The 115,343-nt window shown below is 41.6% G+C and carries 117 protein-coding genes and 1 other annotated feature (1 of these 118 cut by a window edge); of the genes, 113 read left to right on the top strand and 4 right to left on the bottom strand.

The features are described 5' to 3' along the window. The first annotated feature begins 58 nt into the window (after positions 1–58). Positions 59–850 carry a patatin-like phospholipase family protein gene (locus ACZYRN_RS09715; RefSeq protein WP_488911354.1) on the top strand — a complete coding sequence of 264 codons (792 nt, stop codon included), beginning with the start codon at positions 59–61 and terminating at the stop codon, positions 848–850. Then, the gene (locus ACZYRN_RS09710) at positions 829–1,884 is read left to right on the top strand and encodes a SepM family pheromone-processing serine protease (RefSeq protein WP_488911353.1); all 1,056 of its coding nucleotides are present in this window, start codon (positions 829–831) and stop codon (positions 1,882–1,884) included. The genes ACZYRN_RS09715 and ACZYRN_RS09710 overlap by 22 nt, the downstream gene beginning before the upstream one ends. Here ACZYRN_RS09710 and ACZYRN_RS09705 read toward each other — a convergent pair. Then, positions 1,876–3,075, bottom strand: a complete 1,200-nt coding sequence (locus ACZYRN_RS09705; protein ID WP_488911351.1) for a nucleotidyltransferase — start codon at positions 3,073–3,075, stop codon at positions 1,876–1,878. The genes ACZYRN_RS09710 and ACZYRN_RS09705 overlap by 9 nt on opposite strands. A gap of 146 nt (positions 3,076–3,221) precedes the next feature. Here ACZYRN_RS09705 and ACZYRN_RS09700 point away from each other — a divergent pair, with 146 nt between their 5' ends. The 3 genes from ACZYRN_RS09700 to ACZYRN_RS09690 all read left to right on the top strand — a co-directional run bounded on the left by ACZYRN_RS09700 (position 3,222) and on the right by ACZYRN_RS09690 (position 4,863). After that, positions 3,222–3,752, top strand: coding sequence for a YceD family protein (locus tag ACZYRN_RS09700; protein ID WP_488911350.1), 531 nt, complete (start codon positions 3,222–3,224; stop codon positions 3,750–3,752). Positions 3,753–3,814: 62 nt separating this feature from the next. Next, positions 3,815–3,988: a 50S ribosomal protein L32 gene (gene rpmF / locus ACZYRN_RS09695; RefSeq protein ID WP_488911349.1), complete on the top strand. Its 174-nt coding sequence runs from the start codon at positions 3,815–3,817 to the stop codon at positions 3,986–3,988. A gap of 110 nt (positions 3,989–4,098) precedes the next feature. Beyond that, positions 4,099–4,863, top strand: coding sequence for an enoyl-CoA hydratase/isomerase family protein (locus ACZYRN_RS09690; protein ID WP_488911348.1), 765 nt, complete (start codon positions 4,099–4,101; stop codon positions 4,861–4,863). Positions 4,864–4,904: 41 nt separating this feature from the next. On the opposite strand, the gene ACZYRN_RS09685 is transcribed toward ACZYRN_RS09690, so the two are convergent. After that, a complete protein-coding gene (locus ACZYRN_RS09685; RefSeq protein WP_488911347.1) occupies positions 4,905–5,360 on the bottom strand; it encodes an N-acetyltransferase in 456 nt (151 codons plus the stop codon). 284 nt (positions 5,361–5,644) lie between these two features. Between ACZYRN_RS09685 and ACZYRN_RS09680 the strand changes: the two genes are divergently transcribed. From ACZYRN_RS09680 to pyrE, 37 genes are all read left to right on the top strand, one after another. After that, a complete protein-coding gene (locus ACZYRN_RS09680; protein WP_488911346.1) occupies positions 5,645–6,532 on the top strand; it encodes a 2-dehydropantoate 2-reductase in 888 nt (295 codons plus the stop codon). Between the two features lie 488 nt (positions 6,533–7,020). Next, on the top strand, positions 7,021–8,637 hold the full coding sequence (gene bshC / locus ACZYRN_RS09675) for a bacillithiol biosynthesis cysteine-adding enzyme BshC (RefSeq protein ID WP_488911345.1): 1,617 nt from the start codon (positions 7,021–7,023) through the stop codon (positions 8,635–8,637). A 146-nt stretch (positions 8,638–8,783) separates the two neighbouring features. After that, entirely contained in the window at positions 8,784–9,215 is a 432-nt protein-coding gene (gene mraZ / locus ACZYRN_RS09670) for a division/cell wall cluster transcriptional repressor MraZ (protein WP_488911748.1), read from the top strand. Positions 9,216–9,237: 22 nt separating this feature from the next. Further along, on the top strand, positions 9,238–10,185 hold the full coding sequence (gene rsmH / locus ACZYRN_RS09665) for a 16S rRNA (cytosine(1402)-N(4))-methyltransferase RsmH (protein WP_488911344.1): 948 nt from the start codon (positions 9,238–9,240) through the stop codon (positions 10,183–10,185). An 11-nt stretch (positions 10,186–10,196) separates the two neighbouring features. Continuing rightward, positions 10,197–10,550 carry a cell division protein FtsL gene (gene ftsL, locus ACZYRN_RS09660; protein WP_488911343.1) on the top strand — a complete coding sequence of 118 codons (354 nt, stop codon included), beginning with the start codon at positions 10,197–10,199 and terminating at the stop codon, positions 10,548–10,550. Then, positions 10,547–12,754 carry a penicillin-binding protein gene (locus tag ACZYRN_RS09655; RefSeq protein ID WP_488911341.1) on the top strand — a complete coding sequence of 736 codons (2,208 nt, stop codon included), beginning with the start codon at positions 10,547–10,549 and terminating at the stop codon, positions 12,752–12,754. The genes ftsL and ACZYRN_RS09655 overlap by 4 nt, the downstream gene beginning before the upstream one ends. A gap of 111 nt (positions 12,755–12,865) precedes the next feature. Beyond that, on the top strand, positions 12,866–14,746 hold the full coding sequence (locus ACZYRN_RS09650; RefSeq protein ID WP_488911747.1) for a stage V sporulation protein D: 1,881 nt from the start codon (positions 12,866–12,868) through the stop codon (positions 14,744–14,746). Between the two features lie 125 nt (positions 14,747–14,871). Continuing rightward, positions 14,872–16,347 (top strand): UDP-N-acetylmuramoyl-L-alanyl-D-glutamate--2,6-diaminopimelate ligase, encoded by a 1,476-nt coding sequence (locus ACZYRN_RS09645; RefSeq protein WP_488911340.1) that lies wholly within the window; start codon positions 14,872–14,874, stop codon positions 16,345–16,347. Then, positions 16,344–17,315, top strand: coding sequence for a phospho-N-acetylmuramoyl-pentapeptide-transferase (mraY, locus tag ACZYRN_RS09640; RefSeq protein WP_488911339.1), 972 nt, complete (start codon positions 16,344–16,346; stop codon positions 17,313–17,315). Before ACZYRN_RS09645 ends, mraY begins: the two co-directional genes overlap by 4 nt. Further along, positions 17,312–18,661: a UDP-N-acetylmuramoyl-L-alanine--D-glutamate ligase gene (gene murD / locus ACZYRN_RS09635; RefSeq protein WP_488911338.1), complete on the top strand. Its 1,350-nt coding sequence runs from the start codon at positions 17,312–17,314 to the stop codon at positions 18,659–18,661. The genes mraY and murD overlap by 4 nt, the downstream gene beginning before the upstream one ends. A gap of 63 nt (positions 18,662–18,724) precedes the next feature. Next, the gene (gene spoVE / locus ACZYRN_RS09630; RefSeq protein ID WP_488911746.1) at positions 18,725–19,819 is read left to right on the top strand and encodes a stage V sporulation protein E; all 1,095 of its coding nucleotides are present in this window, start codon (positions 18,725–18,727) and stop codon (positions 19,817–19,819) included. Between the two features lie 132 nt (positions 19,820–19,951). Then, positions 19,952–21,058 (top strand): undecaprenyldiphospho-muramoylpentapeptide beta-N-acetylglucosaminyltransferase, encoded by a 1,107-nt coding sequence (murG, locus tag ACZYRN_RS09625; RefSeq protein ID WP_488911337.1) that lies wholly within the window; start codon positions 19,952–19,954, stop codon positions 21,056–21,058. Between the two features lie 37 nt (positions 21,059–21,095). After that, positions 21,096–21,896 carry a cell division protein FtsQ/DivIB gene (locus tag ACZYRN_RS09620; protein ID WP_488911336.1) on the top strand — a complete coding sequence of 267 codons (801 nt, stop codon included), beginning with the start codon at positions 21,096–21,098 and terminating at the stop codon, positions 21,894–21,896. Positions 21,897–22,117: 221 nt separating this feature from the next. Next, positions 22,118–23,425: a cell division protein FtsA gene (gene ftsA / locus ACZYRN_RS09615; RefSeq protein ID WP_488911335.1), complete on the top strand. Its 1,308-nt coding sequence runs from the start codon at positions 22,118–22,120 to the stop codon at positions 23,423–23,425. Between the two features lie 39 nt (positions 23,426–23,464). Further along, positions 23,465–24,643 (top strand): cell division protein FtsZ, encoded by a 1,179-nt coding sequence (gene ftsZ, locus ACZYRN_RS09610; RefSeq protein WP_488911334.1) that lies wholly within the window; start codon positions 23,465–23,467, stop codon positions 24,641–24,643. A gap of 161 nt (positions 24,644–24,804) precedes the next feature. Then, complete coding sequence (locus ACZYRN_RS09605) at positions 24,805–25,653, top strand: sigma-E processing peptidase SpoIIGA (protein ID WP_488911333.1); 849 nt, start codon at positions 24,805–24,807, stop codon at positions 25,651–25,653. A gap of 22 nt (positions 25,654–25,675) precedes the next feature. Continuing rightward, positions 25,676–26,395, top strand: coding sequence for an RNA polymerase sporulation sigma factor SigE (sigE, locus tag ACZYRN_RS09600; protein WP_488911332.1), 720 nt, complete (start codon positions 25,676–25,678; stop codon positions 26,393–26,395). Positions 26,396–26,456: 61 nt separating this feature from the next. Continuing rightward, positions 26,457–27,236, top strand: coding sequence for an RNA polymerase sporulation sigma factor SigG (sigG, locus tag ACZYRN_RS09595; protein WP_488911331.1), 780 nt, complete (start codon positions 26,457–26,459; stop codon positions 27,234–27,236). A gap of 77 nt (positions 27,237–27,313) precedes the next feature. Beyond that, positions 27,314–27,571 carry a YlmC/YmxH family sporulation protein gene (locus ACZYRN_RS09590; RefSeq protein WP_488911330.1) on the top strand — a complete coding sequence of 86 codons (258 nt, stop codon included), beginning with the start codon at positions 27,314–27,316 and terminating at the stop codon, positions 27,569–27,571. Positions 27,572–27,622: 51 nt separating this feature from the next. Then, positions 27,623–28,438 (top strand): peptidoglycan editing factor PgeF, encoded by an 816-nt coding sequence (gene pgeF, locus ACZYRN_RS09585; protein WP_488911329.1) that lies wholly within the window; start codon positions 27,623–27,625, stop codon positions 28,436–28,438. Positions 28,439–28,442: 4 nt separating this feature from the next. Beyond that, complete coding sequence (locus tag ACZYRN_RS09580) at positions 28,443–29,117, top strand: YggS family pyridoxal phosphate-dependent enzyme (RefSeq protein ID WP_488911745.1); 675 nt, start codon at positions 28,443–28,445, stop codon at positions 29,115–29,117. A 16-nt stretch (positions 29,118–29,133) separates the two neighbouring features. Beyond that, positions 29,134–29,559, top strand: a complete 426-nt coding sequence (locus tag ACZYRN_RS09575; protein ID WP_488911328.1) for a cell division protein SepF — start codon at positions 29,134–29,136, stop codon at positions 29,557–29,559. Between the two features lie 5 nt (positions 29,560–29,564). Next, the gene (locus ACZYRN_RS09570) at positions 29,565–29,825 is read left to right on the top strand and encodes a YggT family protein (protein ID WP_488911327.1); all 261 of its coding nucleotides are present in this window, start codon (positions 29,565–29,567) and stop codon (positions 29,823–29,825) included. 12 nt (positions 29,826–29,837) lie between these two features. Next, entirely contained in the window at positions 29,838–30,614 is a 777-nt protein-coding gene (locus ACZYRN_RS09565) for a YlmH family RNA-binding protein (RefSeq protein WP_488911326.1), read from the top strand. 92 nt (positions 30,615–30,706) lie between these two features. Next, a complete protein-coding gene (locus tag ACZYRN_RS09560; protein WP_488911325.1) occupies positions 30,707–31,216 on the top strand; it encodes a DivIVA domain-containing protein in 510 nt (169 codons plus the stop codon). Between the two features lie 55 nt (positions 31,217–31,271). Then, positions 31,272–31,497: a binding site (T-box leader), on the top strand. 54 nt (positions 31,498–31,551) lie between these two features. Further along, entirely contained in the window at positions 31,552–34,323 is a 2,772-nt protein-coding gene (gene ileS / locus ACZYRN_RS09555) for an isoleucine--tRNA ligase (protein WP_488911324.1), read from the top strand. Between the two features lie 56 nt (positions 34,324–34,379). Beyond that, positions 34,380–34,853, top strand: a complete 474-nt coding sequence (lspA, locus tag ACZYRN_RS09550) for a signal peptidase II (protein WP_488911323.1) — start codon at positions 34,380–34,382, stop codon at positions 34,851–34,853. A gap of 1 nt (position 34,854) precedes the next feature. Beyond that, positions 34,855–35,766 (top strand): RluA family pseudouridine synthase, encoded by a 912-nt coding sequence (locus ACZYRN_RS09545; protein ID WP_488911322.1) that lies wholly within the window; start codon positions 34,855–34,857, stop codon positions 35,764–35,766. Positions 35,767–35,933: 167 nt separating this feature from the next. Then, complete coding sequence (pyrR, locus tag ACZYRN_RS09540; protein ID WP_488911321.1) at positions 35,934–36,470, top strand: bifunctional pyr operon transcriptional regulator/uracil phosphoribosyltransferase PyrR; 537 nt, start codon at positions 35,934–35,936, stop codon at positions 36,468–36,470. A 186-nt stretch (positions 36,471–36,656) separates the two neighbouring features. Then, positions 36,657–37,568, top strand: coding sequence for an aspartate carbamoyltransferase catalytic subunit (locus ACZYRN_RS09535; protein WP_488911320.1), 912 nt, complete (start codon positions 36,657–36,659; stop codon positions 37,566–37,568). Continuing rightward, complete coding sequence (pyrC, locus tag ACZYRN_RS09530) at positions 37,552–38,838, top strand: dihydroorotase (protein ID WP_488911319.1); 1,287 nt, start codon at positions 37,552–37,554, stop codon at positions 38,836–38,838. The genes ACZYRN_RS09535 and pyrC overlap by 17 nt, the downstream gene beginning before the upstream one ends. Next, complete coding sequence (locus ACZYRN_RS09525) at positions 38,835–39,926, top strand: carbamoyl phosphate synthase small subunit (RefSeq protein WP_488911744.1); 1,092 nt, start codon at positions 38,835–38,837, stop codon at positions 39,924–39,926. The genes pyrC and ACZYRN_RS09525 overlap by 4 nt, the downstream gene beginning before the upstream one ends. Next, positions 39,919–43,125 carry a carbamoyl-phosphate synthase large subunit gene (carB, locus tag ACZYRN_RS09520; protein WP_488911318.1) on the top strand — a complete coding sequence of 1,069 codons (3,207 nt, stop codon included), beginning with the start codon at positions 39,919–39,921 and terminating at the stop codon, positions 43,123–43,125. Before ACZYRN_RS09525 ends, carB begins: the two co-directional genes overlap by 8 nt. Continuing rightward, on the top strand, positions 43,122–43,901 hold the full coding sequence (locus ACZYRN_RS09515) for a dihydroorotate dehydrogenase electron transfer subunit (protein WP_488911317.1): 780 nt from the start codon (positions 43,122–43,124) through the stop codon (positions 43,899–43,901). The genes carB and ACZYRN_RS09515 overlap by 4 nt, the downstream gene beginning before the upstream one ends. Further along, positions 43,898–44,809 carry a dihydroorotate dehydrogenase gene (locus tag ACZYRN_RS09510; RefSeq protein ID WP_488911316.1) on the top strand — a complete coding sequence of 304 codons (912 nt, stop codon included), beginning with the start codon at positions 43,898–43,900 and terminating at the stop codon, positions 44,807–44,809. The genes ACZYRN_RS09515 and ACZYRN_RS09510 overlap by 4 nt, the downstream gene beginning before the upstream one ends. Continuing rightward, on the top strand, positions 44,809–45,519 hold the full coding sequence (pyrF, locus tag ACZYRN_RS09505; RefSeq protein WP_488911314.1) for an orotidine-5'-phosphate decarboxylase: 711 nt from the start codon (positions 44,809–44,811) through the stop codon (positions 45,517–45,519). Before ACZYRN_RS09510 ends, pyrF begins: the two co-directional genes overlap by 1 nt. 1 nt (position 45,520) lies before the next feature. Further along, positions 45,521–46,147, top strand: a complete 627-nt coding sequence (pyrE, locus tag ACZYRN_RS09500) for an orotate phosphoribosyltransferase (RefSeq protein WP_488911312.1) — start codon at positions 45,521–45,523, stop codon at positions 46,145–46,147. Positions 46,148–46,201: 54 nt separating this feature from the next. Here pyrE and ACZYRN_RS09495 read toward each other — a convergent pair whose 3' ends face one another. Continuing rightward, positions 46,202–47,905: an Rqc2 family fibronectin-binding protein gene (locus ACZYRN_RS09495; RefSeq protein ID WP_488911310.1), complete on the bottom strand. Its 1,704-nt coding sequence runs from the start codon at positions 47,903–47,905 to the stop codon at positions 46,202–46,204. Positions 47,906–48,062: 157 nt separating this feature from the next. On the opposite strand from ACZYRN_RS09495, the gene remA reads away from it, so the two are divergent. The 14 genes from remA to spoVM all read left to right on the top strand — a co-directional run bounded on the left by remA (position 48,063) and on the right by spoVM (position 61,309). Beyond that, positions 48,063–48,332, top strand: a complete 270-nt coding sequence (gene remA, locus ACZYRN_RS09490) for an extracellular matrix/biofilm regulator RemA (protein ID WP_488911309.1) — start codon at positions 48,063–48,065, stop codon at positions 48,330–48,332. A gap of 5 nt (positions 48,333–48,337) precedes the next feature. Next, on the top strand, positions 48,338–48,955 hold the full coding sequence (gene gmk, locus ACZYRN_RS09485) for a guanylate kinase (protein ID WP_488911743.1): 618 nt from the start codon (positions 48,338–48,340) through the stop codon (positions 48,953–48,955). After that, on the top strand, positions 48,955–49,182 hold the full coding sequence (gene rpoZ / locus ACZYRN_RS09480; RefSeq protein WP_488911308.1) for a DNA-directed RNA polymerase subunit omega: 228 nt from the start codon (positions 48,955–48,957) through the stop codon (positions 49,180–49,182). The genes gmk and rpoZ overlap by 1 nt, the downstream gene beginning before the upstream one ends. A 283-nt stretch (positions 49,183–49,465) precedes the next feature. Further along, positions 49,466–50,671, top strand: a complete 1,206-nt coding sequence (gene coaBC / locus ACZYRN_RS09475; RefSeq protein ID WP_488911307.1) for a bifunctional phosphopantothenoylcysteine decarboxylase/phosphopantothenate--cysteine ligase CoaBC — start codon at positions 49,466–49,468, stop codon at positions 50,669–50,671. Beyond that, a complete protein-coding gene (gene priA / locus ACZYRN_RS09470) occupies positions 50,668–53,064 on the top strand; it encodes a primosomal protein N' (RefSeq protein ID WP_488911306.1) in 2,397 nt (798 codons plus the stop codon). The genes coaBC and priA overlap by 4 nt, the downstream gene beginning before the upstream one ends. Positions 53,065–53,078: 14 nt before the next feature. Further along, on the top strand, positions 53,079–53,561 hold the full coding sequence (gene def, locus ACZYRN_RS09465; protein WP_488911305.1) for a peptide deformylase: 483 nt from the start codon (positions 53,079–53,081) through the stop codon (positions 53,559–53,561). After that, positions 53,561–54,499, top strand: a complete 939-nt coding sequence (fmt, locus tag ACZYRN_RS09460; protein ID WP_488911304.1) for a methionyl-tRNA formyltransferase — start codon at positions 53,561–53,563, stop codon at positions 54,497–54,499. Before def ends, fmt begins: the two co-directional genes overlap by 1 nt. Position 54,500: 1 nt before the next feature. Continuing rightward, positions 54,501–55,829, top strand: coding sequence for a 16S rRNA (cytosine(967)-C(5))-methyltransferase RsmB (gene rsmB, locus ACZYRN_RS09455; protein WP_488911303.1), 1,329 nt, complete (start codon positions 54,501–54,503; stop codon positions 55,827–55,829). Further along, positions 55,826–56,911 carry a dual-specificity RNA methyltransferase RlmN gene (gene rlmN / locus ACZYRN_RS09450; protein WP_488911302.1) on the top strand — a complete coding sequence of 362 codons (1,086 nt, stop codon included), beginning with the start codon at positions 55,826–55,828 and terminating at the stop codon, positions 56,909–56,911. The genes rsmB and rlmN overlap by 4 nt, the downstream gene beginning before the upstream one ends. A 5-nt stretch (positions 56,912–56,916) precedes the next feature. Continuing rightward, the gene (locus ACZYRN_RS09445) at positions 56,917–57,669 is read left to right on the top strand and encodes a Stp1/IreP family PP2C-type Ser/Thr phosphatase (RefSeq protein WP_488911301.1); all 753 of its coding nucleotides are present in this window, start codon (positions 56,917–56,919) and stop codon (positions 57,667–57,669) included. Between the two features lie 5 nt (positions 57,670–57,674). Beyond that, entirely contained in the window at positions 57,675–59,609 is a 1,935-nt protein-coding gene (gene pknB / locus ACZYRN_RS09440) for a Stk1 family PASTA domain-containing Ser/Thr kinase (RefSeq protein ID WP_488911742.1), read from the top strand. Positions 59,610–59,620: 11 nt separating this feature from the next. Further along, positions 59,621–60,496: a ribosome small subunit-dependent GTPase A gene (rsgA, locus tag ACZYRN_RS09435; protein WP_488911300.1), complete on the top strand. Its 876-nt coding sequence runs from the start codon at positions 59,621–59,623 to the stop codon at positions 60,494–60,496. Positions 60,497–60,548: 52 nt separating this feature from the next. Beyond that, the gene (locus ACZYRN_RS09430) at positions 60,549–61,229 is read left to right on the top strand and encodes a thiamine diphosphokinase (protein ID WP_488911299.1); all 681 of its coding nucleotides are present in this window, start codon (positions 60,549–60,551) and stop codon (positions 61,227–61,229) included. Then, positions 61,226–61,309 carry a stage V sporulation protein SpoVM gene (gene spoVM / locus ACZYRN_RS09425; protein WP_034285583.1) on the top strand — a complete coding sequence of 28 codons (84 nt, stop codon included), beginning with the start codon at positions 61,226–61,228 and terminating at the stop codon, positions 61,307–61,309. Before ACZYRN_RS09430 ends, spoVM begins: the two co-directional genes overlap by 4 nt. A gap of 55 nt (positions 61,310–61,364) precedes the next feature. On the opposite strand, the gene rpmB is transcribed toward spoVM, so the two are convergent. Then, complete coding sequence (rpmB, locus tag ACZYRN_RS09420; protein WP_488911298.1) at positions 61,365–61,553, bottom strand: 50S ribosomal protein L28; 189 nt, start codon at positions 61,551–61,553, stop codon at positions 61,365–61,367. Positions 61,554–61,777: 224 nt separating this feature from the next. On the opposite strand from rpmB, the gene ACZYRN_RS09415 reads away from it, so the two are divergent. The 57 genes from ACZYRN_RS09415 to flhF all read left to right on the top strand — a co-directional run. Then, positions 61,778–62,140, top strand: a complete 363-nt coding sequence (locus ACZYRN_RS09415) for an Asp23/Gls24 family envelope stress response protein (RefSeq protein ID WP_488911297.1) — start codon at positions 61,778–61,780, stop codon at positions 62,138–62,140. Positions 62,141–62,157: 17 nt separating this feature from the next. Continuing rightward, complete coding sequence (locus ACZYRN_RS09410; protein ID WP_488911296.1) at positions 62,158–63,825, top strand: DAK2 domain-containing protein; 1,668 nt, start codon at positions 62,158–62,160, stop codon at positions 63,823–63,825. Positions 63,826–63,882: 57 nt separating this feature from the next. Then, a complete protein-coding gene (gene recG, locus ACZYRN_RS09405) occupies positions 63,883–65,940 on the top strand; it encodes an ATP-dependent DNA helicase RecG (protein ID WP_488911295.1) in 2,058 nt (685 codons plus the stop codon). Positions 65,941–66,031: 91 nt separating this feature from the next. Beyond that, positions 66,032–66,622, top strand: coding sequence for a transcription factor FapR (fapR, locus tag ACZYRN_RS09400; protein WP_488911294.1), 591 nt, complete (start codon positions 66,032–66,034; stop codon positions 66,620–66,622). Continuing rightward, positions 66,606–67,589: a phosphate acyltransferase PlsX gene (plsX, locus tag ACZYRN_RS09395; protein WP_488911293.1), complete on the top strand. Its 984-nt coding sequence runs from the start codon at positions 66,606–66,608 to the stop codon at positions 67,587–67,589. The genes fapR and plsX overlap by 17 nt, the downstream gene beginning before the upstream one ends. Before the next feature lie 18 nt (positions 67,590–67,607). Further along, positions 67,608–68,555: an ACP S-malonyltransferase gene (gene fabD, locus ACZYRN_RS09390; RefSeq protein WP_488911291.1), complete on the top strand. Its 948-nt coding sequence runs from the start codon at positions 67,608–67,610 to the stop codon at positions 68,553–68,555. After that, positions 68,552–69,295 carry a 3-oxoacyl-[acyl-carrier-protein] reductase gene (gene fabG, locus ACZYRN_RS09385; protein ID WP_488911290.1) on the top strand — a complete coding sequence of 248 codons (744 nt, stop codon included), beginning with the start codon at positions 68,552–68,554 and terminating at the stop codon, positions 69,293–69,295. The genes fabD and fabG overlap by 4 nt, the downstream gene beginning before the upstream one ends. Before the next feature lie 60 nt (positions 69,296–69,355). Then, complete coding sequence (acpP, locus tag ACZYRN_RS09380) at positions 69,356–69,589, top strand: acyl carrier protein (protein WP_018392316.1); 234 nt, start codon at positions 69,356–69,358, stop codon at positions 69,587–69,589. A gap of 117 nt (positions 69,590–69,706) precedes the next feature. Further along, positions 69,707–70,444: a ribonuclease III gene (gene rnc, locus ACZYRN_RS09375; protein WP_488911289.1), complete on the top strand. Its 738-nt coding sequence runs from the start codon at positions 69,707–69,709 to the stop codon at positions 70,442–70,444. Between the two features lie 17 nt (positions 70,445–70,461). Next, positions 70,462–74,022 (top strand): chromosome segregation protein SMC, encoded by a 3,561-nt coding sequence (gene smc / locus ACZYRN_RS09370; protein WP_488911288.1) that lies wholly within the window; start codon positions 70,462–70,464, stop codon positions 74,020–74,022. A 19-nt stretch (positions 74,023–74,041) separates the two neighbouring features. Beyond that, a complete protein-coding gene (gene ftsY / locus ACZYRN_RS09365) occupies positions 74,042–75,064 on the top strand; it encodes a signal recognition particle-docking protein FtsY (protein ID WP_488911287.1) in 1,023 nt (340 codons plus the stop codon). A 102-nt stretch (positions 75,065–75,166) separates the two neighbouring features. Beyond that, positions 75,167–75,481 carry a putative DNA-binding protein gene (locus ACZYRN_RS09360; protein ID WP_018392320.1) on the top strand — a complete coding sequence of 105 codons (315 nt, stop codon included), beginning with the start codon at positions 75,167–75,169 and terminating at the stop codon, positions 75,479–75,481. 12 nt (positions 75,482–75,493) lie between these two features. Beyond that, complete coding sequence (gene ffh / locus ACZYRN_RS09355) at positions 75,494–76,843, top strand: signal recognition particle protein (protein WP_488911286.1); 1,350 nt, start codon at positions 75,494–75,496, stop codon at positions 76,841–76,843. A 294-nt stretch (positions 76,844–77,137) separates the two neighbouring features. Continuing rightward, complete coding sequence (gene rpsP, locus ACZYRN_RS09350) at positions 77,138–77,410, top strand: 30S ribosomal protein S16 (RefSeq protein ID WP_488911285.1); 273 nt, start codon at positions 77,138–77,140, stop codon at positions 77,408–77,410. Between the two features lie 82 nt (positions 77,411–77,492). Next, the gene (locus ACZYRN_RS09345) at positions 77,493–77,882 is read left to right on the top strand and encodes a YlqD family protein (RefSeq protein ID WP_488911284.1); all 390 of its coding nucleotides are present in this window, start codon (positions 77,493–77,495) and stop codon (positions 77,880–77,882) included. A 5-nt stretch (positions 77,883–77,887) separates the two neighbouring features. Beyond that, positions 77,888–78,406, top strand: a complete 519-nt coding sequence (gene rimM, locus ACZYRN_RS09340; protein ID WP_488911283.1) for a ribosome maturation factor RimM — start codon at positions 77,888–77,890, stop codon at positions 78,404–78,406. Next, a complete protein-coding gene (gene trmD, locus ACZYRN_RS09335) occupies positions 78,403–79,143 on the top strand; it encodes a tRNA (guanosine(37)-N1)-methyltransferase TrmD (protein ID WP_488911282.1) in 741 nt (246 codons plus the stop codon). Before rimM ends, trmD begins: the two co-directional genes overlap by 4 nt. A gap of 127 nt (positions 79,144–79,270) precedes the next feature. After that, the gene (gene rplS / locus ACZYRN_RS09330; protein WP_018392326.1) at positions 79,271–79,618 is read left to right on the top strand and encodes a 50S ribosomal protein L19; all 348 of its coding nucleotides are present in this window, start codon (positions 79,271–79,273) and stop codon (positions 79,616–79,618) included. Between the two features lie 98 nt (positions 79,619–79,716). Further along, on the top strand, positions 79,717–80,256 hold the full coding sequence (lepB, locus tag ACZYRN_RS09325; protein ID WP_488911281.1) for a signal peptidase I: 540 nt from the start codon (positions 79,717–79,719) through the stop codon (positions 80,254–80,256). 31 nt (positions 80,257–80,287) lie between these two features. Then, positions 80,288–81,142, top strand: coding sequence for a ribosome biogenesis GTPase YlqF (gene ylqF / locus ACZYRN_RS09320; RefSeq protein WP_488911280.1), 855 nt, complete (start codon positions 80,288–80,290; stop codon positions 81,140–81,142). Between the two features lie 69 nt (positions 81,143–81,211). Next, positions 81,212–81,979, top strand: a complete 768-nt coding sequence (rnhB, locus tag ACZYRN_RS09315; protein ID WP_488911278.1) for a ribonuclease HII — start codon at positions 81,212–81,214, stop codon at positions 81,977–81,979. Between the two features lie 23 nt (positions 81,980–82,002). Next, positions 82,003–83,883 carry a hypothetical protein gene (locus ACZYRN_RS09310; RefSeq protein ID WP_488911277.1) on the top strand — a complete coding sequence of 627 codons (1,881 nt, stop codon included), beginning with the start codon at positions 82,003–82,005 and terminating at the stop codon, positions 83,881–83,883. Beyond that, on the top strand, positions 83,883–84,155 hold the full coding sequence (locus ACZYRN_RS09305; protein WP_488911741.1) for an EscU/YscU/HrcU family type III secretion system export apparatus switch protein: 273 nt from the start codon (positions 83,883–83,885) through the stop codon (positions 84,153–84,155). Before ACZYRN_RS09310 ends, ACZYRN_RS09305 begins: the two co-directional genes overlap by 1 nt. Before the next feature lie 153 nt (positions 84,156–84,308). Beyond that, on the top strand, positions 84,309–85,469 hold the full coding sequence (sucC, locus tag ACZYRN_RS09300) for an ADP-forming succinate--CoA ligase subunit beta (RefSeq protein ID WP_488911276.1): 1,161 nt from the start codon (positions 84,309–84,311) through the stop codon (positions 85,467–85,469). Positions 85,470–85,503: 34 nt separating this feature from the next. After that, on the top strand, positions 85,504–86,406 hold the full coding sequence (sucD, locus tag ACZYRN_RS09295) for a succinate--CoA ligase subunit alpha (protein ID WP_488911275.1): 903 nt from the start codon (positions 85,504–85,506) through the stop codon (positions 86,404–86,406). 69 nt (positions 86,407–86,475) lie between these two features. After that, the gene (gene dprA, locus ACZYRN_RS09290) at positions 86,476–87,345 is read left to right on the top strand and encodes a DNA-processing protein DprA (RefSeq protein WP_488911274.1); all 870 of its coding nucleotides are present in this window, start codon (positions 86,476–86,478) and stop codon (positions 87,343–87,345) included. A gap of 221 nt (positions 87,346–87,566) precedes the next feature. After that, a complete protein-coding gene (gene topA, locus ACZYRN_RS09285; protein ID WP_488911273.1) occupies positions 87,567–89,645 on the top strand; it encodes a type I DNA topoisomerase in 2,079 nt (692 codons plus the stop codon). Between the two features lie 153 nt (positions 89,646–89,798). Further along, entirely contained in the window at positions 89,799–91,103 is a 1,305-nt protein-coding gene (gene trmFO, locus ACZYRN_RS09280) for an FADH(2)-oxidizing methylenetetrahydrofolate--tRNA-(uracil(54)-C(5))-methyltransferase TrmFO (RefSeq protein WP_488911272.1), read from the top strand. Between the two features lie 61 nt (positions 91,104–91,164). Further along, complete coding sequence (gene xerC / locus ACZYRN_RS09275; protein ID WP_488911271.1) at positions 91,165–92,064, top strand: tyrosine recombinase XerC; 900 nt, start codon at positions 91,165–91,167, stop codon at positions 92,062–92,064. Positions 92,065–92,077: 13 nt separating this feature from the next. After that, positions 92,078–92,620, top strand: coding sequence for an ATP-dependent protease subunit HslV (gene hslV / locus ACZYRN_RS09270; protein ID WP_488911270.1), 543 nt, complete (start codon positions 92,078–92,080; stop codon positions 92,618–92,620). An 11-nt stretch (positions 92,621–92,631) separates the two neighbouring features. Continuing rightward, positions 92,632–94,041, top strand: a complete 1,410-nt coding sequence (hslU, locus tag ACZYRN_RS09265) for an ATP-dependent protease ATPase subunit HslU (RefSeq protein ID WP_488911269.1) — start codon at positions 92,632–92,634, stop codon at positions 94,039–94,041. Positions 94,042–94,060: 19 nt separating this feature from the next. Further along, a complete protein-coding gene (codY, locus tag ACZYRN_RS09260) occupies positions 94,061–94,843 on the top strand; it encodes a GTP-sensing pleiotropic transcriptional regulator CodY (protein ID WP_488911268.1) in 783 nt (260 codons plus the stop codon). Positions 94,844–95,180: 337 nt separating this feature from the next. After that, on the top strand, positions 95,181–95,567 hold the full coding sequence (gene flgB, locus ACZYRN_RS09255; protein ID WP_488911267.1) for a flagellar basal body rod protein FlgB: 387 nt from the start codon (positions 95,181–95,183) through the stop codon (positions 95,565–95,567). Between the two features lie 5 nt (positions 95,568–95,572). Next, a complete protein-coding gene (gene flgC / locus ACZYRN_RS09250) occupies positions 95,573–96,019 on the top strand; it encodes a flagellar basal body rod protein FlgC (RefSeq protein ID WP_488911266.1) in 447 nt (148 codons plus the stop codon). A gap of 13 nt (positions 96,020–96,032) precedes the next feature. Beyond that, positions 96,033–96,338: a flagellar hook-basal body complex protein FliE gene (gene fliE / locus ACZYRN_RS09245; RefSeq protein WP_488911265.1), complete on the top strand. Its 306-nt coding sequence runs from the start codon at positions 96,033–96,035 to the stop codon at positions 96,336–96,338. Between the two features lie 37 nt (positions 96,339–96,375). Continuing rightward, a complete protein-coding gene (gene fliF, locus ACZYRN_RS09240; protein WP_488911264.1) occupies positions 96,376–97,950 on the top strand; it encodes a flagellar basal-body MS-ring/collar protein FliF in 1,575 nt (524 codons plus the stop codon). A gap of 11 nt (positions 97,951–97,961) precedes the next feature. Further along, complete coding sequence (fliG, locus tag ACZYRN_RS09235; RefSeq protein ID WP_488911263.1) at positions 97,962–98,975, top strand: flagellar motor switch protein FliG; 1,014 nt, start codon at positions 97,962–97,964, stop codon at positions 98,973–98,975. Then, entirely contained in the window at positions 98,968–99,726 is a 759-nt protein-coding gene (gene fliH, locus ACZYRN_RS09230; RefSeq protein ID WP_488911262.1) for a flagellar assembly protein FliH, read from the top strand. The genes fliG and fliH overlap by 8 nt, the downstream gene beginning before the upstream one ends. A gap of 3 nt (positions 99,727–99,729) precedes the next feature. Continuing rightward, entirely contained in the window at positions 99,730–101,043 is a 1,314-nt protein-coding gene (gene fliI, locus ACZYRN_RS09225) for a flagellar protein export ATPase FliI (protein WP_488911260.1), read from the top strand. A gap of 7 nt (positions 101,044–101,050) precedes the next feature. Further along, positions 101,051–101,497 (top strand): flagellar export protein FliJ, encoded by a 447-nt coding sequence (gene fliJ / locus ACZYRN_RS09220; protein ID WP_488911259.1) that lies wholly within the window; start codon positions 101,051–101,053, stop codon positions 101,495–101,497. A 5-nt stretch (positions 101,498–101,502) separates the two neighbouring features. Then, positions 101,503–102,129, top strand: a complete 627-nt coding sequence (locus tag ACZYRN_RS09215; protein WP_488911257.1) for a MotE family protein — start codon at positions 101,503–101,505, stop codon at positions 102,127–102,129. A gap of 53 nt (positions 102,130–102,182) precedes the next feature. Continuing rightward, complete coding sequence (locus tag ACZYRN_RS09210; protein WP_488911255.1) at positions 102,183–103,565, top strand: flagellar hook-length control protein FliK; 1,383 nt, start codon at positions 102,183–102,185, stop codon at positions 103,563–103,565. 4 nt (positions 103,566–103,569) lie between these two features. Beyond that, a complete protein-coding gene (gene flgD, locus ACZYRN_RS09205) occupies positions 103,570–104,226 on the top strand; it encodes a flagellar hook assembly protein FlgD (RefSeq protein ID WP_488911254.1) in 657 nt (218 codons plus the stop codon). A 15-nt stretch (positions 104,227–104,241) separates the two neighbouring features. Next, a complete protein-coding gene (locus tag ACZYRN_RS09200; protein ID WP_488911253.1) occupies positions 104,242–104,622 on the top strand; it encodes a TIGR02530 family flagellar biosynthesis protein in 381 nt (126 codons plus the stop codon). A 100-nt stretch (positions 104,623–104,722) separates the two neighbouring features. After that, positions 104,723–105,607 carry a flagellar basal body rod protein FlgG gene (flgG, locus tag ACZYRN_RS09195; RefSeq protein WP_488911252.1) on the top strand — a complete coding sequence of 295 codons (885 nt, stop codon included), beginning with the start codon at positions 104,723–104,725 and terminating at the stop codon, positions 105,605–105,607. A gap of 69 nt (positions 105,608–105,676) precedes the next feature. Continuing rightward, the gene (locus tag ACZYRN_RS09190; RefSeq protein ID WP_488911740.1) at positions 105,677–105,898 is read left to right on the top strand and encodes a flagellar FlbD family protein; all 222 of its coding nucleotides are present in this window, start codon (positions 105,677–105,679) and stop codon (positions 105,896–105,898) included. After that, positions 105,888–106,337, top strand: coding sequence for a flagellar basal body-associated protein FliL (gene fliL, locus ACZYRN_RS09185; RefSeq protein WP_488911251.1), 450 nt, complete (start codon positions 105,888–105,890; stop codon positions 106,335–106,337). The genes ACZYRN_RS09190 and fliL overlap by 11 nt, the downstream gene beginning before the upstream one ends. Before the next feature lie 130 nt (positions 106,338–106,467). Further along, positions 106,468–107,472 carry a flagellar motor switch protein FliM gene (fliM, locus tag ACZYRN_RS09180; protein ID WP_488911250.1) on the top strand — a complete coding sequence of 335 codons (1,005 nt, stop codon included), beginning with the start codon at positions 106,468–106,470 and terminating at the stop codon, positions 107,470–107,472. Further along, a complete protein-coding gene (gene fliY / locus ACZYRN_RS09175; protein ID WP_488911249.1) occupies positions 107,459–108,628 on the top strand; it encodes a flagellar motor switch phosphatase FliY in 1,170 nt (389 codons plus the stop codon). The genes fliM and fliY overlap by 14 nt, the downstream gene beginning before the upstream one ends. Before the next feature lie 23 nt (positions 108,629–108,651). After that, the gene (locus ACZYRN_RS09170) at positions 108,652–109,017 is read left to right on the top strand and encodes a response regulator (protein WP_018392359.1); all 366 of its coding nucleotides are present in this window, start codon (positions 108,652–108,654) and stop codon (positions 109,015–109,017) included. 12 nt (positions 109,018–109,029) lie between these two features. Next, on the top strand, positions 109,030–109,707 hold the full coding sequence (locus tag ACZYRN_RS09165) for a flagellar biosynthetic protein FliO (protein WP_488911248.1): 678 nt from the start codon (positions 109,030–109,032) through the stop codon (positions 109,705–109,707). Further along, positions 109,700–110,365 (top strand): flagellar type III secretion system pore protein FliP, encoded by a 666-nt coding sequence (gene fliP, locus ACZYRN_RS09160; protein WP_488911247.1) that lies wholly within the window; start codon positions 109,700–109,702, stop codon positions 110,363–110,365. The genes ACZYRN_RS09165 and fliP overlap by 8 nt, the downstream gene beginning before the upstream one ends. Before the next feature lie 12 nt (positions 110,366–110,377). Beyond that, positions 110,378–110,647, top strand: coding sequence for a flagellar biosynthesis protein FliQ (gene fliQ, locus ACZYRN_RS09155; protein ID WP_488911246.1), 270 nt, complete (start codon positions 110,378–110,380; stop codon positions 110,645–110,647). Between the two features lie 6 nt (positions 110,648–110,653). After that, the gene (gene fliR / locus ACZYRN_RS09150; protein WP_488911245.1) at positions 110,654–111,430 is read left to right on the top strand and encodes a flagellar biosynthetic protein FliR; all 777 of its coding nucleotides are present in this window, start codon (positions 110,654–110,656) and stop codon (positions 111,428–111,430) included. Between the two features lie 4 nt (positions 111,431–111,434). Beyond that, on the top strand, positions 111,435–112,514 hold the full coding sequence (flhB, locus tag ACZYRN_RS09145) for a flagellar biosynthesis protein FlhB (RefSeq protein ID WP_488911243.1): 1,080 nt from the start codon (positions 111,435–111,437) through the stop codon (positions 112,512–112,514). 21 nt (positions 112,515–112,535) lie between these two features. Further along, a complete protein-coding gene (flhA, locus tag ACZYRN_RS09140; RefSeq protein ID WP_488911242.1) occupies positions 112,536–114,575 on the top strand; it encodes a flagellar biosynthesis protein FlhA in 2,040 nt (679 codons plus the stop codon). Beyond that, on the top strand, positions 114,572–115,343 hold the 5' portion of the coding sequence (gene flhF / locus ACZYRN_RS09135; RefSeq protein ID WP_488911240.1) for a flagellar biosynthesis GTPase FlhF. It continues 347 nt past the right edge of the window; 772 of the gene's 1,119 nt are visible here — the first part of the coding sequence; the start codon lies at positions 114,572–114,574; the stop codon falls past the right edge of the window. The genes flhA and flhF overlap by 4 nt, the downstream gene beginning before the upstream one ends.

Raw genomic sequence — 115,343 nt, 5'->3', positions numbered from 1 at the left:
AAAGGATATGCCGCGTACAGAAGAATAGAATGGATGTAAGACGACAGGAGGTGTTTTCATGGTTGCTGAACCGAAAATTGGCCTTGCACTCGGATCGGGAGGAGCACGTGGATTTGCTCACGTTGGCGTCTTAAAAGTGTTTCAGGAAGAAAATATTCCCATTCATATCATTTCGGGAAGCAGTATGGGTGCTCTTGTTGGCGCATTATACGGAACCGGGCATAGTATGGATATGCTGTACAAATTATCATCTGCTTTTCAACGCAAATTCTTTCTTGACTGGACTGTGCCGAAAATGGGTTTTATTGCAGGACGCAAACTAAAAGACTTTATCCACCTCTTTACACATGGGAAACGAATCGAAGAGTTAAATGTGCAACTGGCGATTATTGCGACCGATATACAGGCGGCAGAAAAAGTCGTATTTACAGAAGGACCGATTGCGGAAGCGGTGCGGGCAAGTATTGCGATACCAGGCATTTTAGTTCCGGAGAAAGTGAATGGACGGCTGCTCGTGGATGGCGGTGTAATTGACCGCGTGCCAGTGTCAGTAGCGAAAGAAATGGGCGCAGATATTGTCATTGGGGTCGATGTTACATCTGTAAAGAAAAATGCTGAAATAACTACCATTTTTGATGTTATTATGCAAAGTATTGATATTTTACAGCTTGAAATTATTGAGAGCAGGAAGATGGCGTCGGATGTGATGATCCGGCCGGCTATCGATTCATACAATTCACGCGCGTTTACACACACTATAGATATTATTGCGGCAGGAGAACGGGCAGCACGTGAACAAATCGATCTGATTAAACAGCTGATTTCGGAATGGAAGGACGAACAAATGTGAAGAATAAACGAATAGCGATCATTTATATTTTATTACTTGCTATTATTGCAGCTGCCTTTATTCCGCTCCCTTTTTACGTAACAAGGCCGGGTGATGCGCATGAGCTTGATCCTATTGTTTACGTTGATGGCGGCGATCAAGGTGATACCGGTACGTTAATGTTGACGACAATTAGTATGGGGAGAGCGAATATTTACTCCTATATATGGACAAAATTTCGTGAATATGAAAAAATTTTATCAAAAGAAGAAGTACGTTATCCACATGAATCGGATGAGGAATACAATGTAAGACAATATTATTTAATGAATACGTCTCAACAAAATGCGATTACGGTAGCGTTTGACGAAGCTGAAAAAACGTATGATTGGACGTATAACGGCATTTTTGTACTCGGCGTATTTCCAGGCATGCCGGCAGAAAAAGTGCTTGAAGCAGGCGACCGAATTACAGCAATTGATGGGAAAAGATTGAAAGAATCAAAAGAAATGACTGATTATGTACAGTCAAAACAACCGGGTGAGAAAGTAATGTTGACGTATGAGCGGGATAAGGAAGAAAAGGAAATGGAAATTGAATTAAGGGCATTTCCAGAGTTGGATGGAAAATCAGGAATGGGCATTAGTTTGGCGGATGACCGGACATTGAAAAGTGATCCGAAAGTAACACTTAAAGCAGAAGAGATTGGCGGACCATCTGCGGGACTTATGTTCAGTTTGGAAATTTATGATCAGCTTGTTTCAGAAGATATTGCTGCAGGGCTTCGAGTGGCAGGCACGGGGACAATCGCAAAGGATGGAACAGTTGGGCGGATTGGGGGAATCGATCAAAAAGTCGTTGCAGCTGATCGGTCTGGTGCTGAAATCTTTTTTGCTCCGGATGATCCGTTGCCAGAACAAGCAGAGGATTTGCAGACGAATTACGAGCAGGCAAAAAAAACAGCTGAAGATATAAAGACCGATATGAAAATTATACCGGTCCAAACATTTTCAGACGCTGTTAACTATTTGGCTAATATTACTGCATCAAAGTAAAACAGGAGATAAAGAAAATTCATGATCTAAAAGCTGTTCTATGTAATGAGCAGGTGCAGTCGGAACGGCAGCGTAAACACGCGATGCTTTAATATCGAGTGAAAGCAAATCTACGTCGGCTGCTGTTCTCGACAGAAAGGGCACGGCTATCTCTTTTTTGATCGTATGAATGTAGCTGCGGCCTTTTTGTGTCATCCCTAGCAGGCGTATAAAGGAAATGTGTGCAGCCGCATCGTTCATTTCTTTTTTTGTCGTATTTGTTAATACGTGTGTTATCATGCGCTGAATTCTGGTCCATGTATACCGCTTCGTTTTTACCCGTTCCATAAACGAGAGGAATGTATCACTTTTTAAAGCGGCGTCAATGAGCCGTGGACCGATGCCCTCTTCAATTTCATAAATCGCATTTAGGTCATCTAAATGAATAGACAAAAAACGATAACGTAGAAGCGGCCAGTACATTTCCCATGAATGAATCAACCCATGTTGCCTATGATCTGTTAAAATAGATAGGACGGAATGAGGTAAAAAATGATCAACCTGTTTTTGGCTAAATAATAAATTTCGGATCGCGGTTGCGCTTGCAATATGTCCAGATGCCTGTTTATCATGATAATCGGAACCTTGCCGCAAAACAGTAAGTGGCTGCATAGGATGATTCAGTTCATTGTTCGCTGTTACATAATGAAAACCGAGAATATTGTTTGGTCTGGATAAATCCAGAGGCAAAGGCTGATTACGAAAAACCGCTTCTCTTGCCTTCGTTTGGGCCGCGGGATAACTGTTTCCTTCTTTTAAACTAGCTCGAATACAATCATTCAGTGCCTCTCTGTTCTCAGAGAGACGGGCTGCAGTTTGAAGGAATGGATCTATCTGGCCGTTCTCACTGCCAAAACAAAATGATCGGCATTTCATATGATCAAGGATCTGAATGGCACCGGCAGCAAATGTTTCCGCTTTTTGTGTAGAAAAAGCGTAGGGCAGCTCGACAACGATGTCGACACCGTTGGAAAGAGCCATCTTCGTTCTCGTCCATTTATCGACAAGTGCCGGTTCACCACGCTGTAAAAAAGATCCGCTCATTACTGCAATGATGACATCTGATTTTGCTTTTCGTTTCGTTTCGTTCACATGGTACAAATGTCCGTTATGAAATGGGTTATATTCAACAACAATACCAGCTGCGTTCATAGGAAAATTCCTTTCTTTATCAGAATGTATCTTCATTTTCAAAGATGATGAAAAAAAAGTCAAACGGGCATTTCACTGTAAAGAAAATATATTGACAAACTATCAGGAGAGGGCTATAATTACTTTTGTTGCCTTGAGGTGATTAAATGAAATGGTCAATAATACAACTGCAAAAATACCGCGAACGCGGTCTTGAAATCGATGAAATGGTCGATTTAACCGAATTAACAACGCTTGACAATGATATTCGTCGGATCTCACCTGTTCATGTAACAGGACGTATGGATATCAGGCATGACCAAGTTGTTTTCAATTTGAAAGCGACAGGGGAAATGATTGTCCCTTGTTCACGAACTCTTGTTGACGTACGATACCCATTGGACATTGCTCTTACTGAAAGGTTTCTATTAAAACCTGAAGAAGGCGAGTTCTATGAAACAGATGATGTCCATTTACCGGAAGGAAATGTCATTGACTTCCGTCCGATTTTAGAAGAAGCTGTCATTTTGGAAGTACCGTTGCAAATATTTAGTGAAGAAGCAGACAAGCATGTTATGCCATCAGGAAAAGATTGGAACTTTTATGAAAAAGAAGAAGAGCTTCCTGAAAAAGAGAAGCCGGCGGTTGATCCGCGTCTGGCGGGGCTTCAAAACTTCTTTACATCTGATGAAGAGTAATTGAGAAGTACAGCTATTCTGGCTTCATATAGTTTTTATTCCTTTAAGGAGGTGTATATCACATGGCAGTACCTTTTAGAAGAACATCCACTACACGCAAAAACAAACGCCGTACGCATTTTAAATTGCAAGTGCCCGGTATGGTTTCTTGCCCGAACTGTGGTGAAATGAAACTTGCGCACCGCGTATGCAAAGAGTGCGGAACATATAAAGGTAAAGAAGTTGTTAACAAATAAGACTTTTCTATTCTTTCAAAAAAGGCAGAGAGACCATGGCTCTCTGCCTTTTTTGTACTTGTTTCTTGAATTTTGAAAGCGCTGCAATGAATGAAAGGAGGCTTCTTTTGATGGATTATACAGTAGAACTGGATGAACAGAGCGGCATCTTATTATTTACGATTAAGCGGGAAGAAAAAAGAAATGCGATCAATTATGCAGTGATGGACGGTTTAAAAGCAGTAGTCGAGCGGGCAAAGAAAGAGGATGTACGAATACTTGCTGTTACTGGCGAAGGAGAACAAGCCTTTTGTTCTGGAGGAGACCTATCCATTTTTCATGCACTCCGTACAGAAAAAGAAGCCTATAATATGTTATCGAAAATGGGGGATGTTTTATATACACTGGCAACATTACCGAAGCCAACAGTTGCCCTATTAAATGGCTCAGCAGTAGGCGGTGGATGTGAAATCGCAGCAGCATGTGACTATCGTATTGCCCGTACAGGTGTAAAAATCGGGTTTATTCAAGGGAGTATGGCTATAACAACCGGCTGGGGAGGAGGATCACTTTTACTGGAACGGATCGAACCTCAATATGCATTTAAAATGCTTTCAGAATCGGCTGTTTTCCAAGCGGAGCAACTGAAGCAGCTTGGTTTTGTCGACCGGATAAGCGAGCAGGCTGGCCTGTCAGAAGCAAAAACTTTTTTCAAAAAGGAACAGAGGATAGCGGGCTCAGTTCTAACCGCGTATAAAAAAATGCTGATTGCCAAATGGGAAGCAAGTAATTTGCAGCATCGTATGAACATGGAAATAAAAGAATGTGCAATTTTATGGGAACAGCTTGCTCATCAAGAAGCGATGGCATCATTTCTTTCAAAAGAGAAGCGATAAAAAAGCAAGCTGTCTGAAATGAAGACAGCTTGCTTTTAAAATCAGCTAATTATTTTTTTATCAGCCACGTTCGGGTCCCAAATGAGGCGTGTGCTCGTTTCTGATACGGGAACAAAATTCATTTTTTTCCAAAAGGATTGTGATTTAACGCGCGGCTTCGTCATAATTGGCAATTGAAATGACTTGGCAAACTCTACAAGCATACGGCCAAATCCTTTATGCTGGAATGCAGGCAAAACTTCAAGCTTCCAGATTTCCAAATATTTTTCGCTCGTTGGAATTAAATTCAGGTTATCTTCCCGCACGTATAAGCACATACGTGCAGCGAGACGGTCACCATAATAAATTCCATAAAAAGGAGATGTTGTATTATCTTCTACCATTGAAATGTGTAATTCATCAAGCATTGATAGTTCTTCAAGTCCATACTCTTTAAACGATTTGAATTCATCAATCGTTTTGAAATTCATTTTTAAATTTTCAACACTTAGTCCCATACGCTTTTTCCCCCTTAGCCCTCAATCTTGACCTGTATGTTCACTTCTATTATATAATAAACATAATAAAAAATGTAGTGAATTAATGTTACCGCTTACATACGCCAGGAATCAAATATTAATTTAGTGCGTCACTTTTCATAAATGTTAAAAAAGTAGCGCTCATGACCGGATGGTTGCATTAGTCGCCTAGTGGTTATCTCCTAACCGACTATATCATGAAAAGGAGGAAGCGCAGGAGACATGTTGCTTAGTGAAAGTGTCATTTCTCTTGTGCGAAGATAATGAACATACAAATTATTGGTGGTGGTGCTGTTGGATTATTTTTTGCCACGCAGTGGAATGGTAATCATGTTGTGACACTGCGGACTAGGACAAGTCAGCAGGCAGAAAAGATACAGTCAGAAGGAATATGTGTAATCGAAAATGAAATGGAAACCGTTCATTATGTTCATTCAAAAAAGATAGGAACTATAAATGCGGATTTGCTTGTCGTTGCAGTTAAACAATATCATCTAAGAGAAATCATGAAGGTATTACAAAGCGCGGATGTGCATGCTATTCTATTTATTCAAAACGGAATGAGTCATCTGGACTTAATGAAGAAGCTGTCACAAAAGAACGTATATGTGGCCTCAATTGAACATGGTATTGTCAAAATAGATGAACGGACAATTCAAGTAAACGGGCGGAATAAAACGAATATCGGTACTTATCGAGGAGGAACTGAAACGATTATAGAAGACATTCAAACGAAGTCTTTTCCGTTTGAATGGAGAGAAGATATTCAACATATGCTTATTGAAAAAATGGCAGCGAACGCCGTGATTAATCCACTGACAGCTGTCCTTCAAGTGAAGAATGGAGAGATTGCTGGCAACGAGCAATACCGGTCGATCATGAAAGATCTTTGTCAGGAATTCGCAGCTGTTTATCCATATAAAACGGAAGAAGAGACTTTTCAATCTGTACTCTCTATCTGTAACAAAACAGCAAATAATGAATCATCGATGTTAAAAGATATGAAAGCAGGGAGACTTACTGAAATCGATGCAATTATTGGTATTCTGTTAAAAGAAGCGAAAAAACAAAAACGGCATGTGCCATCTTTTCATCTTCTATACAATATTGTAAAGGGGAAAGAAAAGACGGCTAAACGTATGTCAAAATAAGTTCAGGCGTGCCTGTTTTTATAATAAAACCCTTTTCGATAACGATGACAAGACCGGCAATCATTTTTGTGTCTTTTGGGTCATGTATAACAAAAATGCATGTAATGCCTGCTTTTTTAAAAAACATCACGCAGCTCATCGCGTATTTTAATTTGCAAGTCAGTGTCTAAATTACTGAACGGCTCATCAAATAAAAATAAGGGACGGATCTGGAGCCAGTGCACTTCATTGCTGTTGCCCGCCGCCTATTTAAGGATAGTGCTTTTCAAAACCTGTTAAACCGACCAGAGTCATAACGGCATACATTCGCTCATCTTGATCCTCATGAGTGTCGCTGCAGTAAAAGATAGGTATACAGAATTAAAAATAAGCTGTAAAAAAGGGTGCTTTCTGAAATAATATTCAGAAAATAGGCACATTGTTTTTCCTTTCGTTCCACCAGATGGTATACTCATACAAGAAATTGTGCGCAGAAAGGAAGTACATTTATGGAACAAGAATGCATTTCGGTTCCCGCTTTAAATCGTTTTGCAAAAGACTACATAAGCGGAGATGAACAGACCGCTCGTTATTTTGACTATCGTCCGTTCGAGCAGGAGGAGTTTGCAGCTAGAGCAGCGGATGTACAAAAGCGGCATTATGAGCGTCAAAAACTGGCAGACATTATTTACAATTATATGCAGCCATTTCAATTGACCGAGGAAACGGAACGATCGCTTGCAAAACTGCGTGATGAAAATTCACTTGTCATCATTGGCGGACAGCAAGCAGGATTATTAACCGGCCCGCTTTATTCTATACATAAAATCATATCCATTATTCAACTTGCATCCGACCAGGAAAAGAAACTGGGTCTTCCTATTGTACCTGTTTTTTGGATCGCCGGTGAAGATCATGATCTTTTAGAAATTAATCATGTCCACGTGGAAAAAGAAGGCAGAATGCATAAAATAGGCTATCCGGAACGATTTATAAAAAAACAAATGGCTTCGGAAACGATTTATGACAAGAACACAATGGAAAAGTGGATTACATCTGTTTTTTCCTGTATGAAAGAAACAAATCATACAAATCAGCTTCGGCAAGATGTTCTCGAAGCTGTTCATCAGCACGATACATTGACTGCTTTTTTTGCACAGCTAACGCAAACATTGTTTAGCAAGTACGGTCTTTTGCTTATGGATGCAGCGGATCCAGCATTAAGGCAACTAGAAGTTCCATTTTTCAAACGCTTAATTATAGAAAATAAACAACTGGCTGCATCCGTTGCCGAAGCACAAGAAGAAATAAAAAAAGCAGCATATACATTAGCAATTGAAACGGGGGAGCAGCCGGCCAACTTATTTCTAATTGAAGATGGTGAACGCCATTTACTTGAAAGAGACGGCGATCGATATCGAAGTAAAAGCGGGCGTTCTTATTCAGAAAATGAACTGCTTGAACTGCTTGAAATGTCTCCCCACAACTTTAGCAACAATGTCGTCACACGGCCATTAATGCAAGAATGGCTATTTCCAACGCTTGCATTTATTGCGGGTCCAGGCGAGATTGCTTACTGGGCAGAATTGAATCACGCATTCCATCATTTTGAGTTGAAAATGCCGTTGGTGGTACCGCGTGTTAATATTTCGATTGTTGAACGTCCTATCGCAGGAATCGCTGCTGAAATCGATTTGACGATAGAACAGATCATTCAGTCGGGCGTCAAAATAGAAAAAGAAGCGTATATTGAATCAGTCCGTGATCATCATTTACATGAACTGATAGCTGAAATGAAAGCGGATCTTTTTGCAAGTTATGAGAAAATTGAGCAGCGGGCAAGCAAGCTTCATAATGGGCTAATGCCGATTGTGAAAAAAAACAAAGCATATCATGAACGCCAAATTGAATTTTTAATTCAAAAGAGTGATGCCGTGCTTAAACAAACACATGAGGCAGCTTTGCTGCGTTATGATCGTCTTGAATCGGCGCTGCATCCAGGCGGGCCGCAAGAAAGAATATGGAATATTTATTCCTTTTTAAATACGTATGGACCATCATTTATCGAAAAGTTAATGGAACAGTCCTTTGACCATAAAGGGGATCATTATCTTATCTATATGTGAAGCAAAAGTCTGCCTTTTTGGCAGGCTTTTTTTAGGTTAAAAAAGAAAAAAGGCACGAAGAAAACAAAGGATGCAGGAAGAAATGAAAATGGTGGTGCAAAGTGGGGGGATGTGGTAAAGTTAGTTTAGAAAGTGGGGAAACAACAATGTTTATGGGCGAATACCGTCATACCATTGATGAAAAAGGAAGAGTCATTATTCCGGCGAAGTTTCGCGAGGGTTTTGACAAAACGATCATTGTGACGCGAGGCCTTGATAAATGCTTGTTTTTATACCCGCCGTGCGAATGGAAAGTACTTGAAGAGAAGCTGTTAACATTGCCGCTGACGAAAAAAGATGCGCGAGCATTTACCCGGTTCTTTTTTTCAGGAGCCAATGAATGTCCGCTCGATAAGCAGGGCCGCATTAATTTACCAGACCTGCTTATGAACTATGCGTTACTTGAAAAAGACTGCGTCATTATAGGTGTCTCGAACCGGATGGAGATATGGAATACTTCAAATTGGAACGACTACCTCGCCTCATCGGCACAGTTCTACTCGGATATCGCTGAAAATTTGACAGATTTTGATTTATAAATGTGATTGGACTGATATGAAAATGGAATTTAATCATACGACCGTGCTTTTGCGCGAAACGGTCGATGGGCTTAATATTCGCCCGGATGGAATTTATGTAGACTGTACACTGGGCGGAGCAGGTCACAGCGAATATTTATTATCTCAGCTTGGTCCACATGGAAAATTATATGCGTTTGATCAAGATGAAACAGCTATTGAACATGCGAAAAAACGTCTCGCTGCGTATGGTGATCGTGTCGTATTTATAAATAGCAATTTTGAACACATAAAGAGTGAACTTAAAAGCCATGGTGTAACGGGGGCTGATGGGATTTTATATGACCTGGGTGTTTCATCGCCTCAGTTGGACACGCCAGAACGAGGATTTAGCTATCATCACGATGCCCCGCTCGATATGCGTATGGATACAAAAGCTGCATTGTCTGCTTATAATGTCGTAAATGAATGGTCATTTGAACAACTTGTTCGTATTTTCTTTAAATACGGGGAAGAAAAATTTTCAAAGCAAATTGCCCGTAAAATTGAAGCAGCGCGTGAAAAAAAACCGGTAGAAACAACCGGTGAACTGACCGAATTAATTAAAGATGCTATTCCAGCACCAGCTAGACGAAAAGGCGGGCATCCCGCCAAACGCGTTTTCCAAGCGATCCGTATTGCGGTGAATGATGAACTTGGGGTGTTCGAGCGCTCGCTTGACGATGCGATAGCTCTTTTAAATATAAATGGGCGTATTAGCGTCATTACATTTCATTCGCTTGAAGACCGTATTTGCAAAACGGTATTTAAAGAAGCGTCAAAAGGACCGGAATTGCCGCCTGGATTGCCGATCATTCCAGAAGAGTTTGAGCCTGTTTTAAAACTTGTAACGAGAAAACCAATTGTGCCAGCGGAAGAAGAGTTAGAAGAAAACAATCGGGCGCGATCCGCAAAACTGCGCATTGCAGAAAAAAGAAAGGCAACCGTTTAGGGGGGATCAAGATGAATAATACAGCGGAACAACCAATCATTGAACAACCGAAAACGTCGTCGTCTGTCAAGCAGCGCAAAGTGAATAAGCATTTCTTTACCCCGGGTGAAAAAGTATTATTTTTTGTTTTTTTCCTGATGATTTGTTTTATGTGTGCTAAGCTCATTTCTACACAGGCTGCGATTTATGAAACGAATAAACAAATACAGGATATGAATGCAAAAATCCAAGAACAAGAAAAAGTAAACCGTGATCTTGATATGCAAATTAGTGAAGAAAGCACATATGAAAAGATATGGGAACGCACACAAGCCATGGGTCTTGATTTAAGTGATAAAAACATTAAGGTTGTTGAACCGAAATGATTGAAAATAGAAATAATCAAAAGATAGGAGCTGCGATCCTTTTTGTTGGATTCGCCCTCCTCTTTTTTATCTTATTTTCGCGGGTGCTGTTCATTCAAGCCACTGGCAAAGCAGACGGACATGAGCTCAAAAATGAAGCTCTTGAAAAATATAGACGCACAGATGTGTTAGAAGCTAAACGAGGCACAATATATGACGCCAATAATGAGGTCATTGCAGAGGATACATCATCGTTTACCATTGCAGCAATATTGGATGCGTCCGTAACAACGGATCCAAAAGAACCTAATCATGTGACCGATCCTGAGAAAACAGCGAAAGTCCTTGCAAAATATCTTAATATGGAAGAGGCGGAAATACTAAAACGATTAAAAAAAGAGGGAGACCCGTTTCAAGTAGAATTTGGCAGTGCAGGCCGTGGTTTGTCCAACAGCGTGAAAAGCAAAATTGAAAATGAAAATTTGCCGGGTATCACATTTATTCGCCAAGCAAAACGGTTTTATCCGAACGGTAAATTTGCCTCCCATCTAATTGGCTTTACGCAGCAAATAGAAGAAGAAGGGAAAGACGGCAAAATTACGTTTCACACAGAAGGACAAATGGGCATTGAGAAAGCTTACGAAAAGTATTTAAAAGGCAAGGACGGGAAAATTCGCTATACGAGTGATTTATGGGGCTATTTATTGCCAGATCGTCACGAAATGGTCGCTGAACCAGAAGACGGAAGTGATATTTACTTAACGATTGATTCTAAGATTCAAACGTTTCTTGAAGAGGCACTAAATGAAGTCGAGGCTCAATATGATCCATCAAAAGCATTTGCGGTAGTAGCGGAAGCGAAAACCGGAAAGATTTTAGCAATGAGTCAACGTCCTACATTTCATCCAGGGACACGTGAAGGGTTGGATGTCAATTGGATGAATGACCTTATTGAATATTCATATGAACCGGGCTCAACGACGAAAATATTTACCCTTGCAGCGGCCATTGAAGAAGGCGTATTTGATGCGGAAGAAACGTATGAATCAGGTACTTATCAAGTTGGACCAAACCGTATACGAGACCATAATGGCGGCGCTGGATGGGGGGAGATTACATATGAGGAAGGCATACAGCGGTCTTCTAATGTCGCAATGGCCAAACTTCTGGAGAAAATGACACCCGGTGTTTTCCGTCAATACTTGGAAGATTTCCATTTAGGGCAAAAAACAGGCATCGAACTGCCGAATGAAGCAACTGGAAGTATATTGTATAACGTTCCGATTGAGCAGGTCACTACATCGTTTGGCCAAGGTACAACAGTTACCGCGATGCAAATGATCCAAGGTGCAACGGCGATTGCGAATAATGGAAAAATGATGAAACCGTATGTTATCGATAAAATTGCCAATAAAGAGACGGGTGACACGATCTTGAACGTAGAACCAGAAGTTGTTGGTGAACCGATTTCTAAAGAGACAGCTGATGAAACACTGGATGTGCTGGAGACCGTTTTGACGGCTGAACATGGAACTGGGAAATCTTATCAAATTGAAGGTTATGAAGTAGCCGGGAAAACGGGGACGGCACAGCTTGTTGGAGATGATGGAAGATATTTAACTGGAGCAAACAACTATTTATTTTCATTCATTGGCATGGCACCAAAAGATGACCCTGAGCTGATTGTCTATGTAGCAGTCGCGCAGCCAAAGCTGGAAAATGAATCAGGGTCTGTCCCTGTGTCACGGATATTCAATCCTGTCATGCGGAGCAGCCTTCAATATTTGAATGTAAAACCAGCTGAAAACATCATCTCTAAAACAGTTAAATTAGAAGATTTTATAGAAGAAAAAACATTTAAAGCGCGTCAAGCATATGAAAAATATGGAGTAGATCCTGTCATTATTGGAACCGGAAATAAAATTGTCAAACAGGTGCCAGCAGCCGGAGAGAAGATGTTACAAGGTGAAAAAGCGGTGCTTCTTACATCGGATCACTGGACAATGCCTGATATGACGGGCTGGGCGATCCGTGATGTGATGAAAATAACCGAAATTGCCGGACTGAAATTAAGTTATTCCGGTACAGGGTATGTCACGTCACAAAATATTCAGAAGGATAGTGAATTGAAAGAAGGGCAAAAATTAATTGTGCAGCTAAAACAGCAAGGAAGCGTGGAAGAAGCGAATGAAAAGGCAAAAGAAGATTCTGACCAATCCCGCTAATTGATAAAAACCGTTATGGATGAAGGATTCCATAACGGTTTTTGTCAATTTTTCTTTTTCTATGCATATAGTCATGAAGGGAGAAAGGAGAGGGAATCATTGCGTAACAGAATGTTTTGGCTTCTTGCGGTTTCACTCATTGCATTCACAGCTCTTATTGTCCGCACGGCCTATATTCAGTTGTCAATTGGCGGCGAGTTAACCGAGAAAGCGGAAGAACTGTGGGGTAGAAGCATTCCTGCTCAGCCCGAGCGTGGTTTTATTAAAGATCGAAATGGAACCATTCTTGTTGGAAATAAACATGCATCATCTGTTTACGTGATTCCAGCACAAATTGAAGATCCTCAAACGACAGCACGTAAGCTAGCCACTGTTTTGAATGAGAAAGAATCCGTTTTATTGGAAAAAATAACGAAGCGTTCTTCGATTGAACGTCTCCAGTCAAAAGGTCGGAATATTTCAGCTGAAACAGCTAGGCAAATAACGAAATTACAGTTGAAAGGTGTATGGGTTGGGGAAGATTCAATCCGTGAATACGTATTGAATGAACGCCTTGCTCATATTATTGGTTTTACCGGTGTAGATAATCAGGGATTGGCGGGAATCGAAGCGTACTACGATAAAAAGTTGGCAGGAAAAGCTGGCTCTATTCAAATGTACACTGATGCGAAAGGAGAAAAAATGCCGGGAATGGCTGATAGCTATATACCGCCTGAAGACGGAATGGATTTGCAACTGACGATTGATGCAAAAATTCAAGCCGTTGTTGAACGAGAACTAGACAACGCAGAAAAAATGTACAAGCCAGACGGGGCAATGGCGATTGCGATGGATCCGAACAGCGGTAAAATACTAGCTATGTCATCCCGTCCATCATACAATCCAGCAACATTTGGCGATTATGACCCGGATGTGTATAATCGCAATTTGCCGGTGTGGAGTACATTTGAACCGGGTTCGACATTTAAAATTATTACACTAGCAGCAGCGCTAGAAGAAAAGAAAGTCGATCTTGATCAAGAGAATTTTCATGATCCGGGCTATGTAGTCGTAAATGGGTCGAGGCTGCGCTGCTGGAAACGAGAAGGGCATGGTCATCAGACCTTTCTTGAAGTTGTTGAAAATTCATGCAATCCGGGTTTCGTTGAAATGGGAGACCGTCTCGGTAAAAAAGCACTCTTCCAATATATTCGCAAATTTGGATTCGGACAAAAAACAGGTATTGATTTATATGGAGAAGGAACAGGTATTTTATTTACGGAGCAGTCAGCAGGTCCTGTTGAAGCGGCAACAACAGCCTTTGGACAGGGAGTGGCGGTCACGCCTATTCAGCAGGTTACGGCGGTTTCAGCAGCTGTCAACGGGGGGATTTTGTATCGTCCGTATGTAGCGATGAACTGGACAAATCCGAAAACAGGGAAAGTAATAATTGAAAACGAGCGAAAGAAAGTAAGGCGTGTCATTTCAGAGGAAACTTCTGGTGAAGTTCGTCGAGCACTTGAAAGTGTCGTTGCAAAAGGAACAGGTCGAAACGCATTTGTAGAAGGCTACAGAATTGGGGGGAAAACGGGAACAGCGCAAAAAGCGAAAGACGGGCGTTATTTAGAAAACAATCATATCGTTTCATTTATCGGTGTAGCCCCGTCTAATGATCCGAAAGTCGTCATATATACAGCGATCGATAATCCGAAAGGCACGGTACAATTTGGCGGAACGGTAGCCGCCCCGATTGTCGGAAAGATGATGGCTGATGTACTGCCGCTGCTTGGTGTTAAACCGCAAAAAAATCAGATTGAAAAAGAAAAAACGTGGAGTGACCCCGATATGATTGAAATGCCTAATCTTGTTGGACTGACGAAGCAAGAATTAAAAGAGCAATTAATTAATGTTAATATTGAAATTGAAGGCAGCGGTGAAACAGCAGCATCGCAGTCACCGTCAGCAGGTGTTAAAGTAGAAAGAGGCAGTAAAGTGCGTGTTTTATTGAAATAATTGAGCGAAGCCGCCGAAAATTATTGAAACAGGCTGAAAAGCATTCGCATCGGTGGCTTTTTTTCGTTACAATAGAAATCTCAGGAATTATACATATTGTTTTTTAATAGAAAGGATTGAAAAGCGTGGACTTATCAACTTTGCTCGAGGCCATTCCATTTTACAGCCAGGATAAAGCGGGGAATCCGACAGTTACATCGATTGAAAATGACCATCGTCTTGTTTCTAACGGGTCGATTTTTATATGTATAAAAGGTTATACATTTGATGGCCATAGTGCGGCAAAAGAAGCAGCAGCAAAAGGAGCGGTAGCCATTATTGCTGAGCAGCCGGTAGATGTGCCGGTACCTGTTATTTATGTGCGCAGCACGAAAAGAGTAATGGCACAGCTGGCTGCACATTTTTATGAACATCCAACTGAATCATTTCATCTCATTGCTATTACCGGCACTAATGGAAAAACGACGACGAGTCATCTAATCGAAGAAATTCTTCGGGCCAACGGTGAGACGACGGGTTTAATCGGGACCATGTATATGAAAATTGGCAATGAAATGATTGAAACGAAAAACACAACACCAGAAAGTTTAACATTACAAAAAACATTTGCGAAAATGAAGAAGGCAGGTGTCTCATCTGCTGTGATGGAGGTCTCATCTCATGCATTGCAGGAGGGACGTACAAATGGTACACAGTTTAATGTGGCTGTCTTTACAAATTTAACGCAGGATCATCTTGATTTTCACCGAACAATGGATGAATACAGAACAGCAAAAGGTCTTTTATTCGCGCGCCTCGGCAATTCGTTTCATGCAGGCAATCAAGCCTATGCCGTGCTGAATGTGGACGACGAGGCATCACGTGTATATGAAGCGATGACAGCTGCCACTGTCGTTACGTACGGTGTTGAACATCATGCGGATATTCAAGCGGTTAACATTCGTCTTACGTCAGACGGAACAGCCTTTACTATTTATTATCCAGGTGGAACGATTAATATTCAGTCCAAATTAGCGGGATTGTTCAATGTATATAATGTGCTTGCAGCGTTTGCAGCAGGATTCGTTTCAGATATTGCACCGGAAACAATGAAATTGGCCCTTGAACGAGTGAATGGTGTAGCCGGCCGCTTTGAAATGGTACCAAATGAAAGTGGTGTTTCCGTTATTGTCGATTATGCCCACACGCCGGACAGTCTCATTAATGTACTTCAAACCGTTCGTCCACTGACGGAGGGGCGGATTATCGTCATCGTCGGATGCGGCGGGGATCGAGATAAAATGAAGAGGCCATTAATGGCACAGGCAGCTTGTCAGTATGCAGACATAGCGATCTTTACATCGGACAACCCTCGCAGTGAAGATCCAGCGGCTATTTTAGCCGATATGGAAGCAGGCGTGAAAGGGCTGCAGTATACAGTCATGAGCGAAAGGAAAGAAGCGATTCGTGAGGCTATAACTTTAGCAAAACGAGGTGATGCTGTTGTGATTGCCGGCAAAGGACATGAAACATATCAAATTATTGGGCAGGATGTGATTCATTTTGATGACCGTGAAGTCGCAAAAGAAGCGCTTATTGACAAGAAAGGAGGATTTGCATGAATGAATGGCAGATTGGGTTAGTTATCGCTGTTTCTTTTTTTATAACCGTTCTTATTGCACCATTATTTATTCCATTTTTACGCAGGCTAAAATTTGGCCAGAGCATTCGAGAAGAAGGGCCAGAGTCTCATCAGCAAAAATCGGGGACACCGACGATGGGCGGCCTCGTTTTTTTACTGTCCATTGTAGTCACCACATTGTTTTTTGTACAGTTGTTTGGCTCAGTAGGTACAGAAACAATTTTGTTGTTACTCGTTACAATTGGTTTCGGCTTTCTTGGTTTCCTCGATGACTTTATTAAAGTTGTCATGAAGCGGAACCTTGGATTGACATCTTTGCAAAAATTAATTGGGCAAATTATCATCTCGATTATATTTTATGTTATTTATGCACAAAATGGATTATCAACAGAGCTGTCACTCGGGCTCTTTTCGATTGATGTGAGTATTCTATATGCCGTGTTCGTCTTATTTTGGCTTGTAGGCTTTTCAAATGCTGTCAATTTAACAGATGGGCTAGACGGTCTTGTATCTGGTACCGCATCCGTTGCATTTGGTGCTTACGCGGTTATTGCATGGAGTCAAGGACTTGAAGAAACAGCTATTTTTGCTTTTGCTGTTGTCGGTGCAGTCATCGGTTTTCTTGTATTCAACGCTTATCCAGCGCATGTTTTTATGGGTGACACGGGTTCACTGGCACTGGGCGGCGCGATTGCAGTATTGTCTATTTTAACGAAACTTGAATTTTTATTATTATTAATCGGTATCGTGTTCGTTGCGGAAACGCTGTCGGTTATTTTACAAGTATGGTCTTTTAAAACAAAAGGCAAACGAATTTTTAGAATGAGCCCGTTGCACCATCATTTTGAGCTTGGCGGCTGGTCAGAATGGCGTGTTGTTGTCACGTTCTGGTTCGTCGGAGTTGTGGCCGCAGCGATTGGCGTCTGGATTGGAGTATGGAATATATGAAGCAAATCAATCAGTATAATGGAAAGAAAGTACTCGTGCTCGGTCTTGCGAAAAGCGGACTTGCTGCAGCGAAGCTATTGAAAAAATTAGGGGCAGTCGTTACCGTCAACGACGGTAAACCACTTGAAGAAAATGAGGCGGCACGGACACTTCAGGCAGAAGGGGTCCGTGTCATTTGCGGCAGCCATCCGCTTGAACTTCTCGATGAAGGATTTGAAGTTATCGTTAAAAATCCAGGTATACCATATTCGAATCCTATTATTTCAGCAGCCGTGCTGACAGGTATTCCAGTTATCACAGAAGTGGAAATTGCAGGACTTATTTCAGAAGCGCCTTTTATTGGCATTACTGGAACGAATGGAAAGACGACAACAACGACATTAATTAATGAAATGATGAAAGAAGACGGCAAAGGAACCATACTGGCAGGGAATATCGGAGAAGTCGCATCGGAAGTTGTGCAAAAGGCTGAAACAGACGACTGTGTCGTGATTGAACTATCCTCGTTTCAGTTGATGGGCATTCAAACGTTTCGTCCGCATATCGCGATTATTATAAATATTTACGATGCTCACCTAGATTATCATGGTTCCAAAGAAGAATACGCCGGTGCGAAAATGAATATTACGAAAAATCAAACAGAAGAAGATTATTTGATTATTAATGCGGATCAGGAAGCTCTTCTCTCGATGGCAGGATCGAGTCAAGCGATGGTTATTCCATTTTCTGCGAGTCGAAAAGTAGAAAATGGAGCATATATTGAAGATGAAATGATTTTTTTTCAAGGGGAAGCTATCGTGCATATCACGAATATTGCATTGCCCGGTAATCATAACCTCGAAAATATTTTATCAGCGGTTGCGGCTGTAAAGTTATCGGGTGTTTCAACAGAAGCAATCAGCCGTGTCCTAAAAAGATTTACAGGTGTTCGTCACCGGACGCAGTTTGTCCGAGAATGGAATGGTCGAAAGTTTTATAATGATTCAAAAGCCACAAATACATTAGCGACCAAAAGTGCATTAACAGCTTTTAAGTCACCAATTGTTCTTCTTGCAGGAGGGCTTGACCGAGGCAACGGATTTGATGACTTACTTCCACATCTAACCTCAGTAAAGGCGATTATTGCATTTGGAGAGACGGCCGATAAATGGGAAAAAACAGCTATGAAAGCGGGAATTTCATTATTTGAAAAGGCCGACTATATGACGGATGCAGTGGAAAAAGCCGTTTCATTGTCAGAGGAAGGTGACATTGTTCTTTTGTCACCATCATGTGCAAGCTGGGATCAGTACAAAACATTTGAAGAGCGGGGCGACATATTTATTAAATGTGTGAATACACTATAAAGAAGAGCCGGAGCCGGATGAGGCTTCGGCTCTTATTTTTAGTATTTTGGAAAGGAGTGCAGAATCGTTTACAGACAAGCGCCAGACTATGTATTCTTGATGCTTGTATTGCTTTTGACCGGCTCGGGTTTATTTATGGTTGCAAGTGCAGGAGAAGTATGGGGGCAGTTTAACTATGAAAATCCTTTCTATTTTGTCCAAAGACAGGCATTCTTTGCTGCAATTGGCATAACCATCATGGCAGGTGTTTCAACTGTTGATTACCGAGTATGGAAAAAAATCGCACGTCCATTGCTATTACTCGCTTTCTTATTGTTAATAGCCGTACTTATTCCAGGGATTGGAATGGTAAGAAACGGATCACAAAGCTGGATTGGGGTCGGATCACTTTCATTTCAACCATCAGAATTAATGAAAATTGCGCTTATTTTTTACTTTTCCGTTTTGCTTTCTGAACGAAAAAACGTCATTCATTTATTTTGGAAAGGGCTATTCAAACCGCTTATCGTCCTTGGTGCAGCATTTGGACTTATTATGCTGCAGCCGGATCTTGGGACGGCTGCAGTCATGGGTGGTACTGCTTTTCTTCTATTGTTTATCGCGGGTGCCCGGATTCGTTTTTTTGTTATGACCGGTTTGTTTGCTTTAGGCGGACTTGCAGTTTTAATTGCATCAGCGCCTTATCGGATGAAACGGATAACAGCTTATCTTGATCCATGGTCCGATCCGCTCGGAAGCGGTTTTCAAATCATTCAGTCGCTTTATGCAGTGGGTCCGGGAGGATTATTTGGACATGGTTATGGCGAGAGCCGGCAAAAATACTACTATTTACCGGAGCCGCAGACTGACTTTATATTTGCCATTTGGTCGGAGGAGACAGGTCTTATCGGAGCTGCCTTCATCATAACTCTCTTTTTTCTGCTAATCTGGCGTGGCATTCATATTGGTATGCGTGCGCATGATTCATTCGGTGCTCTGCTTGTTTGCGGCATTACCGCGATGATCAGCCTGCAGTCATTTATTAATCTAGGTGTTGTAGTAGGTTTACTCCCAGTAACAGGTGTAACACTCCCTTTTCTAAGCTACGGCGGTTCTTCTTTGACCATGACACTGGCATCTGCAGGGATTGTGCTGGGCATTAGCCGCTTTAAGGGGTAAAAATGGAGGAAATTTTCTGCTTTTTCAAGATAATATTTGATTCTCGAGACACATTGATTTAAGATGAGAATGCATTAGACAGCCAATGTAAACAGCTTGACGGCTGCTAGATGAATAATGGGGTGAACGTAATTGAAAATTGTAGTCAGCGGTGGGGGAACAGGCGGGCATATTTATCCGGCACTCGCACTCATTCGAATGGTTAAAATGAAGCACCCGGAAACATCTTTTTTATATATCGGAACTGAAAAAGGGCTAGAGTCTAAGCTTGTTACAAGGGAAGGCATTCCTTTTCAGTCAATAGATATTACAGGGTTTCGCCGGGCAGTATCCTTTGAAAATGTGAAAACAATTATGCGGTTTTTAAAAGGTGTAAATGAATGTAAAAAAATGCTGCAAGAGTTTAAACCGGATGTTGTAATTGGAACAGGCGGGTATGTATGTGGACCGGTCGTCTATGCAGCGGCGAAAATGGGTATCCCGTCCATCATTCATGAACAAAATAGCGTACCGGGTTTAACGAACAAGTTTTTAAGTAAGCATGTTGAGAAAATTGCGGTCTGCTTTGAAGAAGCAAAAGAATTTTTTCCGGCAGACAAAACGATTTTAACGGGAAACCCACGTGCTTCTGAAGTGATAAAAGCAAGCAACATAGGTGTAATGGAAACATTTGATTTAAAAAGTGAACAAAAAACAGTACTGATTTTTGGCGGAAGCCGAGGTGCTAAACCGATTAATGATGCTGTTACAGGTGCCTTAACGGACTTGGCAAGCCGCGCTTATCAAGTGTTATATGTAACAGGTGATGTTCATTACGAAAAGGTCTCCTCGATGCTTAAGATAGCCGGAAAACCGGCCAATGTATCGATTGTGCCGTTTATTCATAATATGCCGGAAGTGCTTGCAGCATCTGATCTAGTTGTCTCGCGTGCAGGCGCAACAACGCTTGCTGAACTGACAGCACTTGGTATTCCATCTATTCTCGTACCGAGCCCCTATGTAACGAATAATCATCAAGAGAAAAATGCACGTACTCTCACTGATCGCGGTGCAGCCATTCTGCTTTTAGAAAAAGACTTGAATGCGGATACTCTCGTTCGGGAGCTCGACGCAATTTTGATGAATGGATCTTCATTAGTCAAAATGAAAAAAGAAGCGGAACAACTCGGTATTCGAGATGCTGCAGATCGCTTATACAATGTTATGATCGATCTTGCACGAGAAGATCATAGGGGCTGAACAGATGGTTAGTCCGTAAACGGACAGAGGTGTGTATATGAATAAACAAAAAATCATTTCAATAGAAGAGCGCATTCCAAAGCTTAAACAATTGCGTAAACGAAAAGCGAATCGTCGTCTTCTTATTCTTCTTTCAGTATTCTTCTTGCTTGCTCTTTTCTTAATTTATTTACAGTCGCCGCTAAGTAAAGTGGCGCAAATTCACGTAGAAGGCAATAAATTAATGATGGAGCAGGAAATTATTAAACAAAGTGGGCTTGAAGTCGGAGGAAGTATATGGGTAGCAGGTAAAAATAAAGCGGAAGAGCGGCTTTTACAAGATGAACGTATTAAAGAGGCGATGATATCGACAGGTTTTCCAAATGATTTAAAGATAACAATCGTTGAACAAAATGAAATTGCCTATGCAGCCCGCAAAGGCGATATGTACCCAATTTTACAAAATGGAAAAATTATAGATAATCCTATACAAGGAGCACCTTCGCAACTGCCTATTTTATATAACTTTAAGGAAGGCGACGCGCTGAATCGCTTTACAAAAGCAATTGAAATGCTGCCATCTGAAGTCGTTAATATCATTTCAGAAGTCCATTATGATCCGAAAAAAAATGATTCGCTTCATATAAAAGTATTTATGACGGACGGTTTTGAAGTGTCAGCGACGCTTTCCACATTTGCAGAGAAGATGATTTACTATCCATCCATTTCTAATCAACTTGATCCAAATGTAAAAGGAGTTATTGATCTTGAAGTAGGTTCTTATTTTAAACCGTATGATCCTTTGCAGCAGCAAGGGGAACAAGAACAAGAAGGCTTGGAAGAGGCAGAAAGACCATAAAGTTTTTGAAAACGGGACAACTTAGCCTTTTCCAGCATCTCATCTTAGTGTAGACTTGTATGAGAGAGTTTCACAGACATTACATTAGAAAAATATTAAACTTAAAAAAGGAAAATATATTGAATATGACGAATAACGTTCTTTATACACGTTTTAACGAACATAGGTGTGAATTGTTGTTCGATTATTCAGGTTTTTTATGGTAAAGGAGGTGCCGCAGCATGAACAGTAATGAAATACTAGTCAGTCTTGACATTGGTACATCCGCTATTAAGGTGATCATTGGGGAAATGGTCAATGATACTTTAAATATTATCGGTGTCGGCAGTGTAAAGTCAAAAGGAATTCGTAAAGGTGCGGTCGTTGATATTGACGATACGGTCCAATCTATTAAAAAAGCAATTGAGCAGGCAGAGCGTATGGTCGGTGTTAAAATTAGCTCTGTCATTGTAGGTATTGCAGCCAATCATGCGCTTCTTCATTCGTGCAACGGTGTTGTGGCTGTTTCAAGTGAAAACCGGGAAATTACAAGCGAAGATGTCGTTCGTGTAAAAGATGCAGCACAGGTTATGTCTATCCCGCCAGATCGAGAAATTGTAAACGTTATTGCGAAACAATTTATTGTGGACGGGTTTGATGAGATTCATGATCCTCGTGGTATGTTGGGTGTTCGTTTAGAAATGGAAGGAATTATCGTTACCGGTTCAAGAACCTTTTTACATAACACATTGCGCTGTGTAGAACGTGCCGGCTTGGACATTAATGAGATTGTTCTTCAGCCGCTTGCAAGTGGTGAAATTGCTCTTTCAAACGATGAAAAAAATCTTGGTACAGTGCTGGTTGATATTGGCGGCGGTTCGACAACCGTATCGTTTTTCAAAGACGGTTATATTCAGCAAGCAACGGTATTACCTGTTGGCGGCGAACATATTACGAAAGATTTGTCGATTGGTCTTCGTACATCGACGGAAGAAGCGGAACAAATTAAAACGAAGCATGGTCATGCATTTTATGACCTTGCATCGGAAGAAGAAGTATTCAGTGTACCGGTCATTGGCAGCGATCAACATGACCAGTTTAATCAGCTTGAAATTTCAGAAATTATTGAAGCTAGAATGGAAGAATTGTTTATGATGATTGTGGAGGAGCTTCGCCAAACAGGCATCCACGATGTACCAGGCGGTTTCGTATTAACGGGAGGCACGTCGGCGATGAATGGCATTCTTGATCTAGCACAGGATGTTTTTCAAAATCGTGTCCGTGTAGCAATTCCGGATTATATTGGCGTTCGTGAGCCACAATATACGACAGCCGTCGGTTTAATTAAATATGCGTATAAAACCGCTCGTCTTACTGGTCGAAAAGTAAATACGCCTAATAATGATGTTCAGCTTAAGGAAAAAGAAGACAGAAGAGAACGACAAGATACGCAGCAGGAAGCTAAACCGTCGAAAAAAGAAAAGGATAAACAAAAAGATGGTGTCGGATCGAAAATGAAACGACTATTCGGCTACTTTTTTGAAGAATAATAAAGATGAATTGATTATGACGAATTAGGAGGATTTGCCATGTTGGAATTTGATACAAATTTAGATTCGCTAGCAACAATTAAAGTGATCGGCGTGGGCGGCGGCGGCAATAATGCCGTCAACCGAATGATTGAACACGGTGTACAAGGTGTTGACTTCATTGCGGTTAATACAGATGCACAGGCGCTCAATTTATCACAAGCAGAAGTAAAGATGCAAATTGGTTCAAAATTGACACGCGGTTTAGGTGCAGGTGCCAACCCGGAAGTTGGTAAAAAGGCCGCAGAGGAAAGTAAAGAGCAAATTGAAGAAGTGTTAAAAGGTGCAGATATGGTGTTTGTCACAGCCGGAATGGGCGGTGGAACAGGTACAGGAGCAGCACCGGTTATTGCGCAAATCGCAAAAGATCTTGGCGCCCTGACAGTTGGGGTCGTCACACGTCCATTTACGTTTGAAGGGCGAAAACGTGCGACACAGGCAGCAGGCGGTATTGAAGCAATGAAGGCATCTGTTGATACATTGATTGTTATTCCAAATGACCGCTTGCTTGAAATTGTTGATAAAAGTACGCCGATGCTTGAAGCGTTCCGCGAAGCGGATAACGTTTTAAGACAAGGTGTTCAGGGTATTTCCGATTTAATCGCTGTTCCTGGTTTGATTAATCTTGACTTTGCTGACGTGAAAACAATTATGTCTAATAAAGGCTCTGCCCTTATGGGGATTGGTGTTGCTTCAGGGGAAAATCGTGCTGTTGAAGCAGCGAAAAAAGCCATTTCCAGCCCGCTTCTTGAAACGGCTATTGATGGTGCACAAGGTGTGTTAATGAACATTACCGGGGGAAGCAACTTGAGTCTTTATGAAGTACAAGAAGCAGCAGATATTGTATCATCTGCATCGGATCAGGAAGTAAATATGATTTTCGGTTCTGTTATTAATGAAAACTTAAAAGATGAAATTATTGTTACCGTCATTGCCACAGGATTTAAAGATCTTCCATCTCAGCCTGGTGGACCTAGTGCACAGTCTCGGCCTGGCCTCGGTCAGGTGACGCACCAGCAACAGGCAGCACCGTCGCAGCAATCAAAACCGCGTGATGTGAAACGTGAACGTGAAGATACCCCGCCGGTTGAACAGCCAATTCGTCAAACTCAGCAATCAAGTACGGACGATACGCTTGATATCCCGACATTTTTGCGTAATCGAAACAGAAGAAGATAAATAGTATGGATCCTGTCACATATGTGGCAGGATTTTTTGTGTTAGTGACAAAATTCGGAAAAATTGCTGTAAAAATTCACTCACATTGCGACACAAAATGAAATCTAAATCCGCTACACTAATAATCATGGGACAGGCAGCCGGAAAGAGGGAGGGGTGAATTGACCGGTTACGCAGAAGTCATTGTCCTTTTTAATTTTGCGGCGGATGGGTTGCTGCTGCTTGTAACAGGTATTTTACTTGGAAAACGGTTACAGGCACGAAGGCTTTTGCTAGCTTCGATGATCGGGACAATCCCGTTGTTCATGCATTTGATTACAGGATGGGAATTGCTTAATCATTTTGCTGTTAAAATGTTGTCACCTGTTTTTATGCTCATTATTGCCTTTAAAATCACCGGTATTACTGTCCTTTTATCAGCTGCTGTCACGTTTTATTTTGTTACTTTTTTAACAGGCGGTGTGTTATACGGGTTCCAGTCTGTTCTTTTTAATGGAAATTCTTCTGGCCAGTTTTCGATTGTCCTGTTATTTATTGTATCTATCTCGGCTGCTTTTTATTTTATTCAGCGCCGTCTATTCAACTTAAGTACGAAACGGAATATAAAAAAACAAACGGTGCCAGTCAAGTTTTCCATTTGTGGAATGGAATGGTCCGGTATAGCACTAATTGATACGGGAAATTCATTATGTGATCCGATTACGAAAAAAGGAGTGGCTGTCTGTCAAATTCGAGGTAGTGAAAACTGGCCAATTGAGGTTCAAAGCGGAGAGCAAGAGGCATTGTCGCAACTTCCTGACCGATGGGCGGAAAAGATGATCTGGATTCCAGCCCGCTCTCTAGGTGCTGAAAACCAATTGCTCGCCGCTTTTCGAACGGATGAATTAACGGTTTTTATGGACGGAAAAGCTGTCCAGACACCGAAAGCGCTTGTGACATTTACGACAGCAGTACTCTCGGATGATCAATCTTTTGATTTTATTTTGCATCCAAATATGGTTCGACAATGAATGGAAAGGTGAGTGGGTTTATATGCGGCCAGTCAAAACGAAGTGGATGTATCTGATGTATAATGTGCTTCAAAAAGCGGGAATGAAGTCGAAAACAATTTACTATATTGGCGGAAGTGAAGCACTGCCGCCGCCGCTGTCGCGTGATGAAGAAGCGCACTTGCTTACGAAGCTTCCATCTGGTGACAAAGCAGTTAGGGCGATGCTGATTGAGCGCAATTTACGGCTTGTTGTCTATATTGCCCGTAAGTTTGAAAATACTGGTATTCATATTGAAGACTTAATTAGCATCGGAGCGATCGGATTAATTAAAGCGGTGAATACATTTAATCCTGAAAAGAAAATTAAACTCGCGACCTATGCATCCCGCTGTATTGAAAACGAAATTTTAATGTATTTACGCCGCAATAATAAAATACGCTCAGAAATTTCATTTGACGAGCCACTAAACGTCGACTGGGATGGCAATGAATTGCTATTATCAGATGTGCTTGGAACAGAAAATGATATTATTACAAAAGGAATTGAAGAAGATGTTGATAAACATTTAGTGGCAGAAGCACTTGAAGATCTGGAAGGCCGTGAAAAACAGATTATTGAAATGCGTTTTGGGATAAATGGACAAGAGGAAAAAACACAAAAAGAGGTTGCTGACCTGCTTGGTATCTCTCAATCATACATTTCACGTTTAGAAAAGAAAATTATTGGGCGACTGAAGAAAGAATTGAATAAATTGCGCTGAATAAAATTTTCCGGGTCGGAAATACTGTTCTAAGAAACAGACATCATGAGGAGGAACAGTGATGGCCCGGAATAAAGTTGTGCTGTGCGGCGTCGATACATCAAAGCTTCCTGTTTTAACAAACCCTGAAATGAAAGTTCTCTTTATAAAATATCAAAGCGGTGACAAAAGTGCGCGCGAGGAACTTGTTACAGGAAATTTGCGTCTTGTTTTAAGTGTTATTCAACGGTTCAATCATCGCAATGAACAAGCGGATGATTTATTTCAAGTTGGCTGTATTGGTTTAATGAAATCAATTGATAACTTTGATTTAGGCCATAATGTCCGCTTTTCAACCTATGCTGTGCCGATGATTATTGGTGAAATAAGGCGCTATTTGCGGGATAATAACCCGATCCGTGTTTCGCGTTCGCTTCGTGATATTGCGTATAAAGCATTACAAGCAAGAGAAAGATTGACAGCAGAACGATCGGTAGAGCCGGCTGCTGAAGATATTGCTCGGGCAATTGACGTACCAAAAGAAGAGATGGTATTTGCGCTTGATGCTATTCAAGATCCCGTCTCACTATTTGAGCCCGTATTTCAAGATGGCGGCGATCCGATTTATATGATGGATCAAATAAGTGATGGAAAAGATCGTGAAAAAGAATGGGTCGATACAATGACGGTAACTGATGAATTGAGCAGGTTATCAGAAAGAGAAAAAATGATTGTGGAAAGACGCTTTTTTAGTGGAAGAACCCAGATGGAAGTCGCAGATGAAATCGGTATTTCACAGGCGCAGGTATCCCGTCTTGAAAAAGGGGCCATCAAGCAAATGAAGAAGAGAATAAATGACTAATTCAAAACAGGAGATTTTCACTTCCTGTTTTTTTTCTTTGGTTTGATACATACATATGAAAGAAAGGAGGCATTATCATGCGCATCTCTGATTTTCAATTAAAAGATATTGTCAATGTGAAAGACGGAAAAAAACTAGGCAGACTGGCTGATATTGAATTAAATAGCGCGACAGGAGCTATTTCTGCCTTAATTATTGAACAAAGCGGCAAAAAGTTCGGTCTATTTGGCAAAGAAGAAGAAATTACTATTTTTTGGATGAATATTGTGAAAATTGGTGATGATGTTATTTTAGTGCGTCATGGTGAAAATCCATCAGAAGAAGATGAACAATGACGAGAAATGGTCCGGTGTGGTACACTAGAAGAAAATGGGCAGGAGAAGATAATGACAGAACCATTTAAAAAATCAATAGATGGCCTCTATCGTATTGAACGATGGGAAAAAGAGTCCCCAGACTTAATAGCAGGGTTTACATCTAAGAATGAAGGCTCAGGTAAGTTTAAAGGATTAAACATGGCATTTCACGTACATGACGATTCATTAGCTGTCCGACAGAATAGAATAGATATCGGAGAAAAAGCGGGTATCTCGGCAGATCAGTGGATCGGATGTGAGCAGACACATGGTACGCATATTGAAAAAGTAACGAAAAAAGATAGTGGACGAGGCGCGCTTGATTATGAAAGCGCGTTATCGTCTACGGATGGCCTCTATACAAATGACAGTGGTATTTTATTAACGCTTTGTTACGCAGACTGTGTTCCGCTTTATTTTTACGACCGATCATCAAAAAGGATTGGTGCGGCACATGCAGGCTGGAAAGGATCGGTTGGAGGCATTGCTTTTAAGATGATTGAAAATTGGGAAAAACAAGGGAGTAGGCTTAAAGATATCGAGGTCGTTATCGGTCCATCCATTTGTGGTGATTGCTATAAAGTAGACAATTTGGTCATAAATGAAGCAAGAAAATGGTACGATCATGATGAAAAAAAATCGTTTTTACCGGTTTTAGATGAACCTGAAACATTTTATTTTTCATTGCAGAAATTTAATAAAGATATTTTCTTAAAAGCGGGCGTACTGGAGCGTAATATTTACATAACACGCCTTTGTACAAGCTGTTCACCCGACTTTTTTTCTTATCGTCGCGATGGAGGACATACAGGCAGAATGATAAGTTACATTGGCTGGAAGGAATGAAATGATGAGGGTTAGTGAGAATTTAGCGAACATTACAAATCGCATTAAAGAATCTGCAAGCTGTGCGGCACGTAATCCCGATGAGATAAAAATCATTGCAGTGACGAAATACGTGTCTGTAGAACGGACAAAAGAAGCCATGGAAGCAGGTATTATCCATCTTGGTGAAAATCGAGAGGACGGATTGAATACAAAATATGAAGCGATTGGTAAACGAGCAAAGTGGCATTATATCGGTTCCTTGCAAACGAGAAAAGTGAAATTCGTCATTGATAAAGTTGACTATATTCACTCGCTTGACCGTGAATCACTTGCTAAAGAAATTGACCGCCGTGCAAGCAAACCGATAAACTGCTTTATACAGGTCAATGTGTCCGGCGAAGAATCAAAACACGGATTAGAACCGGAAGCGGTTATCCCATTTATTGAATCACTTGCTGCATATAAAAATATTCGTGTGTGTGGATTGATGACGATGGCACCGCTGACGGAAGATAGGGAACTGCTTCGTACCTGTTTTCGCCGGTTAGCGGAATACAAAAATCGTGTACAGGCATTACATCTTGATTATGCACCATGTACTGAGCTTTCAATGGGGATGAGCAACGATTTTGACATTGCAATTGAAGAAGGAGCAACGATGGTTCGGATTGGCACAGCGCTTGTTGGAGAAGAATGAGAGCGGAGGTGGAACCGTGGGAGTGAAATCGAAATTTAAATCATTTTTTCTTTTAGACGAAGAAGATTATGACATGATAGAAGAGGATATATATGAAAAAGATCACGAGCAGCCTACAGCGCGAAAAAAGAATGTTGTCAGCTTGAAAAGTACACAAAAGCCAGCAAAAGTCATTATGGCTGAGCCTCGTATTTTCGCGGAAGCACAAGAAATTGCGGATCATTTAAAAACGAAAAAAGCAGTCATCGTTAATTTGCAGCGCATTCAAACAGATCAGGCACGTCGTATTGTCGACTTTCTAGGCGGTACCGTGTATGCCATTGGAGGAGAAATACAGCAAATTGGCGAAAAAATCTTCTTCTGTGCACCTGAAAATATTGAAATTGGCGGCAGTATTACACAATTTAATAATAATGATCATGATAAAACGGGGTGGCAATAAGTCGAATGGATACAATTATTTATATTATATACAAAGCTTTAGAACTCTACTCATGGGTGTTGATCGCCTATATTTTGATGTCGTGGTTTCCAAATGCACGAGATACAGCAGTTGGACGCTTTTTAACAAAGATCAGTGAACCTTATCTTGAACCGTTTCGCCGCTTCGTGCCGGCCATTGGCATGTTTGATATTTCACCTATCGTCGCGTTAATCGTGCTGCGCTTAGCGCAAAGTGGTCTATCGCAGCTGTCACTGTGGGCATAAGGGGAGAATAGAGTGAACGGAATTTATCAACATTTTAGACCAGAGGAAAAAGAATTTATTGATAAAGCGATAGAATGGAAACAGCAAGTGACAGAAATGTATGCGCCAAAGCTGACCGGATTTCTTGATCCGCGTGAAAGGCAGATTATCCAGTCTGTCGTCGGTTCAGATGAAGACGTGAGAGTCTCTTTTTTTGGCGGTGCCCAATTGTCAGAACGGAAGAGAGCTCTTCTTCATCCGGATTACTATGAACCGGATGTAACAGATTATGATGTCATGTTATATGAAATTGATTATCCGGAAAAGTTTTCAACCATTAGTCATCCTCAGATTCTTGGTAGTTTAATGGGACTTGGGTTAAAAAGGGAAAAGTTCGGTGACATCGTGACAGACGGCAGCCGCTTTCAGCTTTTTGCTGTAAAAGAAATAGCGGAATATATAAATACGCATTTTGATCATGTCGGCAAAGTGCCGGTCAAGTTAAAAGAAAAGCGATTTCAGGATGCTATTCAATCGATGGAAAAATGGTACGAACAGTCTGTTACAGTTACATCTATTCGTTTGGACACTGTTATCGCCTCACTGCCTGCAATGTCTAGGCAAAAGGCACAACAGTTAATTAAAGCCGGGGCTGTGAAGGTAAATTGGAAAGCGGTCGACAATCCATCGTTTGAGTGTGCAGAACAAGATGTATTGTCCGTACGTGGCAGCGGAAGGATGAAAATTTTATCGATTGATGGACAAACCAAAAAAGAAAAATGGCGCCTGACACTAGGTATTTTGAAATAAATTTCAAAAAAAAAAAAGATTTACAGACAAAAGATTGCAAAAACCTTTATAATGAAAGACAGTTGTTAATGTAACGCTTTGGAGGTGACTGTATGCCCTTAACGCCGTTGGACATACATAAAAAAGAATTCGGACGTTCATTTCGTGGATATGATGAAGATGAAGTGAATGATTATTTAAACCAAATAATAAAAGATTATGAGCTTATTATTCGTGAAAAAAAAGAATTGGAAACAAAGCTTGCTTCACAGACAGAACGGCTCAGTTATTTTTCCAATATTGAAGAAACATTGAACAAATCGATTGTCATTGCGCAGGAAACAGCAGAAGATGTGAAACGCAATGCACAAAAAGAAGCGAAACTTCTCGTCCGAGAAGCTGAAAAAAATGCGGATCGTATTGTGGAGGAATCCTTATCAAAGGCGCGCCGTATTGCCGTTGAAATTGAAGAATTGAAGAAACAGTCAAAAGTATTCCGAACACGATTTAAAATGTTGATGGAAGCGCAGCTAGATTTGTTAAACAACGACGATTGGGATGCGTTAATGGGATTTGAAGTGGATACAGATGAAATTGAGCAATTAAGCGAAGACGATATGTAAACTTGACGGATGACCGCTTCATTTTTATAATAGGTTCATTCAAATAACTATATAAGTAAAAACGATGACGGGGACAGTACGTTTACATAAATCAGTGTTAAAGCGAACCGGGGAGGGTGTAAGCCCGGATGCTGATTGTTGACGGAAAATCACCCTTGAGTGCTTTTCGTGAACGAATAGTAGCGAATAAGCGGTATATCCACGTTACGGATGATGAGCGGGCAGTGTAGGTAGTTGCTGTCAATCAGGGTGGTATCGCGGAAACCTTTTTCGTCCCTTATTTAGGGGATGAAAAAGGTTTTTTTGCATTTATTACACTTAAAGGAGAATGAAACATGAATTATAAAGAGACATTATTAATGCCGAAAACAGAATTCCCGATGCGGGGCAATTTGCCAAAACGTGAACCAGACATGCAAAAAACGTGGGATAAAACAGATATTTACAAACAGGTGCTTGATCGTACGAAAGAGCGTCCGATGTTTGTTTTGCATGATGGACCTCCTTATGCAAATGGGGACATTCATATTGGACATGCGCTGAATAAAATTTTGAAAGATTTTATTGTCCGCTTTAAATCAATGAGTGGTTATTATGCCCCTTATATTCCAGGCTGGGATACACACGGTTTGCCAATTGAACAGGCGCTTACAAACTCAGGTGTGAATCGCAAAGAAATGACAGTAGCAGAATTTCGCCAGCTTTGCGAGGATTACGCCTATAAACAAATTGACAGTCAACGCACACAGTTTAAACGTCTTGGTGTTCGTGGTGATTGGGAAAATCCATACATTACATTAAAGCCAGAGTACGAGGCACAGCAAATTAAAGTATTTGGTGAAATGGCGAAAAAAGGTTATATCTATAAAGGACTGAAACCTGTTTACTGGTCCCCTTCATCTGAATCAGCACTTGCTGAAGCAGAAATTGAATACAAGGATAAAAAATCTCCTTCTATTTATGTGGCTTTTAGTGTGAAACAAGGGAACGGTGTACTTGAAGAAGGAACGAAAATAATCATTTGGACGACAACACCATGGACGATTCCAGCAAACCTTGGAATTGCACTTCATCCAGACTTGACTTATGTGGTTGTCAGTACAGGCGGCGTTCGTTACGTCGTAGCGGAAGCGCTTCTTGAAGAAGTAGCGTTGAAAATTGGCTGGGACTCTTACAAGAAGGAAAAAACAGTCAAAGGAGAAGAACTGGAGAATATTATCGCTGCTCACCCTATTTACGCTCGCGATTCACTCGTTATGCTTGGTGAACATGTGACAACCGATTCAGGAACAGGATGCGTTCATACAGCACCTGGACACGGAGAAGATGACTTTATCATCGGTAAAAAATACGGTCTTGATGTTCTTTGCCCTGTAAATGATCGCGGTGTGATGACAGAAGAAGCGCCCGGTTTTGAAGGCCTTTTCTATGATAAAGCAAACAAAGCAGTTACGGAAAAGCTTACAGAGGTCGGTGCGCTCTTGAATATGGAGTTCATTACACATTCATACCCGCATGACTGGCGTACGAAAAAACCAGTTATTTATCGTGCTACAGCACAATGGTTTGCCTCCATTGATGTATTCCGTCCACAATTATTAGAAGCGGTTAAAGAAACGAAATGGGTACCATCATGGGGTGAAACACGTCTATTTAATATGATTCGTGACCGAGGCGACTGGTGTATTTCACGTCAGCGTGCATGGGGTGTGCCAATTCCCGTGTTCTATGCAGAAAACGGTGAGCCGATCATTACCGATGAAACCATTACACATGTCTCGAATTTATTTCGTGAACACGGTTCAAATATTTGGTTTAAGCGTGAAACAAAAGAATTATTGCCGGAAGGTTTTACACATCCAGGCAGTCCAAATGGTGAGTTTACCAAAGAAAATGATATTATGGATGTATGGTTTGATTCAGGATCTTCTCATCAAGGTGTTCTTGAACTGCGCGATGATGCACAGCGGCCGGCAGATCTTTATTTAGAAGGATCAGACCAATACCGAGGCTGGTTTAATTCATCACTTATTACAGGCGTTGCTGTTACAGGAAATGCGCCGTATAAAGGTGTTCTTAGCCACGGATTTGCACTTGATGGGGAAGGACGCAAAATGAGCAAATCACTAGGCAATACGGTTATCCCTTCAAAAGTGATGGATCAACTCGGAGCGGATATTTTACGCTTATGGGTAGCGTCTGTTGACTTTCAGGCGGATGTACGTGTATCCGATGCGATTTTGAAGCAGGTGACAGAAGTCTATCGGAAGATCCGCAATACATTCCGTTTTCTACTAGGAAACTTAGATGGATTTGATCCCAAACAGCATGCTGTTTCGTATGAAAGCTTGCGTGAAGTTGATCAATTTATGCTTGTGAAATTAAATGAATTAATTAAAAATGTCCGTGGCCATTATGAAAACTATGAATTCGCAGCCATTTATCATACAATTAACAATTTCTTTACAGTAGATATGAGCTCGTTCTATCTTGATTTTGCGAAAGACGTTCTTTATATTGAAGCAGAAGATCAATCGGATCGCCGCGCGATTCAAACGGTACTTTATGAAACGTTAACGGCTCTTGCGAAACTGCTATCCCCTATTTTGCCCCATACAGCAGATGAAGTTTGGATGGAGGTGCCGGGCACAACTGAACAATATGTTCAATTGACAGATATGCCAGAGTACAAAGAGATCGAGGACGCAGAAAATATAAAAGCGAAATGGACAGCGTTTATGGATGTGCGTGACGATGTGTTAAAAGCACTGGAAAAAGCGCGTAATGAGAAAGTGATTGGCAAATCGCTTACAGCACATGTACGTTTATATGCTGACAGTGATGTGACGGATCTTCTTGCTTCCATTCAGGAAGATCTCAAACAATTGTTTATCGTATCTGGATTTGAAGTAGTTGGTTTAAAAGCAGATGCACCAGAAAATGCAGTGAAGCTTGACACAGCCTCTGTAGTCATTGAGAAAGCGTCCGGTGAAACGTGTGAACGCTGTTGGACGGTGACTGAAGAAGTTGGACAGGATCAAGCACATCCAACACTTTGCCCACGCTGTGCTGAGGTTGTGGCCGAGCATTATCCGGAATTAAACTAAAGGATAATAAAAAGAGGTTAGCAACCGCTAACCTCTTTTCACCGTTATCCAAGGTGATGGAGGAACGTATGATGTATTACGTATTGACACTGTTAGTAATCGTATTAGATCAATGGACGAAGTGGCTTATTGTTACGTCAATGGAAATTGGTGAAAGTGTAAAAGTTATTGACGATTTTTTTCATATAACATCTCACCGAAATCGAGGAGCAGCATGGGGAATGCTTGAAGGCCAATTCTGGTTATTCTATATCATTACCGCAATCGTTGTTGTAGCTCTTGTGTATTACATGCAAACAGAAGCAAAAGGAAAGCCATTAATGAAAACATCGTTGGCCATTTTGCTCGGTGGTGCAATTGGCAATTTTATTGATCGACTGTTTCGTGGTGAAGTCGTTGATTTTGCACAGACATTTATTTTTGGCTATCATTTCCCTATTTTTAACATTGCGGATGCAGCATTGACGATTGGCGTTCTGTTATTATTTGGAGCTATGTTTATTGAAGATCGAAAAGGAAAGAAGGAATAAGATGGAAAACATGAATTTTACCGTAGCGGAAGAAGGAAATGGAAGCAGAATTGATAAACTGGCTGCGGCACAGGATGAGCAGTTTTCACGGACACAAGTACAGGATTGGTTAAAAGAAGGACGTGTACTCGTTAATGGTAAGCCTGTAAAAGCGAATTATAAAGCTGTCGTTGGTGATGAAGTAGTGATTCACATTCCGGAACCAGAAGAATTAAAAATTGAAGCAGAAGACTTACAGCTTGATGTATATTATGAGGATGCAGATGTTATTGTTGTGAATAAACCGAGCGGTATGGTCGTTCATCCGGCACCGGGCCATGTGAGCGGTACACTTGTGAATGGGTTAATGTTCCATTGTAAAGATCTTTCAGGAATTAATGGGGTTATGCGCCCTGGGATTGTCCATCGGATCGATAAAGATACGTCAGGGTTGTTAATGGTCGCCAAAAACGATATGGCACATGAAAAGCTTGTCAATCAGCTCGTTGAAAAATCCGTCACAAGAAAATATAAAGCAGTTGTACACGGTGTAATACCACATGATTTTGGTACAATTGAGGCACCAATTGGACGCGATCCAAAAGATCGCCAAAAAATGACGGTCGTTGATAATGGAAAATCTGCGGTCACTCATTTTCATGTAATCGAGCGCTTTGCCGAATTCACACTCGTTGAATGTGAACTTGAAACAGGACGTACGCATCAAATTCGCGTACATATGAAATATATTGGTTTCCCCTTAGCAGGCGATCCAAAATATGGACCGAAAAAAACGCTTGACCTTAACGGACAGGCGCTTCATGCGGGCATTCTTGGATTTGTTCATCCGCGTACAGATGAATACATGGAGTTTGAAGCACCTGCTCCAAAGGAGTTTGATGACCTTCTTCTGCAATTGAAGAAAAACATTTGACAATCTGCGCTCTTATCGTTAAACTAAATGCAGTTGAATAAGAACCTTTAAGAACAGTCCGGAGAGGCTGAGAAGGGATCGGATGAAATGCGGCAAGTGTAATTTGTAATCCCGCATATGTAGGATCAGTATGCCTTCTCACCATAACGGGTAGGGAGGCTTTTTTTGTGGAAAAAGCAGTTGTGCTTGATCAGCAGGCGATTCATAGGGCGCTGACGAGAATTGCACATGAGATCATTGAGCGAAATAAGGGCATTGATAATTGTGTATTAATCGGAATTAAAACGAGAGGCATTTATGTCGCACAGCGGCTGGCAGAACGTATTTTTCAAATAGAGGGACTGCACATTCCTGTTGGAGAGCTCGATATTACATTATATCGCGATGACTTGACACATGAAATGAAAAATCACGATCCAGAAATAAAAGGATCAGACATTTCGGTTGATATTAATGGTAAAACCGTTATTCTAGCTGATGATGTGCTTTATACGGGACGGACCGTTCGAGCGGCGATGGATGCGATTATGGACATCGGAAGGCCCTCACATATTCAAATGGCAGCACTTGTTGATAGGGGTCATCGGGAATTGCCGATTCGGGCTGATTACATCGGTAAAAATATCCCGACAGCTAAAAGTGAGCGTATTGTCGTTACACTTGAAGAAATAGATGAGTTCGATCGGATTAGTATATATGAATAAAGATGAATGTTAAATGAAAGTCCTGAGAGGCTTTATGAACATTGACAACCTTTTAAAAGTGCACGAGAGGCATTTAAGGGTGAAATCGTTCTGCGCGTTTGTGCAGTACAGCTTCGTTATGCTGTAAAGACGAAAAACACCCCGTTCTTGAGGGTGTTTTTTTCATGAAAACGGAGGCGAAAATTGATGGTAAAAAATATAGTTTCAATTAGAGATATGAATAAAGATGAAATTTTGTTAATATTAATGCAGGCGCAGAAATTTGCGGAAGGCGAAGTATGGTCGCCGAATAATAAAATATTTGTCGCAAATTTGTTTTTTGAGGCGAGTACGAGAACGAAAACAAGTTTTGAAATGGCAGAACGAAAAATAGGATTGGATATCATACCATTTGATGTTGGAAGTTCGAGCGTCTTAAAAGGTGAGACACTGTATGATACAGTGCGCACAATGGAAGCAATTGGTGTGAATGCAGTAGTTATTCGCCACGAAGAAGATGCATATTATGATGAACTTATTGGTCGTCTTGACATTCCAGTTATTAACGCAGGCGACGGTTGCGGACAGCATCCGACACAATGTTTACTTGACCTACTCACTATTCAACAGGAATTTTCTTCGTTTGAAGGCTTAAAAATTGGCATTGTCGGCGATATTCGGCATAGTCGGGTTGCCCGTTCAAATGCAGAAGCATTGCAAAGACTTGGTGCAGATGTAAAGTTTTCAGGACCACCGGAATGGTTTGAAGAGGAGTTTATGAATTCAGGCGGATATGTTGAAATTGATGAACTTATCGAACAGGTGGATGTTCTTATGCTTCTGCGCATTCAGCATGAACGGCACCAAGTGGCGTCTGTAATGACGAAAGAAGAATATCACGTTCACTTCGGATTAACGGAAGAGCGGGAACAGCGCATGAAAAAAGGGAGTATTATTATGCACCCAGCACCGGTAAACCGTGACGTAGAAATTGCCGACAGTTTGGTTGAGTGCGAACGATCACGTATATTTAAACAGATGGAGAACGGGGTATATGTACGCATGGCCGTATTAAAAGAGGTACTTGAAGGGAGATTGTCAAATGAGCTGGTTAATTAAAAATGGACAAATCTTAAATGAAAATGGTGAATTAGTGAGTGCGGATATTCGTATTCAAGCTGGTAAAATTGCTGAAATCGGCACGGCTCTTGCAGCATCTAATGAAGAAGTGATTGATGCAGGCGGCAGCCTGGTTGCACCGGGTCTCGTTGATCTGCATGTTCACTTGCGGGAACCGGGCGGTGAGCATAAAGAAACGATCGATTCAGGCACAATGGCCGCAGCGAAAGGCGGATTTACGACAATTGCCGCTATGCCAAATACACGTCCTGTACCTGATACAAAAGAAAACCTTCAAAAAGTAAACAGCTTAATTAATGAAAAAGCGCACGTTCGCGTATTGCCCTATGCATCGATTACAATCCGCCAAGCTGGAAAAGAACTGGTCGATTTCCCCTCATTAAAAGAAAACGGCGCATTTGCGTATACGGATGATGGCGTAGGTGTTCAAGAGGCCGGCATGATGCATGCAGCGATGAAAAAGGCAGCAGCGATCGACATGGCAATTGTTGCCCACTGCGAAGATAACAGTTTAATTTATGGCGGTGTCGTTCACGAAGGAGAGTATTCAAAACGTGAAAGCATTCCAGGTATTCCCGCCATCTGTGAATCTGTACAGATTGCTCGTGATGTACTGCTTGCTGAAGCAGCAAATTGTCACTATCATGTCTGTCATGTCAGCACGAAAGAATCGGTCCGTGTTATTCGTGATGCGAAAAAAGCCGGTATTCATGTGACAGGAGAAGTATCACCGCATCATCTTGTGCTAACAGACCTTGATATTCCAGAGCAAGACCCGAATTTTAAGATGAATCCACCGCTGCGCTCGTCCGCAGATAAAGAGGCGTTAATTGAAGGGTTGCTCGATGGGACAATCGATTTCATCGCAACGGATCACGCACCGCATACAGCGGAAGAAAAAGCAGCCGGGATCCAAAAAGCGCCATTCGGTATTACTGGATTTGAAACAGCATTTCCGCTTCTATATACAGAGCTTGTACAAAAAAATGTGATGACATTAAAACAACTCGTTGATTGGATGACGATCAAACCAGCTGAAACATTTAAATTGCCGTTTGGCCGTTTAGAAGAAGGGGTTGTAGCAGATATTACCGTTATTGACCTTGAAACAGAAAAGGAAGTCGATCCAGCAACGTTTTTATCTAAAGGGAAAAACACGCCATTTACAGGCCGCAAATTAACTGGATGGCCGAAAGCAACATTTTTTGAAGGAAATCTTGTATGGCAGGAAGGAATGAAACAATCATGAAAAAACAACTGATTTTAGAAGATGGAACGGTATTTACAGGTGAAGGATTTGGAAGTAACAAAGATGTTACAGGTGAAGTTGTCTTTACGACGGGAATGACAGGCTATCAGGAAACACTATCTGATCCATCGTTTTGCGGACAGATTGTTACATTTACGTATCCTTTAATCGGAAATTATGGCATAAACCGTGATGATTTTGAAACGATTCAACCGGCTGTGAAAGCACTTGTTGTAAAAGAAGCAGCAGATTTTCCATCTAACTTCAGGAGCGAGTTTTCAATTGATGAATATTTAAAAATGAAAGACATTCCAGCTATTTCTGGCATTGATACACGTAAATTAACACGTATTATTCGTCAATATGGTGCGTTAAAAGGCACTATTGTTTCTGCGGAGGCAAATGCAGCAGAAGTGGTTCACCGTCTGCAAGCAACCGTATTGTCGACAGACCAGGTGGCACAGGTATCAACAAAATCTGCTTATCCTAGCCCGGGCCGCGGATTCCGCGTTGTAGTCATTGATTATGGTATGAAGCACGGTATTTTACGCGAGCTAAATAATCGTAACTGTGATGTTATTGTTGTGCCCCACGATATAACAGGTGAGCGAATTATGCAATTCAAACCAGATGGCATTATGCTCACAAATGGACCAGGGGACCCGAAAGAGGTACCATATGCGATTGAAACGGTTAAATATTTAATCGGAAAAGTGCCGATTTTTGGTATTTGTCTCGGTCATCAGCTTTTTGCACTTGCATCAGGCGCGGATACATTTAAGATGAAATTCGGCCACCGTGGAGCAAATCATCCAGTTAAAGATTTGGAAACAGGAAGAACAGCTCTTACATCACAAAACCATGGCTATTCGGTAAATGAAGAAACGATTAAAAATACAGATTTGAAAGTAACACATCTTGCATTGAACGATGGAACAGTAGAAGGACTTGCTCATAAAATCCATCCAGCGTTCACGGTTCAATATCATCCAGAAGCATCACCGGGACCGGAAGACGATAATATATTATTCGACCGTTTTATTGATATGATGAAAAAGAACGTTGCAAAGGAGAAACAAAATGCCTAAACGCACAGATATTAAAAGTATACTTGTTATTGGCTCCGGACCGATTGTGATCGGCCAAGCAGCAGAGTTTGATTACGCAGGAACGCAGGCCTGCCTTGCGTTAAAAGAGGAAGGATATCGAGTTATTCTTGTTAACTCAAATCCAGCAACGATTATGACAGATGCAGAAATTGCAGATGCTGTCTATATTGAACCAATCACGCTTGAATTTGTAAGCCGTATTATTCAAAAGGAACGTCCAGACGCAATTTTGCCGACACTTGGCGGACAGACAGGTTTGAACATGGCAGTTGAATTGGCGAATGCAGGTGTGCTTGAAGAGTATAGGGTAGAAGTACTTGGGACGAAACTGTCTGCGATTGAACAAGCTGAAGACCGAGACCTATTCCGTAACTTAATGAATGATTTGAAAGAGCCAGTACCAGATAGTGATATCATTCATAATTTAGAAGAAGCATATGTATTCGTTGAACGTGTCGGCTATCCCGTAATCGTGCGCCCTGCTTATACACTGGGCGGTACAGGCGGCGGAATTTGCGAGAATGAAGAAGAACTAATTGAAATTGTTACAAGCGGATTGAAACATAGTCCTGTAACGCAATGTCTTCTTGAAAAAAGCATAGCCGGCTTTAAAGAAATTGAATATGAAGTGATGCGTGACTCAAATGATAATGCGATCGTTGTATGTAATATGGAAAACATCGATCCAGTCGGCGTGCACACAGGCGATTCAATCGTTGTAGCACCAAGCCAAACATTGACGGACCGTGAATATCAAATGCTTCGCAACACGTCTTTGAAAATCATTCGCGCGCTCGGTATTGAAGGCGGCTGTAACGTACAGCTAGCACTTGATCCATATAGTTTCCAGTATTACATTATTGAAGTAAATCCTCGTGTAAGCCGTTCATCTGCTCTTGCGTCAAAAGCAACAGGTTATCCGATTGCGAAACTTGCTGCAAAAATAGCGGTTGGATTGACACTTGACGAAATGATGAATCCTGTTACAGGAAAAACGTACGCATGTTTTGAGCCTGCACTTGATTACATCGTATCGAAAATTCCACGCTGGCCATTTGATAAATTTGAAAACGCAAACCGGACACTAGGCACGCAAATGAAAGCAACAGGCGAAGTCATGGCGATCGGCCGTACGTTTGAAGAATCCATGTTGAAAGCGGTACGTTCACTTGAAAGCGGCGTTTTTCACCTCGGACTTGATGAACTTGCGGATAAAGAAGATGCTTTTATTGAAAAACGTATTCGTAAAGCAGGCGATGAGCGTTTGTTCTATCTTGGTGAAGCACTGCGCCGCGGCATTACAATTGAAACGATTAATGAGTGGAGCCAGATTGACCTGTTTTTCTTGAAAAAGTTCGAAAACATCGTTCGTTTTGAAAAAGAGGTAGAAAACAATCCGTTTGATGCCGTTGTTGCCAAAAAAGCGAAAGAACTCGGATTTGCAGACAAAACAATCGCAAAAATGTGGGCGAAAACAGATAAAGAAATTTACGACTGGCGCAAAGAAAACGGCATCGTTCCTGTGTTCAAAACGGTTGATACGTGTGCTGCTGAATTTGAATCCGAAACACCATACTACTACGGTACGTATGAAGAAGAAAACGAATCAATCGTAACAGATCGCAAATCCGTTGTCGTTCTTGGTTCAGGTCCAATTCGAATTGGCCAAGGTGTCGAGTTTGATTATGCGACTGTTCACTCTGTATGGGCGTTAAAAGAAGCGGGTTACGAGGCAATTATTGTGAATAACAACCCAGAAACGGTCTCAACAGACTTCAGTATTTCCGATAAGCTATACTTTGAACCGCTCACGATTGAAGATGTGATGCATATTATTGATCATGAAAAACCGGAAGGCGTTATCGTACAATTCGGCGGACAAACAGCGATCAATCTTGCTGATAAACTCGTTGAACATGGCGTGAAAATTCTTGGTACGAGCCTAGAAGACGTAGACCGTGCTGAAAACCGTGATAAATTTGAGCAAGCATTACAGGAACTTGATGTGCGGCAGCCACTCGGTAAAACGGCGTTCTCTGTTGAGACAGCGGTTGAAATTGCAAACCACATTGGTTATCCGGTTCTTGTCCGTCCATCTTATGTACTCGGTGGACGCGCAATGGAAATCGTTTATAAAGAAGCAGAACTTCTTCAATACATGACAAATGCAGTGAAAATCAATCCAGAACATCCAGTATTGATTGACCGTTATTTAACAGGGCAGGAAATTGAAGTTGATGCGATTTCGGACGGTATAGATGTTGTTATTCCAGGTATTATGGAGCACATTGAGCGCGCTGGTGTTCATTCAGGTGACTCGATTGCCGTTTATCCACCGCAAAAGTTAACAGAAGATCAAAAAGCACAAATCATTGATTACACAGTGAGACTCGCGAAGGGCTTAAATATTATCGGTCTATTGAATATTCAGTACGTCATCTCTAAAGGCGATATATTCGTTATTGAGGTGAATCCGCGCTCAAGCCGTACTGTTCCATTCTTGAGTAAAATTACCAATGTTCCAATGGCGAATGTTGCTACAAAAGCCATTATGGGACAAACATTGAAAGAAATGGGCTACGAGACAGGTCTTATACCTGAAAAAGAAGGCGTTTATGTGAAAGTACCGGTTTTCTCCTTTGCTAAATTGCGCCGTGTAGATACAACACTCGGTCCTGAAATGAAATCAACAGGTGAAGTAATGGGGAAAGATGCTACACTTGAAAAAGCATTGTATAAAGGGCTTGTGGCATCCGGTATGAAAATTCCGGTAAAAGGCGCTGTTCTGTTAACTGTAGCGGATAAAGATAAAGAGGAAGCACTAGTACTTGCAAAACGCTTCTACAATATTGGTTTTCAAGTGCTTGCGACATACGGTACAGCGAACTTCTTACGCGAATCTGGTATACCGGTTGAAACGGTATCGAAAATTGGTGCAAAAGGTCCGGATATGCTTGATTTAATTCGCAGCGGACAGGTACAATTTATTATTAATACGCTCACAAAAGGCAAACAGCCAGCACGTGACGGATTCCGTATTCGCCGCGAAACAGTTGAAAATGGTATCCCATGCTTAACATCACTGGATACAGCTGATGCCATCTTACAAGTACTTGAATCGATGATCTTTAACGCGGAAGCAATGCCAAAACCGGCATTGGAGGCGGCTCATTTATGATTCAAAAAGAGTTGATGACCGTAACAAACCAAACGGAAATCGCCCATAATATTTATGAAATGACATTGCATGGTACACTTGTTAATCAAATGAACGAACCAGGTCAATTCGTTCATTTGAAAGCAGGTGAGGAAATGATCCCGCTCTTGCGCCGCCCAATCAGCATCGCCCGTATTGAACAGGAAAAACAGGAATTTACGATGATTTACCGGGCAGAAGGAGCAGGCACGACTGCACTGGCGAAAAAACGTACGGGTGACTTTGTTGACGTACTCGGTCCACTCGGTCATGGTTTTCCAGTTGAGGAAGCACAACCAGGGCAAACAGCGCTTTTAATTGGCGGCGGGATCGGCGTGCCACCTCTATATGAATTGTCGCGCCGTTTAAATGCCAATGGTGTCAAAACCATTCATGTACTTGGTTTTCAAAATAAAGAAGCAGCGTTTTATACAGAGCAATTTTTATCACTTGGGGATACGTATGTGTCCACAGTAGACGGTTCACTTGGTGAGCAAGGATTTGTCACAGATGTGGTAAACAATCACGAGTTAAAAGCGGATATTTTTTATACATGTGGTCCAACCGTCATGTTAAAAGCAGTTGAACAGCTTCATGCAGCCCCTCGCGGTTATATTTCGCTTGAAGAACGTATGGGCTGCGGGATCGGTGCTTGCTTCGCTTGCGTCTGCCATCCAAAGGAAGATGAATCAGGCACTGCATATTTCAAAGTTTGCAGTGATGGTCCAGTATTTCCAGCAGGGGAGGTAGCGCTTTGAGCAGATTAAATATTGAACTTCCCGGTCTTTCGTTAAAAAATCCGGTTATGCCGGCATCAGGTTGCTTTGGATTCGGCCGTGAATTTAGCCAGCTGTACGATTTAAGTACGCTTGGAGCAATTATGATTAAAGCGACAACAGAAGAACCACGCTACGGAAATGCAACACCGCGTGTCGCAGAAACACCAGCCGGCATGCTTAATGCAATTGGTCTTCAAAATCCCGGTCTTGAAAAAGTTATTGCAAATGAACTTGAATGGTTGAAACAATTTGACGTTCCGATTATTGCGAACGTAGCGGGATCCCAAACGGAAGATTATGTACAAGTGGCAAAAGAAATTTCCAAAGTGGATAACGTTCATGCACTGGAATTAAATATTTCTTGTCCCAATGTCAAAACAGGCGGTATCGCCTTTGGTACCATTCCGGAAACAGCGAAAGAGCTGACGAAGCGTGTAAAAGAAGTATCGGCTGTGCCCGTTTACGTGAAGCTTTCGCCAAACGTCACGAATATTGTTGAAATGGCGAAAGCCGTAGAAGATGGCGGTGCAGATGGTATTACGATGATTAATACATTAATCGGTATGCGCATTGATTTAAAAACAGCACGCCCAGTATTATCAAATCGTACAGGCGGCTTATCCGGTCCTGCGGTAAAACCGGTCGCTGTTCGGATGGTGTATGAAGTAAGTCAAAATACAAATTTGTCAATTATTGGCATGGGCGGCATTTCAAGTGTAGAAGACATTATTGAATTTTATTTTGCAGGTGCAGATGCAATTGCAGTTGGCACCGCAAACTTTGTTAATCCGTTTATATGCCAGGAATTAATTGAGCAGTTAGATCAGTATTTAGAAGCACATAACGTGGATCATATTAGCGAACTGAAGGGACGGAGCTGGAAGTAATGGAGAAAGAACCAATTATTGCACTAGACTTCCCTTCATGGGAGCAAACTGAACAATTTCTTGCTCCATTTGATCAGGAAAAGCTTTATGTAAAAGTCGGCATGGAGCTTTATTTACAAAATGGTCCGTTTATTATTGAACGATTAAAAGAAATGAATCATCGTATTTTCCTTGATTTGAAGCTGCATGATATTCCAAATACAGTGCGTCAGGCGATGAAAGGACTCGCATCACTCGGTGTGGACATGATTAACGTTCATGCAGCAGGCGGTGTTCAAATGATGGCGGCAGCTCGTGCGGGCCTGGACGAAGGGGCAACTAACGGCAAACGTCCCATTTTGCTGGCGGTGACACAATTAACTTCTACATCGGAAGAAGCTATGCAAGCTGATCAGTTAATTTCTGTCCGGCTCCATGAGTCCGTGCTTCATTACGCGAAAAAAGCGAAGGAAGCAGAGTGTGACGGTGTCGTATGTTCGGTTCTTGAAGCATCAGCCATCCGCGATGCGTGCGGTGAACAATTTTATAAAGTAACACCGGGTATCCGTTTAAAAGATGGACTAGCGAATGACCAGCAGCGTATTGCTGATCCAAGAGAAGCACGCGAAATCGGTTCGACTATGATCGTTGTAGGTCGTCCGATTACGAAAGCAGCCGATCCAGTCGCTGCCTATCATCATGTAAAAGCACTGTGGGGGGGACAATCTTAAAATGAAAAAAGAAATTGCAGAAGAATTATTGAAAATCCGTGCGGTTTATTTGCAGCCAAACGATCCATTTACGTGGTCTTCCGGCATGAAATCACCCATTTATTGCGATAATCGCTTAACTTTATCTTATCCGGAAACGCGTCAAAAAATCGCTAAAGGATTAGCAGAATTAATTAAAACAAACTATCCAGAAGCTGAAATCCTTGCTGGAACAGCGACCGCTGGTATCCCCCATGCTGCATGGGTATCAGATGTGTTAAACTTGCCAATGTGTTACGTCCGCTCAAAAGCGAAAGAACATGGAAAAGGCAACCAAATTGAAGGTAAAATTGCAGAAGGTGCGAAAGTTGTCGTTATTGAAGACTTAATTTCAACAGGTGGCAGTGCCATTACAGCAGCAGAAGCGTTGCGTGAAGCAGGCTGTCATGTCCTTGGTGTTGCGGCAATCTTTACATATGGGTTGCCGAAAGGAGATTCTCGCCTTTCAGAAGCCCAACTACAAGCAGTCGCGCTAAGCGACTATGATGCATTAATTGAAGTTGCAGCAGAAAAAGAATATGTAGAAGCTAGCGACATCGAAACGTTGAAACAATGGAAACAAAACCCTGATGCATGGGGAAGGAAATAAAATAAAACGAAATGAAAGGAACTTTCCAATATAGAGTGGAAAGTTCCTTTCATTTTATTTCTTCATTTCCATCACTTTGCCTTCGTCAGGGGTTACGTAAACTGTGTGCTGATGATCGTAAATAACGAAGCCAGGCTTAGCACCAGATGGTTTTTTAACGTGGCGCACTTTCGTGTAATCGACTGGTACGGAAGAGGAATCTTTTGCTTTGCTGTAATAGGCGGCAATGATTGCGGCTTCTAAAATAGTTTCCTCTGACGGCTCGGCTGATTGGATAACGATGTGGGAGCCAGGAATGTCTTTCGTATGAAGCCATATGTCATCACGTCTTGCCACTTTATTTGTTAAATAATCGTTTTGACGATTATTTTTGCCAGCGTGAATGGGCGTACCGTCAGATGATACATATTCTTCAATCACTGGTTTTTCTGCTTTCTTTTTCTTTTTCATATGACGTGCTTTAATATAACCCTCTTCGACGAGCTCTTCACGAATTTCTTCTATATCCCGCGGTGATGCGGATTCAAGCTGTTGCAATAAAACTTCAAAGTAGTGAATTTCATCATTTGTTTTCGCAATCTGTTCCTGAACGATGATGAGCGCATTTTTTGCTTTTTGATAGCGTGAAAAGTATTTTTGTGCGTTGTCAGCAGGATTTTTGCGTGGATCAAGCGGGATCGTTATCATAGAACCTGCTTCATCATAATAATTGAGTACTTGTATTTCACTCATGCCTTTTTTTACTGCATACAAGTTTGCTGTTAACAGCTCACCAAGACGCTGATATTCACCAGCATTTTCTGCTTCTTCAAGAGTTCGTTTGAGTTTGTGTATTTTTGAACGGTTTTTTTGAAGTTCGTTGCTGATTAAACGCTCGAGGTCATTTCCTTGCTGGCGGACACGATCGCGTTCTGCTTTGCCGAAATAATAACGGTCCAAGAGCATAGATAAGGTATCAAATTTCGTACGTTCCCCTTTTAAATGGGACAAGTCAATCATATAAAAATAGGTTTTATCCCCACTATCAATCATAACAGGCGTATATTTTTTTTCAAAAATCGGTTTCATTGTTTTAACAAAAGCATCGGGAATCGTTTCCCGATTGGCAAGACCCGCACATGCAGCCACTTCATTGCTAATAAGCGGCGATAACCCTTCAAATGAAGCGACGAGCTGTTTTCCAATTTTACCGGTATTAAAATCAATAGACTGCAAGATTGTCTCTGCATCAGCAGTAAGAGGATTTTTTTTGTTTTGAGCTGGCGGGTTTACATAAAGTGAACCTGGCAAAATGGTTCGGTAGCTGTTTTGGGCTGGTGGTATATGCTTAATACTGTCAATCATCGTTCCTTTTTCTTTATCAACGAGAATAATGTTGCTATGACGGCCCATTATTTCAACATACAGCTGTTTGTATGAAATATCGCCAATTTCATTTTTCCCTTTAAACTCAAACATAATGGTCCGGTCAAGCCCGTTTTGCTGGATGTTTTCTAAAATGGCTCCGTCTAAATGTTTCCGCATCATAACGCAAAAAAGCGGTGGTTCAGATGGATTGTCTTGTACCATATCTGTCAATTGCACTCGTGCGTAAGACGGATGAGCAGATAGCAAAAGTTTGTTGTTTTTTCCACGCGCCCGAATAACCATAATTATTTCATTTTTATAAGGCTGGTGAATTTTATTGACGCGTCCGCCTTGAAGCGCTTCATTTAATTCTTCTACCATTGCCTTCGTAAATAATCCATCAAATGCCATAAGTCATACTCCCTTTTCAAACGAACATATTTATCCATCATATCATGGAATAGATGAATACGTAAATTTGCAGTTTGCTTATTTTTTAAGCGATAATGGGAGAAAATATGATATAATACATCAAGTATGCAAGAACGGAGAAGAATAACAAAGGGGAATGTGGGCGATGCAGTTAATCAATATTGGTTTCGGGAGTGTTGTCTCGGGGGAGAGGATTGTGGCAATCGTCAGCCCGGAATCGGCACCGATCAAACGGCTTGTTCAAGATTCACGTGAACGGGGAAATCTTGTCGATGCAACATTTGGCCGTAGAACGCGTGCAGTTATTATTACAGATAGCAATCATATTGTTTTATCAGCCGTTCAGCCAGAAACAGTGGCGAACCGGGCTGTTTTGAAAGATGAGGATGCGGAGGAAGGAATGTGAAAGACGTGAAAGAAAAAGGTTTGCTAATCGTATTGTCCGGACCATCAGGTGTCGGCAAAGGGACAGTGCGAAAAGCAATTTTTTCAAGGGACGATCTAAAGTTTGAATACTCGATTTCGATGACAACACGCAAGCCGCGTGAAGGAGAAGTGGATGGGATCGATTACTTTTTTAAATCCCGTGAGGAATTTGAACAGCTGATCGCCGCTGGAAAGCTGCTGGAATATGCAGAATTTGTCGGCAATTATTATGGAACGCCAGTTGATTATGTGCGTGCCACACTTGATGCAGGAACTGATATCTTTCTCGAAATTGAAGTGGAAGGTGCTCGTCAGGTGAGAGAAAAGTTTCCAGAAGGACTGTTTATTTTTCTTGCACCGCCAAGTCTTTCCGAACTGCACAGCCGAATCATTAATCGCGGTACAGAGACAGATGCTGTGATTCGCGGCCGTATGGAACAGGCGAGAAAAGAAATTGAAATGATGAGTTTATATGACTACGTCGTCGAAAACGATGAAGTTGAGCAGGCGTGCCGCCGTATCCAATCAATTATTGAAGCGGAACATTGCCGCCGTGAACGTGTGCAGCACCGCTATCAAATTATGCTAGAAGGTGAAAATTAATGTTATATCCATCCATTGATAACTTATTGACGAAAATTGATTCAAAATACTCGCTTGTTAGTGTTGCCGCTAAACGTGCGCGTTATATGCAGGAAAACAAAGGATCAGGAGTGCTGTCTTCATATAAATCACATAAATTCGTTGGCAAAGCGCTTGAAGAAATTTATGCTGATGAACTTGTAATGAAAAAGAAAAATGCGAATGAAACGTATTCAGACGAAGTATAAAGTGAATCTTCCATCAGCAGGGGTCTATATCATCTCCCCGCTAAATAAAAAGGAACTCGAGTAAAAAGTGCTGCAGCCTGCGGCAAGACATGAGTGACCGGTTTCAGACCGGTCCCGGAAACCATCGGCTTGTTTAGGCAGTTATTCTTTATTGATTTTTTTACGTCTTGAAGTGAGGCTTACTGCTTGTTAATCTGTGATAAATAATGAACAAATGTAAAAGGGCGGCTTATACCGGCCTTTTCTTTTTTATAAGAATGATTCCGACGGAGGGGTACATGGTATGAATGGAAAACATATTTTACTTTGCGTCAGTGGTGGTATAGCTGTTTATAAAGCGGCCGCCCTTACAAGTAAGTTGAAACAGGCGGGTGCTGAGGTGAAAGTTGTCATGACTGAATCAGCGCAGCAATTTGTCACAGTGAATACGTTTCAAGCGCTGTCTGGCCAGCCTGTTTATACGGACACATTTGACGAAAAAGACCCGGCAAAAATTGCGCACATTGATATTGCTGACTGGGCAGATCTTGTAATCGTCGCTCCGGCCACAGCTAATATGATCGCAAAAATGGCTAATGGCATCGGTGATGACATGGTTTCGACTGTTTTACTTGCTGCTACAGCCCCACGATGGATCGCCCCAGCAATGAATGTTCACATGTATGCTCATCCAGCCGTACAAAATAATATGAATACACTTAAATCATATGGTTATCGATTTATTGAACCGGGTGAAGGGTATCTTGCATGTGGCTATACAGGAAAAGGGCGTCTGGAAGAACCGGAAATTATTGCAGCGCTCGTTTCAGATTATTTTTCAGAAAAGCAGTATAAACCGCTTGCTGGAAAAAAAGTCATCGTCACAGCAGGACCGACTCGTGAAGCAGTAGATCCGGTTCGTTTTTTCACTAACCGATCAACTGGTAAAATGGGCTATGCAGTCGCTGAAGCAGCACGTGACTTCGGCGCGGATGTGGAACTTATTTCCGGTCCAGTCAACCTTGAATCGCCTTTAGGAATTTCCATTACCTATGTTGAAAGTGCAGATGAGATGTTCCAAGCGGTCATGTCATTGTATGAGGAAGCAGACATCGTCGTGAAAACGGCAGCCGTTGCCGATTATCGGCCGAAACGTGTCCATGATCATAAAATGAAGAAACAAGACGGTGAATTATCAATGCAACTTGAGCGGACGATTGATATTTTAAAAACACTCGGTGAACAAAAAAAACATCAGTTTTTAATTGGATTTGCAGCCGAAACGAACGATATTAAGATGTATGCCAGACGAAAGCTGCAATCTAAAAATGCCGATATGATTGTGGCAAACAATGTAAAGCAGGCAGGTGCAGGATTCGGAGGCGATACAAATATTATTACTATTTTTCACCGTGATGGGTCACATAAAGAATTCGAGATGATGTCAAAAAAGGAAGCGGCCGTTCAACTTTTAACAGAAGCAATTGAGCAAATGGGTGATAGACAATGAAAATAGCATCTGTCATTGTCGATGTGGCTGTTATGCAGACAGATCGCCCATTTGACTATGCAATTCCGGAACGATGGCAGGAAGTCATTCAACCCGGTATGCGTGTCATCGTGCCTTTTGGTCCGCGTCACGTGCAAGGATTCGTCCTTGAGATAAAAGAAAACACAGAGATCCGCAAGTTAAAACCCATCGTAGAGCCAATGGATATTGTCCCTGTATTAAGCGAAGAATTAATGAGTCTGGCCCACTGGTTAACAATCGAATCGCTCTGTTATAAAATATCTGCTCTTCACGTTATGTTGCCAGCAGCGATGAAAGCGAAATACTCAAAAATAATCCGTCTGATAGAAGAGAAGCCTATTCAACCAGAACTGGCTTCCTTATTTAAAGGCCGCACGGAAATTCCATGGGAAGAAGTATGTAATACTGATGTACTGACTGATATTCGAAAAGAAGTGAAAAACGGCTCGATAGAAGTTATCTATTCGGTTAAAAGCAAAGGACGTAAAAAAACGGTCCGTATGGTGAGGTGCTTATTGTCAGAAGAGGCACTGGCTGAAACAGTTGAAGTGATAGCCAAAAATGCGGTTAAACAAAAGGAAGCACTACTCGCCTTTTCAGGACGAAAAGGCGGCTGGCTGACGTTAAAAGAAACGGGTATGTCATCTGCAACAGCGAAATCACTGATTGGAAAAGGGTGGATAGAAGAAAAGCAGGAAGAAATGTATCGCGATCCATATAGTGGAAGGCATTTTGAGCCAGATCAGCCACTCGAATTAACAGAAAATCAACAGGAAGCAATCGCACCGATTCTAGCCACAATAAACGAGGGTATAACAGAGACATTTTTGCTTCATGGGGTAACGGGAAGCGGGAAAACAGAAATTTATTTGCAATCGATTAGCCGAGTCATTGAAAAAGGGCAGGAAGCTATTGTGCTAGTACCAGAAATTTCTTTGACACCGCAAATGACGGAGCGATTTAAGAGCCGATTTGGAAATGATGTTGCGGTGCTTCACAGTGGTCTATCCATTGGAGAAAAGTATGATGAATGGAGGAAAATTAGCCGGAAAGAAGTGAAAGTCGTCGTCGGTGCACGATCGGCTGTTTTTGCGCCATTTGAAAATATAGGGCTTATTATCATTGATGAAGAGCACGAAACGAGCTATAAACAGGAAGAGAATCCCCGTTACCATGCACGTGATGTAGCGATTTGGCGGGCTGCTTACTATAATTGTCCGGTTATTTTAGGGAGTGCAACACCATCAATGGAATCATTCGCTCGGGCAAAAAAAGGTGTATATACACTTTTAACGCTCGATAGTCGTGTCAATGACCGTCCACTGCCCAGCGTTAATATTATCGATATGAGAGAAGAACTGCGTGAAGGAAACCGGTCGATGTTTTCTCGTACACTTTTTGATAAAATAAAAGATCGACTTGAAAAAGGAGAACAAACCGTTTTGTTTTTGAATAAACGCGGCTATTCATCCTTTATCATGTGTCGTGATTGCGGGTATGTGGCCGGTTGTCCGCATTGTGATGTATCGATGACATATCACCGGCACCGTCATCAGTTAAAGTGTCATTACTGTGGCTATGAAGAGCAGGCACCGAGTCTGTGCCCCGAATGCAGTAGTGAGCATATCCGCCATTTTGGCACTGGTACGCAAAAGGTCGAGGAAGAATTGTTGAAGCTCTTACCTGAGGCGCGTATTATCCGTATGGACGTTGATACAACAGGAACGAAAGGAGCACATGAAAGGTTGCTTCGTCAGTTTGGTAATAAACAAGCTGATATATTACTGGGAACGCAAATGATTGCAAAAGGACTCGATTTTCCTGATATTACGCTTGTCGGTGTATTGAGCGCTGATACGATGCTTCATTTGCCTGATTTTCGTTCATCGGAAAAAACTTTTCAGCTGTTAACACAAGTGAGTGGACGCGCCGGTCGGCATCAATTGCCAGGCGAAGTAGTTATTCAGACGTATACGCCGGAGCATTACAGCATTCAACTTGCTGCGGAACAAAATTATGAATCGTTTTATCAGCAGGAAATGACGATGCGGAAAATGGGTGGTTATCCGCCATTTTATTATTTAACACTTATTAATGTAAGTCATAAAGAAGCAATTGAAGCATCCAGTGCTGCAAATAAAATTGTTGCGAAAATAAAACCATCACTTTCACCTGCTGCTGTCATTCTTGGGCCAGTTGCATCGCCAATCGCGCGGATCAACGATAGATATCGTTGGCAATGTTTGATAAAATACAAACGTGAACCAAAGTTAAAAACCGTTTTAAAAGAAGTGCTTGACTATTATGCTAAACAAGGAAAATCGAACGGACTCTTAGTGTCTATTGATATACATCCATATATGTTAATGTAGAAAAGAGGAAATATATGACGTTATTGAAAATTATTGAACATCCTTCCGTTATTTTAGAAACAAAATGCCGTCCAGTGACTCAATTTGACAGCAAGCTAAAACGTCTCATACGGGATATGCAAGAGACAATGATTGAAGCGGATGGCGTGGGCCTTGCTGCACCACAAATCGGACAAGATATCCGTCTAGCTATTGTAGATATTGAGGATGAGCATGGATTAATTGTGTTAATTAATCCAGAACTGATAGAAGCATCGGGCGAGCAAACGGATATTGAAGGGTGCTTAAGTTTTCCAGAATTATACGGTGAAGTAAGCCGCCCAAAGGTCATTAAAATAAAAGCGAAAAATGTAAAAGGACGTTCGTATACATTGCAAGCAACAGGCTTTTTAGCTCGGGCAATATTGCATGAAATGGATCATCTTGATGGTGTTTTATTTACATCGAAAGTAATAAAATACATTCCAGCAGAAGAATTGGAAAGGGTGGATTCTTAATGACGAAAATTATATTTATGGGCACCCCCCAATTCTCTGTTCCGGTTCTCGATCAACTAGTCGCAGACGGGTATGATGTTCTTGCTGTGGTTACACAGCCGGACAGACCTGTTGGCCGTAAAAAAGTGATGACACCGCCGCCGGTAAAAGAGGCAGCCATTGCACATAATTTGCTTGTTTTACAACCGGAAAAATTGTCGAAGTCTGATGAACTATACGAAATTATTGATCTGAAACCGGATTTAGTTGTCACGGCTGCATACGGGCAGCTTTTGCCAAATGAACTACTGGAGGCACCGAAATATGGCTGTATTAATGTTCATGCATCGCTGCTGCCAGAATTGCGTGGAGGAGCCCCCATTCATTATTCACTGTTACAAGGGAAAAAAGAAACAGGCATTACGATTATGTATATGGCTGAAAAGTTAGATGCCGGTGATATCATTAGTCAGTCGGTCATTCCAATTGATGAAGCAGATCATACGGGGATATTGCACGATAAATTAAGTGAAATAGGGGCAGCGCTGTTATCTGAAACGATTCCAGCTATTTTATCAGGAACAGCCAGCCGTACGCCGCAGGACGAATCAAAAGCGACATTTGCACCAAATATACGCCGTGCGGATGAAAAAATGGATTGGAACCGGCCGGGTGAAGAGCTGTATAATCAAGTGCGCGGTCTTCATCCATGGCCAGTTGCCTACACGACGCTTGATGGCAATGTTGTGAAAATATGGAAAGTAACAAAAGAAACCGGATCGTCAGCACCCGGTGAAGTAATAGCTATCGACGAAGATAGTTTTATTGTATCCACTGGATCGAATACGGCTCTTAAAATTATGGAATTACAGCCTGCTGGGAAAAAGCGGATGAGTGCACGTGATTATTTACGCGGTTCAGGTTCTACATTAAAAGTCGGTATGAGGTTTGGAGAATAACATGGGAATAATGAATGTACGTGAAACGGCGCTTGAATTAATTGATACAGTTGAAAAAAGCGGTTCATACAGTAATTTAATGTTAAACAGTGCGATTGAAAAGAACAGCATGTCTGGACGAGATGCTGCATTGTTGACAGAAATCATGTATGGCACGATTCAGAGGAAATTAACACTTGACTTTTACCTAGCACCCTTTTTGAAAAAAAAGCCGGAGCGGTGGGTAAACAATTTACTCCGTTTATCTCTTTATCAAATGGTCTATCTTAATAAAGTACCAGAACGGGCTGTTATTCATGAAGCGGTGAATATTGCAAAAAAGCGTGGTCATAAAGGAATTGCTGGTATGGTTAACGGCGTGCTCCGTTCCATTCAACGTGAAGGTATACGGGATACGAAATCTATTCAAGATGATGCTGAACGTATTTCTGTTGAAACGAGTCATCCTCTTTGGCTCGTGAAACGATGGATTGATGCATACGGAGCCGAAAAAACAGAAGCCATGTGCCAGCATAATTTAACCGCGCCTAATCAGACGATCCGTGTAAATGAAATGAAGGTCACGCGTCATGAGGTGATTGAAAAACTGCAAGAAGAAGGTTTTGAAGCATCGCCTTCTGACGTGTCACCATATGCCGTGCGGATTGCGCAAGGGAATGCGGCAAGATCGTCGTTATATAAAGAAGGCTTCATCTCTATTCAAGATGAAAGCTCTATGCTTGTAGCGCCCGTTTTAGGTGCATTGCCCGGGCAGCGTGTTCTTGATATGTGTGCGGCACCAGGCGGGAAGACGGCTCATATATCAGAGTTAATGAACGGAGAAGGACATATTGATGCGCTGGATATTCACGCTCATAAATTAAAACTTGTCAAACAAAACGCGGAACGTCTTTCGCTGTCAAACATTCATGTTCAGAAACAGGATGCGAGAAAAGCCGGGGAGATTTTTGAAAAAGAAACATTTGATGCAATTCTTGTGGATGCACCGTGCTCCGGACTAGGTGTCATACGTCGAAAACCGGATTTGAAATATGCCAAAACGGAAAAAGATCTAGAAAATTTGCAGGTGATTCAAGTGAATATTTTAGAGGCAGCGGCTTCGTTAGTAAAAGAAAATGGGGTAATTGTTTACAGCACATGTACGGTAGATAAAGAAGAAAATGAAGGAACGGTTACAGCATTTTTAGCTGCTCATCCAGAATTTCAGCCAGAGCCCCTTGAACATATTTCTATACAACCGAAAGTGACGATGCTGCAAGTATTTCCAGACGATTTTGGCGGAGACGGATTTTTCATTAGTAAATTTAGAAAGAAGGCAAAACATACATGACCGCAATAAAGAAAAAACAAACAGACGAGCCGAAGCCAAAGCCATCCATTTATTCATTGGAACTTCAAGAACTGAAAGACTGGCTTTTAGAGAACGGAGAAAAACCTTTCCGTGCTGAGCAAATTTTTGACTGGCTATATATAAAAAGAGCAGTATCAGTAGAAGATATGACAAACCTATCAAAAGAATTGCGTGAGAAATTAGATCAGTCTTTTTTATTTACGGCATTAAAAACAGCGATCCAGCAAGAATCAGCTGACGGGACGATTAAATTTTTATTTGAATTGCACGATGGTTATTCAATCGAAACGGTGTTAATGCGTCATGATTATGGCAACTCTGTTTGTGTGACAACACAGGTAGGCTGCCGCATTGGCTGCACATTTTGCGCATCGACGTTAGGCGGATTAAAACGAAACCTGGAAGCGGGTGAAATTGTCGCCCAAGTGGTAAAAGTGCAGCAGGCACTTGATGAAGTTGGAGAACGTGTCAGCTCTGTCGTCATTATGGGGATTGGGGAACCATTTGATAATTATGAGGAAATGATGTCATTTTTGCATATCATTAACCATGAAAAAGGCTTAAATATCGGTGCCCGCCACATTACTGTATCAACAAGCGGTATCGTTCCGAAAATTTACAAATTTGCGGATGAAAAAACACAAATTAATTTTGCTGTATCCCTCCATGCGTCAAATGATGAATTGCGCACAAAGTTAATGCCCATTAACCGGGCATATAAACTAAAGGATTTAATGGAAGCTATTCGTTACTATACGGAAAAAACAGGACGCCGAATTAGCTTTGAATATGGTTTATTCGGTGGTGAAAATGACTCGGTTGCCCATGCAGAAGAACTAGCAGCGCTTATTAAAGGAATTAAGTGCCATGTTAATTTAATTCCAGTTAATTATGTGCTCGAACGTGATTATGTTCGCACACCGCGTAATAAAATTTTTGAATTTGAAAAAATATTAAAACAGAAGGGTGTTAACGTAACGATCCGCCGTGAGCAAGGAACGGATATTGATGCGGCATGCGGACAGCTCCGCGCGAAAGAGCGTGCCGGCGAAACGAGGTGATCAGTATGAATGCTGTATTTCAAACAGACAGAGGCCGTGTTCGTGCTCATAATGAAGATCATGGCGGGGTGTTTTATCACGGTGATCATCTTTGTTTAGCGATAGTCGCAGATGGAATGGGCGGTCACAATGCAGGTGATATTGCGAGCCGTATGACGATTGAAGTGATGGAGCGTGCCTGGAATATGTCCGCATCAACTATCCAATCCTCCGATCATGCAGTTGAATGGTTGAAATCGGTTATTTTAGTCGTTAATCAGGATATTTTGAATCATGCAAATGAACATGCTGAATGCAGTGGTATGGGAACAACACTTGTCGCAGCATTATGTACAGAAAAATTTTGCACTATAGCAAGCATCGGCGACAGCCGATGCTATTTGCAAAGTGAAAGTGGTTTTACACAGGTAACGGAAGACCATTCACTTGTCAATGAACTTGTAAAATCTGGAGAAATTACACGTGAAGACGCGGAAAATCATCCGAAAAAAAATGTGTTGACACGTGCACTTGGCACAGATGAAAAACTGGTCGTTGATTTCAGGACGATTATGTTCGAAGAAGGGGACTATTTGCTTTTATGTTCAGATGGTTTGTCTAATAAAGTAACAACCGCTCAAATGCAACAAGTTCTTCAATCAGCGGGTTCGTTGCCGATAAAAGCGGATACACTTATTCAGATGGCCAATGAAAACGGTGGAGAAGACAATATTACGGTTGTGATTCTCGAACATTTTGCCGGCAGTGAAAGCGGGTGAGTGAAATGTTAATTGGGAAACGCTTAAGCGGCCGCTATAAAATTGACCGTATGATTGGCGGCGGCGGTATGGCTCATGTATATCTTGCCCGCGATATCATATTGGACCGTAATGTGGCTATTAAAGTACTTCGATTTGATTTTGTTGGAGAAGATGAATTTTTGCGTCGTTTTCAACGAGAAGCTCAAGCGGCGTCGAGTCTTATTCACCCGAATATTGTCAGCATATATGACGTCGGTGAAGAAGACAATGTTAATTTTATCGTGATGGAATACGTAGATGGTATGACGTTAAAAGAGTATATTCAGCAATACTCACCTCTTCCATATGAAAAAGTGATCGATATTATGAAACAGATGACGGCAGCAGTGGCATTCGCGCATCAGCATTCGATTATTCACAGGGATGTAAAGCCACATAATATGTTAATCGATCATGATGGAACGGTGAAAATGACTGATTTTGGTATTGCAATGGCGATGAGTGCAACATCGATTACACAGACGAATACCGTTCTTGGCTCGGTTCATTATATTTCTCCAGAGCAGGCAAGAGGCGGAATGGCAACAAAAAAGTCGGATATATATGCTCTTGGTATTGTGATGTATGAGTTATTAACAGGAGAGCTTCCTTTTTCAGGAGAATCGGCAGTCTCCATTGCTTTAAAGCATTTGCAATCAGAAACACCGTCTGTAAAGCAATTATATCCGGCCATTCCACAAAGTATTGAAAATATTGTGCTTCATGCAACAGCGAAAAATCCGTTTCACCGATATGGGAGTACAGAAGAAATGGAAGTGGATCTGTCAACTGCATTGGAAGACTACCGCCTTCATGAAGAAAAATTTACTATACCGGATGAAGAGGATGAGGTAACGAAAGCAATTCCGATCGTTACACCAAAACCTCCGGAACGAATAATGGCTGCACCCGCAATGGAAGAAAAGGCGAAGGAACCAAAACTAAAGAAAAGACGCAAAAAGTGGCCGTGGTTTCTTGCTCTGCTTTTGTTTGTTTCGATAGTCGCAGTCATTCTTTGGCCGATTGTGACAGCGCCGAAAGATATTGATGTGCCTGATACAACAGAGGACAGCTTGGATGCTGCAGCTTCTAAACTCGTCACAGCAGGACTTGTTGTTGGAGAATCGCATGAAGAATTCAGTGCACATGTGACAGAAGGAAAAGTGATCTATACAGACCCTGCAGCTGGTGAAACGGTGAAAGAGGGCAGTACGGTCGACTTATATGTGTCTGCTGGTAAAGAGCAGGTGGAAATGCCAGATTACGTAGGAAAGACATTGGAGGAGACACGCGAGTTGTTGGAAGAAGCGGGGATTCGAAATGTGGATGTGGAAATGATTCACGATGAAAGCGAAGCAGGAACGGTACTGGAACAAAACCCTGAAGCCAGTGAAAAAGTTATTCGGGAAGAAGTAGATGTGGAGTTAATTGTAAGTGCCGGTCTTGCAAATGTTATTCTTATTGACTTGACTGATTACACTGAAAAAAGTCTTGAGGACTATGCGGACTCTGCGGGTATTATCATTGATATTGTAGGAGAAGAATATTCGGATACAGTCGATGCAGGACAGATTTTAACGCAAACACCACAGGCGGGCAGTGAAATTGCACCGGGAAGTATAGTTAAAGTTACTTTGTCAAAAGGTCCGGAAGAAATTCCGCCTAAGACGGTTAGAAAAGACGTTGTTATTCCTTATGAACCAGAAATAGCTGGCGAACCGCAAGAAGTCCAGATTTATATTGAAGATCGGGATCAAAGTATGACTGAACCGTATGAGAAGTTTTTAATTACAGAAGATACAGAGCGAACGTTAGAATTTGTCATTGAAAAAGGAAAGAAAGCGGGATATAAAGTCATTCGTGACCAAATTGTCATTATGGACGAATCGATTCTATTCCCGGAAGGAGAAAATGAATAAGGTGGTGCTTCATGCCAGAAGGCAAAATTATTAAAGCGTTAAGCGGTTTTTACTATGTGTTAAAAGAAGAAGAAATTATTCAATGCCGGGGGCGGGGGATATTCAGAAAACAGAATATTACGCCGCTCGTCGGTGATTATGTAGAATATGAAGCGGAAAATAATAAAGAAGGATATGTTTTATCGATTGAAGAGCGCAAAAACGAACTTACCCGTCCGCCTATCGCAAATATTGATCAGGCAGTACTCGTTTTTTCAGCCATGGAGCCTGCGTTTAGTACAACACTTTTAGATCGTTTTCTTGTACTTATTGAATCAAAAGATATTGAACCAATTATATGTATTACGAAAACGGATTTATTAAATAAAGAAGATGAGCTAGCACATTATGTGTCAGATTATCGCAATATAGGTTACATTGTGATCGAGACGTCCTCTGAAACGTTCAATGGATTAGAAGTACTCGGTGATTACTTAAATGGAAAAACATCTGTTTTTGCCGGCCAGTCAGGTGTCGGTAAATCATCTTTGTTAAATGCGATTCGTCCGGATCTACGGTTGAAAACAGATGAAATATCTGATTCGCTTGGCCGCGGGAAGCATACTACTCGTCACGTAGAACTCATTCCAGCAGCAGGTGGACTTGTTGCCGATACACCGGGATTCAGTTCGCTTGATTTTGATGGAATTGAGGCAGAGGAGTTGTCTTCTTGCTTTCCCGAAATGGCAGACCGGAGTAATGCATGTAAATTTCGAGGATGTATTCATGTGAATGAGCCGAAATGTGCAATAAAAAAAGCAGTAGAGGCCGGCGAAATCCCCTCATACCGTTACGATCATTATTTGCAATTTATGGAGGAAATTAAAGAGAGAAAGCCGAGGTATTAGTTTTGAAGATCAACATGATTTACAATAAAGAAGATCGGAAATCTGCAATTAAATGGGCAGCAGAAAACGTATGATTATCCGTATTGTCGCCGGCGGGCCAGAAGAGGAACTGCCGGATTTGCATTTATTAGATACAAAGGGAATGATCTGGATTGGAGTGGACCGTGGAGCGCTTCATTTACTAAACCGTGGAATCGCACCGATGAAAGCACTGGGTGATTTTGATTCCGTCTCTCAAGAAGAAAAGAAAAGAATCATTCATGCTGTGCCTGATTATGTCCAGTATGCTGCCGAAAAAGATGAAACGGATTTAGAAATTGCTTTGAATTATGCCATTAGTCAGAAACCAGCTGCGATTGAGATTTATGGGGTGACCGGTGGCCGGCTCGATCATTTTTTTAGTGCAGTGACTCTTCTTATGAAAGATGAGGCAATGAATGAAGGAGTAACTGTGACAATTATTGACCGCTATAATCATATCTCTTTATATAAGCCTGGCCGGATAGAAGTAGAAGCAGCGGAAAACGAGCGTTATTATTCGTTTTTTGCAATGAATGAAAAAGTGGAAGAATTAACACTTGAAGGGTTTAAATACCCGCTTGTAAATTATTTGCTACAGAGTGGTTCATCTAGGTGTGTGAGCAATGAAATAATTGAAAAAAAAGCGGTCTTTTCATTCCGTTCAGGCATATTAATGGTTATAAGAAGTATTGACGGGGGGATGAACCGTTGAAATTTTATACATTAAAGCTGCCAAAATTTGTAGGTGGAATGATTCGAATGGTCTTATCTGCAGGGAAAAAGAACAAATAAAAAGCACCTGTGCACGGTGTATGAACTGTGCACAGGTGCTTTTTATTATGATTAATTAAACACGTTCAATTTTTCCAGATTTAAGCGCACGAGCGGAAACCCATACACGTTTCGGTTTACCATCTACGAGGATACGAACTTTTTGCAGGTTAGCTCCCCATGTACGTTTACTTGAATTCATCGCGTGTGAGCGATTGTTTCCAGTGCGTGCTTTACGGCCAGAGATTACACATTTTTTTGGCATTTTATTCACTCCTTACTGTTCAGGATTCATATAGTCTGTTTTATATTTGCAAGACACTTAAATAATTTATCATAATAACATAATGAATGCAACTACTTAAACAAAGTCTTTCAAGAAAAAAACCTTGACAGTGAAAAAGCCGATCTATCTCGGTTCGTAAGTTGTGAATATATATATAAGTATAGTAAAATGACAATAGTTCGATTCGCAAAGGAGGGCTTTTTGTGACGATTGAATTAAAAACAGAACTTGGACATATTGATATTTCAAATGAAGTTATTGGAATGATTGCGGGCGGTGCAGCAGTAGATTGCTATGGAATTGTTGGAATGGCATCCAAAAAGCAGCTGAAGGATGGTATTACGGAAATTTTGCGACGTGAAAACTTTACGCGAGGCGTTATTGTTCGTCAAGAAGAAGACCAAGTATTTATCGATATGTATATTATCGTCAGCTATGGAACAAAAATTTCAGAAGTGGCAAGCAATGTTCAATCAAAAGTTAAGTATACACTTAATAAAACAGTTGGCCTTTCGGTTGAGGCAGTTAATATTTTTGTACAGGGTGTACGGGTAACGACCCCTTAGTATAAGGAGGAAACCTAGTGGTGATTAATTCATTGGACGGGATCAGGCTGGCCAGGATGGTACAAGCCGGTGCACAGCATCTATCAGCGAATGCTGCAATGGTGGATGCGCTGAACGTTTTCCCGGTTCCGGATGGAGATACAGGAACAAATATGAATTTGTCCATGACGTCCGGAGCAAAAGAAACGGAACAAAACAAACAAATGCACGTTGGCAAAACAGCGGAAGCCCTCTCCAAAGGACTTTTAATGGGTGCGCGCGGAAACTCAGGTGTGATTTTGTCCCAGCTGTTCCGTGGATTTTCAAAAGCGATTGCGGGTAAACAGGAAGTGACAGCTATTGAATTGGCAGCTGCCTTTGAAGCAGGTGTACAAACAGCGTATAAAGCGGTCATGAAACCGGTTGAAGGAACGATTTTAACTGTTGCTAAAGATGCGGCGAAAAAAGCAACAGCAATAGCACAGACTGAAACCAGTATTGTTGCTGTTATTGAAGCACTCGTGGAAGAAGGACAGGCTTCATTAAATCGGACGCCTGATCTTTTGCCTGTATTAAAAGAAGTTGGTGTTGTTGATAGCGGTGGCCAGGGACTTCTGCTTGTATACGAAGGGTTTCTTGCTGAATTAAAAGGAGAAGCACTTCCGGCATCACTCTCGACGCGTCAAGACATGACAGATCTTGTCAGTGCTGAACATCATAAAAGCGTTCAAAGCTTTATGAGTACAGAGGATATTAAATTCGGTTATTGCACGGAATTTATGGTGAAGTTTGATGCTGAAAGACTAGCAAAAAATCCGTTTTCAGAAGAAAGGTTTCGTGATGAATTAAGTGAATTCGGAGACTCGTTGCTCGTCGTTTCAGATGACGAAATAGCGAAAGTGCACATTCATGCAGAACATCCAGGAAATGTACTGACAATTGGGCAAAAATATGGCAGCTTGATTAATATGAAAATTGAAAATATGCGTGAACAGCATAGTGCCATTACAGGCGGCTCTGTTCAAGAACCAAAACGCGCAGCAGAAAAAGCCCGTTACGGCGTTGTTACTGTGGCAATGGGTGCAGGTGTTGCAGAACTGTTTAAAAGCATCGGTGCTACGTTTGTCATCGAGGGTGGACAAACGATGAACCCATCAACAGAAGATATGGTAAAAGCCATTCATGAATCCCATGCGGATCACGTTATCCTTTTACCAAATAATAAAAACATTATTATGGCAGCGGAACAAGCGGCAGAGGTATCTGAAGCAAATGTTATTGTTATACCGACAAAAACGGTTCCCCAAGGGATCGCAGCATTGATCGCCTTTAATCCGGATGGAGACGAACAGACGAATAAAAGTGCGATGATAAGTGCGGCGGGATATGTGAAGACAGGACAGATTACGTATGCCGTCAGAGACACGAGTATTGATGGCATTGACATTAAGAAAAACGATTTTATGGGTCTTGCAGAAGGAAAAATTACGGTGACAAATCAAAATAAAATGACAGCTGTGAAAGACCTCCTTGAGTCTCTTCTCGATAATGAATCAGAAATTGTAACCGTTATTTATGGGCAGGATACAATAGAAACAGAGGTCGATCAAGTAGTCTCTTATATTGAAGAGAAATATCCTAATGCCGAAGTGGAAGTTCATAATGGACAGCAGCCGCTTTATCCGTTTATTTTCTCGATTGAATAACAGTGAGAGGGGGAGAGATCTCTCTCTTTTTCTCATTTTTAGAAAGGAGGAAACGCTGTGCACATAGCTGAGTCACCACTTCAATTGCCAGTCAGTGTCTTGAATGGAGCCGGAAAAGAAACGGAAATGTCACTTGCAAGTATTGGTGTATTAACGGTGGGTGATTTAATGGAATTCGTTCCAGCACGGTATGAGGATATGCGCTTAAAAAGCCCGTCCGATGCTGTGCATGAAGAGAAAGTGACGATTGAAGGAACGATTCAAACAGAGCCCTCTGTCATGTATTACGGAAAAAAGAAATCACGCCTTACATTTAAGATGCTGTCTGGTCCGCATGTAATTAATGTGACATTTTTTAATCAGCCGTATTTAAAGAAAAAAGTGGCCATTGGGGATATGATAACGGTGACTGGAAAATGGGATCGGCATCGTCTAGCGTTATCCGGTCAAGTCCTTGAAACAGGGCAATACAGACGTGAATCGGATTTTGAAGCAGTATATTTGCTTAGAAATGCCATTCCGCTTAAATTATTCCGTAAACTTGTTTTGCAAGCCATTGAGTTATATGGTTTATATATTGAAGAAACATTGCCGGCGGCTCTTTTGCAAAAGTATCGGCTTATGGAACGAAAAGAGGCGATCAGGGCGCTTCATTTTCCAGAATCAGAGGAAGAAATGAAACAGGCCCGGCGTCGTTTTGTCTATGAAGAATTTTTTTATTTTCAATTGAAAATGCAGGCACTTCGTAAAGTAATTCGCGAGCAGTCGGGCGGTATTGTACAAAAATACGATCTTGCGAAATTAAAAATATTAATTGAGTCACTGCCGTTTGAACTAACGAATGCACAGAAAAAAGCAGTGAATGAAATTTGTACAGATATGAAATCGCCTTATCGAATGAACAGGCTCTTGCAAGGAGATGTTGGAAGCGGTAAAACAGCTGTAGCGATACTGGCATTATATGCTTCTGTCACAGCAGGGTATCAGGGAGCACTAATGGTTCCGACAGAAATTTTAGCCGAACAGCATGCAAAATCGCTTCATGATATACTTAAATCGTTTGGTGTTCGTACGGCCCTTTTAACAGGAACGGTCAAAGGAAAAAAACGACGGGCACTTCTTGAGGCACTTGCTTCGGGAGAAATCGATATTTTAGTTGGAACGCATGCACTCATTCAAGATGACGTTTTGTTTCAAAACCTAGGTCTCGTTATTACAGATGAACAGCATCGTTTTGGTGTCAAGCAGCGCCGTGTTTTGCGGTCGAAAGGAAAAAATCCGGATGTGTTGTTTATGACAGCTACGCCGATTCCGAGAACACTTGCCATTACCGTATTTGGCGAAATGGATGTTTCGATTATTAATGAAATGCCAGCAGGACGAAAAGCAATCGAAACATATTGGGCAAAAGAAGAAATGCTCGGCCGTGTACTTGATTTTACCGAAAAAGAATTGGTGAAAGGGAGACAGGCCTACGTGATTTGTCCGCTGATTGAAGAATCAGAAAAGCTTGATTTTCAAAATGCACTCGATGTTCATGCGCAATTGAGCAATTATTATCAAGGGAAATTTACAGTTGGTCTTATGCATGGCCGTCTGTCGGGCGATGAAAAAGAGGCAGTCATGAAATCATTCAGTGCAAATGAGCTGAACATACTTGTGTCAACGACGGTTGTAGAAGTCGGTGTCAATGTACCAAACGCGACGGTGATGATCATATATGATGCGGAACGATTTGGTTTATCCCAGCTCCATCAGCTGCGAGGACGTGTTGGACGAGGATCCGAACAGTCATACTGTATGCTTATTGCAGATCCAAAATCAGAAACAGGGAAAGAACGGATGACCGCTATGACGGAAACGAATGATGGATTTGTTCTTAGTGAAAAAGATTTAGAATTACGCGGACCGGGCGATTTTTTTGGCCGAAAGCAAAGTGGATTGCCTGAATTCAAAATGGCTGACATGGTTCATGATTATCGGGCGCTTGAAACAGCGCGAGAAGATGCAAAGACGTACATCGGCTCTCCAGCATTCTGGACGGACGATGAATATCGTCTTTTACGGGATATATTAATAGAATCGGGTGTACTATCTAATGAAAAGCTTGACTGAGAATGCAAGATTATCCTTGCATTCTTTTTTTGTTGTCTCTATACTAACTTTAGTACCTAGTCCTAATAACGGATGGATGGTGGCGAATAAAATGAGAAGAACAAAAAAAGAGCGGCAGGAACATCTTCAGACGACGATTCAGGCTAATCCATTTGTGACCGATGAGGAGCTGGCAAGTCAATTTCATGTCAGTGTCCAAACAATTCGACTTGACAGAATGGAGCTGTCAATCCCTGAATTGCGTGAACGAATAAAATACGTAGCAGAACGAAACATGAATGATGAAGTGAGATCTCTGCCAATTGAGGAAGTAATCGGTGAAATTATTGACATTGAACTTGATAAAAGTGCGATTTCGATTTTTGACGTGAAAAAGGAACATGTCTTTACGCGCAATGGTATTGCGCGCGGTCATCATTTATTTGCCCAGGCAAATTCTCTTGCTGTTGCTGTTATTAATGATGAAATGGCACTGACGAGAAAAGCAGATATCCAGTTTACACGTTCGGTAAGAGAAGGTGAGCGTATCGTGGCGAAAGCAAAAGTGATCAGAACAGAAAAGTTACAAACAATAGTGAAAGTATCAAGCTTTGTCGGCAGCGAACTTGTTTTCCGTGGAGAATTCTCCATGTTCCGCGCTCCGTCACGAGAAAAGGAGGACCAAAATGAAACTGGCAATTGATGCAATGGGTGGCGACAATGCACCGGAGCAAATCATACTTGGAGTAAATCGGGCACTGGAGCAAATACCAGAAATCGAAATAATCGTGTTCGGGGATGAACAGAAAATACGTACATACTTAGACGTGAATAGCAGAGTGGAGATTATTCATGCACCGGATGTTATTCTAGGTACTGACGAACCGGTTCGGGCTGTTCGCAGGAAGAAGGAGTCATCGCTCGTCATGATGGCATCGGCGATCGCAAACAATGAAGCATCGGCATGTGTATCCGCTGGGAATACAGGAGCACTAATGGCTGCAGGACTTTTCATTGTCAATCGTATAGACGGCATTGAGAGGCCGGCACTTGCTCCAACTTTGCCGACGCTTGATGGTAAAGGATTTGTCCTGCTTGATGCAGGTGCTAATTCGGATGCAAAACCAGAGCATTTGCTTCAATATGCTGTGATGGGTTCTGTTTATGCGGAAAAGGTACGGGGCATTGACAAGCCGCGCGTGGGTTTGCTGAATATAGGTACAGAAGAGAAGAAAGGGAACGAGTTGACGAAAGCCGCTTTCACGCTTTTAAGTGAAGCAGATGATCTTCACTTTATCGGTAACGTTGAATCACGTGATTTGCTGAATGGAGTAGCTGATGTTGTCGTAACAGATGGGTTTACAGGAAACATGGTATTAAAAACAATCGAAGGGACAGCAATGTCTGTTTTCTCGATGTTAAAAACGGCGCTCACCTCTTCAACGAAATCAAAGATAGGTGCCGCTCTGTTAAAAGATGAACTGCGCAAATTGAAAAATACAATGGATTACACTGAATATGGCGGTGCAGGCCTTTTTGGTTTAAAAGCGCCAGTTATTAAAGCGCATGGTTCATCGGATTCGAATGCATTTTTCCATGCGATTGAGCAGGCATATAAGATGGCGGAATCAAATGTACCGGCGATTATTGAAACACAAATTTCCAAGTAGAGAGGAAGATTTGAACTAATGGGGAAAATTGCTTTCGTTTTTCCAGGACAAGGATCACAAACAGTTGGAATGGGGAAATCACTTGCGGATCAGCATGAAGACATCCGCGCGATGTTCGATCAAGCAGACGAAAAACTCGGGTACTCGTTAACGGATATTATGTTTAATGGCCCGGATGAAGAGCTAACATTAACAACAAATGCACAGCCAGCTCTTTTAACGATGAGTCTGGCTGTATTAAAACGCTTTGAAACGGTTGGTATTACACCGGATTTTACAGCAGGTCACAGTCTTGGAGAGTATACTGCTCTTGCAGCAGCCGGTGCTATTACCTTTGAAAAAGCGGTCGTCGCTGTCCATCAGCGTGGGAAATTAATGGAAGAAGCGGTCCCGGCAGGTCTTGGTGCAATGGCAGCAGTCCTTGGTATGGACCGGGATGCACTGGAAGAAGTGATGATAGAAATCTCAAACAGCGGTGCTATCGCAGCCGCAGCCAATTTTAACTGCCCGGGCCAAATTGTTATTTCTGGTTCGAAAGAAGGTGTTGAAAAAGCGTCAGAACGATTAAAGGAAAAAGGCGCCAAGCGAGTTATTCCACTTAACGTCAGTGGTCCATTTCATTCTCCGCTTATGAAACCGGCAGCTGAAAAATTGCGTGCAGTGCTCGATATGGCGAACATTCAAGCAAGTAAAGTACCGGTTATGGCCAATGTCGATGCGAAACCTGTAACAGATGCAGAAACGATTAAAGAAAATCTTGTTCGCCAGCTGTATTCGCCTGTTTTATGGGAAGACAGTGTAAACGTGCTATTAAATGAGGGTGTTGATACGTTTATTGAAATTGGTTCAGGTACGGTGTTGTCAGGTTTAATTAAAAAAGTAAATCGCCGTGTGCGTACGTTTGCGGTGAGTGATGAGGAATCCATTATGAAAACAGCGGCAGCGCTGAAGGAGGAAGCAAAATGAATCTTGATGGAAAAATTGCACTTGTTACCGGTGCATCACGAGGAATTGGCAAGGCAATCGCACTTGAACTAGCGCGACTTGGTGCTGATATAGTTGTTAACTATGCAGGTAATGAACAAAAAGCCAAAGACGTCGCAGAAGAAATTAAAGCGATAGGCCGCCGTTCATTTATCATTCAGTGTGATATTTCCGATAGTGATGCTGTTCAGGTAATGGTCAAAGAAACAATCGATCAATTTGGCCGTGTTGATATTCTTGTAAACAATGCAGGCATCACACGCGATAATTTACTTATGCGTATGAAAGAGCAAGAATGGGATGACGTTATCAATACGAATTTAAAAGGTGTATTCCTTTGTACAAAAGCGGTAACACGCCAGATGATGAAACAGCGGAGTGGCCGAATTATTAACATCTCTTCTGTTGTTGGCCGGATTGGAAATGCAGGTCAAGCAAACTACACTGCCGCAAAAGCAGGCGTAATTGGTTTGACAAAAGCGTCAGCACGTGAACTAGCAGCACGAGGCATTACTGTCAATGCCATTGCGCCGGGCTTTATAGCAACAGATATGACGGAGGAATTGCCAAGTGAAGCAAAAGAACAGTTAGTTGGACAAATCCCGTTAGGCACACTTGGCGAAGTGGAAGATATCGCTGCTGCGGCTGCCTTTTTGGCGAGTGATGGGGCTAAATACATTACGGGTCAAGTCATTGGTGTGGATGGCGGCATGGCAATGTAAGAAAAGACGTGTTCTAAGACTGCAAATCGACTATAATACATTGAGGGGAGGTGAATCATAGTGGCAGATGTATTAGAACGTGTAACGAAAATTATTGTAGATCGTCTAGGCGTAGAGGAATCACAAGTCAACTTGGATGCAAAATTCAAGGAAGATCTTGGTGCGGATTCTCTTGACGTTGTTGAACTTGTTATGGAATTGGAAGACGAATTTGATGTAGAAATTTCCGATGATGATGCGGAAAAAATTACGACGGTAGGCGACGCTGTAACATACATAAACAGCAAAAACTAATCGTCCATTAATGGCAGATCCGCTCGTGCGGATCTGCTTTTTCAATTGTCTTTGCGCTATGCATTTTTTTCAGATAAACTGTTTTTGTATGCAATTTAACTTTTCGGAGGAACATTAATGAAGAAAACAAATCGGGAGCAGCGTTATTCCGAACGGAAAGATATGGAATTTAAACAATTTCAAGAAACCATGGATATCCGTTTTCAAAACGAATCATTATTAAAACAAGCATTTACCCATTCATCCTATGTGAATGAGCATCGGAGAAGACCATACGAAGACAATGAGCGGCTCGAGTTTCTTGGAGATGCTGTACTAGAACTAACCGTATCGCAATTTTTGTATAAGACATATCCGGTTATGACTGAAGGAGAATTAACGAAATTGCGTGCAGCTGTTGTCTGTGAACCGTCACTTGTCATGTTTGCAAATGAACTTGAATTTGGCAAACTTATTTTACTAGGAAAAGGAGAAGAAATGACCGGTGGGAGAATGCGTCCAGCTCTTCTTGCCGATGTATTTGAATCCTTTGTCGGTGCACTCTATTTAGATCAGGGAATTGAGGCAGTGATTCCTTTTTTAGAACGGGTCGTCTTTTCTAAAATCAGCGCCGGTGCTTTTTCTCATGTGATGGATTTTAAAAGTCAGTTGCAGGAATATGTACAGCGTGAATTAAAAGGAGCGCCCACTTACTGCATATTAGAAGAAAAAGGTCCAGCGCATCATAAAGAATTTGTCACTGAAGTGTCGCTAAATGGAACAGTGCTTGGCCGCGGTGCCGGCCGTTCTAAAAAAGAAGCAGAACAGTTTGCGGCGCAAATGGCACTAGAAAACATGAAACAACAATCGAACTAGAAGACAGGTGAATAGGCATGATCCTGAAAAAATTGGATATTGCAGGATTTAAATCATTTGCCGGAAAAGTTTCACTCGAATTTATGCCTGGTGTAACCGCAGTTGTCGGCCCAAACGGCTCAGGGAAAAGTAACATTACGGAAGCCATTCGCTGGGTGCTAGGTGAACAATCGGCGAAAAGTTTACGCGGAGGGAAAATGGAAGATGTCATTTTTTCTGGCAGTGACTCAAGAAGGAAATTGAACGAGGCAGCTGTAACGATTACGCTCGATAACAGGGATGGTGCGTTACCCCTGGAATACAGCGAAGTAAGCATTATGCGCCGCGTAAATCGGAACGGGGACAGCGATTATTTTATTAATAAGCAAAGCTGCCGTCTGAAAGATATTATTGAATTATTTATGGATTCAGGTCTTGGCCGGGGTGCCTTTTCAATTATCGGACAGGGCCGTGTTGATGAAATTTTGAACAGTCGGCCGGAAGAAAGAAGGTCGATTTTTGAAGAAGCAGCCGGGGTATTAAAATACAAAACTCGTAAAAAACAAGCAGAACAAAAACTGAAGGAAACCGAAGAAAATATAAGCCGTGTGAACGATATTTTACACGAGCTTGAACAACGGGTCGAACCGCTTGCAATACAAGCATCTGCGGCCAGAGATTATTTGGAAAAAAAAGCGGAGTTAAAAGAAATTGAGACAGGAGTATGGGCATATGATATCGCAGAAACTCATACGAAATGGGAAAGCCAAAAAAAAGAAAAAAAGAGAAATGAACAACAGGCAGACCGATTGTCCGAACAGGTAGAGTCTTCCGAGTCGATTATTAAAACGATAGAACGGGATTTAAAGCAGCTCGGTGAACAGGAAGAGATAGCTCAGCAGAATTTACTTACCATTATCGAATCTCTTGAAAAAATTGAAGGAAAACGCCGGCTTATGGATGAACGTCTAAAAAATGCATCCTACAATGAAGAACGTTTGGCGAAATCAATAGATGACGTAGAGAAAAAACGTATATCTTTAAAAACATCAAAAGTAGAAGCAAGCAAACTGGTAGAGTTAAAGCGAGAAGAACTTGAAAAGTTAAAACGCGAAGCAATAGAAAAAGAGGCCTTTTTTCAAGCTTTTTCTGAAAATGCTGAAGAAAAACTGGAATCGTTAAAATCAGACTATATTGATCATTTAAATCGCGTAGCGGCAGCAAAAAATGAGCTGCGTGAGATAGATCGCCAGCTCGAGCGGCTTACTTTACGATTTACCCGTCTTGACGGCAGCAATAATCAATACTTGAACGAACGCCGATTACTTGAAGAAGAAAAACAGAAGCTTGAACAAGCACGAGTGGCAGCTGAACAGAAACTGAATGAGCATCACGCTTTTTACAGAGAAGCGAAAAAAGAACGTGATACAGTAAAAGAAACAATGGAGAAACGACGCACGTCTCTGTATAAAGCGTATCAAATTTTGCAGGAAGCCGTATCACGCCGTGAGTTGCTTTCGTCGCTAGAAGAAGAATATGCTGGTTTTTATTCAGGTGTAAAAGAAGTATTAAAAGAAAAAAACAATCGGCTGCCTGGCGTCATTGGTGCTGCTGCTGAACTGATTCGTGTTCCGAAAGAATATGAACTAGCGATTGAAACAGCTCTTGGTGGTGCAATGCAGCATATATTTGTGACAGATGAGCAGTCGGCACGTACAGCGATTGCCTTTTTGAAAAAAAATAAATATGGACGCGCAACGTTTTTACCGCTTTCAACGGTGAAAGAGAAAACACTTCCAGAACATATACAATCATCAATTCGAGGAGAAAAAGGCTTTCTTGGAACAGCGAATGAACTTGCTGATTACGATAAGCAATATGCCGGGGCTGCCGGTCATTTGCTTGGCAATGTTATTATTGCTGCTTCACTTGAAGAAGCAAATCATATTGCCCGTAAAGTAAATTATCGTTACCGTATTGTAACAGTAGAAGGTGATGTGGTGAATGCGGGAGGTTCAATGACAGGCGGCTCTCTGAAAAAAACAGGTGTATCGTTAATCGGGCGTAAAAATGAACTGGATACATTGAACAGCCAGGTCGAAATGATGGAGCGAAAAACGTTATCCGCTGAACAAGATGTAAAGTCTTTGCAGCTTCGTTCTGTGGAGCAAGATCAATATGTGCAGAAGCTGGAAGAAACAGGTGAAATGTACCGGCAGTCATTGCAGGAAGTGAAAAATCAGCTATTGGAATGGTCATTTAATGAACAGTCTATTAATGATCGTCTAGCCGTGTATGATGCAGAAAAACGGGAGTTTCATGATGAACAAACTTTCTTGCAAAAAAGAAAACAAGAGGTGGAAGCAACACTGAAAGAAGAGCAAGAGTCTATTCAATTGCTCGATCATCAAATAGCATTGCTTGAATCAAAGCGAAAATCTGCCTCTGCTGAGCGTGAACATCTGGCAGCAGAGTTGAATGCACTTCGTCCAAAAATTGCGGTGTTAAGTGAACAGCTTGATTATAAAAAAGAACAAGAAATGCGTCTGCTTTCTGAATGGACAGAGACAGAAAAAATATATGAACAGCTGTTAGAAGAACGGTCGTTTATTCAAAGCGAACAAAGCAACAGCGGCACAACAGGTGTAACACTTGCGCGGCAGTCAGAAGAATGGTCAGCTGAAAAAGATCAGGCTGTTAAGGAAATTGCCCGTATAAAATCAACACGTTTGAAAAAAACAGAAGAGCTTGAACAAAAAACAAAATCATTAACGGAATTACGCCGTCTATTAAAAGGACTATCTGAAGCGGTGCGTGAACATGATGTGAAAATCGCCCGTCTGGAAGTAGAGATGGATTCGCTCCTGCAAAAACTAAATGAGCATTATTCGCTTACGTTTGAAGAAGCGCAACGTGATTATCCACTCGATCGCCCGCTTGATGAAGCGAAGCGCCATATACGTTTAATCAAAAAAACAATTGAAGAACTTGGCGATGTAAATATTAGTGCAATTGAAGAGTATGAGACGACATTTGCCCGTGTCACCTTTTTATACGATCAGAAAATAGATCTTGAAGAAGCGAAAGGGACATTGCGTGATGTTATGGATGAGATGGATATAGAAATGACGCGTCGTTTTAAGGAAACATTTGACTCGATTAAAGCGGAATTTCAGCCAGCCTTTACACAGCTATTTGGCGGCGGGCGGGCAGAGCTGAAATTAACCGACCCGAAAGATATTCTTCATTCCGGTGTTGATATTTCAGCCATGCCTCCAGGGAAAAAGCTGCAGCATTTAAGCTTGCTTTCAGGCGGCGAACGTACACTCACAGCGATTGCCATGTTATTTGCGATTCTACGTGTGCGTCCTGTACCATTTTGCATTCTTGATGAAGTAGAAGCAGCGCTTGATGAAGTAAACGTACACCGATTTAGTCGCTATTTAAAACAGTTCAGTGAAAATACACAGTTTATCGTTATTACGCATCGAAAGCAGACGATGGAAGAAGCAGACGCCTTATATGGCGTAGCAATGCAGGAGTCAGGCGTGTCCAGTCTCGTATCAGTTCGTCTTGAAGAAGCGGCCGCGTCTATTTAATGAGAAAGGAATGAACGAAATGAGCTTTTTCAAAAAACTAAAAGACAAATTCTCCAGTTCGGAGGAACAAGAACAAACAACGGAAAAATATGCAGAAGGCTTAACAAAAACGCGGACTGGATTTGCAGCAAAAGTAAATAATTTAATTGCCCGTTACCGTAAAATCGATGAGGATTTCTTTGAAGAGCTAGAAGAAATTTTAATTGGAGCGGATGTTGGGTTCGATACGGTAATGGAATTGATTGATGAATTAAAATTGGAAGTGAAGCGCCAGAACACGAATGACCCTTCAGCAATTCGTGAAATTATTACTGAAAAATTTGTTGATATTTATGCGGGTGATGAAGAAGTCGAGTCTGATTTGAACATTCAAGATGGAGAACTGACGGTTATTTTATTTGTCGGAGTAAATGGTGTCGGCAAAACAACGACGATCGGCAAACTTGCACATACATTTAAATCAGATGGCAAAAAAGTGATGCTTGCAGCAGGTGACACATTCCGGGCAGGTGCAATTGAACAGCTGGAAGTATGGGGAGAACGCACTGGTGTTGACGTTATTAAACAGACAGAAGGATCAGACCCGGCAGCTGTCATGTATGATGCTGTTCGTGCAGCCAAATCACGCGGTGCAGATATTTTACTTTGTGATACGGCTGGACGTTTGCAAAATAAAGTAAATTTAATGAATGAATTACAAAAGGTGAGGCGTGTCATTGAACGAGAAATTCCTGGCGCTCCGCATGAAGTATTACTTGTTGTCGATGCAACGACTGGTCAAAATGCACTCATCCAAGCGAAAACGTTTAAAGAAGCGACGGATGTATCAGGTATCGTATTGACGAAGCTAGATGGTACTGCAAAGGGCGGCATCGTGCTTGCGATCCGTAAAGAGCTTGGTGTTCCGGTAAAATTTGTTGGACTCGGTGAAAAAATGGATGACTTGCAGCCATTTAATGCTGAGAAGTATGCATACGGATTATTTGCACAGGCATTTGAAGAAAAAAAGGAAGATAAAATGAACGATGAAGTAAACGAATAAAAGAAAGCGTATCTGCTTTTTATCTTTCTTGACAGAAGAGGAAGAAGCAGGTACACTATTTTAGGTGTAAAGGTTTTTCACTTAACGAAGGAGAGGACAGCTTTGCTTGAAAAAACGATGCGGATGAATTATCTGTCCGATTTTTATCAGATGCTTCTAACCGACAAGCAGCGCAGCTATATGTCCTTATACTATCTCGATGATTACTCGCTAGGCGAAATCGCTGAAGAGTATGGAGTGAGCCGTCAAGCAGTTTACGACAATATAAAACGTACAGAAGCAATGCTTGAAGAATATGAAGCAAAATTAAAGCTGCTAAATAAATTCCAGCAGCGCAAAGAACTGATCGAGCAGCTGAAGGAATGTGCAGATGCGCATTCCTTGCCGCTCGTTCTGGCGCTTGAGGAACTCGAATAGGGGGACTGCGTGATGGCGTTTGAAGGATTGGCCGAACGGCTGCAAGGAACCATGCAGAAGATTCGCGGCAAAGGGAAAGTATCTGAAGCCGATGTGAAAGAAATGATGCGTGAAGTGCGTCTAGCGTTACTAGAGGCGGACGTTAACTTTAAAGTTGTAAAAGAATTCGTTAAAAAAGTAAGCGAGCGTTCTGTTGGCCAAGAAGTCATGAAAAGTTTAACACCAGGCCAGCAGGTCATTAAAGTTGTAAAAGAAGAACTGACTCAACTGATGGGCGGTGAAGAAAGCCGGATCGGTACGTCTAAACGTCCGCCAACAGTCATCATGATGGTGGGTTTACAGGGGGCCGGTAAAACGACAACAACAGGGAAGCTTGCGAACCTGCTCCGGAAAAAATATAATCGCAAGCCCCTGTTAGTTGCGGCAGATATTTATCGTCCCGCGGCCATTAAACAGCTTGAAACACTTGGCAAGCAACTGGATATGCCTGTTTTTTCACTAGGCGATCAAGAAAGTCCGGTTGAGATTACCAAGCAGGCGATTCAAAAAGCGAAAGATGAACATCTTGATTATGTCTTAGTTGATACGGCAGGCCGTCTTCATATTGATGAAACGCTCATGGACGAACTGAAACAAATTAAAGAGCTTTCTGCACCAGAAGAAATTTTTCTTATTGTTGATTCAATGACTGGACAAGATGCTGTAAACGTAGCTGAAAGCTTTAATGAACAGCTTGGTATTACGGGCGTTGTGCTGACGAAGTTAGATGGTGATACGCGCGGGGGTGCAGCATTGTCTATTCGGGCTGTCACCGGAAAACCGATTAAATTTGTCGGTATGGGTGAAAAGCTCGATGCGCTTGAATCGTTTCATCCGGAACGTATGGCTTCACGCATTCTCGGTATGGGTGATGTGTTGACCCTTATTGAAAAAGCACAAACGAATGTAGATGAATCGAAAGCGAAAGAGCTTGAGCAAAAAATGCGGACGATGTCATTCACATTTGACGATTTTCTCGATCAACTCGGACAGGTACGCTCGATGGGGCCTCTTGATGAAATATTGAAAATGCTGCCAGGTGCGAATAAAATGAAAGGCCTTAGTAATGTGCAAGTCGATGAAAAGCAAATCGGCCGCGTTGAGGCTATTATCCGTTCAATGACACGTGAAGAAAAGCAGCAGCCGGAGATTATTAATTCAGGCCGCCGCAAACGAATTGCGACAGGCAGCGGCACATCTATTCAGGAAGTAAACCGTCTTCTTAAGCAATTTGAAGATATGAAAAAAATGATGAAACAAATGTCTTCTATGCAGCAAAAAGGCAAGAAAAAAGGCGGAATGCCAAAATTACCGTTTATGTAAGAAAATGGCGCTGGCTGTTCTGGAGCAGCAAGTGAAAGACAGACGAACATAACGGTGTTTTGTATCGTGAAGTCAGGTTGGATTTTGGCCGTGAGCTTCAAGGAAACGCATGGAGACAACGGAAGAAAATGGAGCAGATTTTCCAGTTCCAAGGCTAAAAAGCGCGGCACTCCAGCCGCCATGCATTTGTAACTTGCTTCTTGTGAACCTTGTAAAGAAAAAACACTTTACAACACTTTAACTATTTGGTATTATTCTATCTTGTGTGAAACTATTTCGGAGGTGCTTATTAGCATGGCAGTAAAAATTCGTTTAAAACGTATGGGTTCAAAAAGATCCCCATTCTATCGTATCGTAGTAGCAGACGCTCGTTCACCACGTGACGGCCGTCAAATCGAAACAATCGGCACGTATAACCCATTAACAAAACCGGCGGAAGTGAAAATTAACGAAGAACTTGCGCTTAAATGGATGCAAGACGGCGCGAAACCGTCTGATACGGTTCGTAACTTGTTCTCAAATGAAGGCATCATGGAAAAATTCCATAATGCAAAATACAGCAAGTAATTCATTGCAAGACGACAATTCCCCAAAAGAAGGATTCTTTTGGGGAATTTCCATTTTTGTTCCATAAAAAGGAGCGGTAAATGTGCACATTTTGCAAACAGTATCAGTCGTTCAAGTCGTAACGGATACATTAAAGAAGGATCGGATGCATGATTATGAAAGCCGAATGCGTCAGCTGGAAAGAGAAACCGCACAGCTTCTCTTTGAAAAGAAAAAAGCGGAACGTGCCGGGACAAAGCAAGCAGATATTGCTTCGCGATTTCAGCAGGAAATTGATCAGCGTCACGAGAAAATTTCGGTAATCGAATTTCAAATGAGTCAGCTTGATCAACTGCCGATGGGAACTGAATTGAAGGAACGTGATATTCAATCTGTTGTTGAAGTAGAGGCAGGCGACCGTTTCGATGGAGGGAACGGTGGTACGATTGTTGTAAAAGATGGTATTATTATTGAAATCCGCACGCAGAGGTGAATGGTATGAATAAATGGTATAATGTTGGGAAAATCGTCAATACACATGGATTGCGCGGCGAAGTAAGGGTGCTCTCTCTCACTGATTTTCCAGAAGAGCGATATAAAAAAGGCAATAGCCTTTCTATTTTTAAAGAAGGCGCTAAAGAGGGCATTCCTGTTACGGTTGCGGCTCATCGCAATCATAAAACATTTGACTTGCTGACGTTTGAAAACTATACATCAATTCAACTTGTTGAACCGTTTAAAGGTTCAGTATTAAAAGTGCATGAAGATCAGCTCGGTGCTCTCGATGAGGGTGAATTTTATTTTCATGAAATTGTCGGTTGTGAAGTGAGAACCGTTGACGGCGATGTTATTGGACAAGTAAAAGAAGTGCTTACACCGGGTGCAAATGACGTCTGGGTCGTCAGACGAAATGATGGAGATGAGGTATACATTCCGTACATTGATGACGTCGTGAAGACTGTTGATCCAACTGAAAAAGTCATTGTTATTGAGCTGATGGATGGGCTGCTCGAATGAAAATCGATGTATTGACGCTGTTCCCGGAAATGTTTCATGGCGTTTTTTCATCATCTATCATGAAGAAAGCAGCGGATAAAGAAAAAGTATCGTTTCGTGCTGTTAACTTCCGTGACTATGCAGATGGAAAACATAAAGTTGTAGACGATTATCCGTACGGAGGCGGTGCTGGTATGGTATTAAAACCACAGCCGCTATTTGATGCAGTAGAGGCACTGAAAGAAGCAGCAGATACGGTGCCGCGTGTCATTTTAATGTGTCCACAGGGCGAGCGCTACACACAGAAGAAAGCAGAAGAATTTGCGCGTGAAGAGCATCTCATTTTTTTGTGCGGCCATTACGAAGGGTATGATGAACGGGTTCGTACGCATCTTGTAACAGATGAAATTTCCATTGGGGACTATGTGTTAACAGGCGGGGAACTTGGCGCAATGGTCGTCGCAGATAGTATTGTACGGCTTTTACCGGGTGTACTTGGCAATGAGGATTCGGCTGTACAGGATTCATTTTCTTCGGGGCTGCTTGAACACCCTCATTACACACGTCCTGCAGATTTTAGAGGAATGAAAGTACCAGATGTTTTAACATCGGGAAATCATCGTCATATTGACCAATGGCGGCGCGAGCAGTCGCTGAAGCGGACATGGGAACGTCGTCCGGATCTTTTTGAAGATTACCCGTTAACAGAAAAAGAAAAACAGATAATTGATTCATGGAAAAATAAAAAAACAACTTGATCTACCTAAAATAATATGATAAAATTTCGCGTGTAGTGTGCAAAAATGTATAGCTACATTAAAACGGTGTTCCGCTGTCGCCGATATGCGCGGGTATGAGCATTTGTTAGAAGGAGAGGAAAACAAAATGAACAAATTGATTCAAGAATTAACTCAGGAGCAGCTTCGTTCTGATCTCCCATCTTTCCGCCCGGGAGACACTGTACGCGTACACGTTAAAGTCGTTGAGGGTACACGTGAGCGTATTCAAGTATATGAAGGCGTTGTAATCAAACGTCGCGGTGGTGGCGTAAGCGAAACATTTACAGTTCGTAAGATTTCTTACGGCGTGGGCGTTGAGCGTGCATTCCCGCTTCATACACCAAAAATCGCAAAAATCGAAGTAATGCGCCGCGGTAAAGTGCGTCGTGCGAAATTGTACTACTTGCGCAATCTGCGCGGTAAAGCAGCTCGTATTAAAGAAATTCGATACTAAGCTTATTAAAAGGAGTCTGCTTGCAGGCTCCTTTTTCTTTCAGATTTTATTAGTTGCATGGTATGATGAATTTACTTTGTATGGAGGTGTTATCACGCATGGCAGAAGGGAAAAATGAATTTTGGGAATGGACGAAAGCACTGCTCATCGCAGTTGGCATGGCAGCTCTTATTCGATACTTTATATTCGCGCCAATTGTTGTAGATGGTCTTTCTATGATGCCGACTCTTGAGAGCGGTGACCGGATGATTGTAAATAAATTGAGCAATCCAGACCGCTTTGATATCGTCGTTTTTCATGCACCTGAAAATAAGGATTACATTAAACGGGTAATCGGGCTTCCAGGTGATACAGTAGAATACGTAGATGATGTTTTATATGTAAATGGCAAAGTACTGGATGAACCGTATTTAAATGAATACAAAAATGAAGTAACAGACGGTCCTCTTACACCAGACTTTACACTTGCTGAAATAACTGGACAGGAAACGGTGCCAGACGGTGAAATTTTTGTTCTAGGTGACAATCGTCGCTTCAGTAAAGACGGCCGGCATATTGGAACGGTTAAAATGGATGAAATCGTTGGAGAAACGAAGTTTGTTTACTGGCCATTCGATAGGATCCATATCGTGGATTAGAAACTAAAAGGAGAGAAAGGAGGGTGCAAGTTTGACGATTCAATGGTTTCCTGGCCATATGGCTAAAGCGCGGCGGCAAGTAACGGAAAAGCTAAAACTAGTGGATATTATTTTTGAGCTTGTTGATGCGAGACTCCCCTTGTCATCACGCAACCCGATGATAGATGAAATTGTGAATCAAAAACCGCGTCTCGTTATTTTAAACAAAGAAGACATGGCTGACCCGGTGATGACGAAAGAATGGATCCGTTATTTTAAAGAACAAAGCATTGAGGCAGTGGCGGTCAATTCACAGGCAGGCAACGGTCTTGATAAAATTGTGAAAGCAGCAGAAACTATTTTAAAAGAAAAATTTGATCGGATGCGCGCGCGTGGGATAAAACCGCGTGCAATGAGGGCGATGATTGTTGGCATTCCAAACGTTGGGAAATCAACGCTTATTAATCGAATTGCCAAAAAAAATATTGCTAAAACAGGAAATATGCCAGGTGTAACGAAAGCGCAGCAATGGATTAAAACAGCGCAGCATCTTGAATTGCTTGATACGCCGGGTATTTTATGGCCTAAGTTTGAAGATCCGGAAACGGGCTATAAACTTGCTTTGACCGGTGCGATCAAAGATGCAATTTTGAATCTACAGGATGTAGCGATTTACGGTCTTCGTTATTTGGAAGAACGGTATTCGGCACGTCTTGAAGAACGATATGGATTTGCGGTGCTGCCAGAAGATATGGCATACATATTTCATCAAATTGGCGAGCGGCGCGGCTGTCTTACGTCAGGCGGCGAAGTGGACTATGACAAAGTAACGGACATTATAATCCGTGATGTACGCAGTGGTCAATTTGGCCGGCTAACATTCGATATTCCACCGGAAAAAGCGTGAAGGATTGCCTTCGCGCTTTTTTATGTAAAAAAAATAAAAACGACCGATATAAAGAACAGGGGAATGTACATGGCAAAAGAAACGATCGGCTTTATTAAAAAACAGTTGTCTATCATGAAAACAACAGATGACCCTCGTTTGTCCATTTGGAAGGATGACGAAAGAAAAGGAGTTCAGGCCGCTATTAAAGCTTGTATACAGCGCCTTGAAAGAGAAAGAAAGGAACAGGATCGTCTATCTCAAATGATGGTGTATGAGCTTACAGAACGGGCAAAAGGAGTCCGAATGATTGCAGGGATCGATGAGGCGGGAAGGGGACCGCTTGCTGGCCCAGTCGTCGCAGCGGCCTGTATTTTGCCGGATGGTTTTTTACCAAACGGTATAAATGACTCGAAAAAATTAAGTGAAACAGTCCGTGATCAGTTGTATGAAATAATTACGGCGAACTGCCAGGTAGGCGTCGGTATTATTAATGCAGATGAAATTGACCAAATTAATATATATGAAGCGACTAAAAAAGCGATGATTAAAGCGGTGAAGGCACTCCCTGCAATCCCTGATCACCTTTTGGTAGACGCAATGGTGATTCCGATTGACATTCATCAAACTTCGATTATTAAAGGAGATGCAAAAAGCGCATCGATTGCAGCTGCATCGATTATCGCTAAAGTAACAAGAGACCGCTTGATGAAAGAATATGCGCGCCAATATCCTGGTTATGGATTTGAAAAAAATAAGGGGTACGGAACTCGTGAGCATTTATTTGGGCTTGAGGAATATGGCATTACACCTCAGCATCGTAAAACGTTTGCACCTATAAAAGAAATGCTTCAATAAAGATGCAAGAAGAGGTGATGAGCATGGAGATCAATCAATCAGCCATTCAAAGAGGAATTAAAGCACAGCTGGGGCGCAATCCGCTTGACATGCTGAAAGAAGGACAAATTTTTTCAGGCAAAGTGATGAAACGATTGCCGGGACAAATGGCTAAGCTCGCTGCCTTCGGTCAAAAAGTTACTGTGCAGCTTGAAGTGCCGCTTCAAGCGGGTGAGCGTTATTTTTTTCAGGTTGCTTCTCTTCAAGGAGTAATGCGTTTAAAAGTTGTATCCGATTATGCGCCGATACAACGAACGTCCGGCCAAGCGGCTGCATTGCTTGAAAAATTACAGATACCACTTACGAAAGAAAGTATCGCTTTAACCGCCTTTGCGATTGAAACGGACCAGCCACTTTCAAAAGACAGTATTCAGCTTGTTTCAGGTTGGTTGTCAAAAGAGGGTCTTAAAGATGGAATGGAAGCGATTCGATTTATGTTCAGCCGCCATTTACCAATTACAGAAAGCGTCTTTTTGGCACTCATGTCGGCTCGTTCAACTGAATCATTGACAGAAAAGTTAGAAGCATTCCACCAGACACTCATAAAACAGGGAGTTGGGCGGGAAGCAATGTCTGCGCTTACTCAGCTGCTTGGAGAGCCAACTTCATCTGAAAAAATAGTCGACAGACCGTTGTTAGATGTAAATGCAAAAGCAACCCAGCTAGCAGCCGCTCTTTCAGCGGGCAGTTTATCTGAAAAAATGGCAGCGATTGAAATGATGAAACAAGTATTAAACATACCCGACTTATCCGCTGATGTGCAAGAAGAACAGTTAAGCTCTATCGTGAAAAACCGTTTAATGACAAGCAAATCGCCTGCATCTATGCCAGCTGATGATCTACCGGAACAGCTGGCTGCTGCAATGAAAAATAACGAAACAACAAATCGTCTGTCCGTTCATCCCATGCAAATGATGAAAGATGCGCTCATTCAGCTGGCAGTCAAGCCGGTAACGATGGAGACAATTGCCTCTATTAAAGAAGCTGTATCCCAGTCTGTTCCCGCAAATCATCCAAACAGCCTCTCCATTATGCAGCACGTTACGCAACTGACGGATCAACTAACGAAAAACGAACTTGCTGCAAATAAACAGATTGCTTCTATATTTCAACTTGCTTTGTCCATTGCTGCGAAAGTACCGGAGCAAGCGGCTGTGCGAATGGCGTTGCTGCTTGGCACGGATGTAAGATCAATTGAAGAATTGCAAGTACCGATGCCTGTTAAAGGAAAAGATGTGGCGGCTGCATGGAGGGATGCTTTTCGACTGCTTGGCATTGATCATGAGGCAGTCATGGCGTCTAGAAATCAGCCGGAAGTCGTACAGCAAAATATAAAGCAGGAGCTCTTGAAGCTTATAGTCGATACCATACCGGTACCGATTCGTGAAGCAGCCGAACAAATTGTCGGCCGGCTGAATGCCCAGCATATATTATCTGCAGAATCTGGCCCTCTCCAGCAGCTTGTTATGCAAGTACCGCTTCAATTCGCTGCTTTTCAAGGAGATGTCACGATCAAATGGATCGGTCAAAAGCAGCCGAATGGTAAAATTAATGCCGATTATTGCCGTGTATTATTTTATGTGGATATGCCAAATTTGAAAAATATAGTCATCGATATGCAAGTGCAAAACCGGATCATTCATTTAAATATTATCGCGGACGCCGCAGCCTCTGTGTTAAAGAAAATGAGCATGAGCGGGGTGGATCATCTAAAAGAAGCGCTTGAAAAAGAAGGATACCGGTTATCAGGTATTCAATTCAAAGAGCCATCTAAAGAAGAAGCGCCAAACAGACAGCAAAGAAAAGCACCGCTCGCCCGTATTATGGACGATGAAGGCTATTTAGGGGTGGATATACGTATATGATGAAACCGTCTAACCGCAAACAGGCAGCTGTGCTTTCCTATAATCCTGATGCAGCAGGGGTACCAACTGTCACAGCAAAGGGAAAAGGACTAATTGCCGAAAAAATTATTGAAACAGCAAAAGAAAATAATATTCCCATTCAAGAAGATCCGGGGCTCGTTGAACTGCTTGGCCAGCTTGAAATAAATGAAGCGATTCCAAAGGATTTGTATCAGGCAGTAGCCGAGGTATTTGCCTTTATCTATCACCTTGACCAGCGCTTTAATGAATAAAATTGCAAGCAATTTAGAAAATGAAGTCGCTCTTTAAAAAGAGAGCGTTTTTTTTTGTTCAAAAACTAGACATAATCTCATTTTTTAACTACAATGAAGTCGCAGTCTGTTTTGTTTGTACATTATGTTTTGAGATCGATAGGAGGCTGGAACATGAATATTCATGAGTATCAGGGTAAAGAAGTTCTCAAAAGTTACGGCGTTGCTGTACCAAATGGGAAGGTTGCATTTTCTGTTGAAGAAGCAGTTGAAGCAGCAAAAGAACTAGGCACAACGGTAAACGTTGTTAAAGCACAGATTCATGCAGGTGGCCGCGGAAAGGCGGGCGGCGTTAAAGTTGCAAAAAATCTGGATGAAGTGCGTACATATGCAGAAGAAATTCTTGGCAAAACGCTTGTTACACACCAAACAGGCCCTGAAGGCAAGGAAGTAAAACGCCTTCTTATTGAAGAAGGGTGCGACATTAAGAAAGAATATTACATCGGTCTTGTTCTAGATCGTGCGACATCACAGATTGTCTTAATGGCATCTGAAGAAGGTGGCACGGAAATTGAGGAAGTGGCCGAAGCAACGCCGGAAAAAATCTTTAAAGAGTATATTGATCCGGTTATCGGTCTTAGCCCGTTCCAGGCACGCCGCGTAGCATTTAACATTAATATTCCGAAAGAACTTGTGGGACAGGCTGTTAAATTCATGATAAGTCTTTATACAGCTTTTGTGGACAAAGACTGCTCTATTGCAGAAATCAATCCGCTTGTTGTGACTGGCGATGGAAAAGTCATGGCGCTTGATGCGAAATTAAACTTTGATGCAAATGCATTGTATCGCCATAAAGACATTTTAGCATATCGTGATCTTGATGAAGAAGACAAAAAAGAAATCGAAGCATCGAAATACGACTTAAGCTACATTTCTCTCGGCGGTAATATCGGCTGTATGGTAAATGGTGCAGGTCTTGCGATGGCAACGATGGATATTATTAAACATTACAGCGGCGACCCGGCGAACTTTCTGGATGTTGGCGGCGGAGCAACAGCTGAAAAAGTAACAGAAGCATTTAAAATTATCCTTTCTGATGAAAATGTAAAAGGTATTTTCGTTAACATTTTCGGTGGAATTATGAAATGTGATATCATCGCAACCGGCGTTGTTGAAGCAGCAAAACAGGTCAGCTTGTCTGTACCGCTAGTTGTCCGTCTTGAAGGAACAAATGTCGATGCAGGTAAAGAAATCTTAAATCAATCCGGCCTTGACATTGTTTCAGCTGATTCAATGGCTGATGGCGCCCAAAAAATCGTTAGTCTCGTAAAATAATAATGATGTTGACAATAGAAAGGCAGGTACAGGCATGAGTGTATTTATTAACAAAGACACAAAAGTTATCGTTCAGGGTATTACAGGTTCGACTGCCCTTTTCCATACGAAGCAAATGCTCGAATACGGCACGAAAATCGTCGGTGGGGTAACGCCAGGTAAAGGCGGCATAGAAGTAGAAGGCGTGCCGGTATATAACACGCTTGCTGAAGCAGTAAAAGAGACAGGTGCAAATGCCTCTGTTATTTACGTGCCGGCTCCATTTGCTGCCGATGCGATTTTAGAGGCGGTTGACGCTGAACTTGATCTTGCTATTTGTATTACAGAGCATATTCCTGTGTTGGATATGGTAAAAGTAAAACGATACATGCAGGGCAAGAAAACCCGTCTTATTGGACCAAACTGCCCAGGTGTTATTACAGCGGACGAGTGCAAAATCGGCATTATGCCTGGTTACATCCATAAAAAAGGCCATGTTGGCGTTGTCTCGCGTTCCGGTACATTAACGTATGAAGCGGTTCATCAATTAACACAAGCTGGAATTGGTCAAACAACAGCTGTTGGAATCGGCGGCGACCCGGTAAACGGAACGGACTTCATTGATGTATTAAAAGCATTTAATGAAGACCCTGAAACAAAAGCAGTCATTATGATCGGTGAAATTGGCGGTACAGCAGAAGAAGAAGCTGCTGAGTGGGTAAAAGCGAACATGACGAAACCGGTTGTTGGATTCATCGGTGGACGCACAGCTCCTCCTGGAAAACGGATGGGCCATGCCGGTGCGATCATTTCAGGTGGTAAAGGGACTGCAGATGAAAAAATCCGTATAATGAACAAATGCGGTATTCAAGTAGCGGAAACCCCGTCTGTAATGGGAGAGACGCTTATTAAAGTTCTAGAGGAAAAAGGTCTTTTAGCTGAGTGCAAAACACATTAAAGTACCAATAAGGTACCTGTCTCTTGTACAGGTACCTTATTTTGCTATGGATAAAAAGGAGGAATAAATATGAACGATACAACGAATTATCTGTTGCTGCTTCACTATTGCAAAGGACCCGGTTGGAAAGATTTTTTTAATTTATTTAAACATGATACGGATTTAACCTATTTGTCTAAAATCACCCCTTCTCAATTTTCCCATCTCACCGGCCGCTCTGAACTTCAGTCTCTCTCCATTTTGCAACAGCTTCATTCAATCTCTTCTGAAACCATTTTATCTTCGCTCGCCTATTTAAATACCCATTTTATTCCGATCTACGATGAACGTTACCCGGACTCGTTAAAAACATTGCCGCAACCACCCTGGGCGTTATTTGCAAAAGGAAATTTAGCTTTATTGAACGGGGAAAAGCTGGCTGTTGTCGGTTCACGCCAGGGTACCCGATATGGAAAAGACGCACTGAAGAAACTCATTCCGCCACTTGTTGAAAAAAACATAACGGTAGTCAGTGGGCTTGCGAAAGGAATTGATGCGTTTGCTCATGAGCAGACATTGCATTCGTGTGGCAAGACAATCGCTGTGATCGCAGGTGGATTTAATCATTTTTATCCACGTGAAAATGTCGGCCTTGCCCAACAAATTATCAAACATGGTCTCGTTGTTTCAGAGTACGCACCGGCAACTAAACCAGAAAAATGGCAGTTTCCAGCAAGAAATAGGATTGTCAGCGGATTATCGAACGCTGTACTTGTTGTTCAGGCAGCAAAAAAAAGCGGTTCGCTCATAACCGCATCATATGCACTGGAACAGGGGATCGACGTGTTTGCTGTGCCTGGACCGATTACGGATCCACTATCTGAAGGTGTTCACGAACTCATTAAAGATGGTGCAAAAATTGTCCATTCAGCGGCAGATATTTATACAGAGTTCGATTAACTTTTAGAAAAACCATTGCAGCTTTGTATAAAAATAGTTGCAATTCCTGTTAATATGATATAGATTTTGCAACAGAATGATTTTTATGAAACATGTTCTATTTTGCAACATAGAGAGCTTAAAAATGAATGATAAAAACAATAATCGTTTGACAAACGTGGACTGTACGCATAATAATATGTCTAATTATTCATTTCACCTCTCGGGGGAGGTTTTATCTTATGTCGGATTATTTAGTAATAGTGGAATCCCCGGCGAAAGCGAAGACAATTGAGCGCTATCTCGGGAAGAATTACAAAGTACGGGCATCGATGGGACATGTTCGTGATCTGCCCAAAAGTCAAATGGGTGTTGATACGGACAATAACTATGAGCCAAAATACATTACCATTCGCGGGAAAGGCCCTGTGTTAAAAGAATTAAAAACCGCTGCTAAAAAAGCAAAAAAAATTTATCTCGCAGCTGACCCGGATCGCGAAGGGGAAGCGATCGCATGGCATTTAGCGCATTCACTAAATATCGAAACATCATCAGATTGCCGGGTGGTGTTTAACGAAATTACAAAAGATGCGATTAAAGAATCATTTAAGCATCCGCGTCCGATTAATATGGATCTTGTCGATGCACAGCAAGCTCGCCGTATTTTAGACAGGCTTGTCGGCTATAACATTAGCCCGCTTCTCTGGAAGAAAGTGAAAAAAGGCTTGAGTGCCGGCCGTGTACAATCGGTTGCGCTCCGACTTATCATTGATCGGGAAAATGAAATAAAAGCATTTATTCCAGAAGAATACTGGACGATTGAAGCGCAATTTATAAAAGACACTGAGACATTCCAGGCATCATTTTACGGAATGAATGGAAAAAAAACGAAATTAACTTCGGAAGAAGACATGAAAAAGGTGTTGGCGGCTATTCAAGGAAATGATTTTGCTGTTACATCTGTAACGAAAAAAGAACGCCGCCGCAACCCTGCATCACCGTTTATAACATCCTCGCTTCAGCAGGAAGCTGCTCGTAAATTAAATTTCCGTGCGAAGAAAACCATGATGCTTGCTCAGCAGTTATATGAAGGAATTGATCTTGGCAAAGAAGGCACGGTCGGATTAATTACGTATATGAGAACAGATTCAACACGTGTATCAGAAGTGGCACAGGCAGAAAGCCACGATTATATTGTATCTCAATACGGAAATGAATATGTGAAAGAACGTGGACAGAAAACAGAAGCAAAAAAACCCAATGCTCAAGATGCGCATGAAGCAATCAGGCCTACAAGTATGCTTCGGGAACCATCCACGATGAAAGACTTCTTATCGCGCGATCAGCTGCGGCTTTACAAATTAATTTGGGAGCGATTTGTGGCCAGTCAAATGGCGGCAGCTGTGATGGATACAGTAAGCGCTGATATTGTAAATGGTGATGTCATGTTCCGAGCAACGGGTTCAAAAGTGAAATTCCAAGGCTTTATGAAAGTATATGTAGAAGGCTCGGATGATGCAAAAGAAGAAAAAGAAAACTTTCTTCCCAACTTGGAAGAAGGGGACAGCGTGAAGTCAGGTGAGATTGATCCGAAGCAGCATTTCACACAGCCGCCGCCTCGTTATACAGAGGCACGTCTCGTTAAAACGCTTGAAGAGCTTGGCATAGGACGCCCGTCTACCTTTGCGCCAACACTTGATACCATTCAGAAGCGCGGCTATGTGGCGTTAGATAACAAGCGCTTCGTGCCGACAGAGCTTGGAGGCATTGTCCATGAACTAATGGTTGAATTTTTTGCCGATATTATAGATGTTGAGTTTACGGCGAAAATGGAACGTGATCTGGATAATGTAGAAGACGGTGTAAAAGAATGGGTTATGGTTATAGACGAGTTTTATAAAGGTTTTGAAGGCCATCTTGAAAAAGCAGAAAAAGAGATGGAACAAGTTGAAATTAAAGATGAACCAGCCGGTGAAGACTGCGAAAAGTGTGGTCATGAAATGGTGTTTAAAATGGGCCGTTACGGAAAGTTCATGGCGTGTAGTAATTTTCCTGAATGTCGAAATACGAAAGCGATTGTAAAGGAAATCGGTGTGAAATGTCCAAAATGTTCAGAAGGTAATATAATAGAAAGAAAAAGTAAAAAGCGCCGTATTTTTTACGGATGTGACCAATTTCCTGAATGTGATTTCCTTTCGTGGGATAAGCCGATTGAACGGCCGTGTCCGAAATGCAGCAAGCTGCTCGTTGAGAAAAAGCTGAAAAAAGGTATCCAAATTCAATGCACAGAATGTGATTATAAAGAGCAGCCTCAGTCATAGAACAGAAAGCAACTGTCTGAATCGGTCATCATTCAGACAGTTGTTTTCATTAAATAAAACATTTTTCTTTTTTTCTGTATACGAGTAGTGTAAAATGCTTAAAGGATGCATATAGGTACGTACCTTTAATAGTAAGAGCAGGAGGAAACAAACATGACTCAAACAATTAATGTAATCGGCGCTGGCTTAGCCGGCAGTGAAGCAGCATTTCAAATTGCAGAGCGCGGATTGCACGTCCATTTATATGAAATGCGTCCAGTGAAGCAAACACCGGCCCATCATACCGATCAATTTGCAGAGCTTGTCTGCAGTAACTCACTGCGTTCAAACGGTTTGACAAATGCAGTGGGTGTATTAAAAGAAGAAATGCGCAAATTGAATTCAGTGATTATCAGTTCAGCTGATGCATGTGCAGTTCCAGCAGGCGGGGCGCTTGCGGTGGACCGCCATGAATTTGCCGGACATGTGACAGACCGGGTGAAAAACCATCCGAATGTGACAGTGATCAATGAAGAAGTAACAGACATTCCAGAAGGCATTACCGTTATTGCCACAGGACCACTTACAACAAGTGGTTTAGCTGAAAAAATTCAAGGATTAACAGGCGAAGACTATTTGTATTTTTATGATGCGGCTGCGCCAATTTTGGAAAAAGACAGTATTAATATGGACATTGTCTATTTAAAATCAAGATATGATAAAGGTGAAGCGGCCTATTTAAATTGCCCGATGAATGAAGAAGAGTTTGATCGTTTTTATGAAGCATTAATCGCGGCTGAAACAGTACCACTGAAAGAATTTGAAAAAGAAATTTTCTTTGAAGGGTGCATGCCAATTGAAGTGATGGCGAAACGCGGTAAAAAAACGATGCTTTTTGGTCCAATGAAGCCTGTGGGACTTGAAGATCCACGAACGGGCAAACGTCCGCATGCGGTTGTTCAGCTTCGCCAGGATAATGCAGCAGGTACTCTTTATAATATCGTTGGTTTTCAGACACATTTAAAATGGGGTCCACAAAAGGAAGTGCTTCAACTTATTCCGGGGCTTGAAAATGTTGAGATCGTCCGTTATGGTGTGATGCATCGCAACACATTTATTAATTCACCTAAAGTGTTATTATCAACTTATCAGTTGAAAGAGCGTCCAAACTTATTCTTTGCTGGCCAGATGACGGGAGTGGAAGGGTATGTCGAGTCCGCAGCAAGTGGATTGATGGCTGGCGTGAACGCGGCACGGCTTGCAAATGGACAACAACCGGTTACGGCACCCGTTGAAACGGCAATCGGAGGGATGGCCCATTACATTACAAATGCGGCGGCTGATCATTTTCAGCCGATGAATGCAAATTTTGGTTTATTCCCTGCACTTTCAGTGAAGATAAAAGGGAAGAAAGAGCGATATGAAGCGCTCGCTGAACGAGCTCTAGAAACAATTCAAACTTTTTTGAAAACTTTGTAAACTTTCTTGCAAGGGCTACTAACGTATGTTATTATTTAGGAGCCCTTTCTGAGGTGAAAAAATGTCAAAACCTTTTAATAATTATACACAATCTTATTTTGCTTATTTGCAATTGGAAAAGAACAGCTCTGACCACACGGTGAAAAACTACTGTGATGACCTAGAGCAATTTTTTATGTTTATGAATGAACAGCATATAGAAAAACTAACAGATGTAACACATCAGGATACCCGTCTTTATTTAACAAAACTCCATGAAAAAAAAATGGCTCGTGCGTCTGTATCTCGGAAAATTTCAGCACTTCGAGGATTTTACCGCTATTTAATGAGAGAAGCGATTGTAGATGAAAACCCATTTTTAAATGTGCATCGGCCAAAAGGGACAAAAAAGCTGCCCTCTTTTTTTTATGAAGAAGAAATGAATGAATTATTTGAAACCGTACAGGGGATTGATGCATTGTCCATGCGAAATAAAGCTTTGCTTGAATTAATGTATGGAACCGGTATCCGTGTAAGCGAATGTGCAGGACTCACACTGAAAGATATTGATTTTGATCTTGGCGTCATTCTTGTTCACGGAAAAGGCGGAAACGAACGATATGTTCCTTTTGGCAGTTTTGCGGCGGAAGCAGTAGAAGCCTATATAAAATCAAGCCGGGCTTCATTGATAAAAAACAATGATCATTCAATTCTGTTTGTCAATTTTCGCGGAGGTCCGTTGACAACAGGAGGCATTCGCTACATTTTAACAGGATTAATGGATAAAGCGTCGTTGTCAGGGAAAATTCATCCCCATATGCTGCGTCACACATTTGCAACACATTTATTGAATAATGGAGCAGATATGCGAACTGTTCAAGAGTTGCTGGGGCACGCAAGTCTCTCATCTACGCAAATGTATACGCATGTAACGAAAGAACATTTACAAAAGACGTATATGAATCACCATCCGCGGGCATAAAGGAGAGAAAATAATGGAACAATTTCATGCTACAACGATCTTTGCAGTAAAGCATAACGGTTCGTCTGCTATGTCAGGAGATGGACAGGTTACATTCGGCAATGCTGTCGTAATGAAACATACGGCTAAAAAGGTTCGTCGTCTCTTTAATGGAAAAGTTATCGCAGGTTTTGCTGGTTCTGTGGCAGATGCTTTCACATTATTTGAACTATTTGAAAAGCGCCTCGAGGAATACAGCGGCAATTTACAAAGGGCTGCTGTGGAACTGGCGAAAGAATGGCGTTCAGATAAAATGCTGCGCCGATTAGAAGCTATGCTTATTGTAATGGACAAAGACAATTTGCTGCTTGTTTCTGGTACAGGTGAAGTGATTGAACCGGATGATGGCATTTTAGCCATTGGCTCTGGGGGGAATTATGCATTGTCAGCGGGCCGGGCATTAAAGCAGTATGCTTCTCATTTGTCTGCTTTTGAAATTGCTGAAGCATCACTTAAAACAGCGGCCGATATATGCGTATATACAAATCAAAACATTATTGTAGAAGAGCTTCAGTGAGGAGTGGGAAAATGAAAAGTAATGCACTGGAAATGACGCCGCGCCAAATCGTGGAGCGTCTTGATCAATATATTGTAGGACAGAAAGAAGCAAAAAAAGCAGTAGCGGTCGCCCTGAGAAATAGATACCGTCGTAGTTTGCTTGATGAAGTTCTCCGAGATGAGGTCATCCCAAAAAATATGCTCATGATCGGTCCGACGGGTGTCGGGAAAACAGAAATTGCCAGACGCATGGCCAAGCTTGCTGGTGCGCCATTTATTAAAGTGGAAGCAACGAAGTTTACAGAAGTAGGTTATGTCGGCCGTGATGTAGAATCCATGGTGCGTGATCTTGTTGAAACAGCTGTCCGTTTAGTAAAAGAAGAGAAAATGAATGCAGTGCGTGAACTGGCCAAAGAAGCTGCGAACTATCGTCTTGTTGAGTTGCTTGTACCATCCCGGAAAAAAACAACCTCTGTAAAGAATCCGTTTGAAATGCTTTTTGGCGGAACCGGGGAACAACCAGCTGAAACAGAAAACACGAAAGAAGATATGTCTCTTTTCGAAAAGCGCCGTGTAGTGGCGGAAAAACTTGCAGCAGGCGACTTGGAAAATGAAGTCATCACTGTAGAGATAGAGGAGCAGCCCCCTTCTATGTTTGATATGTTTCAAGGTTCGGGAATGGAACAAATGGGGATGAATATGCAAGATGCTCTTGGAGGCTTGATACCTAAAAAGAAAAAGAAGAGAAAACTTCCTGTTAAGGATGCACGTAACGTGTTAGAGCAAGAAGAAGCTCAGAAGCTGATTGACATGGATGAAGTGACGCAAGAAGCGCTAAACCGTGCCGAACAAACAGGCATTATATTTATTGACGAAGTGGACAAAATTGCTGTAAAAGGCGGATCACAATCGGGAGCAAATGTATCTCGTGAAGGTGTACAGCGCGATATTTTACCGATCGTTGAAGGCTCGACGATTGTAACTAAATACGGTACAGTAAAAACAGATTATATATTATTTATTGCAGCTGGAGCTTTTCACATGTCAAAACCTTCTGATCTAATTCCGGAGCTGCAAGGGCGTTTCCCGATTCGGGTGGAGCTTGAAAAATTAACAACAGATGATTTTGTCCGTATTTTAGTGGAGCCGGACAATGCGCTTATAAAGCAATATAAAGCTTTGCTTGAAACAGAAGGAATCCAGGTGGAATTTACAGATGATGCTGTAAAGCGGCTTGCAGAAATAGCCTTTCACGTAAATGGAGAAACAGATAATATTGGTGCGCGCCGACTTCATACGATTATGGAGAAATTGCTTGAAGACTTGTCATTTGAAGCGCCAGATGTAACACTTGAACAAATAACGATTACACCACAATATGTAGATGAAAAATTATCAGCGATTGCACAAAATAAAGATTTGAGCGAATTTATATTATAACTTGCGAAGGAGCAACAACATGAACCTTTTAGGTAAAACAAGAAAAATTAATAAAATGCTGCAAAACGCTGCAGGAAAAGCGGTTAATTTCAAAGAAATGGCCGAGTCATTGTCAGGCGTAATCGACGCCAATATTTTTGTTATTAGCCGCCGTGGCAAAGTGCTTGGTTACAGCCTTCATCGGCAACTTGAAACGGAGCGCATGAAGAAAATACTTATGGAAGAACGTCAATTTCCTGAAGAGTACACAAACAATTTATTTAATATTACAGAAACATCATCCAATCTTGATATAAACAGTGAATATACAGCGTTCCCTATTGAAAACAAAGAATTATTTCAAAAAGGCTTAACGACAATTGTTCCCATTATTGGTGCAGGTGAGCGTTTTGGCACACTAGTGTTGACTCGTGTGGAAAACAACTTTGAAGACGATGATCTTATTTTGGCTGAATACGGCGCAACAATCGTTGGCATGGAAATTTTACGTGAAAAAGCGGAAGAAATGCAGGAGGAAGCACGAAGCAAGGCTGTTGTGCAGATGGCAATCAGCTCTCTTTCGTATAGTGAATTAGAAGCAATTGAGCATATTTTTGAAGAATTAGATGGAAAAGAAGGACTGCTTGTTGCATCGAAAATTGCAGATCGGGTCGGTATTACTCGTTCAGTTATTGTCAACGCGCTCCGTAAACTTGAAAGTGCGGGCGTGATAGAATCGCGCTCCCTCGGTATGAAAGGGACGTATATTAAAGTGTTGAATGATAAATTTTTAATGGAATTGGAAAAAATAAAATCCAAATAATGAAAATGACTTACCGGAAGCAAATCTGCTTCCGGTATTTTTTTTTTAATTGCAAAACGTTTTGTGAAATATGGGAGAGGGAATATAGCGTAACAAGAAATAAATATATAGTTATGAAATTATTAATAATTTTTAAAGATTTATGTTACCAATTGCCCATTATAGTATATTTAGTAGAACATATTTAATCAAAATATAACAAAAAAAAGATAAATGTGTCGTTTTTGAGAAAAAATTGTTAAGTTTGTAAAGAAACGTGTCGTAAATTGTCTTTTATGATATATTTTTAAAAGTATATATTATGAGCAGCGGAATATAAAAGATGGAGTGATAAGTGTTGAAGCTCTTTTCCAATTCAATAACCTCTCTTGAGCGCGGATTAGACTATGCCTCATTGCAACAAAAGGCGATTGCAAATAATATTGCCAATGTTGATACACCAAACTATAAATCTCAAGAAGTGAATTTTAAACAAGTTTTGCAGCAAAAATCGGATTTGCTACAGGCAAATCGCACAAATGACCGTCATTTTATGTTTTCATCCTCTTCAGATGGGACGATCATAGCAAAAAGAAATCTATCTTATAATGAAAGTGGAAATAATGTAGACATGGATCAAGAAATGTCGGACCTGGCGACTAATCAAATTTATTATAATGCGTTGACAGACCGTCTTAGCTCCAAATTTTCATCGTTATCCAATGTGATTAGAGGAGGCAGATAAATAACATGTTTAATGGAATGAATATTACGGCCTCCGCTCTAACGGCCCAACGGCTTCGCATGGATGTCGTTTCATCTAATATGGCCAATGCTGATTCAACAAGGGCTAAATTAGTAAATGGAGAGTGGCAGCCATATCAGCGAAAATCCGTCGTCTTACGGCCGAAAGAAGGATCATTTGCTTCGTTTCTTAATATGGCAACAAACCAGCAGGAAACGGGCAGTGGGGTAAAAGTAACGAAAATTGTAGAAGATACAGAGACCCCCTTTAAAATGGTTTATGATCCCGAGCATCCAGACGCAGCTGAAGATGGCTATGTGAGTATGCCAAATGTTGACCCGCTTCGTGAAATGGTTGATTTAATGAGCGCGACCCGTTCTTATGAAGCAAATGTGACAGTTTACAATGCCTCCAAAGCAATGATGACAAAAGCACTTGAAATTGGAAAATAAGGAGAGAAACTAAATGTCAATTGAAGCATTAAATGTTGCCTCACCGAATGCGATTCAAAGTGGATCTCTGAAAAAAGCCTCCACACCGCACGAAGCACAGCAAAAGTTCGCTAACTTTTTAAAAGATTCATTGAATGATGTGATGAAAACAGAAGCGGAATCGAATATGCTGACAGAGAAAATGATTAGAGGAGAGAACGTTGATATTCATCAAGTGATGACTGCGGCGCAAAAATCAGGTATCACAATGCAATTAACGATAGAAATGAGAAACAAAGCTGTAGAAGCGTACCAGGAAATCATGCGTATGCAAATTTAATTTATATATACAGCAATGAGGCAACCGGGGGATTGGAATGAACGAAAATATAAAACAGCAGCTAGCTAAAATAAAAGAATACTGGAACAGCCGCTCGAGAAAACAAAAAGCGATTGGTGTTGGTGCATTTACTTTTTTTGTCATCGCACTGTCGCTTCTTGTTTTTTTTACGACGAGAACAACTATGGCTCCTTTATACAGTGAATTATCGCCATCTGAAATAGGTGCTGTTAAAGAAAACCTAGAGGGACGGGGAATCGTTTATGAAATCACGGAAGGTGGCACGGGAATTCTTGTTCCTGAAGAATCGGTCGATACAATAAAAGTGGATCTTGCTGCAGAAGGACTTCCGCAATCGGGTACGATTGATTACAGTTTTTTTAGTCAAAATGCAGGATTTGGTATGACAGATAATGAGTTTAATGTGCTGAAACTTGACGCGATGCAGACAGAACTTGGTCAATTAATTCAAGGTATTGATGGCGTGAAAAAAGCCAATGTCATGATTAATCTTCCACAAGAGCAAATATTTGTAACAGAAGAAGCGGAACAGGCATCAGCATCCGTTGTGTTGAACACAGAGCCAGGCTATGAGTTTGATGAAAAGAAGATTAAATCCCTTTATCATCTCGTATCAAAAAGTGTGCCGAATCTCCCTGTTGAGAATATCGTTATTATGAATCAAAACTTCGAATATTTCGATTTGGAAGGCAGTGGAGGCTCTTTCGCGGGCGATGGTTATGCACAGCAAATGGCTGTTAAAAAGCAAATTGAACGTGACATTCAGCGTCAAGTGCAAAGTATGCTTGGCACACTGATGGGACAAGGAAAAGTAGTTGTGTCCGTTACAGCTGATGTGGATTTTACCCAAGAAAATCGAGAAGAAAACCTGGTTGAACCGGTTGATGAAGAAAATATGGAAGGCATCCAGATTAGTGCCCAGCGTATTACGGAGACGTTTACAGGTGATGCAGCAAATGCTGGAGGCATTCCACAAGCAGAGGAAGCAGGAGATACGGCTACTACTTACATGGAAGGAGCCAATGGAACTGGCGATTATGAACGGAATGAAGAAACAATCAATAACGAAGTGAATCGTATACGCCGCGAGATTACAGAAAGTCCTTATAAAATCCGTGATCTTGGCATTCAAGTAATGGTTGAACCTCCTACAGCCGATGATCCAGAATCATTTCCACAAGAGAATATTGATGATATCCAGCAAATGCTCGGCACAATTATTCGGACATCCGTTGATAAAGGATACAACGCGGATTTAACCGATCAAGCATTAGAAGAAAAAATTGCTGTTTCCGTTCAGCCTTTCAATGGAAAAATTACATTTGAAGAAGAAACAAGCAGTACCATTCCATGGTGGGTATATGCAATCGGCGGTGTTCTTCTTTTAATTATAGGTGTCCTTGTATTTATGATGGTTAGAAGACGACGCATGGAAGAAGACGAAGAACTTGAAGAAGAGCAAGCAATCGAGACAGAAGATATTTTAACAGAAACAGAAGGCAGTACACGACGCAAACAACTTGAAAAAATGGCAAAAGAAAAACCAGAAGAATTTGCGAAGCTATTACGTACATGGCTGTCTGAGGAATAGGAGGATTACGAATGGCTGCAAAAGAGAAAAAACTAACAGGGAAACAAAAAGCTGCCATCTTGCTTATTTCCCTCGGGCCGGACTACTCGGCTTCCATTTATAAACATTTATCTGAAGAAGAAATTGAGCGGCTGACGCTTGAAATTTCTGGGGTGAAAAAAGTTGATACTGAAATAAAAGAAGAAATTTTTGAAGAATTTCACAATATTGCTTTAGCACAAGATTACATTTCTCAAGGTGGAATTGGTTACGCAAAAACAGTACTTGAAAAAGCGCTTGGTTTAGAGCAAGCACAAAATATTATTAATCGGCTTACATCATCATTGCAAGTTAAACCGTTTGATTTTGCACGAAGAGCGGATGCCGGACAAATTTTAAATTTTATACAAAATGAGCATCCACAGACCATTTCGCTCATTTTGTCTTACCTTGATCCACAGCAGGCTGGCCAGATTTTATCGGAGCTTCCCCAAGAAGTACAAGCGGACATTGCGAAGCGGATTGCGATTATGGATAGCACATCGCCAGAGATCATTAACGAAGTAGAAGCGATTTTGGAACGTAAATTAAGTTCAACTGTTACACAAGATTACACACAAACAGGCGGCGTGGAAGCAGTCGTTGAAGTGTTGAACGGAGTTGACCGGGCAACGGAGAAAACAATTCTAGATGCACTTGAAATTCAAGATCCTGAGCTTGCGGAAGAAATTAAAAAGCGGATGTTTGTTTTCGAAGATATAGTTACACTTGATAATCGTTCGATACAGCGGGTCATTCGAGATTGTGAGAATGAAGATTTGTTATTGTCATTGAAAGTATCAAGCGACGAAGTAAAAGAAGTTGTTTTCCGAAATATGTCACAGCGAATGGTGGAGACATTTAAGGAGGAAATGGAATATATGGGGCCTGTTCGTCTTCGTGATGTAGAAGAAGCGCAGTCGCGTATTGTAGCAACGATTCGACGTCTTGAAGAAACAGGAGAAATTATCATCGCCCGTGGTGGAGGAGACGATATTATTGTCTAGAGTCATTCGTACGGAGCATATGAGGTCAACAGAAGGACAGGAACGGATAATCGGGATTAAATCGATACATACAGACTATGAATATCGAGAAGAGATAACGCCTGATTATGAACATGAGCGATCAGCCGTCATTCAGGAAGCAAACGGAAAAGCCCGGTCGATTATTGAGCAGGCCGAATATGAGAAAAAAAGGATGATGGAAGAAGCAGAAGCGTGGCAGGCGGACTGGGAACTGAAAAAAGAGAGAATTCAAAAGGAAGCATATCAGGCTGCTTTTGAGCAAGGTGCTATAGAAGGCCGCGAATCTGGCTACTGTGATGTGCATTCGTTAATTGAAGAAGCAAAGACAACGGTTGCTTCTTCTAAGATTGAGTATAAAAAAAATGTCGAACGATCTGAACAAACAATTCTTAATCTGGCGCTCATCTGTGCGGAAAAAATTCTTCATACAGAGCTAGAAGGGAATGATGAATTGTTTATGAGCATCGTAAAGTCGGCTATTAAGGAAGTAAGAGAACAAAAGGAAGTGCAAATTCACGTCCATCCAGCCCGCTATTCATTTATTGTATCTCAGAAAGATGAAATTGAAGCATTGTTTCCTGGAAATGTGAATTGTTACATTTTTCCCAACGAGGAAGCGGAAGAAGAGACATGTTTTATAGAAACAGCCAACGGACGAATTGATGCGAGCATTGATGCGCAGTTACAGCAGCTAAGAAAAACGTTATATGACATATTGGAGAGGGAATAAACGATGAAAGCAAGTGAATTGCGATCTATCATTCCAACGATTGATACATTTAAACGGTATGGACGGGTTAAACGAGTCGTTGGTTTAATGATTGAATCACAAGGTCCTGAAAGTTCGGTCGGCGACATTTGCTACATTCGGCCAAAGGATGGAACAAAGACGATTATGGCAGAAGTCACGGGTTTTAAAGATGAAATGATTATTTTAATGCCGTATACAAATATAAATGAAATTTCACCGGGCAGTCTTGTAGAATCGCTCGGTCATCCGCTTATGATCAAAGCAGGACCAGCGCTTATTGGAAAAATTATTAATCCGCTTGGCGAACCATTCGATGATACAGCGCTTCCCCGTATGATGACGTCCATTGGGACGGAAGCTGAACCGCCAAATCCACTAACGAGACCACCGATTCAGGAAACGCTTGAAGTAGGCGTGCGGGCTATTGACGGGATGCTGACAGTTGGAAAAGGTCAGCGCGTCGGTATTTTTGCTGGAAGCGGCGTTGGCAAAAGTACATTGCTTGGCATGATTGCCCGTAATACGAATGCCGATTTAAATGTCATCGCGCTAATTGGTGAACGGGGCCGTGAAGTTCGTGAATTCATTGAGCGCGATCTTGGACCGGAAGGAATGAAAAAATCGATCGTTGTCGCTGCCACGTCGGATCAACCAGCACTTATGCGTATTAAAGGAGCATTTACAGCAACAGCGATTGCCGAATATTTTCGTGATAAAGGGCTTAATGTAATGCTGATGATGGACTCTGTGACACGTGTAGCAATGGCGCAGCGGGAAATCGGTCTGGCTGTCGGTGAACCGCCTGCCACGAAAGGGTATACACCTTCTGTTTTTGCGATTATGCCAAAGTTGTTGGAACGGACAGGAACAAATGAAAATGGCACGATTACAGCTTTTTATACCGTGCTTGTTGATGGTGATGATATGAATGAGCCAATTGCCGATGCAGTTCGGGGAATTTTAGACGGGCACATTGTACTTGACCGAGAACTTGCGAATAAAGGACAATATCCGGCTATTAATGTATTGAAAAGTGTTAGCCGTCTAATGCCGCATATTGTAGACCGTGATCACTATGAATCAGCACTTGCTGTAAGAGATTCATTGAATACGTATTTAAACTCGGAAGATTTAATTAACATCGGGGCTTACAAAAAAGGTTCTTCTTTGGAAATCGATCGGGCCATTCAAAATTACCAGCCTATTCTTTCTTTTTTGAAGCAGCGAACAGATGAAAAATCAACATTAGAAGAAACAGCATATGGACTAGTTCAACTGGCAGATAAAGGAGATTGACTACTAAATGGGCTATCACTATAAGTTTGATAAAATTTTGCAGTTGCGTGAGAGGGAAAAAGAAGAGTCAGAGAATATTTATCGGGAAGCGGTCGGACAGTTTGAAATAGAAGCAGAAAAGTTATACGGCTTGCTGAAGAAAAAAGAAGAATTGATCGATGTACAGGAGCAAAAAATGAAGACAGGGTTTTCTGTTTTAGATATTCAACATTACCAACAATTCATTAGCAATCTTGAAAAGCTGATCGAACAGCAGCAGCAAGTCGTTATGACAGCTAGAGGAAGAATGCAATGGTGCGAGCAGCAGCTGAAAGAAAAAAATATTGAAGTGAAAAAATATGGAAAAATACGCACAAAAGATTTAGCAGTTTATCATAAATGGTTAAATATAGAAGAAGCTAAACAAATGGATGAGTTATCTTCTATCCAATTTATGAACCGAAAGATCAGGTGAGTGAAATGGCCAGAAATCAAAAAAAAGCATCGGCTCCAGAAGCAGAAGAAAAGCAGGGGTACAGCACATTTCAATGGATCATCTTCGTTATCTTTATTCCTCTTTTATTCGCCATGACAATTGGACTTATTGTCATGACGATTGCTGGAGTAAATATATTTGAGAAAACGAAAGAAATAGCTGGAAATGTTCCGTATGTTTCAGAATGGGTCAGCACGGATATTAAGGAAGATGAAAAAAAAAATGAAGAGAAAATAGTCGAATTACAAGCGGAAATAAAAAATAAAGAAGCTCAGATTGAAAGTTTACAAGGGAAATTGACAGACTCTGAAATAGAAATTGAAGATTTACTGACCGAACAAGATCGTTTGAATTCAGAGCTAAAACAATTACAGCAGCAGCGGGAAGAGGAAGTCAATCAAGGCACCGCAGCAAAAACAGAGACAAATACACTCATTAAAACATATGAAACAATGGGGGCAAAAAATATTGCAGGCATTATTGTCAATATGACCGATGCAGAAGCAGTTGATCTTTTAAAGCAGCTAAGCATTGAGAAACAGGCAGAGGTTCTTGAAAAATTGCCTGCAGAAACTGCCGCCGAATATACAAAAATATTGTCGAATGAATGAAGAAAAATAAGGATATTTATGAGATAATAGGAAGCGGAAAAGGGGGTGAAAAGATGCAGGCTGTTTGGAGGGCAACTGCTTTCCCAAATACATCGATGTCAGCAGAAGTAAATTCAAATGTAGTTCCAAAGGGATCGAAAACAGGATTTGAACAAATACTCGGCACCGTCCAGCAATCGAATCAATTTGAAACTCTCATCGGAGCAGAGGCTTCTGAAATCGTGCAAGAGGCTGACTTTATCGCTGTACTTGGGACTTTAGCGGAACCAGTGGAATCACTTATAGATATTCCAAGCCTAGAACCGGAACTCGTGGAAATGCTCGAAGATGGTGACATGGTCATTATGCAGGAACTTGTACTCGTTCTCGGAACAGATGTTGAAACATTAAAAGCCTCTATTCAGCAAATGGCGTCTTTATTTGCGAATGAAGAAGCGATAAAACAATGGCCAGTATCTTTACAGGAAGCGGTAGACGAGCTCTTAGCAAAAAGTGAAGAAGGAAAAGAATTTTCAGAAACAGTGCCCGTTGCAGAACTTGCTGCAGCTGTACAGCTCATCGTCTCTAATGCATCACAAATTGTAAAGAAAAGTGATAAACAGGCGGCGGTTATGGTGATGAAGGCCGCGCAAATTGTTCAGCGTTTTACAGGGCAGCAGCCGGGAGAACAGACAGCTAAATTATTGCAATCAGCATTACAGCAGGCTGCTTCAACGTTGCGAAAAGAACAAGTACAAACAAATTCTACGCGTCAAATAGTAATGCAGGCAGTGTATGCACGCTATAACTCCGCGGCAGTCAACAGCCAGCCAGCCACGCAGCTGAAAGTAGTTGAAACTCCGTTAATGAAACAGGAAATTACGTTCACCCGATCAGGCTTGGAAAGGGCGAAAGGCGAAACGGTAACAGTACGGCCGATTTTAGGGCAGGAGGCACTCAATCCCATCATGCACCAAATGACAAAAATAGAGCAGGTGGTGATGAGTGTTAAAACGGACCCGCGTCCAATGAATATGGAGCAATTTATCGAGAAATTTACGCAAATTATTGGGAATTCAAGTTTGATGAAAACACCAAATGGCACAAAATTATTAATTAAGCTTTACCCAGAACAACTTGGGACGCTTCGAATTGAACTTTTGCAGCAAAATGGTGTGATAACCGCAAAGATTTTATCCTCGACGCAAGCAGTAAAAGAATTACTTGAGCAAAATGCCCATCAATTAAAGCATGCATTCGGTCAGCAAAACGTCAATGTAGAGAAGGTTGAAATAGCCAATCAGGAGACGAGACAACAATTGTTCGATCGGAACAATCAACAAGATCGTCAAAATGGACAAAAGCAACAAAATGATCAACAGCAGACTACTCAAATAACAGAAGAAGAAAATGGGTCATTTGCAGACCTTTTAACAAACATAGAAATGGAGGTATAGATTTATGTCGAAAATTGATTCATCGCTTTATTTAGCCAATAATCCCGCTCAGATAAAACAGACGGGCAACAGTGCACTTGGAAAAGATGAATTTTTAAAAATTTTGATGACACAGCTTCAAAATCAAGATCCGCTTAACCCAATGGAAGATAAAGATTTCATCGCACAAATGGCCCAATTTACATCACTTGAGCAAATGGTCAACATGACATCAATGATTGAAGAAATGGTGCAGACGCAGCAGGCATCACAAATGATTAACTACCAGTCCTTCGTGGGAAAAGATGTTGTTTGGCATAAGATGGCCGAAGAAACAGATGCCGCAGGGGAACCGGTTGTAGAAACAGGCACAGGAACCATCGCGTCGATTAAATTCACAGGTGAAAGCGTTCAGTTTATACTCTCAGATGGCACCGTCCTTGAACCAGCCAATATTTCCGAACTTACTGGCAGCAGCACAGGAACATCTGGCGGCAATGAAATCAGTTCGAACCCGCTTGTTGAGGCAAGCTACTTAATCGGACGAACCGTTACGTGGGGAGAAGAAGGCAGTGAACAGAGTGCCTCGGTGAAATCTGTATCGATGAAAGATGGACAAGTGTGGCTTCAGCTGATGAACGAGGAAAAAATTGCAGCTTCAAGCTTAACAAAAATCGAATAGGCGGGTGAGGAACAGATGAAACCCGTAAATCCAATTATTACAGGAACGATGCAGCCGTTTGTACCTGTTAAAAAAAACGCACATCAAAAAGTTTCATTTGGTGACACGCTTGAAAAAGCTTTGTCAACCGCTTCAAAACCGATCATTTCAAAACACGCAGAACAGCGTTTAAAAGAACGGGGTATCGCCATTAACAGCGATCAATGGCAGTCAATTGGAGAAAAGCTTGCCGAAGCCGGTTCAAAAGGCGTGAAAGATTCACTCGTCTTGTTAAAAGACGCCGCGCTTATTGCCAGCGCTAAAAACAACACAGTGATCACGGTGATGAATCGAGAAGAAGCAAGATCACAAATATTCACAAATATCAACGGCACCATTGTTATGGACAACGTATAATCGATCTATAGATATAGATCACCAGGCTGGACCGAAAAGGAAGCCTGTCCGTCTGCCGACCGAATGACGCAGACGATATTCGAAAGGGGAAAACAAACTTATGTTACGCTCAATGTACTCTGGAATTACAGGTATGAAAAACTTTCAAACGAAACTCGACGTGATCGGTAACAATATTTCAAATGTAAACACATATGGATTTAAAAAAGGGCGTACAACATTTAAAGATATGGTATCGCAGCAGATTTCAGGTGCGAGTGCAGCTACGGCAAATCGAGGTGGAACAAATCCTAAGCAAGTTGGTTTAGGATCACAGCTTGCATCTATTGATACATTACACACACAAGGTTCTCTACAAACAACAGGTCGTTCACTTGATTTGGCTGTTTCAGGAGATGGATTTTTCATAGTTGCAGATGGGACTACACCTTATTACACTCGTGCAGGGAACTTTTATATGGATAATGGTGGAATATTGGTGAATTCTGATGGTTTGCAAGTTAGAGGATTTCCGCCTGTCGCCGATGGAACATCGGTTAACAATACATCTAGCGTATTAACGGAGATTCAGATTCCGACAAATGCACAAAGTGTAAGTATTGGATCAGATGGTGTTGTTTCATATGTGAATGCAACGGGTGATTTACGATATGCCGGACAAATCTTAATTGCTAAATTTGCAAATCCAGAAGGCATGGAAAAGGTAGGGAACAACTTATTCCAACAGACGACAAACTCAGGATTAGCTTATAATGGTACTACTTTTGCTGCTCTGAATGGAACTCCTGGGCAAACGGGTGGAGTGGCGATAGCAGGTGAGCAGGGAACGGGAACTGTTGTTGCAGGTGCTCTTGAAATGTCCAACGTTGACCTATCCGAAGAATTTACGGAAATGATCGTTGCACAGCGTGGTTTCCAGGCAAATACACGTATTATTACGACGTCAGATGAAATCTTGCAGGAATTGATGAATTTGAAACGTTAATAAATAGATCGTTATGTAGTAAAACGGGGAGGGAGGCAGGGCTGTTGGATTATTTCAGCCTTGGTATATATGATTACTGTGACGAGACTAAACGGCAAGCCATTTTCGCTCAATGCTATTTATATAGAAACGATTGAGAGTTTTCCTGATACGACAATTACACTTACAAATGGGAAAAAGTATGTTGTGCGTGAATCTCATGAAGAAGTGACGGCAAGCGTTGAATCATTTTATACACGTATTTCGCTTCTGGGAAAAGTAAGGGCAGAGGAGGAAGACGATGGAGAGTGAAAAAAAAGAATCAAAAAATAAATTGGTGATGATCATGATGATTGTCATGTCAGTCATCTTGCTTGCTGGGACGATAGCAGTTGTCATGATTTTGAAAGTATCTGGAGAGAACACGGCTGAAGAAGGACCAAGCATTGATGAGGTTTTGGAGGCCTCGGTTGATATACCTGAGATGACAACAAATTTAGCGTCAGATGACTTTATTCGTATATCATTTAAAATACAGACCGATAGTGCAGAGGCAATGGAAGAAATGAAAAAGCGTGACTTTCAAGCGAAAAATATTATTATTAAAAAACTATCGGAAATGACGGCAGAAGATTTAAAAGGTGAGGCAGGCAAAGAAAAATTAACGGAGATGCTCAAAAGCGAGTTGAATAGTATTATGAAAGGTGGAGAAGTAGAAGCCGTTTATATCACCTCATACATTATTCAATAAATCAGCCTGGCCCGAACCAATCGGGCTTTTACAGGCAGCTTTTCCTCACTCCTTCTTTTTCGATTTCTCCATGTCTTGAAGTGGGGAGTCTTACTGCCCGTTAGTCTGCGATAAACAGGAGGTGACATATTTGTCAGGAGAGATCTTATCTCAGAATGAGATTGATGCGCTTCTTTCCGCTCTTTCAACGGGGGAAATGGATGCAGAAGAATTAAAGAAAGAGGAAGAAGAAAGGAAAGTGAAAGTGTATGATTTTAAACGTGCACTCCGCTTTTCAAAAGATCAAATTCGAAGTTTAACGAGAATGCATGATAACTTTGCCCGTATTTTAACAACGTTTTTTGCTGCACAGCTTAGAACATACGTCCAGGTCGAGGTTGTATCTGCCGATCAAATTCCATATGAAGAGTTTATTCGTTCTATCCCTAATCGCACCATTTTAAATGTATTCGAGGTGCCTCCGCTTGAAGGACGTATTTTAATGGAGGTAAATCCGAATGTTGCATATTCAATGCTTGATCGCCTCTTAGGAGGGCGCGGAGTCAGCGTAAATAAAATTGAGAATTTAACTGAAATCGAAACGAGAATTATGTCAAATATGTTTGATCACGCGTTTGAAAACTACCGTGAAGCATGGGCAAACGTTGTTGAAATTGATCCAATCGCAACTGATTTTGAAGTGAACCCTCAGTTTTTACAAATGGTGTCGCCGAACGAAACCGTTGTAGTTATTTCATTAAATACGACGATTGGTGAAACGACGGGTATGATTAATATCTGTATCCCTCATGTCGTACTCGAACCAATTATCCCAAAGCTTTCTGTTCAATACTGGATGCAAAATCCGGATAGTAAAGAACACAGCCCAGAAGATATTCAGAGTTTAGAAAAGCGGATTCGACAAGCTCATTTACCGGTTATTGCAGAACTAGGGGAGTCCGATATTACGATTGAGGAATTTCTTTTATTAGCAGAAGGAGATATTATTGAATTAAATACATTAGTTGGTGACCCGCTTACAATAAAAGTGGGGAATGTACCTAAATTTACAGCACAGCCAGGTCGAACGAATCGAAAAGTTGCTGTGCAAGTACTTGATTATATGAAAGGAGGGGACAACGATGATGAGCAATGATATGCTGTCTCAGGACGAAATTGATGCGTTGTTAAAAGGAAGCAGCGACGAAATAGATAATCCCATGCAGACGGAAACAAGTCCGACTGACCATGTAGAAGAATACTTAGATCATTTTGAGCAAGATACGCTTGGTGAGATTGGCAACATTTCATTCGGCAGTTCAGCAACAGCATTATCAACATTGCTGAACCAAAAAGTGGAAATTACAACACCGACGGTTACAGTTATAGAAGAAAGTCGATTAAAAGATGAATTTCCTCATCCGTACGCCGCGATTGAAGTTGAATATACACAAGGATTTACTGGTGTGAATTTGCTTGTCATTCATCAGGATGATGCCGCGATTATTGCCGACTTAATGCTTGGTGGGAGCGGGGTAGATGTGGCCGGTGAGCTAGGCGAACTACAATTGAGTGCAGTTCAAGAAGCAATGAATCAAATGATGGGTTCGGCGGCAACAGCGATGTCCACCATTTTTAATAAAAAAATAGATATTTCACCTCCATCTATTTCGCTTTTGAATTTGAATGAAGGTGAAGGGAACGATACTATTCCAAAACAGGAACTTTTAGTCAAAATCTCTTTTCGCTTAACAGTAGGAAATTTAATTGATTCGAATATTATGCAGCTCATTCCGCTGCAGTTCGGAAAGCAGCTTGTAACGGAACTGATGAATCCTCCACAAGAAAAGCAGGATGCGTCACCGCAGCCAGAGGCTCCAAGAGCAACACCTCAGCCGGATGCACAACCTGTTCAGCAGACACCATCAATGCCGGTAAGGGAATCAGAAGAACCGCGTCATATTGGCGGTTCTTCCTTTGGACAGCAGCCGGTTAATGTGGAAACAGCTGTCTTCTCTTCCTTTGATACACCACAGCTTGGTGAAAAGGAAGCACGCAATTTGAATATGTTATTTGATATTCCGCTGCAAGTAACCGTTGAACTAGGCCGGACAAACCGTTCTGTCAAAGACATACTAGAATTGACATCCGGTTCGATTATTGAATTGGACAAGCTAGCAGGTGAACCGGTAGACGTGCTAGTCAACAAACGGTTAGTGGCAAAAGGGGAAGTTGTTGTAATTGAAGAGAATTTCGGTGTGCGGATTACAAATATTGTAAGCCCGGCAGACCGGTTGAAAAATTTAAATTAATTTTTTACAGGGGGTTAGGAACGATGGCGAATCGAATTTTGGTTGTAGATGATGCTGCATTTATGCGCATGATGATTAAAGATATTCTGACGAAGAATGGTTTTGAAGTAGTTGGTGAAGCAGAAAATGGTGCACAGGCCGTAGAAAAATATGTTGAATTAAAACCTGATCTAGTCACGATGGATATTACAATGCCTGAAAAAGATGGAATTGCTGCATTAAAGGAAATTAAAGCGGCAGATGCTGCAGCAAAAGTAATTATGTGCTCCGCAATGGGGCAGCAGGCGATGGTCATTGATGCGATTCAGGCCGGTGCAAAAGACTTTATTGTAAAGCCATTCCAGGCGGACCGTGTGATTGAAGCCATTTCTAAAGTGCTATCATCATAAAGGTGTGATCTCGTGAACGTATTTTTAAAATGGATAATGCCCTTTTTATTTGCAATGGCTCTGTTCTCTGGCAATCTCCTGATTGCTGCGGCAGAGCCATTTGATTCGAATGTGAAAGAATGTATTGAAAACCCGGAATTGTGTACAGAAGAAGAGCCATCAGACAACGGGGAAACAGAAGCGGAATCAGAAACCATAAGTGAACCGATTGGGATCGGGTTTTTAGACGTTCTTCGCATGATTGCAGCGCTCGTTTTGGTTGTAGCACTTCTTTATTTTTTAATGCGGTTTATTAATAAAAAAAGTCGCTCGTATCAAGAAAATCATACTGTTCGTCATCTCGGCGGTACCGCGCTCGGAGGGAGTCGGTCCGTGCAGGTTGTCAAAGTGGGCGGGCGTGTGCTTATTCTAGGTGTTGGCGAAAATGTTGCTTTATTAAAAGAAATTGAGGATGAAGAAGAACGAAGAGAACTGCTTACCCATTATGAAGAGCAATTGGATAGGATGGTACAGCCATCTGATATTATTAATCGAATGAAGTCACAAGTTAAACGAAAGAAACCAATGGCTCAGACGACTGGATCTTCTGATTTTAAACAGGAATTAGAGCGGAAAATGGCTGAGCTGAAAAAAAGCCGCGGACAAGCTATTCAAGATTTAGCAGACAGGGAGCAGAAAAAAGATGAATGAATTCATGGAGTTTTTTAATTCAAGCTCACCTGAAAATGTATCTACATCTGTTAAATTGCTATTAATGCTGACTGTTTTGTCGGTGGCACCGAGTATCTTAATTTTAATGACATGTTTTACACGTATTATTATCGTGTTGTCGTTTGTAAGAACGGCGTTAGGAACGCAGCAAATGCCGCCGACACAAGTACTTCTCGGTCTTGCGCTCTTTTTAACCTTTTTTATTATGTCGCCTGTTTTGCAGGAAGTAAATGAGGAAGCGTTGACGCCCCTTTTTAATGAAGAAATTAACCTGGAAGAAGCGTATACATTAGCAAGCGGTCCGTTTAAGGAGTTTATGAGCGTTCATACACGGCAAAAGGATTTAGAATTATTTTTGAATTATACGCAAGCAAAACAGCCGGAATCAATTGAGGATATTCCGCTCACAACGCTTGTACCAGCATTTGCGTTAAGTGAAATTAAAACGGCTTTTCAAATTGGTTTTATGGTGTTCATCCCGTTTCTCGTCATTGATATGATTGTTGCAAGTGTCCTTATGTCAATGGGGATGATGATGCTGCCGCCAGTAATGATTTCATTGCCGTTTAAAATTTTATTATTCGTACTGATCGACGGCTGGTATCTCGTCATTGAGTCGTTGCTGCAAAGCTTTTAGGTAGGTGAAGAGATGAATACAGAGATGGTTCTTTCCCTCGCTGAAAAAGGGGTTTATACAACAATTATCGTTTGTGCACCACTCCTGTTGCTTGCGCTCGGGATCGGTCTTGCAGTTAGCATTTTTCAAGCAACGACGCAAATCCAAGAGCAGACGCTGGCATTTGTTCCGAAAATTGTGGCTGTTCTTATTGGAATGATTTTTTTTGGACCATGGATGTTATCACGCATAGTGTCGTATACAATGGAGATTTTCACAAATTTAACGAGGTTTGTTGGGTAATGGCGGATGGATGAATTAATTCCTAACCTTTCCGTATTTCTACTTATCCTCGTGCGGGTGTCAGCGTTTTTTGTGACGATGCCGCTCTTTTCCTATCGTACGATTCCGGCACAACACCGGATTGCTTTTGCATTTATGCTTTCATGGACGATGTATTATTCCATAGATGTCAGCCCGCTTGAAATAAATGGCGAATACATATTGCTCATTTTAAAAGAAGCAATGACTGGCTTATTAATAGGACTAGCTGCTTTTATCGTTCTGTCTGCCATTCAAATTGCCGGTGGATTTATCGATTTTCAGATGGGGTTTGCCATCGCTAATGTTATTGATCCGCAGACCGGAGCACAGAGCCCGCTAATGGGACAATATTTATACATGTTTTCGCTGCTCATGCTGCTGGCGCTTAATGGCCATCATCTTATATTGGACGGAATTTTTTATAGTTATGAATTTATTCCGATGGATCAATTGTACTTGCCCTTCGGAAATGGAGAAGCCGCTTATTATATGGCGAGAACATTTAATGCTGTCTTTATCATAGCGTTTCAAATGTCGATGCCTGTTGTTGCGGTGTTGTTTTTAACCGATGTTATGCTTGGTATCGTTGCCCGGACCGTTCCGCAGCTTAATATTTTTGTTGTGGGATTTCCGCTTAAAATTGGTGTTGCTTTTATCGTTGTCTTTATTGTCCTCGGTGTTATTTTTACATTAGTACGCGATTTGTTCGGAATGATGCTGCATACAATGCGTGATTTAATGACGATTTTTGGAGGCGGATAGGACGATGCTGTTGAAATTAAATCTGCAATTTTTCGCGGGAGAAAAAACGGAAAAAGCGACACCAAAGAAGAAGCAGGACTCTCGTAAAAAAGGGCAGGTAACCAAAAGCCAGGATGTAAATACAGCGGTCAGTCTGCTCGTATTATTCGGCTTTTTGTCGGCATTCGCGGCATCGATGGGCCGGGATATTTATCAGATGTTTCAGCATTCGATTGAATACTATATGCTTATGCCTGTGACTGAAGCGAATTTAAAAATAATTGCGTTTGAACTGATAGAGCAGTGTGCATGGATAATAGGGCCTTTTATGGGCGCAGCGGTTCTAGCGGGAGTAGTGGCTAACTATGCGCAGATCGGCTGGCTTGTAACCGGTGAGCCGATTAAACCAAAACTTGAAAAATTGGATCCAATTAAAGGGTTTAAACGTATTTTTTCTATGCGAGCTATTGTAGAACTACTAAAATCGATATTGAAAATTGGTTTTGTAGGAACTGCGGCTTTTATTATTCTGTGGAACAATAAAGAAGATGTACTAAAACTGGCACTGCAGCCGATTGAAGATACCCTTCCTCTTGTAGGAACCTTGACTGTACAGATGGGACTTGTTGCTGCAGCAGCATTGCTTGTACTCGGCATACTGGATTATTTTTATCAAAAGTTTGATTTTGAAAAAAGTTTGCGAATGTCCAAGCAGGATATTAAAGATGAGCATAAAAACACAGAAGGAGATCCACTCATTAAATCACGCATTCGCCAGACGCAGCGTGAAATGGCTATGCGCCGTATGATGCAGGAAGTGCCGGATGCAGATGTTGTCATCACAAATCCAACCCATTATGCGATTGCGTTAAAATATGATGATGCAAAACTTGATGCGCCGTATGTCGTTGCCAAAGGGCAAGATTTCATTGCGCAAAAAATCAAACTAATAGCGAAAGAAAATGACATTGCAATGGTTGAAAATAGGCCATTGGCCAGAGCCTTGCATGATCAAACGGAAATTGGGGATGCGGTGCCGGAAGAATTTTTTAAAGCGATCGCGGAAATTTTTGCGTACGTTTACCGCCTTAAAAATAAAGTGTAATTTTTGTTGGGAGAGAAAAAAATGAAAGCGAGAGACCTCTCTGTTTTATTCGCAGTTATTTTAATCGTTGCCATGCTTATCGTGCCGTTGCCTACGTGGCTATTAAGTATACTTATTATTATCAATATCTCTCTTGCGCTGCTCGTTTTGCTCATCTCGATGAATATGAAAGAAGCGCTTGAATTTTCTGTGTTTCCTTCGCTTCTTTTGCTGTTGACATTATTTCGGCTTGGTCTGAATGTGTCGACAACGCGTTCCATTTTAAGTCATGGAGAAGCAGGGGGCGTTGTCGAGACATTCGGCACATTCGTAGTCGGAGGAAATATTATCGTTGGGATGGTTGTCTTTTTCATTCTCGTTATTATTCAGTTTATCGTTATTACGAAGGGCGCTGAACGTGTATCTGAAGTGGCGGCCCGGTTTACACTCGATGCGATGCCTGGTAAGCAGATGAGTATTGATGCGGATTTAAATGCCGGTATGATCTCAGAAGTTCAGGCGCGGGAACGGCGTGAAAAAGTGAGCGGTGAAGCTGATTTTTACGGAGCAATGGACGGTGCAACGAAGTTTGTTAAAGGGGACGCGATTGCTGGGATTATCATGGTTATTATTAACTTGATTGTTGGCATAGTAATCGGTATCATGCAGCAAGATTTGTCTTTCGGGGAATCCGCGGCACGTTATTCCTTATTAACAGTTGGCGACGGTATTGTGTCACAAATCCCTGCACTCCTTATTTCAACCGCCACTGCTATTGTTGTGACACGTGCTGCATCGACGGGCAATCTTAGTGGAGATATAAACATCCAACTTCTTCGTTATCCGTCAATGCTCTATATTGCGGGGGGGACGATCTTCTTACTAGGGATTGCCACGCCGATTAACGATATTTTAACGATCCCAATAGCGGCAGGCCTTGCGCTACTCGGCTATATGAATTCTTCCCGATTACCAAATAAAGCACTGGACGATCCAGTGCCTTCAGAAGAAGAGATTGAAACAGATGAGTTGAAAAGTCCAGAGTCAGTCGTGAATTTATTGACAGTCGATCCAATTGAATTTGAATTTGGTTACGGACTTATTCCACTTGCAGATACGAACCAAGGCGGCGACCTGCTTGATCGTATCGTCATGATCCGAAGACAGCTGGCGCTTGAACTTGGTCTCGTTATTCCCGTCGTTCGCATTCGTGATAACATTCAGTTGCAGCCAAATGAATATCGGATGAAAATAAAGGGAAGTGAAGTAGCAGGAGGAGAATTGCTTCTTGACCATTATTTGGCAATGAGCCCTGGCGAGGAAGACGATATGGTTGAAGGAATTGAGACAATTGAGCCATCTTTTGGTCTTCCAGCAAAATGGATTACAGAAGATGCAAAAGAACAGGCGGAAATTTTGGGTTATACCGTTGTAGACCCTCCAAGTGTTGTATCAACCCATCTAACAGAAATGATCAAAAAACACGCACACGAATTGCTCGGTCGTCAAGAAACGCAGCAACTAATCGATCATCTGAAAGAATCTTATCCCATTTTAGTCGACGAAGTTACACCGAATCCGCTATCAGTCGGTGAAGTACAAAAAGTGCTGGCAAAATTATTAAAAGAAAATTTATCAATCCGCAATTTGCCAATTATTTTTGAAACACTCGCTGACTTTGGCAAAATGACATCAGATATGGATTTATTAACGGAATACGTACGCCAGGCTCTTGCTCGTCAAATCACCGTGCAGTTTTCAGATGATACGGGATCGCTAAATGTGATTACTTTATCAGGTCGAATTGAAAAATTAATTGCAGATGGTGTACAGCAGACAGAACATGGTAATTATTTATCCATTGATCCGAATGACTCACAGCGTATTTTAGAAGCGACAGCCCAGCAAGTAGAGCAGGCTTCATTTATGCAGCAGTCACCAGTTATTCTTTGTTCCCCGGCAGTGCGCATGTATGTGCGGCAGCTGCTTGAGCGGTATTTTCCCCAAATACCTGTTTTGTCTTACAATGAACTTGAACCGAGTGTAGAAGTCCAAAGCACAGGGGTGGTGACAATTGAATGAAAATGAAAAAATATATGGCGGCATCTATGCCGGAAGTCATGAAAAAAGTGCGAGCTGACCTTGGCCCACAGGCGGTTATTTTACAATCAAAAACGGTGTACACAGGCGGTGTTTTTGGGTTGTTTAAAAAGAAAAATATTAAAGTGGTTGCAGCAATAGATCCATATATAGGAACAGTGGAAAAAACAATAGATGTGAAGTCTGCTCCGCCATCCATTCAACAGCCTTCACCGCTGCCTGCCAATTTAAATAAAGAAATGCTGGAAATGAAGCAAATGATCCAACAGTTAAAAGAATTAAACCAGCCTAATTTTTTATATCCGGATGCCTTGCAGCCAGTGTTGAAACAATTAAACAGGCAAGGATTATCTGATGAGCTGTGCCAAAGGACAGCGGAACATCTTTTGATAAAGTGGAAAGAAGAACGAAGTGAGACAACAAGTGTGAAAGTACAGGAGTGGGCGATAGAATTTCTGACGAAGTGTTTGTCAACTTGCCGTACAGTAAACGAAGACGCAGCAACATACATATATCTACTTGGCCCGACGGGTGTCGGCAAAACGACGACAATTGCTAAACTTGCCTCGCAAAAAGTACTTGATGAAGAAAGAAAAGTGGCATTTGTTACAACGGACACATACCGGATTGCAGCTATTGAGCAACTGAAAACATATGCAGGTCTTCTAAATATTCCATTTAAAGTAGCTTATTTAAGAAGTGATATGGAAGAAGCATTTCATTCTTTTACAAATTATCAAGTCATATTTA

The sequence above is a fragment of the Domibacillus sp. F004 genome (assembly GCF_057814295.1).
Note: the sequence above shows the minus strand (reverse complement) of the source record. Positions and strands in the feature narration are given on the sequence as shown.

Excerpts from the sequence above, each read along its gene's own strand:
- ACZYRN_RS09715 (WP_488911354.1), top strand. The coding sequence starts at position 59 with ATGGTTGCTGAACCGAAAATTGGCCTTGCACTCGGATCGGGAGGAGCA.
- ACZYRN_RS09710 (WP_488911353.1), top strand. The coding sequence starts at position 829 with ATGGAAGGACGAACAAATGTGAAGAATAAACGAATAGCGATCATTTAT.
- ACZYRN_RS09705 (WP_488911351.1), bottom strand. The coding sequence starts at position 3,075 with ATGAACGCAGCTGGTATTGTTGTTGAATATAACCCATTTCATAACGGA.
- ACZYRN_RS09700 (WP_488911350.1), top strand. The coding sequence starts at position 3,222 with ATGAAATGGTCAATAATACAACTGCAAAAATACCGCGAACGCGGTCTT.
- rpmF (WP_488911349.1), top strand. The coding sequence starts at position 3,815 with ATGGCAGTACCTTTTAGAAGAACATCCACTACACGCAAAAACAAACGC.
- ACZYRN_RS09690 (WP_488911348.1), top strand. The coding sequence starts at position 4,099 with ATGGATTATACAGTAGAACTGGATGAACAGAGCGGCATCTTATTATTT.
- ACZYRN_RS09685 (WP_488911347.1), bottom strand. The coding sequence starts at position 5,360 with ATGGGACTAAGTGTTGAAAATTTAAAAATGAATTTCAAAACGATTGAT.
- ACZYRN_RS09680 (WP_488911346.1), top strand. The coding sequence starts at position 5,645 with ATGAACATACAAATTATTGGTGGTGGTGCTGTTGGATTATTTTTTGCC.
- bshC (WP_488911345.1), top strand. The coding sequence starts at position 7,021 with ATGGAACAAGAATGCATTTCGGTTCCCGCTTTAAATCGTTTTGCAAAA.
- mraZ (WP_488911748.1), top strand. The coding sequence starts at position 8,784 with ATGTTTATGGGCGAATACCGTCATACCATTGATGAAAAAGGAAGAGTC.
- rsmH (WP_488911344.1), top strand. The coding sequence starts at position 9,238 with ATGGAATTTAATCATACGACCGTGCTTTTGCGCGAAACGGTCGATGGG.
- ftsL (WP_488911343.1), top strand. The coding sequence starts at position 10,197 with ATGAATAATACAGCGGAACAACCAATCATTGAACAACCGAAAACGTCG.
- ACZYRN_RS09655 (WP_488911341.1), top strand. The coding sequence starts at position 10,547 with ATGATTGAAAATAGAAATAATCAAAAGATAGGAGCTGCGATCCTTTTT.
- ACZYRN_RS09650 (WP_488911747.1), top strand. The coding sequence starts at position 12,866 with ATGTTTTGGCTTCTTGCGGTTTCACTCATTGCATTCACAGCTCTTATT.
- mraY (WP_488911339.1), top strand. The coding sequence starts at position 16,344 with ATGAATGAATGGCAGATTGGGTTAGTTATCGCTGTTTCTTTTTTTATA.
- murD (WP_488911338.1), top strand. The coding sequence starts at position 17,312 with ATGAAGCAAATCAATCAGTATAATGGAAAGAAAGTACTCGTGCTCGGT.
- ACZYRN_RS09620 (WP_488911336.1), top strand. The coding sequence starts at position 21,096 with ATGAATAAACAAAAAATCATTTCAATAGAAGAGCGCATTCCAAAGCTT.
- ftsA (WP_488911335.1), top strand. The coding sequence starts at position 22,118 with ATGAACAGTAATGAAATACTAGTCAGTCTTGACATTGGTACATCCGCT.
- ftsZ (WP_488911334.1), top strand. The coding sequence starts at position 23,465 with ATGTTGGAATTTGATACAAATTTAGATTCGCTAGCAACAATTAAAGTG.
- sigE (WP_488911332.1), top strand. The coding sequence starts at position 25,676 with ATGCGGCCAGTCAAAACGAAGTGGATGTATCTGATGTATAATGTGCTT.
- sigG (WP_488911331.1), top strand. The coding sequence starts at position 26,457 with ATGGCCCGGAATAAAGTTGTGCTGTGCGGCGTCGATACATCAAAGCTT.
- ACZYRN_RS09590 (WP_488911330.1), top strand. The coding sequence starts at position 27,314 with ATGCGCATCTCTGATTTTCAATTAAAAGATATTGTCAATGTGAAAGAC.
- pgeF (WP_488911329.1), top strand. The coding sequence starts at position 27,623 with ATGACAGAACCATTTAAAAAATCAATAGATGGCCTCTATCGTATTGAA.
- ACZYRN_RS09580 (WP_488911745.1), top strand. The coding sequence starts at position 28,443 with ATGAGGGTTAGTGAGAATTTAGCGAACATTACAAATCGCATTAAAGAA.
- ACZYRN_RS09570 (WP_488911327.1), top strand. The coding sequence starts at position 29,565 with ATGGATACAATTATTTATATTATATACAAAGCTTTAGAACTCTACTCA.
- ACZYRN_RS09560 (WP_488911325.1), top strand. The coding sequence starts at position 30,707 with ATGCCCTTAACGCCGTTGGACATACATAAAAAAGAATTCGGACGTTCA.
- ileS (WP_488911324.1), top strand. The coding sequence starts at position 31,552 with ATGAATTATAAAGAGACATTATTAATGCCGAAAACAGAATTCCCGATG.
- lspA (WP_488911323.1), top strand. The coding sequence starts at position 34,380 with ATGGAGGAACGTATGATGTATTACGTATTGACACTGTTAGTAATCGTA.
- ACZYRN_RS09545 (WP_488911322.1), top strand. The coding sequence starts at position 34,855 with ATGGAAAACATGAATTTTACCGTAGCGGAAGAAGGAAATGGAAGCAGA.
- ACZYRN_RS09535 (WP_488911320.1), top strand. The coding sequence starts at position 36,657 with ATGGTAAAAAATATAGTTTCAATTAGAGATATGAATAAAGATGAAATT.
- pyrC (WP_488911319.1), top strand. The coding sequence starts at position 37,552 with ATGAGCTGGTTAATTAAAAATGGACAAATCTTAAATGAAAATGGTGAA.
- ACZYRN_RS09525 (WP_488911744.1), top strand. The coding sequence starts at position 38,835 with ATGAAAAAACAACTGATTTTAGAAGATGGAACGGTATTTACAGGTGAA.
- carB (WP_488911318.1), top strand. The coding sequence starts at position 39,919 with ATGCCTAAACGCACAGATATTAAAAGTATACTTGTTATTGGCTCCGGA.
- ACZYRN_RS09515 (WP_488911317.1), top strand. The coding sequence starts at position 43,122 with ATGATTCAAAAAGAGTTGATGACCGTAACAAACCAAACGGAAATCGCC.
- pyrF (WP_488911314.1), top strand. The coding sequence starts at position 44,809 with ATGGAGAAAGAACCAATTATTGCACTAGACTTCCCTTCATGGGAGCAA.
- pyrE (WP_488911312.1), top strand. The coding sequence starts at position 45,521 with ATGAAAAAAGAAATTGCAGAAGAATTATTGAAAATCCGTGCGGTTTAT.
- ACZYRN_RS09495 (WP_488911310.1), bottom strand. The coding sequence starts at position 47,905 with ATGGCATTTGATGGATTATTTACGAAGGCAATGGTAGAAGAATTAAAT.
- remA (WP_488911309.1), top strand. The coding sequence starts at position 48,063 with ATGTGGGCGATGCAGTTAATCAATATTGGTTTCGGGAGTGTTGTCTCG.
- rpoZ (WP_488911308.1), top strand. The coding sequence starts at position 48,955 with ATGTTATATCCATCCATTGATAACTTATTGACGAAAATTGATTCAAAA.
- coaBC (WP_488911307.1), top strand. The coding sequence starts at position 49,466 with ATGAATGGAAAACATATTTTACTTTGCGTCAGTGGTGGTATAGCTGTT.
- priA (WP_488911306.1), top strand. The coding sequence starts at position 50,668 with ATGAAAATAGCATCTGTCATTGTCGATGTGGCTGTTATGCAGACAGAT.
- def (WP_488911305.1), top strand. The coding sequence starts at position 53,079 with ATGACGTTATTGAAAATTATTGAACATCCTTCCGTTATTTTAGAAACA.
- fmt (WP_488911304.1), top strand. The coding sequence starts at position 53,561 with ATGACGAAAATTATATTTATGGGCACCCCCCAATTCTCTGTTCCGGTT.
- rsmB (WP_488911303.1), top strand. The coding sequence starts at position 54,501 with ATGGGAATAATGAATGTACGTGAAACGGCGCTTGAATTAATTGATACA.
- rlmN (WP_488911302.1), top strand. The coding sequence starts at position 55,826 with ATGACCGCAATAAAGAAAAAACAAACAGACGAGCCGAAGCCAAAGCCA.
- ACZYRN_RS09445 (WP_488911301.1), top strand. The coding sequence starts at position 56,917 with ATGAATGCTGTATTTCAAACAGACAGAGGCCGTGTTCGTGCTCATAAT.
- pknB (WP_488911742.1), top strand. The coding sequence starts at position 57,675 with ATGTTAATTGGGAAACGCTTAAGCGGCCGCTATAAAATTGACCGTATG.
- rsgA (WP_488911300.1), top strand. The coding sequence starts at position 59,621 with ATGCCAGAAGGCAAAATTATTAAAGCGTTAAGCGGTTTTTACTATGTG.
- ACZYRN_RS09430 (WP_488911299.1), top strand. The coding sequence starts at position 60,549 with ATGGGCAGCAGAAAACGTATGATTATCCGTATTGTCGCCGGCGGGCCA.
- rpmB (WP_488911298.1), bottom strand. The coding sequence starts at position 61,553 with ATGCCAAAAAAATGTGTAATCTCTGGCCGTAAAGCACGCACTGGAAAC.
- fapR (WP_488911294.1), top strand. The coding sequence starts at position 66,032 with ATGAGAAGAACAAAAAAAGAGCGGCAGGAACATCTTCAGACGACGATT.
- plsX (WP_488911293.1), top strand. The coding sequence starts at position 66,606 with ATGAAACTGGCAATTGATGCAATGGGTGGCGACAATGCACCGGAGCAA.
- fabD (WP_488911291.1), top strand. The coding sequence starts at position 67,608 with ATGGGGAAAATTGCTTTCGTTTTTCCAGGACAAGGATCACAAACAGTT.
- fabG (WP_488911290.1), top strand. The coding sequence starts at position 68,552 with ATGAATCTTGATGGAAAAATTGCACTTGTTACCGGTGCATCACGAGGA.
- rnc (WP_488911289.1), top strand. The coding sequence starts at position 69,707 with ATGAAGAAAACAAATCGGGAGCAGCGTTATTCCGAACGGAAAGATATG.
- smc (WP_488911288.1), top strand. The coding sequence starts at position 70,462 with ATGATCCTGAAAAAATTGGATATTGCAGGATTTAAATCATTTGCCGGA.
- ftsY (WP_488911287.1), top strand. The coding sequence starts at position 74,042 with ATGAGCTTTTTCAAAAAACTAAAAGACAAATTCTCCAGTTCGGAGGAA.
- ffh (WP_488911286.1), top strand. The coding sequence starts at position 75,494 with ATGGCGTTTGAAGGATTGGCCGAACGGCTGCAAGGAACCATGCAGAAG.
- rpsP (WP_488911285.1), top strand. The coding sequence starts at position 77,138 with ATGGCAGTAAAAATTCGTTTAAAACGTATGGGTTCAAAAAGATCCCCA.
- rimM (WP_488911283.1), top strand. The coding sequence starts at position 77,888 with ATGAATAAATGGTATAATGTTGGGAAAATCGTCAATACACATGGATTG.
- trmD (WP_488911282.1), top strand. The coding sequence starts at position 78,403 with ATGAAAATCGATGTATTGACGCTGTTCCCGGAAATGTTTCATGGCGTT.
- rplS (WP_018392326.1), top strand. The coding sequence starts at position 79,271 with ATGAACAAATTGATTCAAGAATTAACTCAGGAGCAGCTTCGTTCTGAT.
- lepB (WP_488911281.1), top strand. The coding sequence starts at position 79,717 with ATGGCAGAAGGGAAAAATGAATTTTGGGAATGGACGAAAGCACTGCTC.
- rnhB (WP_488911278.1), top strand. The coding sequence starts at position 81,212 with ATGGCAAAAGAAACGATCGGCTTTATTAAAAAACAGTTGTCTATCATG.
- ACZYRN_RS09310 (WP_488911277.1), top strand. The coding sequence starts at position 82,003 with ATGGAGATCAATCAATCAGCCATTCAAAGAGGAATTAAAGCACAGCTG.
- ACZYRN_RS09305 (WP_488911741.1), top strand. The coding sequence starts at position 83,883 with ATGAAACCGTCTAACCGCAAACAGGCAGCTGTGCTTTCCTATAATCCT.
- sucC (WP_488911276.1), top strand. The coding sequence starts at position 84,309 with ATGAATATTCATGAGTATCAGGGTAAAGAAGTTCTCAAAAGTTACGGC.
- sucD (WP_488911275.1), top strand. The coding sequence starts at position 85,504 with ATGAGTGTATTTATTAACAAAGACACAAAAGTTATCGTTCAGGGTATT.
- dprA (WP_488911274.1), top strand. The coding sequence starts at position 86,476 with ATGAACGATACAACGAATTATCTGTTGCTGCTTCACTATTGCAAAGGA.
- topA (WP_488911273.1), top strand. The coding sequence starts at position 87,567 with ATGTCGGATTATTTAGTAATAGTGGAATCCCCGGCGAAAGCGAAGACA.
- trmFO (WP_488911272.1), top strand. The coding sequence starts at position 89,799 with ATGACTCAAACAATTAATGTAATCGGCGCTGGCTTAGCCGGCAGTGAA.
- xerC (WP_488911271.1), top strand. The coding sequence starts at position 91,165 with ATGTCAAAACCTTTTAATAATTATACACAATCTTATTTTGCTTATTTG.
- hslV (WP_488911270.1), top strand. The coding sequence starts at position 92,078 with ATGGAACAATTTCATGCTACAACGATCTTTGCAGTAAAGCATAACGGT.
- hslU (WP_488911269.1), top strand. The coding sequence starts at position 92,632 with ATGAAAAGTAATGCACTGGAAATGACGCCGCGCCAAATCGTGGAGCGT.
- codY (WP_488911268.1), top strand. The coding sequence starts at position 94,061 with ATGAACCTTTTAGGTAAAACAAGAAAAATTAATAAAATGCTGCAAAAC.
- flgC (WP_488911266.1), top strand. The coding sequence starts at position 95,573 with ATGTTTAATGGAATGAATATTACGGCCTCCGCTCTAACGGCCCAACGG.
- fliE (WP_488911265.1), top strand. The coding sequence starts at position 96,033 with ATGTCAATTGAAGCATTAAATGTTGCCTCACCGAATGCGATTCAAAGT.
- fliF (WP_488911264.1), top strand. The coding sequence starts at position 96,376 with ATGAACGAAAATATAAAACAGCAGCTAGCTAAAATAAAAGAATACTGG.
- fliG (WP_488911263.1), top strand. The coding sequence starts at position 97,962 with ATGGCTGCAAAAGAGAAAAAACTAACAGGGAAACAAAAAGCTGCCATC.
- fliI (WP_488911260.1), top strand. The coding sequence starts at position 99,730 with ATGAAAGCAAGTGAATTGCGATCTATCATTCCAACGATTGATACATTT.
- fliJ (WP_488911259.1), top strand. The coding sequence starts at position 101,051 with ATGGGCTATCACTATAAGTTTGATAAAATTTTGCAGTTGCGTGAGAGG.
- ACZYRN_RS09215 (WP_488911257.1), top strand. The coding sequence starts at position 101,503 with ATGGCCAGAAATCAAAAAAAAGCATCGGCTCCAGAAGCAGAAGAAAAG.
- ACZYRN_RS09210 (WP_488911255.1), top strand. The coding sequence starts at position 102,183 with ATGCAGGCTGTTTGGAGGGCAACTGCTTTCCCAAATACATCGATGTCA.
- flgD (WP_488911254.1), top strand. The coding sequence starts at position 103,570 with ATGTCGAAAATTGATTCATCGCTTTATTTAGCCAATAATCCCGCTCAG.
- ACZYRN_RS09200 (WP_488911253.1), top strand. The coding sequence starts at position 104,242 with ATGAAACCCGTAAATCCAATTATTACAGGAACGATGCAGCCGTTTGTA.
- flgG (WP_488911252.1), top strand. The coding sequence starts at position 104,723 with ATGTTACGCTCAATGTACTCTGGAATTACAGGTATGAAAAACTTTCAA.
- ACZYRN_RS09190 (WP_488911740.1), top strand. The coding sequence starts at position 105,677 with ATGATTACTGTGACGAGACTAAACGGCAAGCCATTTTCGCTCAATGCT.
- fliL (WP_488911251.1), top strand. The coding sequence starts at position 105,888 with ATGGAGAGTGAAAAAAAAGAATCAAAAAATAAATTGGTGATGATCATG.
- fliY (WP_488911249.1), top strand. The coding sequence starts at position 107,459 with ATGATGAGCAATGATATGCTGTCTCAGGACGAAATTGATGCGTTGTTA.
- ACZYRN_RS09170 (WP_018392359.1), top strand. The coding sequence starts at position 108,652 with ATGGCGAATCGAATTTTGGTTGTAGATGATGCTGCATTTATGCGCATG.
- fliP (WP_488911247.1), top strand. The coding sequence starts at position 109,700 with ATGAATGAATTCATGGAGTTTTTTAATTCAAGCTCACCTGAAAATGTA.
- fliQ (WP_488911246.1), top strand. The coding sequence starts at position 110,378 with ATGAATACAGAGATGGTTCTTTCCCTCGCTGAAAAAGGGGTTTATACA.
- fliR (WP_488911245.1), top strand. The coding sequence starts at position 110,654 with ATGGATGAATTAATTCCTAACCTTTCCGTATTTCTACTTATCCTCGTG.
- flhB (WP_488911243.1), top strand. The coding sequence starts at position 111,435 with ATGCTGTTGAAATTAAATCTGCAATTTTTCGCGGGAGAAAAAACGGAA.
- flhA (WP_488911242.1), top strand. The coding sequence starts at position 112,536 with ATGAAAGCGAGAGACCTCTCTGTTTTATTCGCAGTTATTTTAATCGTT.